Annotated in this window: 83 protein-coding genes (1 of these 83 cut by a window edge); 17 read left to right on the top strand and 66 right to left on the bottom strand. The window is 66.3% G+C overall.

Translation table 11 applies throughout. The features are described 5' to 3' along the window. The 8 genes from HHL15_RS16800 to HHL15_RS16765 form a co-directional block, all read right to left on the bottom strand. A partial coding sequence (locus HHL15_RS16800; protein WP_169146945.1) for a DUF1302 family protein occupies positions 1–453 on the bottom strand: 453 nt, incomplete at its 3' end. 30 nt (positions 454–483) lie between these two features. Continuing rightward, on the bottom strand, positions 484–1,872 hold the full coding sequence (locus HHL15_RS16795; RefSeq protein ID WP_169146944.1) for a DUF1329 domain-containing protein: 1,389 nt from the start codon (positions 1,870–1,872) through the stop codon (positions 484–486). Between the two features lie 36 nt (positions 1,873–1,908). Next, positions 1,909–2,349 (bottom strand): cytochrome c family protein, encoded by a 441-nt coding sequence (locus HHL15_RS16790; RefSeq protein ID WP_169146943.1) that lies wholly within the window; start codon positions 2,347–2,349, stop codon positions 1,909–1,911. Positions 2,350–2,351: 2 nt separating this feature from the next. Further along, positions 2,352–2,915, bottom strand: coding sequence for a c-type cytochrome (locus HHL15_RS16785; RefSeq protein ID WP_169146942.1), 564 nt, complete (start codon positions 2,913–2,915; stop codon positions 2,352–2,354). Between the two features lie 2 nt (positions 2,916–2,917). Then, on the bottom strand, positions 2,918–3,460 hold the full coding sequence (locus HHL15_RS16780) for a methylamine dehydrogenase light chain (RefSeq protein ID WP_169146941.1): 543 nt from the start codon (positions 3,458–3,460) through the stop codon (positions 2,918–2,920). Positions 3,461–3,503: 43 nt separating this feature from the next. Next, positions 3,504–4,094: a methylamine dehydrogenase accessory protein MauD gene (gene mauD, locus HHL15_RS16775; RefSeq protein WP_169146940.1), complete on the bottom strand. Its 591-nt coding sequence runs from the start codon at positions 4,092–4,094 to the stop codon at positions 3,504–3,506. After that, positions 4,091–4,642 carry a MauE/DoxX family redox-associated membrane protein gene (locus HHL15_RS16770; protein WP_169146939.1) on the bottom strand — a complete coding sequence of 184 codons (552 nt, stop codon included), beginning with the start codon at positions 4,640–4,642 and terminating at the stop codon, positions 4,091–4,093. The genes mauD and HHL15_RS16770 overlap by 4 nt, the downstream gene beginning before the upstream one ends. Beyond that, on the bottom strand, positions 4,642–5,793 hold the full coding sequence (locus tag HHL15_RS16765; protein ID WP_206198822.1) for an amine dehydrogenase large subunit: 1,152 nt from the start codon (positions 5,791–5,793) through the stop codon (positions 4,642–4,644). The genes HHL15_RS16770 and HHL15_RS16765 overlap by 1 nt, the downstream gene beginning before the upstream one ends. 309 nt (positions 5,794–6,102) lie before the next feature. On the opposite strand from HHL15_RS16765, the gene HHL15_RS16760 reads away from it, so the two are divergent. Beyond that, entirely contained in the window at positions 6,103–7,149 is a 1,047-nt protein-coding gene (locus HHL15_RS16760) for a helix-turn-helix domain-containing protein (protein ID WP_169146938.1), read from the top strand. Positions 7,150–7,212: 63 nt separating this feature from the next. On the opposite strand, the gene HHL15_RS16755 is transcribed toward HHL15_RS16760, so the two are convergent. Beyond that, positions 7,213–7,659 carry an SRPBCC family protein gene (locus HHL15_RS16755; protein WP_169146937.1) on the bottom strand — a complete coding sequence of 149 codons (447 nt, stop codon included), beginning with the start codon at positions 7,657–7,659 and terminating at the stop codon, positions 7,213–7,215. A 162-nt stretch (positions 7,660–7,821) separates the two neighbouring features. Between HHL15_RS16755 and HHL15_RS16750 the strand changes: the two genes are divergently transcribed. Next, positions 7,822–8,961, top strand: coding sequence for an ABC transporter substrate-binding protein (locus HHL15_RS16750; protein WP_169146936.1), 1,140 nt, complete (start codon positions 7,822–7,824; stop codon positions 8,959–8,961). Positions 8,962–8,970: 9 nt separating this feature from the next. Here HHL15_RS16750 and HHL15_RS16745 read toward each other — a convergent pair whose 3' ends face one another. The 16 genes from HHL15_RS16745 to HHL15_RS16670 all read right to left on the bottom strand — a co-directional run bounded on the left by HHL15_RS16745 (position 8,971) and on the right by HHL15_RS16670 (position 25,426). Next, positions 8,971–9,600 carry a LysE family translocator gene (locus HHL15_RS16745; RefSeq protein ID WP_169146955.1) on the bottom strand — a complete coding sequence of 210 codons (630 nt, stop codon included), beginning with the start codon at positions 9,598–9,600 and terminating at the stop codon, positions 8,971–8,973. Between the two features lie 39 nt (positions 9,601–9,639). After that, positions 9,640–10,899: an MFS transporter gene (locus tag HHL15_RS16740; protein ID WP_235943443.1), complete on the bottom strand. Its 1,260-nt coding sequence runs from the start codon at positions 10,897–10,899 to the stop codon at positions 9,640–9,642. Between the two features lie 161 nt (positions 10,900–11,060). Continuing rightward, entirely contained in the window at positions 11,061–11,831 is a 771-nt protein-coding gene (locus tag HHL15_RS16735) for a class II aldolase/adducin family protein (RefSeq protein ID WP_169146935.1), read from the bottom strand. A 27-nt stretch (positions 11,832–11,858) separates the two neighbouring features. Further along, positions 11,859–12,896 carry a TRAP transporter substrate-binding protein gene (locus HHL15_RS16730; protein WP_169146934.1) on the bottom strand — a complete coding sequence of 346 codons (1,038 nt, stop codon included), beginning with the start codon at positions 12,894–12,896 and terminating at the stop codon, positions 11,859–11,861. A gap of 119 nt (positions 12,897–13,015) precedes the next feature. Next, positions 13,016–14,089, bottom strand: coding sequence for an AraC family transcriptional regulator (locus HHL15_RS16725; RefSeq protein WP_169146933.1), 1,074 nt, complete (start codon positions 14,087–14,089; stop codon positions 13,016–13,018). A gap of 35 nt (positions 14,090–14,124) precedes the next feature. After that, positions 14,125–15,318, bottom strand: coding sequence for a multidrug effflux MFS transporter (locus HHL15_RS16720; protein ID WP_169146932.1), 1,194 nt, complete (start codon positions 15,316–15,318; stop codon positions 14,125–14,127). Next, a complete protein-coding gene (locus HHL15_RS16715) occupies positions 15,315–16,769 on the bottom strand; it encodes an NAD-dependent succinate-semialdehyde dehydrogenase (RefSeq protein ID WP_169146931.1) in 1,455 nt (484 codons plus the stop codon). The genes HHL15_RS16720 and HHL15_RS16715 overlap by 4 nt, the downstream gene beginning before the upstream one ends. A 46-nt stretch (positions 16,770–16,815) precedes the next feature. Then, a complete protein-coding gene (locus HHL15_RS16710; RefSeq protein WP_169146930.1) occupies positions 16,816–17,613 on the bottom strand; it encodes an aldolase/citrate lyase family protein in 798 nt (265 codons plus the stop codon). A gap of 16 nt (positions 17,614–17,629) precedes the next feature. Beyond that, positions 17,630–18,430 carry a 2-oxo-hept-4-ene-1,7-dioate hydratase gene (gene hpaH, locus HHL15_RS16705; protein WP_169146929.1) on the bottom strand — a complete coding sequence of 267 codons (801 nt, stop codon included), beginning with the start codon at positions 18,428–18,430 and terminating at the stop codon, positions 17,630–17,632. A gap of 24 nt (positions 18,431–18,454) precedes the next feature. Then, complete coding sequence (locus tag HHL15_RS16700) at positions 18,455–18,844, bottom strand: 5-carboxymethyl-2-hydroxymuconate Delta-isomerase (RefSeq protein ID WP_169146928.1); 390 nt, start codon at positions 18,842–18,844, stop codon at positions 18,455–18,457. A gap of 21 nt (positions 18,845–18,865) precedes the next feature. Next, positions 18,866–19,714 carry a 3,4-dihydroxyphenylacetate 2,3-dioxygenase gene (gene hpaD, locus HHL15_RS16695; RefSeq protein WP_169146927.1) on the bottom strand — a complete coding sequence of 283 codons (849 nt, stop codon included), beginning with the start codon at positions 19,712–19,714 and terminating at the stop codon, positions 18,866–18,868. A gap of 120 nt (positions 19,715–19,834) precedes the next feature. Continuing rightward, complete coding sequence (hpaE, locus tag HHL15_RS16690) at positions 19,835–21,289, bottom strand: 5-carboxymethyl-2-hydroxymuconate semialdehyde dehydrogenase (RefSeq protein ID WP_169146926.1); 1,455 nt, start codon at positions 21,287–21,289, stop codon at positions 19,835–19,837. A gap of 15 nt (positions 21,290–21,304) precedes the next feature. Next, positions 21,305–22,069: a fumarylacetoacetate hydrolase family protein gene (locus HHL15_RS16685; protein WP_169146925.1), complete on the bottom strand. Its 765-nt coding sequence runs from the start codon at positions 22,067–22,069 to the stop codon at positions 21,305–21,307. Beyond that, positions 22,066–22,734, bottom strand: coding sequence for a fumarylacetoacetate hydrolase family protein (locus HHL15_RS16680; protein WP_169146924.1), 669 nt, complete (start codon positions 22,732–22,734; stop codon positions 22,066–22,068). Before HHL15_RS16680 ends, HHL15_RS16685 begins: the two co-directional genes overlap by 4 nt. Before the next feature lie 302 nt (positions 22,735–23,036). Beyond that, positions 23,037–23,876, bottom strand: a complete 840-nt coding sequence (locus tag HHL15_RS16675; protein ID WP_169146923.1) for a transporter — start codon at positions 23,874–23,876, stop codon at positions 23,037–23,039. A gap of 62 nt (positions 23,877–23,938) precedes the next feature. After that, positions 23,939–25,426, bottom strand: coding sequence for an aldehyde dehydrogenase family protein (locus HHL15_RS16670; protein ID WP_169146922.1), 1,488 nt, complete (start codon positions 25,424–25,426; stop codon positions 23,939–23,941). A 264-nt stretch (positions 25,427–25,690) separates the two neighbouring features. Here HHL15_RS16670 and HHL15_RS16665 point away from each other — a divergent pair, with 264 nt between their 5' ends. After that, entirely contained in the window at positions 25,691–27,418 is a 1,728-nt protein-coding gene (locus HHL15_RS16665) for a GMC family oxidoreductase (RefSeq protein WP_169146921.1), read from the top strand. Between the two features lie 8 nt (positions 27,419–27,426). On the opposite strand, the gene HHL15_RS16660 is transcribed toward HHL15_RS16665, so the two are convergent. The 6 genes from HHL15_RS16660 to HHL15_RS16635 form a co-directional block, all read right to left on the bottom strand. Next, the gene (locus HHL15_RS16660; RefSeq protein WP_169146920.1) at positions 27,427–28,407 is read right to left on the bottom strand and encodes an AraC family transcriptional regulator; all 981 of its coding nucleotides are present in this window, start codon (positions 28,405–28,407) and stop codon (positions 27,427–27,429) included. A gap of 205 nt (positions 28,408–28,612) precedes the next feature. Continuing rightward, complete coding sequence (locus HHL15_RS16655; protein WP_169146919.1) at positions 28,613–30,037, bottom strand: aldehyde dehydrogenase family protein; 1,425 nt, start codon at positions 30,035–30,037, stop codon at positions 28,613–28,615. Positions 30,038–30,193: 156 nt separating this feature from the next. Beyond that, positions 30,194–31,171 carry a helix-turn-helix domain-containing protein gene (locus HHL15_RS16650; protein ID WP_169146918.1) on the bottom strand — a complete coding sequence of 326 codons (978 nt, stop codon included), beginning with the start codon at positions 31,169–31,171 and terminating at the stop codon, positions 30,194–30,196. Between the two features lie 151 nt (positions 31,172–31,322). Further along, positions 31,323–32,651 carry a TRAP transporter large permease gene (locus HHL15_RS16645; RefSeq protein ID WP_169146917.1) on the bottom strand — a complete coding sequence of 443 codons (1,329 nt, stop codon included), beginning with the start codon at positions 32,649–32,651 and terminating at the stop codon, positions 31,323–31,325. Beyond that, positions 32,648–33,190: a TRAP transporter small permease gene (locus tag HHL15_RS16640; protein WP_169146916.1), complete on the bottom strand. Its 543-nt coding sequence runs from the start codon at positions 33,188–33,190 to the stop codon at positions 32,648–32,650. The genes HHL15_RS16645 and HHL15_RS16640 overlap by 4 nt, the downstream gene beginning before the upstream one ends. Positions 33,191–33,215: 25 nt before the next feature. Beyond that, on the bottom strand, positions 33,216–34,241 hold the full coding sequence (locus HHL15_RS16635) for a TRAP transporter substrate-binding protein (RefSeq protein ID WP_169146915.1): 1,026 nt from the start codon (positions 34,239–34,241) through the stop codon (positions 33,216–33,218). A 362-nt stretch (positions 34,242–34,603) separates the two neighbouring features. Between HHL15_RS16635 and HHL15_RS16630 the strand changes: the two genes are divergently transcribed. The 3 genes from HHL15_RS16630 to HHL15_RS16620 are packed head-to-tail and all read left to right on the top strand — an operon-like array spanning position 34,604 to position 38,304. Beyond that, positions 34,604–35,167, top strand: a complete 564-nt coding sequence (locus tag HHL15_RS16630) for a hypothetical protein (RefSeq protein ID WP_169146914.1) — start codon at positions 34,604–34,606, stop codon at positions 35,165–35,167. An 18-nt stretch (positions 35,168–35,185) separates the two neighbouring features. After that, positions 35,186–37,681, top strand: coding sequence for a dockerin type I domain-containing protein (locus HHL15_RS16625; protein ID WP_169146913.1), 2,496 nt, complete (start codon positions 35,186–35,188; stop codon positions 37,679–37,681). A 17-nt stretch (positions 37,682–37,698) separates the two neighbouring features. After that, positions 37,699–38,304, top strand: coding sequence for a cohesin domain-containing protein (locus tag HHL15_RS16620; RefSeq protein WP_169146912.1), 606 nt, complete (start codon positions 37,699–37,701; stop codon positions 38,302–38,304). A 32-nt stretch (positions 38,305–38,336) separates the two neighbouring features. Here the strand turns inward: HHL15_RS16620 and HHL15_RS16615 are convergent, their stop codons facing one another. From HHL15_RS16615 to HHL15_RS16575, 9 genes are all read right to left on the bottom strand, one after another. Beyond that, a complete protein-coding gene (locus HHL15_RS16615) occupies positions 38,337–38,948 on the bottom strand; it encodes a response regulator transcription factor (RefSeq protein WP_328825058.1) in 612 nt (203 codons plus the stop codon). Positions 38,949–38,961: 13 nt separating this feature from the next. Then, on the bottom strand, positions 38,962–41,751 hold the full coding sequence (locus HHL15_RS16610; protein ID WP_235943442.1) for an ATP-binding protein: 2,790 nt from the start codon (positions 41,749–41,751) through the stop codon (positions 38,962–38,964). A gap of 85 nt (positions 41,752–41,836) precedes the next feature. Beyond that, positions 41,837–43,204: an OmpP1/FadL family transporter gene (locus tag HHL15_RS16605; RefSeq protein WP_235943441.1), complete on the bottom strand. Its 1,368-nt coding sequence runs from the start codon at positions 43,202–43,204 to the stop codon at positions 41,837–41,839. A 68-nt stretch (positions 43,205–43,272) separates the two neighbouring features. After that, positions 43,273–44,289, bottom strand: coding sequence for a 2Fe-2S iron-sulfur cluster-binding protein (locus HHL15_RS16600; RefSeq protein WP_169146908.1), 1,017 nt, complete (start codon positions 44,287–44,289; stop codon positions 43,273–43,275). Positions 44,290–44,427: 138 nt separating this feature from the next. Beyond that, the gene (locus HHL15_RS16595; RefSeq protein ID WP_169146907.1) at positions 44,428–45,414 is read right to left on the bottom strand and encodes an aromatic/alkene monooxygenase hydroxylase subunit beta; all 987 of its coding nucleotides are present in this window, start codon (positions 45,412–45,414) and stop codon (positions 44,428–44,430) included. Between the two features lie 57 nt (positions 45,415–45,471). Next, the gene (locus HHL15_RS16590; protein WP_169146906.1) at positions 45,472–45,786 is read right to left on the bottom strand and encodes an MmoB/DmpM family protein; all 315 of its coding nucleotides are present in this window, start codon (positions 45,784–45,786) and stop codon (positions 45,472–45,474) included. Between the two features lie 44 nt (positions 45,787–45,830). Further along, positions 45,831–46,166: a Rieske 2Fe-2S domain-containing protein gene (locus tag HHL15_RS16585; RefSeq protein ID WP_169146905.1), complete on the bottom strand. Its 336-nt coding sequence runs from the start codon at positions 46,164–46,166 to the stop codon at positions 45,831–45,833. 17 nt (positions 46,167–46,183) lie between these two features. After that, positions 46,184–46,450, bottom strand: coding sequence for a toluene-4-monooxygenase system B family protein (locus HHL15_RS16580; protein WP_169146904.1), 267 nt, complete (start codon positions 46,448–46,450; stop codon positions 46,184–46,186). Positions 46,451–46,540: 90 nt separating this feature from the next. Next, the gene (locus tag HHL15_RS16575) at positions 46,541–48,046 is read right to left on the bottom strand and encodes an aromatic/alkene/methane monooxygenase hydroxylase/oxygenase subunit alpha (RefSeq protein ID WP_169146903.1); all 1,506 of its coding nucleotides are present in this window, start codon (positions 48,044–48,046) and stop codon (positions 46,541–46,543) included. Positions 48,047–48,355: 309 nt separating this feature from the next. Between HHL15_RS16575 and HHL15_RS16570 the strand changes: the two genes are divergently transcribed. Beyond that, positions 48,356–48,748, top strand: a complete 393-nt coding sequence (locus HHL15_RS16570) for an antitoxin Xre/MbcA/ParS toxin-binding domain-containing protein (protein ID WP_235943440.1) — start codon at positions 48,356–48,358, stop codon at positions 48,746–48,748. Beyond that, positions 48,748–49,218, top strand: a complete 471-nt coding sequence (locus HHL15_RS16565) for an RES family NAD+ phosphorylase (RefSeq protein WP_169146952.1) — start codon at positions 48,748–48,750, stop codon at positions 49,216–49,218. Before HHL15_RS16570 ends, HHL15_RS16565 begins: the two co-directional genes overlap by 1 nt. Positions 49,219–49,257: 39 nt before the next feature. Here the strand turns inward: HHL15_RS16565 and HHL15_RS16560 are convergent, their stop codons facing one another. From HHL15_RS16560 to hpaA, 7 genes are all read right to left on the bottom strand, one after another. After that, the gene (locus tag HHL15_RS16560; RefSeq protein ID WP_169146902.1) at positions 49,258–50,319 is read right to left on the bottom strand and encodes an NADH:ubiquinone reductase (Na(+)-transporting) subunit F; all 1,062 of its coding nucleotides are present in this window, start codon (positions 50,317–50,319) and stop codon (positions 49,258–49,260) included. Between the two features lie 63 nt (positions 50,320–50,382). Beyond that, positions 50,383–50,745, bottom strand: coding sequence for a phenol hydroxylase subunit P4 (locus HHL15_RS16555; protein ID WP_169146901.1), 363 nt, complete (start codon positions 50,743–50,745; stop codon positions 50,383–50,385). Between the two features lie 11 nt (positions 50,746–50,756). After that, positions 50,757–52,301 (bottom strand): YHS domain-containing protein, encoded by a 1,545-nt coding sequence (locus HHL15_RS16550; RefSeq protein WP_169146900.1) that lies wholly within the window; start codon positions 52,299–52,301, stop codon positions 50,757–50,759. 23 nt (positions 52,302–52,324) lie between these two features. Beyond that, positions 52,325–52,597 (bottom strand): MmoB/DmpM family protein, encoded by a 273-nt coding sequence (locus HHL15_RS16545; protein WP_169146899.1) that lies wholly within the window; start codon positions 52,595–52,597, stop codon positions 52,325–52,327. Between the two features lie 11 nt (positions 52,598–52,608). Then, on the bottom strand, positions 52,609–53,601 hold the full coding sequence (locus HHL15_RS16540; RefSeq protein ID WP_169146898.1) for a ferritin family protein: 993 nt from the start codon (positions 53,599–53,601) through the stop codon (positions 52,609–52,611). A gap of 48 nt (positions 53,602–53,649) precedes the next feature. Then, positions 53,650–53,901 carry a phenol hydroxylase subunit gene (locus HHL15_RS16535; RefSeq protein WP_169146897.1) on the bottom strand — a complete coding sequence of 84 codons (252 nt, stop codon included), beginning with the start codon at positions 53,899–53,901 and terminating at the stop codon, positions 53,650–53,652. 176 nt (positions 53,902–54,077) lie between these two features. Then, on the bottom strand, positions 54,078–55,034 hold the full coding sequence (hpaA, locus tag HHL15_RS16530; protein WP_169146896.1) for a 4-hydroxyphenylacetate catabolism regulatory protein HpaA: 957 nt from the start codon (positions 55,032–55,034) through the stop codon (positions 54,078–54,080). Positions 55,035–55,131: 97 nt separating this feature from the next. Here hpaA and hpaR point away from each other — a divergent pair, with 97 nt between their 5' ends. Further along, positions 55,132–55,677, top strand: a complete 546-nt coding sequence (gene hpaR, locus HHL15_RS16525) for a homoprotocatechuate degradation operon regulator HpaR (RefSeq protein WP_169146895.1) — start codon at positions 55,132–55,134, stop codon at positions 55,675–55,677. 70 nt (positions 55,678–55,747) lie between these two features. On the opposite strand, the gene HHL15_RS16520 is transcribed toward hpaR, so the two are convergent. The 3 genes from HHL15_RS16520 to HHL15_RS16510 all read right to left on the bottom strand — a co-directional run bounded on the left by HHL15_RS16520 (position 55,748) and on the right by HHL15_RS16510 (position 57,814). Continuing rightward, on the bottom strand, positions 55,748–56,245 hold the full coding sequence (locus tag HHL15_RS16520; protein WP_169146894.1) for a midcut-by-XrtH protein: 498 nt from the start codon (positions 56,243–56,245) through the stop codon (positions 55,748–55,750). Between the two features lie 129 nt (positions 56,246–56,374). Beyond that, complete coding sequence (locus HHL15_RS16515; RefSeq protein ID WP_169146893.1) at positions 56,375–57,175, bottom strand: aldolase/citrate lyase family protein; 801 nt, start codon at positions 57,173–57,175, stop codon at positions 56,375–56,377. Positions 57,176–57,307: 132 nt separating this feature from the next. Beyond that, entirely contained in the window at positions 57,308–57,814 is a 507-nt protein-coding gene (locus tag HHL15_RS16510) for a midcut-by-XrtH protein (protein WP_169146892.1), read from the bottom strand. Positions 57,815–58,034: 220 nt separating this feature from the next. Between HHL15_RS16510 and HHL15_RS16505 the strand changes: the two genes are divergently transcribed. Next, the gene (locus HHL15_RS16505) at positions 58,035–58,964 is read left to right on the top strand and encodes an AEC family transporter (RefSeq protein WP_169146891.1); all 930 of its coding nucleotides are present in this window, start codon (positions 58,035–58,037) and stop codon (positions 58,962–58,964) included. On the opposite strand, the gene HHL15_RS16500 is transcribed toward HHL15_RS16505, so the two are convergent. The 11 genes from HHL15_RS16500 to HHL15_RS16450 form a co-directional block, all read right to left on the bottom strand. Further along, on the bottom strand, positions 58,936–59,661 hold the full coding sequence (locus tag HHL15_RS16500; protein WP_169146890.1) for an NAD(P)H-dependent oxidoreductase: 726 nt from the start codon (positions 59,659–59,661) through the stop codon (positions 58,936–58,938). The two genes, HHL15_RS16505 and HHL15_RS16500, sit on opposite strands and share 29 nt — an antisense overlap. Positions 59,662–59,834: 173 nt before the next feature. Then, positions 59,835–60,260: a tautomerase family protein gene (locus HHL15_RS16495; RefSeq protein ID WP_169146889.1), complete on the bottom strand. Its 426-nt coding sequence runs from the start codon at positions 60,258–60,260 to the stop codon at positions 59,835–59,837. A gap of 14 nt (positions 60,261–60,274) precedes the next feature. Beyond that, a complete protein-coding gene (locus HHL15_RS16490; RefSeq protein WP_169146888.1) occupies positions 60,275–61,030 on the bottom strand; it encodes an SDR family oxidoreductase in 756 nt (251 codons plus the stop codon). A 39-nt stretch (positions 61,031–61,069) separates the two neighbouring features. After that, positions 61,070–62,113, bottom strand: a complete 1,044-nt coding sequence (gene dmpG / locus HHL15_RS16485; RefSeq protein ID WP_169146887.1) for a 4-hydroxy-2-oxovalerate aldolase — start codon at positions 62,111–62,113, stop codon at positions 61,070–61,072. Positions 62,114–62,149: 36 nt separating this feature from the next. Then, a complete protein-coding gene (locus HHL15_RS16480) occupies positions 62,150–63,139 on the bottom strand; it encodes an acetylating acetaldehyde dehydrogenase (RefSeq protein WP_169146886.1) in 990 nt (329 codons plus the stop codon). Beyond that, the gene (locus HHL15_RS16475; RefSeq protein ID WP_169146885.1) at positions 63,136–63,351 is read right to left on the bottom strand and encodes a tautomerase family protein; all 216 of its coding nucleotides are present in this window, start codon (positions 63,349–63,351) and stop codon (positions 63,136–63,138) included. The genes HHL15_RS16480 and HHL15_RS16475 overlap by 4 nt, the downstream gene beginning before the upstream one ends. Positions 63,352–63,375: 24 nt before the next feature. After that, positions 63,376–64,191, bottom strand: coding sequence for a 2-oxo-3-hexenedioate decarboxylase (dmpH, locus tag HHL15_RS16470; RefSeq protein WP_235943439.1), 816 nt, complete (start codon positions 64,189–64,191; stop codon positions 63,376–63,378). Next, on the bottom strand, positions 64,188–64,985 hold the full coding sequence (gene dmpE, locus HHL15_RS16465) for a 2-oxopent-4-enoate hydratase (RefSeq protein WP_169146884.1): 798 nt from the start codon (positions 64,983–64,985) through the stop codon (positions 64,188–64,190). The genes dmpH and dmpE overlap by 4 nt, the downstream gene beginning before the upstream one ends. A gap of 151 nt (positions 64,986–65,136) precedes the next feature. Next, positions 65,137–66,597: a 2-hydroxymuconic semialdehyde dehydrogenase gene (locus tag HHL15_RS16460; RefSeq protein WP_169146883.1), complete on the bottom strand. Its 1,461-nt coding sequence runs from the start codon at positions 66,595–66,597 to the stop codon at positions 65,137–65,139. A 174-nt stretch (positions 66,598–66,771) separates the two neighbouring features. Beyond that, positions 66,772–67,347 (bottom strand): DUF3617 domain-containing protein, encoded by a 576-nt coding sequence (locus tag HHL15_RS16455; protein WP_169146882.1) that lies wholly within the window; start codon positions 67,345–67,347, stop codon positions 66,772–66,774. Positions 67,348–67,360: 13 nt separating this feature from the next. Next, positions 67,361–67,675 (bottom strand): hypothetical protein, encoded by a 315-nt coding sequence (locus HHL15_RS16450; RefSeq protein WP_169146881.1) that lies wholly within the window; start codon positions 67,673–67,675, stop codon positions 67,361–67,363. A gap of 236 nt (positions 67,676–67,911) precedes the next feature. Here HHL15_RS16450 and HHL15_RS16445 point away from each other — a divergent pair, with 236 nt between their 5' ends. After that, a complete protein-coding gene (locus HHL15_RS16445; protein ID WP_169146880.1) occupies positions 67,912–71,142 on the top strand; it encodes a PAS domain S-box protein in 3,231 nt (1,076 codons plus the stop codon). Then, complete coding sequence (locus HHL15_RS16440; protein ID WP_169146879.1) at positions 71,139–72,131, top strand: response regulator; 993 nt, start codon at positions 71,139–71,141, stop codon at positions 72,129–72,131. The genes HHL15_RS16445 and HHL15_RS16440 overlap by 4 nt, the downstream gene beginning before the upstream one ends. A 24-nt stretch (positions 72,132–72,155) precedes the next feature. On the opposite strand, the gene HHL15_RS16435 is transcribed toward HHL15_RS16440, so the two are convergent. Continuing rightward, positions 72,156–75,002, bottom strand: coding sequence for an MASE3 domain-containing protein (locus tag HHL15_RS16435; RefSeq protein WP_169146878.1), 2,847 nt, complete (start codon positions 75,000–75,002; stop codon positions 72,156–72,158). 252 nt (positions 75,003–75,254) lie between these two features. Beyond that, positions 75,255–76,628, bottom strand: a complete 1,374-nt coding sequence (locus HHL15_RS16430; protein WP_169146877.1) for a GGDEF domain-containing protein — start codon at positions 76,626–76,628, stop codon at positions 75,255–75,257. A gap of 294 nt (positions 76,629–76,922) precedes the next feature. Here HHL15_RS16430 and HHL15_RS16425 point away from each other — a divergent pair, with 294 nt between their 5' ends. Together HHL15_RS16425 and HHL15_RS16420 are read left to right on the top strand one after the other, a co-directional pair. Next, positions 76,923–77,612 (top strand): L,D-transpeptidase family protein, encoded by a 690-nt coding sequence (locus tag HHL15_RS16425; protein WP_169146876.1) that lies wholly within the window; start codon positions 76,923–76,925, stop codon positions 77,610–77,612. 85 nt (positions 77,613–77,697) lie between these two features. After that, positions 77,698–78,948: a nucleoside recognition domain-containing protein gene (locus tag HHL15_RS16420; RefSeq protein ID WP_169146875.1), complete on the top strand. Its 1,251-nt coding sequence runs from the start codon at positions 77,698–77,700 to the stop codon at positions 78,946–78,948. 2 nt (positions 78,949–78,950) lie between these two features. Here HHL15_RS16420 and HHL15_RS16415 read toward each other — a convergent pair whose 3' ends face one another. After that, on the bottom strand, positions 78,951–80,978 hold the full coding sequence (locus HHL15_RS16415; protein ID WP_169146874.1) for a PAS domain-containing hybrid sensor histidine kinase/response regulator: 2,028 nt from the start codon (positions 80,976–80,978) through the stop codon (positions 78,951–78,953). 186 nt (positions 80,979–81,164) lie between these two features. On the opposite strand from HHL15_RS16415, the gene HHL15_RS16410 reads away from it, so the two are divergent. Next, the gene (locus tag HHL15_RS16410; protein WP_169146873.1) at positions 81,165–81,929 is read left to right on the top strand and encodes a hypothetical protein; all 765 of its coding nucleotides are present in this window, start codon (positions 81,165–81,167) and stop codon (positions 81,927–81,929) included. Here the strand turns inward: HHL15_RS16410 and HHL15_RS16405 are convergent. Together HHL15_RS16405 and HHL15_RS16400 are read right to left on the bottom strand one after the other, a co-directional pair. Next, positions 81,892–83,019: an ATP-binding protein gene (locus HHL15_RS16405; RefSeq protein ID WP_169146872.1), complete on the bottom strand. Its 1,128-nt coding sequence runs from the start codon at positions 83,017–83,019 to the stop codon at positions 81,892–81,894. The genes HHL15_RS16410 and HHL15_RS16405 overlap by 38 nt on opposite strands. Further along, a complete protein-coding gene (locus HHL15_RS16400) occupies positions 83,016–83,750 on the bottom strand; it encodes a response regulator (protein ID WP_169146871.1) in 735 nt (244 codons plus the stop codon). The genes HHL15_RS16405 and HHL15_RS16400 overlap by 4 nt, the downstream gene beginning before the upstream one ends. A gap of 139 nt (positions 83,751–83,889) precedes the next feature. On the opposite strand from HHL15_RS16400, the gene HHL15_RS16395 reads away from it, so the two are divergent. Together HHL15_RS16395 and HHL15_RS16390 are read left to right on the top strand one after the other, a co-directional pair. After that, the gene (locus HHL15_RS16395) at positions 83,890–85,041 is read left to right on the top strand and encodes an efflux RND transporter periplasmic adaptor subunit (protein WP_169146870.1); all 1,152 of its coding nucleotides are present in this window, start codon (positions 83,890–83,892) and stop codon (positions 85,039–85,041) included. 13 nt (positions 85,042–85,054) lie between these two features. After that, positions 85,055–85,549, top strand: partial view of a multidrug efflux RND transporter permease subunit gene (locus HHL15_RS16390; protein ID WP_169146869.1) — the 5' end (the start) only. Its footprint extends 2,634 nt past the window's final position; 495 of the gene's 3,129 nt are visible here — the first part of the coding sequence; it begins with the start codon at positions 85,055–85,057; its stop codon lies beyond the right edge, outside the window.

The following is an 85,549-nucleotide window of genomic DNA, read 5'->3' as shown; positions in this document are numbered from 1 at the left end:
CGCCTTGAAGGACAGGTCTTCCTTCGCGTCGTCGGTGAGGCTGCCGACGCCAGGCGGGTTGCCGCCGCTGACGTAGCCGGAGGTGTGCGGTGCGGCAAAATCCTTCAGCCAGCTCACCCGGGCCATGAACTTGACGTCCTCGGGCATCTTGAGGAGCAGCTCGTGGGTGCCCTTGAGGTAATTGGTGAAGGTGTCGCCGCGGCCGTAGTTGAGGTTGCCCTGGTCGCCCAGGCCGCTGATGGCCTCGGTACAGCCCCCCGGCGCACCGGCGCTGGGCGAGCCCTTGAGCACCAGGTTGCGGGCCGGGCCTTCGGCACGGATGCCGATGCCGACGGAAATGGTGGAGTCGAAACTGCCGGAGACGCTCTCACCCTGGAAGGTGAAGGCGGCGGCATGGCCTGCGAAGCCGCTCAGCAAGGCAAGTGCGATCGGCTTGATGGTGATCCTGTTCATGATCCGGTCCTCCCGAATATCGATTCCGGATCAGCGGTCGCTGATCGCGCGCAGGTTGTCTGAGGTGTAGAAGGCGGACTTGTAGCGCGGGCTGTTGCCTTCGGTGACCCACTGGATGTCCTTGCCGGTGCCGGCGGCATGCAGGTCGAACACGTAGCGGCCTTCGCTCAGGTTGTACTGGGCAAAGCCGGCCACGTCGCAGGTGCCGGTCTCATACACGGGGATCAGGTAGCCCTCGCGGTGCTTCCAGATCTTGCCCTGGGCGTCGTAATCGTCGGCGGCCACCAGGTTCCAGCTGTCCTCGTCGAGGTAGAAGCTGCGCTTGGGCGCCACGTGGCGGGCACCGGACTTGACGGTGGCCTCGACCACCCACACCCGGTGCAGCTCGTAGCGCCGGTGGGACGGATTGACGGAGCCGGCCTGGGCGATGTCGTCGAACTTGGCGTCGAAGTCATACTCACCGAAGCTGTTGTAGGGCACGTAGATCTCCTTCTTGCCCAGCAGCTTCCAGTCGAAGCGGTCGAGGGTGCCGTTGAACACGGCCGGCTCGTCCAGGGTGTACTGGTTCTCGAAGCCGATCTGCGGCGCGTCGTAGGCGTAGGTGGGCATGCGCCGCACCCGGCGCTGGCCGGTGAAGTAATAGAAGGTCTCGCTGCCCGGCTGGTCGAGGAAGGTGGTCAGGGTGAAGGCCTGGCCGGCCAGCGCGGTGGGGGTGTTGTAGAGCAGGTAGGTGTAGTACTCCACGTCCGGCAGCTTGGAGAGCGGCTTGCTGCCCTTGGCGCCCCACGGGAAGAAGAAGGTCTGCTCGTTGCTGGCCTTGATCCACTCGTCCGAGCCCTTGCGCGGCGACACGGCGGTGATGGAGTTCTTGTACTCGACGGCCACGCCGCGGTAGCGCATCTTGGCGTTCCACATGGCCTGGGCGCCGTTCTCCGGGAAGGGGAAGGGATAGCCCGGCACATTGGCCTCCTTGAGGCTCCAGCCGTCGTCGCCGAGCTTGGCGAAGCCGACGTTCTTGCGCGTGTTGTCGGCGACGAAGTCGGGCACGCCACAGTTGCGGTGGGTCGGGTACACGTCCATGCGGTAGCCCTTGACCTGCTTGATGGTGGCCACCTGGCCCGGGGTCAGCTTGTCGGCGTACTTGGCCACGTTGCCGGCGTCGATCGAGAACAGGGGCTTCTCGCCCTTGTGGGCCCAGGCGGCGCCGCGGTTCTTGCCATAGGCCCAGCCGGCTGCCGGGGTTTCCTTGCCGCCCCAGGCCGGGATGCTGCCGTCCTTGCTGGCGGCCTTCTCGCCACCGGCAGGGGTCAGGTCCTTGCCGAGCCGCGACGGATCCTCGGCGCCGTGGGCGGCGAAGCTCACACCGAGGGCCAGCACCAGGGCGAGAGGCCGCCCGGCGCGCATGTTGAGTCTGTTCATCTGCGTTCTCCTGTGGGAATCGATGGAGCGTTCAGCTCATCGGATAGCGAAGCCATCGGCCTGGAGCCGATCGACCAGTTGTGCCCGGGTGCCCGGCGCGTCGTGGAAAGGGGTGTGCCGCAGACGGGCGACTTCGCGCTCCGTGTAGGGCTGGAAATCGGCGGGGACCTGGTCGCGGCTGAAGGCGAACACCATCCAGTTGAGCAGGGCCGCGGTGTCGGCGTGGCCGAGGGGCGAGTTGGCGGTGCCCGGCACCTGGACCAGGAAGTCCCGGCCGGCGGGCAGCCTCAGGAAATGCCCCACCGCGTTGCGCATGTCGGGAATGCCCGCCTTCGGCGCCCCGCTGCCGTCCATCTGGTGGCAGCCGGCGCAGTGCATCTGGTAGTCCCGCCGGGGGCCGGAGGCTTGCACGGGCAGGCCTGCCAGCAGCATGCCGAGGGCCACGGAAAAGACGGCGAGGCGCTTGCGGGCGGTCATGCTCAGCCGCCCTTCTTCACCGCCGGGCCGCCCCCAAGGGGAAGAGCCGCCCCCTCGGGGGGCAGCGACCCGCGCAGCGGCTGAGCGTGGGGGCCACTCTTAAGCAGTGCGTCGATGCGCTCGCGCAGCTTGCGGTTGTCGCCGGCGGCCACCGGCTTGCCCTGCAGGGCGCCGATCTCGTCGGCGGCGTAGGGCTGGAAGCCGGCGGGCAGCAGCGCGCCGTTGAGGCCGGTGAGCAGGTAGTTCAGCACGGCGGCGGCTTCGGCATCGCTGAGGGCGGCCGTGGCGAAGGGCGGCATGGCGCCGTTGTAGCGCTGGCCCTTCGATTCGATGGGGCCGGACAGCCCGCCACGCAGCACCCGCGGGAGGTAGGCCCGGCCCTCCTCCACCTGCAGGCGCTGGCCCAAGGCCTCGGCCAGCGGAGGTGCAAAACCCGGGGAGCCGATGCCCCCCGGCTGGTGGCAGACGGCGCAGTGCTTGTCGAACAAGGCTTCGCCGGCATCGTCGCCGGCCATGGCGGCATGGCTGCCGAGCAGCGCCGCAAGGCTGAGGATCAGGCGGCGCATGGTCAGCTGCTCCCTTCCGGCAGGCCGACGATCAGCGCCGTGGTGCAGTGGAACACCGACGAATCGTTGGCCATGCACCAGTTGACGTCGTTGTGCAGGCCCAGCCGGTAGCCCGGGCGCTCGCCCTGGCTGGTGTTGCACATGCAGCGGCCGCAGGCGGTCTTGCCGCAGCAGTCGTTGTAGCTGATCAGGTAGTCCTTGCCGTCCACCGGGTTGCGGCAGGTGCCGACCCAGGCCACCTTGGACGGTTCGGTGCCCGGCGGGCAGGTGGACACCGTGCCGCCGCAGCAGGAACAGAGGTAGCCGTCCTGGGCGCAGTAGCGCCAGTAGTCGCAGGCGGTGTCGTCCTTGGCCTGCTTGCGCTTGGTGGCCTCGGCGGCGAAGGCCTGGCCGGTGCGGTCGAAGGGCAGCACCGGCAGGGCGAAGGCGCTGCCCACCATCAGCCCGCCGATGCGGGTCAGCGCACTGCGCCGGGAGCTGCGCCGGGCCACGCCGCGGCTGCTGCGCTCCGACCAGCGGTCGAGCCAGTTAGCGATGAAATCCATGATTGACTCCTGTGTCGGGTGCTCGGTTGGATGAAGCTGCCGTTCAGGCCTGCTGTTCGATGTAGTCCTGCACCGAGGCGACGGTCAGTTCCTTGGCGGTGAACAGGCTCTCCAGCTGCTCGCGGGAATTGACCAGACCCTTGGCGCTGACCCGGCCGCGCTCGTCGATCAGCACGGCGTAGGGCAGCTTGGCGATGCGGTAGGCCATGCCCAGCTCCTGCGACAGCACGTAGGGGAAGCCGCCCAGCCCGGCCTTGCCCACGAAGGCGCGGTGCTCGGGCTCCTCGCCGTCCGAGGCCAGCACCACGCGCAGCCAGGCCGCCTCGCTGCGGCTGGCGCTCTTGATGATGGGCAGCAGCTTCTTGCACACCGGGCAGGTCGGCGACACGAAGAACAGCAGGGTGCTGTGGGATTGCGCGCCACCGAGGCGGACTTCCGGCCCGGTGAGGCTGGGCAGGGTGAAGGCCGGCGCCAGCTCGCCGGCCTTGGGGCCGGTATCGAGCATCAGGGCGCCCATCGGGGCGACCCGCTCGAACAGCACGCCGATCTGGCGGGCCAGGGCGAACAGGCCGACGACGAGGGCCAGCAGGACGACCCACTGGAGAACATTGGAAACGATCAAGGCTTCGGTCATGACAGACTCCCGGTTTGCATGGATTCGGGCTGGTTGGCCAGCAGTTGGTTGAGGGCGGCGTAGAGGCCCGCCAGGGCCAGGGTCAGGGCCGCCACGCTGAGGAAATCGACCCACACCAGCGGACGCCCGTTGTCGACTGCGGCGGCCACCAGCACGCCACCGAGCAGGGCCCCGTTGCGCATCACCAGGGCCCACGACAGGCGCGGCTGGCTGTCTCCGCCGCAGCCGCATTCCAGGTTGCTGCGGCCGCGCAGGACGTTGATCAGGATGGCGGCGGTGGACAGGCCGAGCACGGCGAGGGGCAAGAGCATCCAGGGGCCGTCGGGGCGCAGCACCACCACCACGCCGGCTGCCGCCTCGAGCAGCGGGAAGAGCCCGGCGAAGGCGCCCACCGCGGCGGCGGGCAGCAGGTCGTAGAGCTCGACGGTGGCGCGGAACACCTCCCGGTCGGCCAGCTTGCGCCAGGCGCTGCTCAGCAGCAGGATCGCCAGCGCCGCCGCACAGGCGTGGCCGGGTACGGGGTCGAACATGATGGGCAGGGCATCCATCACTGCAGCTCCAGCTGGATCGGCGTCTCGCCGATGGTCTTCATGGTGCGCAGCGGGCGCGCCTTGGGCCCCGACACATCGAGCTGGACGATGCGGTTCTTCTCCACGTCGAGGGCGTACAGGCGGGGCGCGTCGCCGCGGCTGACCGTCAGCACACCCGCCTCGTGGCCGGGGATGCGTTCGACGCGTTTGCGGCTGGCCAGGTCGAAGGCCCAGATCTCCTTGGCCGGATTCTTGTGGCTGCCCTCCTCGCCCTTGTCGTGCATGCCGACGAACAGGCGCTTGCTGGCCTCGTGGATGGCCACCAGCTGGTAGCCGCCCGGGCGCCAGGCCTTCTTGGCATCGGCGGCGGACAGCAGCGACCAGGGCGGCAGGGCCCGCGCTTCCTCACCGGAGAGGTCCAGCTCATGCACCTTGCCGTGGTAGGAGACAAACACGAAGCGGCCGTCGATGCGGTCGAAATTGGTGAAGACCGGGTCCTGGTCGGGGTCGAAGAAGGGCGCGCTCTGCTTGCGGCTCAGCACCTTGCCGGCATCGTCGAGGCTCACGGTGAGCATCGAGCCGTTGCCGCACATGGCCGAGAAGCGCCCGCGGGTGGTCGGTGACGGATAGACCGACCAGCAGCCCGGCGTCTGCACTTCGGCCAGCACCTTGCGGGCCTGCAGATCCACCACCGTCACCGAGGTGGCCGGCGTGGCGTTCTGGACGAAGAGCAGGCGGCCGTCGGCCGAGGTCTGCAGCAGGTTGCGCGCTGCCATGGCCTGGGCGTGGCGGGTCGGGATGACGATCTCGCCCTTCCAGCTCAGGGTTTCGGCGTCGTGGATGTCCACCACGTCGGTGCGCTCGCCGTGGTTGAGGCGGGCGTAGTAGGTGGTGGCGACGTAGATTTCCTTGCGCTCGGGGGACAGGGCCACCGACGCCGAATAGCCGGTGGACACCACGCCCAGGTAGCGCTCGCTGTCACCGTCTACGATGTGCAGGCGCCCGTCGATCATGTGGTTGAACGCCGGGTCCACCAGGTACATGCGCTGGGGGGTGGGCGGCGCCATCTTCACCACCCCGGTGGTATCCAGTCCGACGGCGCCGGCCGCCAGGGACGACATCATCGTCAGCCCGGCCAGCCCTTTCAGCGCCCATGCGATTGCCTTCACGCTCTTCTCCTCTCTCTGTGGAATCCGGCTCCCACTCCGCGGTGGAGCGCGGCGAGCCGGTCAGGTCGAGGCCATTCTAGGAACGGGGATCAGGCGAGCGTTATCCGGAATCCGAAAATCACTAACAAATTAGTAACACCAGGATTGGGCACTCGGAGTAGGATTGCCCCACAAAAGTGCAGGACCAAAAAACGAGAGGAGACGACAGATGAAGACACACAGCCCTGCGGGGTCAGGGCGCGGAAATTGCATGCTGGAGACAGCTGCCGTTCGCAGTTTCCGTTCACCCCTGACCCGAGGCCGTAGACCATGATTTCCCCGCCGGGCAGCCCGACTGCCCCATCGTCATTGCAGCTGAGCGACGGCGCGTCCTTCACCGAGTACTGGGCCGAGGATGCCGAGGAGCAGTCCCGCTACCTGTCCGGCTGGGACCAGCGCTACGAGCAGCTGTCCCCGGGCCCGTTCAGGGGCCACACCTCGGAGGTGCAGTTCTCCAAGCTGCAGGTCTTCCGCGAGCGCAGCAATTGCAGCCTCCAGGAGACCTGCAGCGTCCGCAAGGACGCCCTGGTGATCGGCGTGCCGGTCGCCCTCGAGGGCCTCGGCTGGTGCAACGGCTGGGCGCTGGACGGTGACACCCTGCTGCTCCACCGACCCGGCGACGACGTGCTGCTGCGCACGCCGGCCAGCCTGGACCTGATCGCCGTCAGCCTGCCCTGGTCCGACCTGGTCCATCATGCGCGGGCGATCAATGGCGACGAGCTGCCGGCGGCCATCAGCCGCAGCGGCCAGGCCCTGCACGACCCGGCCCTGGCCCGGGAGATCCGCAGCTTCCTGCTGTCGGTGCTGGACAGCATCAGCGCATCGCCGGCCATCCTCAATTATGCGGCGGTCCGGCAGGGCCTGAAGGAAGGCGTGCTCAATACGGTGATATCCGTTATTGGCAACGCGCCCCCCCAGAATGCCGCCCCGCGCACCTCGAAGGGGCGCCAGGCGCTGATCCTGCGCGCCATGGATTACATGCGTTCGCGGATCGGCGAACCCATCCCCATCACCGACCTGTGCGCCGCCCTGTGCGTGTCCCAGCGCACCCTGCAGTACTGCTTCGAGGAAGTCCTGCAGACCAACCCGGTGGCCTACCTCAAGGCGCTGCGCCTGAACGGCGTGCGCAAGGAGCTCAAGCGCGGCCGGCCCGCCGAGATCACCGTCCAGGACATCGCCGCGCGCTGGGGCTTCTGGCACCTGTCGCGCTTTGCCCAGGAGTACCGGCTGATGTTCGGTGAGCTGCCGTCGGACACCCTGCGCTCGGAGCGCGGCCTGCCGCCCGCGGCCAGACCGGCCACTGAACGGCCTCACTGAACGGCTCCACCGAGCTGCCGACCGGGCAGCCCCCGGGGCCGCGCACAGGCCCTGGGCCCGGCTTCAGCCCGGGATCTCGGCCTCGACCAGCTGGGCGAGCAGCTGCAGGGATTCCTGCCAGCCCATGTAACAGGCTTCTGGGGGAATCATCTCCGGGATCCCTTCCTGCACCACCTCCATCTCGGTGCCGCAGAACACCTGCCGCAGGGTGACGGTGGTCTGCATCTCGCCGGGCAGGTTCGGGTCGTCGAAGCTGGCGCTATAGCGCAGCTTCGCGGCCGGCACCAGCTCGCGGTAGGTGCCGCCGAAGCTGTGGGCATGCCCGGTATTGAGGTTGGTGAAGGACATCCGGTAGTGCCCGCCCACCTGCGCATCCATCTCGTGGACGCGGCCGGTGAAGCCATGCGGCGGCAGCCACTTGGCCATCGCATCCGGGTTGAGGAAGGCGCGGTAGATCCGCTCCGGCGGTGCCCGCAGCACGCGGTGCAGACGGATGGTGTGGGTGCTCATGATGGACTCCGGTGACGAGGACGAGCCTCAGCTTATACGATCACGGGTAGCTCCCGGGCAACTGCCGCAGCAGCCGGAAAAGGGGAACTACCCAAGCCATACCATTGACATCAAATTGCCGCTCCCGTAAGGTCCGCGGGCTATTATTTCAAATGGGTAGGCATGAACACACCGCTCCCCCGCCGCAGCTTTCTCGCTGCGGCTTCCCTGCTCCTGGCCGCGCCCTTCCGGCGCCTCCACGCCAGCGAAAGCCACCCGCCCATCCTGATCGGCCAGACGGTCGTCGAGTCCGGCCCCCTCGCTTCCCTGTCGCGCCAGCCCCTGCAGGGCATCCGCGCCCTGATCGAGTCGGTCAATGCCCAGGGCGGCATCTTCGAGCGCAAGCTCGAGATCCTCCGCGCCGATGACGCCTACGACGCCGACAAGGCTGCCGCCAACGTCCGCCGCTTCGCCGACAAGGGAGCCCTGGCCATCCTCATGCCGATCGGCACCAACCCGTCGGCCGGCGCCCTCAAGGCCGCCAACGAGCTGCGCATCCCGCTGGTCGGCCCCTACTCGGGCGCCCGGCCGGTGGCCCGCTTCTCGCCCTACGGCTTCTCCCTGCGGATCAGCTACGAGGACGAATACCGGCGCCTGATCGAGTACATGCTGCCGCTGGGCATCAACCGCATCGCCTTTGCCTACCACGACACCGCGGGCCCGCGCGGCGCCATGGAAGCCAGCCGGGACATCCTCGCCCAGAAGGGCGTGACCCTGCTCGGCAGCACCGCGATCCGCCTCGACAACAGCGACGCCGCCGAGCGCGCCGCCGAGCTCGCACGGCTCAAGGCCGATGCCATCCTCATGTGCCTCACCACCGAGGGCGCCAGCAGGTTCATCAGCGGCTACAAGGCCGCCGGCGGCAACTCCGGCTTTTATTCCTTCTCCTTCCTCAATGGCAGCGTGCCCCTGCGCGACATCGCCGAAGGCGCCAACGGGGTGATCATCTCCCAGGTCGTGCCCTTCCCCTGGAACACCACCCTGCCCATCGTCCGCGAATACCAGCAGGCCATGCGCAATGCCGGCATCGACGAGATCAGCCACGCCAGCCTGGAGGGCTACATCGCGGCAAAGGTCCTGGTGGAAGGCATCCGCCGCACCGGGCCGAAGCAGCTCCAGCCCGACAGCCTCAAGGCCACGCTGGAAGGCATGAACCGGGTGGACCTGGGCGGCTTCACCGTACGCTTCGGCAAGTCCATCCACGCCGGCTCGGACTTCTCCGAGATCAACCTGCTGCGCCGGGACGGCCGCTTCGTGAAATAGGCAGCCCCCTCAGGGCAGCACGAGATCCAGCAGCAGCTTGAGCCCGAGGGCCGTCATCACCGCCCCGGCGGCCCGGTCCAGCCACACCTTGGAGGCCAGGTAGCGGGCCCGCGGCGCCGCCGCCGACAGGGCCACGGCCACCACGCAATACCAGCCGGCCTCGATGAAGAAGACCAGCACCGGCACCGGCGCCACGCTCTGCCACGGCGCCCCGGGAGGCAGCAGGGAGGCGAAAACGGTGGTGTAGACCACCGCCGTCTTCGGGTTGCTGATCTGGGTGGCGAAGCCGATCGAGAACGAGCGCCAGCGCGTCCGCGGCGCGCCCTGCCCACCCGCCGCGTCGATCACCAGGGGCTTGGGGGCATCACGCCAGATGCGGTAACCCATATGGCACAGGTAGGCCCCGCCGGCGGCCTTCATCAGCAGGTAGAGCAGCGGCACGGCGGCGAACACCAGCAGCAGCCCGAACAGCGCCAGCACCGCAAAACCGATGGCCCCGAAGCCCATGCCCAGGGCCACCGCCAGCGCGTCCTGGCGCGAGATGGCCAGGGCCGTGCGGGCCACCACCAGGAAACTGGGCCCCGGGCTCACCGCCCCCATGGCAATGGCCAGGGCGATGGCCGGAATGACAACCGACATCTCCACGAATGCTCTCCTTGAACTCGATCCGCGGTGGCCTCAGCCGGCCGCCGCGTCGTGCTCGGCGACATGGCCGGCCAGGCGTTCGCGCCGTGTCTGCAAGAAGACCACGAAGGCCAGCAGCAGCACCCCTTCGAGGATCATCGTGCGGCCGGGCCCGATGGCGGTGGCGATGAAGCCGGCCAGCAGGCCGCCGAGCGCGTCGAAGCCGAAGCGCCCCGAGGTGAAGAACGACACGATGCGGCCGCGCAGGCGGTCTGGCGCCATGCTCTGCAGGAGCATGTTGATGCCCACATTGCACACCGAGATGCCGAAGCCCAGCGCCACCATGGCCGCCATCGCCACCGGCAGCAGGCGGGTCCAGCCGAAGGCCAGCAGGGCCACGGCGCTCACCGTGGTGCCGAGGCTGATCGCCCCGATCAGGCCCGGGATAGAGCGCCGGGTGGCCAGAAAGACCGTGGATCCGAAAGCCCCGCAGCCGGCGGCGCCCCACAGCAGGCCGAGGGTGCGCGCGTCACCGGCAAACACGTCGGCGGCGAACACCGGCAGCAGCACGGCATAGGCCGAGGCGGTCAGGTTGAGGGCCATCAGCACGGTGATCAGCATGCGCACCGGCCAGGTGTGCCAGGCGTAGGCCAGTCCCTCCTTGAAGACATCCCCCACCGAGCCTTCGGCACGCGGCGTGCCGGCCACCTTGACCCGCGCCACGGCGACGAACAGGGCCACGAAGGTCAGGGCATTGAGGGCGAAGCAGGCCGCCTCCGAGGTGAGGCCCAGCAGCAGGCCCGCCACCGGCGGACCGATGAAACGCCCGGTGTTGAAGAGCATGGCATTGAGGGCCAGGGCATTCGGCAGGTCTTCCCGGCGCTCCACGAAGACGCTGATCAGCGACTGGCGCAGCGGCGTGTCGAAGGCATTGCACACCCCCAGGCACACCGCCATGAAGATCAGCAGGCCCGGCCCCACCCAGCCCAGCCAGGTCAGCCCCGCCAGCACCAGGGCCTGGGCGGCGAGCAGGCCCTGCACCCGCATCAGCCACTTGCGCTTGTCGTGCTTGTCGATCCACGCCCCTGCCAGCGGCCCGACCAGCAGCTGGGGGATCAGCGCGGCAAACGAGGTGATGCCCAGCAGCGCCGCCGACCCGGTGATGCGATAGACCAGCCAGGCCATCGCCACCTGCTGGATCCACGAGCCGAGGATGGACACCGCCTGGCCGAGGAAATAAAGGCGGAAATTGCGGTGCTCCAGGGCGCGCATGCCGGCGGGCAGGCGCAAGGGTGATGCAGAAGACTTGGGCATTGAGGCAGCGGTACGGGTGTGCGGCAGGGTGGCGACGAGGTAGCCGACGGGGCGGCGATGACTTCGCTAATATATTAATCGTTCCCGCCCCGGTCTGCCCACCCGGGCATTCCCGAACAGCCCGCGGGCCGACACGCCCCCGCGGGCCCGGGACGCTTGGCTCAGTGGCGGTAGGACGGATCGAGCCGGTCGACGATCCGGGTCAGGGCGGCCAAGGCATCTTCCCCGGCACCGAAGCGCGGATCGAAGTTGAGCGAGTCGGCCACGCATTTCTCGAGCACGGGCACCGGGATCTCCACCACCGGGCCCATGGACTGGGAGGCCAGCTGGATCTCGCAGGCCCGATTGACCAGCCACATCAGGGAGAAGGCCTGAGCCAGCGTGGCACCGATCACCACCGGGCCATGGTTGCGCAGCATCAATACCGGCTTGTCGCCTGCACTGCGGAGGATGCGCTCGCCCTCCTCCAGGTGCACCGTGATGCCCTCGAACTCATGCCAGGCCACCTTGCCGTAGAGCTGGGCCGCGTAGAAGTTGCTGTACGACAGGCCGTCCTTGAGGCAGCACACGGCCTGGGTCGGGGTGGTGTGCACATGCATCACGCAATGGCCGTCCGCCACCTTGTCGTGGATCGCAGAATGAAAGGTGAACCCCGCCGGATTGATGGGCCAGTCGGAATGACCGATCAGCCGGCCCTCGATGTCCACCTTGACCAGGTTGGAGGCGCAGACATCCGAGTAGTGCAGCCCGAAGGGGTTGATCAGGAAATGCTTGTCAGGCCCCGGCACGCGCAGCGAGATGTGGTTGTAGATCAGCTCGTCCCATCCCAGGTGGGCGAAGATCCGGTAGACACGGGCGAGGCGGACCCGCGCGTCCCATTCGGCGGCGCTGAAGCGCTCGGGGTGATCGTAGTAGGTGCTTTTGAAAGTCATGGTCATGGTCCTGTTGCGGGGGTGGAGTCAGCGGAGCGATTTGGCGGCGGCTTCCCGCGCGGCGGCGATGAGGGCTTCGCCGTTGATGTTGCGGGCCCGTGCGTCGGCCAGCCATTCCGTCTGGACGACCGCGGTGCGCTTGAGCAGGATCTCGTACTGCCCGGCCTCCATCACCGTCAGGGTGTGGCCAGGGAGGCTGCGGATGCGGTTGCGGGCGATGGTTGAGGCGTCGTCCCAGGCCTTGCCGTAGCGCTCCACCAGGGGCTCGCCGGAATTCCGGTCAACAATGGCCTTGAGGTCGGCGGGCAGCGCGTCGTACTTCTGCTTGTTCATGAGCAGCACCAGCACGGTGGCGCCCATGGCGGGACGATCCGCCGGGCTTTCCAGGTGGTGGCGGGTTACCTCATCCAGCTTGGTCGGCAACAGCACCTCCCACACCGCCGAAGCCCCATCGACCACCCCCTTGGCGATCGCCTCGGTCACCTGCGCCGGCGGCATCGCCACCGGCGTGGCCCCCAGCGCGGTAAGGGTGCGCGCAATGCTGCGGTTGGGGGAGCGGAGCTTGACGCCCTTGAAGTCGTCCGGCCCCGCCAGCCGCTTCGAGGCGGTGTGTATGTTCATGCCGCCGTCGCCATGCATGGCGAGCACCTTGTAATCCTTGTATTCCTCCTTCAGATGCTGCCCGTAGAAGGCCCAGATCGCCCGCCCGCCGGCCACGCCCCCCAGGGGCAGGATGCCCGGCAGCTCCAGGGCCTCGGTGCGGGGGAAGCGCCCCGGCGAGTAACCGGGCGCCGTCCACACGATGTCCGCCACACCGTTCCTGACCTGGTCCGCCAGCTGGGCCGGCGTGCCGCCGAGCTGCATCGAGGGGAAGAAAGCGCACCTGATGCGCCCACCCGACTGGCGCCCGAGCTCGGCGCACCAGGGCTCGAGGATCGCCTTCTGGGCAGACGCCACGGCGGGCAGGAAATGGGCAATCCGGAAAGTCACGTCCTGGGCCTGGACAGGCTGGACGACGGTCCACAGGCTCAGGGCGAGCAGGCCGGTTCTGAATGATGTTCGCATGGGGATCTCCTCCTTGTTGTTTGCGCGGCGGGCATCCAGCCCGCCGGCCAATCATAGGAAGGAGGTTCTGCCGTCACTATCCGGATCCAGCCCCCGCAGATCCGGATCCGGCGGATTCGTCAGCGCAGGGCGGCGCGGCGGGCGGTCTCCGAGGGGAGCTCGCCGAAATGCCGGCGATAGTCCGCTGCGAAGCGACCGAAATGGCTGAAGCCCCAGCGCAGGGCCAGCTCGGAGATCCCGCCGGGGGGCAGACCGCCATCCAGATCCCGCCGCACGCCTTCCAGGCGGACCTGCCGCAGGAAGTTCATCGGCGTACCGCCCCGCGCGGCGCGGAAGCCCTCGCTCAGGCTACGCACGCAGCACCCCGCCGCCGCCGCAATGAGGCTCAGGTTCAGGGGTTCGGCAGCATGGCTGCGGATGTACTCTTCGGCCCGCCGGACATGGCGGGGCGCCAGCGTGCGGGCCGGACGACGCAGGGCCGCGCTGTAGTTGTGCTCATGCTCGAACAACAGGTGCAGCAGGATTGTCTCCTCGATGCTGGCAAGCATGGGCTCGGGCATCGCGCGCCCCCCCAGGCCGCCCGCTCCTCCGACCCCATGCCCGGCATAGGCCAGCAGCACCTGGAGCATGCTCATCCAGCGCGCCGGGAGCTCACCCTGGCTCGGGCAGAAGGGCGCGAACACCAGCGGGCGGCCGAGGGGCTGACCGAGGAGGCTGGCGCAGCGCGCCTCGATGACGGCCTGCTCGATGCGCACATGACAACGCTCGCTGTCGTGGCTGAAATGCTTGCTCACCGCCTGGCCGGCCGAATCGACCACGATGAAGCCCGGCCCGCCCTCGGCCGTGGCGCCCGGCGTCCGGACCCGCGAGAAACCGCGCAGCTGGGTGGTCACCAGCACGAAGGGGCGGTCGCCCGACTGCTCGATCTCGACCTCCGCGCCAAAGGCCAGCGACGCCAGCCCGAGGCGCCCGACCCGGGTCCGCAGGAAGCGCATCCGGAAGTCGCTCCGCCCTCCCGTGAGATGCAGACGGTGGGTGTTATAGGCCCCCGACAGATGGCTGGAGGCCTCGTCCAGGTCCTCGCTCAGCAGGCGCTCGGCGCTGCTGCCGAGGGCCTGCTCGACGCACAGGCCGAGACGCAGGGCCTCGGAAAATGGATGCGGGGCGGCATCCTGGCATGCAAGCATGTTCATTTCGTCCATCCTCCATGAAATGCGGGGGGCCGTGCTCAGGGCGGAACAACCTTCCACCGGAACAGCAACCACCCGGCCACCGCCATCAGCGAGACGGCCAGGATCACCCAGGCCATCGCCCGGCCCGCAGGATCGTGAAGATAACTGACCGCCGCGCTGGCCAGCATGCCCAGGCCGAACTGCCCCGCCCCGAAGAGGGCGGCGGCGGCACCGCTGTTCTGTGGATAACGGGCCATCAGCAGCCCGACGCAATTGGCGCCGAGCAGGCCGGTCATGGACACCACCACGAACAGCCCCGCCATCACCGCCGGCACATGGCCCGCAGTACTGCTGGCCAGAAGGGCCAGGGCACCCAGCAGCCCCAGCAGCACCCCCGCGCCAACCATCGCGCGTGGCCCCCGGGAACGCACCAGGCGGCTGTTCACGTAATTGGCGCAGAAGATGCCAATCGCGTTGGCCGCGAAGACCAGGCTGAACGCCATCGGCGAGAAATGCTGCAACTCGATGAAATAGAAGGGGCCACCCGTGATGTAGGCGAACATGGCCGCGAAGGACATGCCCCCCGCCAGCAGCAGCCCGAGGGCCACCGGATCGCGCAGCAGCTGCCCGTAGGCCGCGAAAGCTCCGCCCAGGGACAGCCCGCCACGGCGGCTCGCCGGCAGGGTCTCCGGCAGACGCAGGCCAACCACCACAAGGCTCAGACCGCCCCACACCAGCAAGGCCACGAAGGTGCCGCGCCAGCCGCAGACATCGAGCAACAGGCTGCCGAGCAGCGGCGCCAGCAGAGGCGCCACCGCCGTCACCATGGCCATCAGCGACAGGCGGCGGATGGCCTCGGTCGGCGCATACACATCCCGCACCACGGCCCGGGCCAGCACCGAGGCGGCCCCGCCACCCAGGGCCTGCAGGAAGCGCGCGACCAGCAACTGCTCGATGGCCATGGCCAGGGTGCAGGCCAGGCTGGCCACCACGAACAGCCCGATGCCACCGAGCAGCACCCGGCGCCGCCCGAAGCGGTCCGACAACGGCCCGTAGAACAGCATGCCGGCCGAGAAACCGGCCAGAAACACCGTGATGCTCAGCTGCACCGCCTCCACGCTGGTCGCCAAACCCTGCGCAATGGCCGGCAGGGCCGGCAGGTAGAGGTCGATGGAGAGCGGCCCGAAGGCCACCAGGGCGCCGAGGAGCAGGATCAGCCCGCCGCCCTGCGGCGCCGGGGCGCCGCTCACAGCCCGCCCAGGGCCAGGTACTTCACTTCCATGTACTCATCCAGGCCGTACTTGGAGCCCTCGCGGCCGGTGCCGGAGCACTTGACGCCGCCGAAGGGGGCCACCTCGGTGGAGATCAGGCCGGTGTTGATGCCGACCATGCCGTACTCCAGGCGGCGCGAGACGCGCCACACGCGGGCGTGGTCCTTCGAGTAGAAGTAGGCGGCCAGGCCGAACTCGGTGTCGTTGGCGATGGCGATGGCCTCGTCCTCGGTCTTGAAGCGGAACAGGGGGGCCACCGGGCCGAAGATCTCCTCCCGCGCCACCTCCATGTCGCGGCTCACGTCGGCCAGCACGGTGGGTTCGTACCAGGTGCCGCCGAGGGCATGGCGCTTGCCGCCGGAGACGACCCGGGCGCCCTTGGCGATGGCGTCCTCAACCAGGCTCTCCACCTTGGCGATGGCCGGCTCGTCGATCAGCGGGCCCTGGGTCACGCCCTCCTCCAGACCGCCGCCCACCTTCAGCAGGGCCACCGCGGCGGCGAGCTTTTCGGCGAACTGGTCGTAGACGCCGTCCTGCACCAGGAAGCGGTTGCTGCACACGCAGGTCTGCCCGGCGTTGCGGTACTTGGAGGCGATGGCGCCGGCCACCGCGGCGTCCAGGTCGGCGTCGTCGAAGACGATGAAGGGGGCGTTGCCGCCCAGCTCCAGGGACAGCTTCTTGATGGTGGGGGCGCACTGCGCCATGAGCAGGCGGCCGACCCCGGTGGAGCCGGTGAAGGTGAGCTTGCGCACTAGCGGGCTGCCGGTCATCACGCCGCCGATGGCGCTGGCGCGGCCGGTGACCACGCTGAACACCCCGGCCGGCACACCGGCGCGGGCTGCCAGCTCGGCCAGGGCGAGGGCCGACAAGGGGGTCTGCTCGGCCGGCTTTAGCACGATGGTGCAGCCGGCGGCGAGGGCCGGTGCCACCTTGCGGGTGATCATCGCCGAGGGGAAGTTCCACGGAGTGATGGCAGCGCAGACGCCGACCGGCTCCTTGGTGACGACGATCTGGCGGTCGCGGGCGGGCGAGGGAATCACGTCGCCATAGGCCCGGCGTGCTTCCTCGGCGAACCATTCGACGTAGGCCGCGGCGTAGGCGATCTCGCCCTTGGCCTCGGCCAGGGGCTTGCCCTGCTCCAGGGTCATGATGCGGGCCAGGTCGTCCTGGTGGGTCAGCATCAGGTCGAACCAGCGGCGCAGGATGCGCGCGCGCTCGGCGGCGGTGGTCTCGCGCCAGGTGGCGAAGGCCCGGTCGGCGGCCTGGAAGGCGCGCTCGGTCTCGGCGGCGCCGCAGCGCGGCACATGGGCGATCACCGCGCCACCGGCCGGGTTGGTCACCGGGAAGGTCTCGCCGCTGTCGGCGCCGACCCACTGGCCGTCGATGTAGCAGGCCTGCCGCAGCAGGGAGGGGTCCTTGAGGTCGAGCATGGGGCTGTCCTTGATGTGGCTGTCTTGTTTGGATTCTTGGTCAGAATCAGTAAGCGGCGCCGGCCTTGCCTGCGCCGGCATCCTTGAAGCTGGCGGCCAGCTTCACGGCGGCATTGCGCAGCAGCAGGGTGTCCACGCCGACGGCGATGAAGGAGGCGCCGCTGTCGAGGTAGCGCGCTGCCGCTGCCGGGTCGGCCGAGAACACGCCGGCCGCCTTGCCGGACTGGCGGATGCGCGCCAGGGTGTCGGCGATCACTGCCTTGACCTCCTCGTGCCCCGGGTTGCCCAGGTGGCCGAGGGAGGCGGCCAGGTCGGCCGGGCCGATGAACACGGCATCGACGCCCTCCACGGCGAGGATCTCGTCCACCGCGGCCAGGCCGGCACGGGACTCGACCTGCACGATCAGGCACATCTCGGCGTCGGACTCGGCGAAGTAGCCGTCCACCCCGTTCCAGCGGGCGGCCCGGGCCAGGGCGGTGCCCACGCCGCGGATGCCGCTGGGCGGATAGCGCATGGCGCGCACCAGGGCGCGTGCCTCGTCGGCCGATTCGACCATCGGCACCAGCAGGGTCTGCACGCCCACGTCGAGGTATTGCTTGATCCGCGCGGGGTCGTGGTCGACGGTGCGGACCACCGGGCGCACCGGGTAGGCGGCGATGGCCTGGAGCTGGCGCATCACGCTCTCGGGGGTGTTGGGGGCGTGCTCGCCGTCGATCAGCAGCCAGTCGAAGCCGGTGCCGGCCATGACTTCGGCGGAGTACGGGTCGCACAGGCCGAGGAAGACGCCGATCTGGGTCTCGCCGGCCTGGAGGGCGCGCTTGAAGGTGTTGCGGGGCATCTGCATGGCGGGTCTCCGGGGCTCAGGCGAAGCGGCAGGTGATGGCGCCAAGGGGGCCGTAGTCGGCGTGGAAGGTGTCGCCGGGGCGGGCCGGTACCGGGCGGGTGAAGGACCCGGCGAGGATCACCTGCCCCGCCTCCAGGGCCACCCCGTGGGGGGCGAACTTGCGGGCCAGCCAGGCGATGCCGTTGGCCGGGTGGTTGAGCACCCCGGCGGCGACGCCGGTCTCCTCGATCACGCCGTTGCGGTAGAGCAGCGCCGATACCCAGCGCAGGTCCACGTCCATGGGCTTGATCGGCCGGCCGCCCATCACGATGCCGGCGTTGGCGGCGTTGTCGGAGATGGTGTCGAAGACCTTGCGCGGGCGCTTGGTGGTGGGGTCCACCCGGTGGCAGCGGGCATCGATGATCTCGATGGCCGGGATCACGTAGTCGGTGGCCGAGAGCACGTCGAGCAGGGTCAGCTCGGTGCCCTCGAGGCGCTTGCCGAGCACGAAGGCCAGCTCCACCTCCACCATCGGGGCGATGAAGCGGGCGGGGATGTCGGAGCCGTCGTGGAAGAACATGTCGTCCAGCAAGGTGCCGTAGTCGGGCTCATCGATCTGCGACGACTGCTGCATGGCGCGGGAGGTGAGGCCGATCTTGTGGCCCTTGATGACCCGGCCTTCGGCGAGCTTGAGCCCGATCCAGGTCTTCTGGACGGCGTAGGCGTCTTCGATGGTGATGTCCGGATGCTGCAGGGACGGGGCGAGAATCTGCTCGCGGGTCTGTTCGGCGGCGTGCAGTTGGCGCGCCAGGTCGAGGTGGATGTCGGGGCTCAGCATGTCGGGTTCTCCTTGTGGCGTCGCTCAGCTTTTCTTGTAGCGGGCGTGGATGTTGTTGTGCTTCCAGGTCCCGGCTTCGGAGAACTCGACGATCTCCATCGAGAGGGCCAGGCCGCGGCGGGCGAAGAGTTCGGCGAAGTGATCCTTCAGCATCGCGAAGAGCTCATCGCCCACCTTCTGCTTCTCCTCGGCCGTGCGCCCCGCCCCCATCTTGAAGGTGAGGTGCACGAAGGCGTCGTCGGCCGAGCCATCGGCCACGCAGTAGTCGGTGAGGCAGATGGCACGGGCGCGGATGCCGCCGATGGGGAACACCCCACCCTGGGCCAGGACGACCTGGTTGGTCTTGCGCAGCAGGCCGGGGATGTCCCCCTCCGCCTTCAGGTTGTCGGTGTATTCGTAGATGAGGTGCGGCATCGCGCGGCTCCTGGAAAGGGGTCAGACCGGGAAGATCGCGTTGATCTGGCCGGTGCCGGAACTGGGGAAGAAGGGGGTCACGACCTCGACCTTGCCCTGGTAGGCGTCCCAGCCGAGGGCGCCCAGCAGCATCGCGGTGTCGTGCATGTTGCCTTCGCCGTGGCACTTGTCGGCGTACTCGGGGAGCATGGCGCAGAAGGTCTGCCAGTCACCGTTCTTCCACATCTCGACCACGGTGTGATCGACGGTCTCGAGGAAGGGGCTCCACATCTTGTGCAGGAACTGCTCGGACACGCCGTTCTGCGCAAAACGGTGGGACAGCGAGCCGGAGGCCAGGAAGGCCACCTTGCCGTCGTACTGCTCCTTGACGGCCTTGGCCATGGCGGCCCCCAGGCGGACCGAGTCGTCGAGGTTGTGCACCGTGCACAGGGCCGACACCGACACCACCTTGAAGTGGCGGTCGGCGTTCATGTAGCGCATTGGCACCAGGGTGCCGTACTCGGGCGCGAGGCTGGTGTCGGAGTGGGCACGGGTGCGCACGCCGGCGGCCGTGGCGGCATCGGCCAGCAGGTGGCCGAGGGCCGGGTTGCCGTCGTAGGCGAAGGGCAGGTTCTTGATGAAGTGGGGCAGCTCGTTGCTGGTGTAGACGCCCTCGAACTTCGGCGCGCAATTGACGTGGTAGCCCGAGTTGACCAGCCAGTGGGTGTCGAACACCACGATGGTGTCCACGCCCAGCTCGCGGCAGCGGCGGCCGATCTCGATATGGCCGTCGATGGCGGCCTGACGGCAGCCCTTGTGTTCGCCTTCCATCTCCGACAGGTACATGGACGGCACGTGGGTGATCTTGGCGGCGAGGGCGAGTGTGCCCATGGTGTTCTCCTTCAAATTCCGGTGGTGTGGGTGGGTCCGCTAAGGCTTAGGGACGGCTCTCTGCCGGAGACGGGTGCCGGGCGGGTTCTCGTGCGCCTGCCCTGGCCCCCTGGGTTTCGGTCAGACGCCCCAGCGCGGGATGTGGTGCTCACCGTAGGACACGGCAATGTTCTTGGCTTCGCAGAACACCTCGTAGCTGTAGTGATTGCCTTCCCGGCCGGTGCCCGAGGCCTTGCTGCCGCCGAAGGGCTGGCGCAGGTCGCGGACGTTCTGGCTGTTGACGAAGGTCATGCCCGATTCGATGGCCTTGGCCAGGCGGATGGCGCGGCCGGTGTTGTTGGTCCACAGGTAGGACGACAGGCCGTAGATGGTGTCGTTGGCGATGGCCACGGCCTCTTCCTCGGTCTTGAAGCGGATGATGCAGGGCACCGGGCCGAAGATCTCCTCCTGGGCGATGCGCATCTTGTTGTCCACGTTGGCAAAGACGGTGGGCTGGACCCAGAAGCCGTTCTTGAAGCGCTCACCGACCACCGGGGTGCCGCCGCCGAAGACCACCTCGGCGCCCTCCTGCTTGCCCAGCTCGATGTAGTAATTGACCTTGTCCTGGTGGCCCTTGGAGATCATCGGGCCGATCACGGTGTTCGGGTCCATCGGGTCGCCGACGGTGAGGCGGGCGGCGCGGGCGGCGAAGTCGGCGACGAATTTGTCGTAGATGCCGGCCTGCACGATGATCCGCGAGCCGGCGGTGCAGCGCTCGCCGTTGTTCGAGAAGATCATGAAGATGGCCGCGTCGAGGGCGCGCTCGTAGTCGGCGTCATCGAAGATGATGAAGGGCGACTTGCCGCCCAGCTCCATCGAGAACTTCTTCAGGCCGGCGGCCTTGACGATGCGGTTGCCGGTGGCGGTGGAGCCGGTGAAGGAGATCGAGCGCACGTCCGGGTGCGACACCAGCGGCTCGCCGGCGGTGTCGCCGAAGCCCTGCACCACGTTGAAGACGCCCGGCGGGATGCCGGCCTCGAGGGCCAGCTCGCCGAGGCGGTGGGCGGTGAGGGGCGACAGCTCGGACATCTTCATCACCGCCGTGTTGCCGAAGGCCAGGCAGGGCGCGGTCTTCCAGGTGGCGGTCATGAAGGGCACGTTCCACGGGGAGATCAGCGCGCACACGCCCACCGGCTGCCACAGGGTGTAGTTGAGGTGGCCGGTGTCGGAGTCGTAGGTCTCGCCGTGCATGTGCTGGATCAGCTCGGCGAAGTAGTAGAAGTTGTCCGAGGCGCGGGGGATCAGCACGCGCTTGGTCTGGTTGGTGACCTGGCCGCAGTCGGCGGTCTCCAGGTCGGCGATCTCGGCCACGTTGGCTGCGATCAGGTCGCCCAGCTTGCGCACCAGGCGGGCGCGCTCCTTGACCGGAGTGGCGGCCCAGCCCGGGAAGGCGGCCTTGGCGGCAGCCACGGCGGCGTTGATCTCGGCTTCGCCACCGCTGGCCACCTCGGCGATCACTTCGCCGGTGGCCGGGTTGATGGTCTGGAAGGTCTTGCTGCTCTCGACCTGCTGGCCGTTGATGATGTGTTTGATCATGCTGTGCTCGCTTTCTTATGCGGTGGCGGACCAGGTCTGGTCATCGACGATGGTGTTGATGAGGCAGCCGACGCCCTCGATCTCGGTTTCGACCACGTCGCCGGCCTTCACGTCGGCCAGGCCCTCGGGGGTGCCGGTCAGGATCACGTCGCCGGGGTTGAGGGTCATGAAGGACGACAGGTAGGCGATGAGGGTCGGGATGTCGAAGATCATGTCGGCGGTGGTGCCCTGCTGGGTGGTCTTGCCATTCACCCGGGTGCTCAGGGCCAGCTTCATCGGGTCGGCGATCTCGTCCCGGGTCACCAGCCAGGGGCCCAGCGGCGTGCAGGCGTCGCGGTTCTTCACCCGCAGGTTGGGCCGGTAGTAGTTTTCCAGGTAGTCGCGGATGGCGTAGTCGTTGGCCACGCTGTAGCCGGCGACGTGGTCCATGGCGTCTTCCTTGGCGATGCGGTAGCCGGTCTTGCCGATCACCACCGCCAGCTCGCACTCGTAGTGCATGTAGGTTGCGTCGGCCGGCCGGCGGCTGAAGGCCTTGTGCCCGGTGATGGCATTGGGCCCCTTGAGGAAGACCAGCGGGGTCTCGGGGGCCTTGAAGGCCAGCTCTTTGGCGTGGTCGGCATAGTTGAGGCCGAGGGCGAACACCGTGCCCACCTCCACCGGCGGCAGCCAGGTGAATTGCCCTTCGGCAATCTCGCGGCCATCGGCCAGGCGGACCTTGGCGTCGCTGCCCGGGGTGACTTCATGGATGGCGCCCTGCCAGGCGATGCGTCCGAACTTCATGCTGCGCCCTCCCCGGCTGCAATCTCGAATTCCACGGAACCCACACGATCGGCCTCGACCCGCACGCGGGAACCGGTACGGGCCTGGGCGGCCTGCCAGGTGACACCCACCAGCAGGGTGTCGCCGCGCCGCAGGGTCATGAATTCGGACACATCGGCCACCAGGGTCGGCACATCGCGCACCAGGTCGGCCAGGCTGCGGGTGTGCACCAGGCTGCCATCGACATAGGTGCGCAGGCTGATCGACGCCAGGTCGCCCACCTCCGCGGCCGGCACGACCCGGCTGCCCACCGGGCAGGCGCCGTCGAAGCACTTCTCGCGGATGGCCGGGCGGTAATAGCTGACATGGGGCAGGCTCAGGTCGGCCACCACCACGTAGCCGGCAATGGCAGCGGGCACCGCCTCCGGCGCCAGGCGCGCGGCGCCCTGGCCGAACACGATGCCGAGCGTGGCCCCCACCTCGACAGCGGACTCGCCAGCCGGCAGGCTTACCACGGCGCCGCTGCCCACCACGGTGCCGGCGGGCTTGATGTAAAGGACAGGCGCCTTGGGCACCCCCTTGTAAGGCGCATCGGCCAGGGCCGCCCCCATCCGTCCGAGGCTATCCCGGTCGTTCAGGATGACGCCGTAAACCGCTCCGCTGACTGCGGGCTTGTGAGCTTCCACCACTCTCTCCTAGGCTGTTCGGCGCCGTCTGCGCGACGGCGGCCGGGTGCGGGAATTCAGTTCTGCGGTCCTGCGTGCCCAGGGGCACATCATGAACCGGATTCATTCACTAACATAGTAGTAATTTGATCACTACGATATTAGTAAGTCAATAGCCAGAAATGGCAAAGTGCCGATGTGGCATGCCCCCGCTCTCCCCGCGCCGGTCCACGCAAAAGCCCCGGCCCCCCCAAGAAATCACGGGGGCGCCGGGGCCATGCCTGCAGGGCGGCAGCGGGGGCACCCGCCCCCGCGCTCGAACGTCAGAACACCTTCAGCAGCCGCGTCTGGATACCCCGCGTCACCGGGCCGTCCTGGACCTGGGTGTCGTGGCTGTACTGCACGATGAGCTGCCAATCGGGCGCCAGGAAGCTCGCTGCCGACAGGGTCAGGTTGCCGTTGTTGCGGTTGTCGGCCAGGGTCACCCCGTTCAGCGTGTCCTTGGCGCCCCAGCTGTGGCGGTAGGACACACTCAGGTGGGTGGCGTCGGAGACGTGGTAGCGCAGGTGGGTGTGGGCCTGCAGCAGCGGGTCGCGGCGGGCGCCGGTGTCCCGCTGGTCCTGGTAGAACTCGGTCTCGCCGATCACGTCCAGCGACCACTTCGGCGCAAACCGGCGCACATAGCCCACCTGGAAGTCGGTGGCCCAGCGGTTGTTGCTCAGGGCGAAGCCCTGGTTCTTGTCGCTGCCGGTAGGCGCCGTGACCAGCACAGTCCAGCCCAGGTGCTCGCCCTTTTCGAAGTCGGCAAGGGTCCACAGGGTGCCGCCGAAGATCACGTCACCGATCCCCGAAGTCTCCTTGTCGGCCAGGCCGATCTTCTGGCGGCCCACCGGCACGATGATCTGCGGGTCGACGATGTAGTCACCCCACTTGGTGAAATGCACATAACGCAGCAGGGCCAGGTCGAGGGTCAGCCCCAGGTCGCCGGCGACCTTGCGGCCTCCCGCGTTGAGGGTGTCGGCGGTGTGGTGCTGGGTGTACAGCAGGGCCAGCCGGGTGCCCGGCGGGGCGGCTTGGTAGTCGCCGGCATCGGGCTTCACGTCGGCATGGGCGGACGTGGCGGCGCAGGCCAGGGCCACGGCCAGGGAAAAGTGCTTGTTCATGTCTGTCTCCGTTGGAATTCTCGGGATATCCCGGGCCGGCACGCCAGCCCGGGAGGATGGCGTCAGGCCGCCGGGGCAAACCACGCCGGGCCGGGGCGGTTCTGCAGGGTGATGGCCTTGAGGTGGGTGTACATGTTCAGGGTCTCGCGGCAGTACTCGCTGCCGATGCCGCTTTCCTTGAAGCCACCGAAGGGCGAGCCGCTGGCCAGGTTGAAGTAGCTGTTGATCCACACCGAGCCGGCCTCCAGGCGGTCGGCAGTCTCCAGCGCCCGGGCCAGGTTGGTGGTGTACAGGCCGGCGGCGAGGCCATAGCGCACGCCATTGGCCTGGCGCAGCATGTCCTCGTAGTCGCTCCAGCGGATCACCGACAGCACCGGGCCGAAGATCTCCTCCTGGGCGATGCGCATGTTGCTGTTGGCCTCGAACACCGTGGGCGCGATGAAGTGGCCGGCCTCGTTGCCGTCCACTGCCACGCGCTTGCCACCGCACAGCAGATTGGCGCCCTCGGCCTTGCCGATCCCGATGTAGTCCATGACCCGGCGCCCCTGCTCGGCCGACACCAGGCTGGACAGGGTGGTGTCCTCCGCCAGCGGCCCACCGACCCGGACCCGCTCCATGCCGGCCACCAGGCGGTCGATGAAGCGGTCGTAGATGCCGTCATGGACGAACAGGCGGGTGCCGGCCAGGCAGGACTGGCCGTTGCAGTACAGGGTGGCGAACATGGCGTTATCCACCACCGCGTCCAGGTCATCGATGTCCGGGAAAACGATGTTGGGGCTCTTGCCACCCAGTTCCAGGGAGGCCGGTACCAGTCGCCGGGCGCCGGCGGCGGCGATGATGCGCCCCACCTCCGGGCTGCCGGTGAAGGACAGCTTGGCCACGTCCGGGTGGGCGGTCAGGGCGGCGCCAGCTTCATCGCCGTGGCCGGGTACCACGTTGATGACGCCCGGCGGGAAGATCTTCGCCACGTGCCGGCACAGTTCCAGGGTGCTCAGGGAGGCGTTCTCGTCCGGCTTGAGCACCACGGTATTACCCGCCGCGACGGCCGGGGCGATCTTGAAGGCGGCCATGATGGCCGGCACGTTCCACGGGATGATCAGGCCGCACACGCCATAGGGCTCGCGCTTGGCCACCAGGTAGCCGTTGGGGATGGGCCGACCGAAGCCCTCGTGGGTGACCACCGCGGCGGCGAAGTAGCGGTACTGGGCGACGGCGATGGCGTGGTCCTTCGACGTTTCCCACAGGCGCCGGCCGATATCCACGGCATCGACCCGGGCCAGGCGGTCGGCGTCGGCGGCCAGCGAATCGGCCAGGGCCAGCAGCATGGCGGACCGCTCTTCGGGCTGCAGCGCTTTCCAGCCCGGCAGGGCGCGCCGGGCGGCCTGCACCGCGGCATCCACTTCGACCGCGCCGCAGCGGGCGATGTCGGCCAGATGCTCGCCGGTGGCGGCGCCGACGGCCGGGAAGACCTCGCCGGCCACCGGCTGGAAGACGTTGTCGATGAAAGCTCCGTAGCGGCTCTGTAGCGCCAGGTCTTGGGCAGTACTCATGATGGGGATCTCCTCGTTCTGGGTGGTGGGCCCCGCTGGGTCGGGGTTCGGCGGATGGTGGTGGCGCCCCCGCCAACGAGCTATCCGAAGTCCGCGCGCCTATCCGCTATCCGCAACCAGCTGCGCCAGGCGAACAAGGCGATTCGTGATGCGGACAGCGATTCGGATTACGGATATCCGGGTGGATGGACGCTGGCCGACACTCCTCCCGGCACGCCCCTGCCGGCGCGTTGCATTCCACCCAGAAACAGGAAGGAGACACCCATGACCGACAAGAACATTCCCCCCTCCCTCGAGGCCGGCGACCGCCTCGACCGGCTCGAAGCCCTGGCCATGAGCGGCCGGGTGGACCGCCGTGGCTTCATCCGCCAGGCCACCGCCCTGGGCCTCGGCCTCGCCGCCGCCAGCCTCAAGGTGGACCAGGCCTTCGCCATCGCCGACAACCAGAAGGCCCTGCGCGAGGCCTTGCGCGGCAGCTACGACTACATCGTCTGCGGCGCCGGCTCGTCCGGGTCGGTGGTGGCCCGGCGCCTGGCCGAAAACCCGGACGTGAAGGTGCTGCTGCTGGAGGCCGGCGGCACCGACGACGCGCCGAGCATCCTCAACCCATCGGTGTGGTACACCAACATCGGCGGCCCCTTCGACTGGGGCTACAAGGTCCAGCCCTTCGAGGGCATCAACAACCGGACCATCCTGTCCCCGATGGGCAAGGCCCTGGGCGGCGGCTCCAGCATCAACGCGATGATCTGGGCCCGCGGCCACAAGAACGACTTCGAGATGTGGGCCCGCGAAGCCGGCGACGCCTCATGGGGCTATGCCCATGCGCTCGAGATCTACAAGCGCATCGAGGACTGGCAGGGCGTGCCCGACCCCGCCCGCCGCGGCAAGGGCGGCTTGCTCTACATCCAGCCGGCGCCCAATCCCAGCCCGCTGGCTCCAGCCATGGTCGAGGCCGCCGCATCAATCGGCATTCCCGGCGTGGCCGATCACAACGGTGCGATCATGGAAGGCGATGGCGGCTGTGCGGTAGCCAACGTGCGGCTGCGCGACAACCGGCGACTCAACGTCCCCACCGACTACCTGCACCCGGTGATGGCCCAGCCCAACCTGACCGTGCTGACCCGCGCCCACGTCAACCGCCTGGTCATGGACGGCAAGCGGGCCGCCGGCGTCGAGTTCGAGTGGGACGGCCAGATTCGCCGGATCCGCGCCAGCCGGGAGGTCATCCTCAGCACCGGGGCCATCCACACGCCGCGGATCCTGATGCTGTCGGGCATCGGCGACGCCGCCGAGCTGAAGCGCCTGGGCATCGCCACGGTGATGCACCTGCCCGGTGTCGGCCAGAACTTCCAGGACCACACCATGATCGGCGCCTGCATGTGGGAGCCGCGGGAACCCATCGCCGCCCGCAACAACTCCGCCGAGGCGACCTTCTTCTGGAAGAGCGACCCGAGCCTCGACACGCCCGATCTGCAGCCATTCCAGATCGAGGTGCCCTATGCCTCGGAGGTCCACGCAAAAAATGCGGCGCCCGGCGCCTGGGTGATCAACCCGGGCATCGTGCGCCCCAAGAGCCGCGGTTTCCTGCGCCTCACCTCCGCCGACCCGAAGGCCATGGTCGAGATCCACGCCAACACCCTGCAGCACCCGGACGACCTGAAGGCCCTGCGCCGGGGCGTGGAGATCTGCCGCGAGCTGGGCAACTCGGCGGCCATGAAGCCCTTTGTGAAGCGGGAGGTGATGCCGGGCCCGATCAAGGGCAAGGAGCTGGACGAATTCATCCGCAACGGGGCGGTGTCCTACTTCCACCAGACCTGCACGGCCAAGATGGGCCGCGACAGCATGTCGGTGGTCGATGCGAAACTGAAGGTCTATGGCATCGAGGGGCTGCGCATCGCAGACGGCTCGATCATGCCGCGGGTGACCACCGGCAACACCATGGCCCCCTGCGTGCTGATCGGCGAGCGGATGGCCGAGATCCTCAAGGCCTGACGCCGTCTTTACCTGCTCCCGCCGCGACGCGCCCGCTGGGCATTGATGAGCGTCGCGGAGGGACTTTCGCCGAAACGCTCGCGGTAATAGCGGGAAAATCGGCCCAGATGGAAAAAGCCGTTGGCAAGGGCGATATCGGTCACCGAATCGCCCTCGCCGGCTTTCTGCAGGAATTCCCTCACCCTCTTCAGGCGCAATTCCCGCAAATAAGCCGAGGGGGTCATGCCGCACCATTCCTGGAATGCGATCTCCAGGGTGCGCACGCCCACGCCCAGATGGGCGGCCATTTCGGAAATAGAAAATCCCGCCGGCCCGAATTGCCCGCCGGCCAGGCTTTCACGCACGAATTCCTCGGCCCGGCGGATCAGGCGCGAGGGCAGTCGCGCCTGCGGGCGCTCGAGTTCGGTGCTGAAGTTGTGGGGTACGCCGCGCAACACGGTGGTGAGCACGAACTCCTCGAGCGACGCCGCGGCGGGGGCCGGCAAGGCCTCGGAGCCGCTCTCGATGAGCTGCAGCAGGGCGCTCCAGGTGGCTTCGAGATGAGCCGGGAAAGGCGCCAGATCGAAGCGCAGATCGTCCTCCAGGGGCCGCCCGAGCCAGCGGCTGCACAGGCTTTCCAGGCGTTCCCGGTCGAAGCGCAGGCTGGTCTGGGAGAACTCCGCATCGAAATCGAAGGTGGTGGCCAGGTTGGCCGACACCACCATGGTCTGCCCCGCCCCCCAGGTGGCTTCCGCCAGGCCCTGGCGGACCCGGGCCGCGCCGGAGCGGCCCCGCATGACCAGGAAGAGATCGCGGAAATTGCCCGCGTCCACCTTGACCTCGGCGCCGTAGCGTAATTGCACCACGGGCCAGTTATCCGCCCCCGTGACGGAAAGACAGGTATTCAGTCCCGACGCTCGCCGCCCGAGACGTAATTGGTGAGGACAATAGACCTCGCGGACCGCATCAACGGCCAGATCGAAATCTCGGGTCTGAATATGATTGCGCATCACCAACCCCCGGGGCTCCATTTTTATTTGATGATCGGGAATCAAGGGTAATTTCCGAACCTGGATTCTCCCAGAACGGGCTCAATGCGCAAGAGTAGTTTCCAGTACCTTCCCAAAATAAAAAAACCCGGCCATCCATCGACGGCCGGGCAAATGTCCGGGAGGCACCCCGGCACAGGGAAAGACGATCCAATGAGCGTAAGGCTCAGCCCTTCATGATCTTCACCGTCTGCAGGGACAGGTACTCCTCCAGGCCGTAAAGACCGAACTCGACGCCGACGCCGGACTGCTTGACGCCGCCAAAGGGCGCATCGGGCTGGACGGCGCCGTGTTCGTTGATCCACACGCTGCCGCATTCCAGGCGCAGGGCCAGGGCCGCGGCGCGGGCGGTATCCGGCGACCAGATGGAGCCGCCAAGGCCGTTGTCGCTGGCGTTGGCCTGGGCGATGGCGTCCTCCAGGTCGGCGTAGCGGATCACCGGCAGCGCCGGGCCGAACTGCTCCTCGTCCACCACGCGCATGCCGGCGCGGGCGTCGGCGATGATGGTCGGGGCGTAGAAATAGCCGTCGCCCTCCAGCGCATGGCCGCCGGCGAGGATGCGGGCGCCCTTCTCCCGGGCATCGTCCACCAGCGCCGCCACGAGCTTGCGCTGGGCCGGGTTCTGGATGGGGCCGAGCTGGGTGGCAGGGTCGAGGCCGTTGCCCACCTTCACTTCGCCGGCCAGGCGGGCCAGCTCGGCGCACAGCTCTTCGTAGAGGGCGTCGGGCACGTAGAGGCGCTTGAGGCAGGCGCAGGTCTGCCCGTTGTTGTGGAAGGCCACGCCGAAGAGCTTGGGCGCCACCGTCTTCGGGTCGGCGTCGGGCAGCACGATGCCGGCGTCGTTGCCGCCCAGCTCGAGGGTCAGCCGCTTCAGGGTGGCGGCGGCGTTGCGCATGATGTGGCGGCCGGTGGGAGTGGAGCCGGTGAACACCATCTTGGCGATGCCCGGGTGGCCGGACATGGCGGTGCCGACGTCGGCGTCGCCGGTGACCACGTTGAGCACGCCCTTCGGCAGCACGCTGTTGGCCAGCTCGACGAAGCGCAGGGTCGCCACCGGGGTCAGGGAGGCCGGCTTGAGCACCACGGTGTTGCCCGCCCGCAGGGCTGGCATGACGTGCCAGATGCAGATCATCAGCGGCCAGTTCCAGGGGGTGATGGAGCCCACCACGCCCAGCGGCTTGCGATGCACTTCGATGCGCGCATCGGCGTTGTCCTGGATTACGTCCACCGGGATGTCGAGGCTGGCGGTGACCCGGGTCCACGCGATGGCGCCGCCCACCTCCATGCCGGAGCCGACGTTGTTGAGGCCGCCCATGGGCTTGCCGGTCTCCTGGGTGACCAGCGCCATGAACTCGGGCATGTTGGCCTCCAGGAGGTCGGCCAGCTGCATCACGTATGCCCGCCGATTGGCGTCGGACAGGGCGCTCCAGGCCGGGAAGGCGGCCCGGGCGGCGGCCACGGCCTGGTCCACGTGGCTGGCGTCACCGGCGGCGACGCTGGCGAAGGGTTGGCCAGTGGCCGGGTTGACGACTTCGATGAGGCGGCCGGACTGCACCGGGGCACCGTCGATGATCATGTTGAAGGTCTGCATGGGGAGACTCCTGTCGGCGGGATTCGCAAAGACCCCCGGCTCATCCGGGCGTAGGCCGCCAGTGTGCGCGGCCGACCAGGCCCGGGCTTGATCCCCAGTGCACACATGCCAGGACGAGAGTGCACTCCGGTGGGCCGGCCTGCCGGAGCCCGCCTCTCAGCCGGCGCGCTGGCGCCAGGCGCTGGGGGTTTCGCCGAAGCGGGCCTTGAACAGGCGGCTGAAGTGGGCGCTGTCGCCGAAGCCGTGGGCCAGGGCGATCTCGGTGATGCTGCGCCGGCGCCGCGCTGGATCGGCCAGCTCGGCCTTGCAGCGATCAAGCCGGGCATCCTGGATGTAGCCCGCCGGCGTGGTGCCAAGCTGGCGGAACAAGGCGTAGACCGAACGCAGGGACAGGTGCATGGCCTCGGCCAGCTCACGGGGGCCGAGGGCCGGATCATCCAGGCGCGCCGCCACGATCCGCCGGACATCCCGCAGCCGCCGGTCGGCACGGTCGAGGGGCTGCAGGGCGCCGGCCCGGGCGGTCAGGGAGTCGGACAGCAGCATGGCCATCGCCCGCCCCACCGCATCGAAACCGGCCTCACCCGCCGCACAGACCGATTCGAAGGTGGACAGCAGGGTATGGAAGGCCGCCCGGGACGCCGGATCGGCCTCGAAGGCCCGCGCGCACAGCTGCTGGCCGAAGGCGCACCAGTCGGCGCACACCTCGATGGGCAGCAGCGCCACCGCAAAACGGGAGTCGTCGGCAAAGCGGATGGTGTAGGGGCGCCCCGTTTCATAGACCGCCCATTGCCCGGCGTCCAGCACCGAGCGGTTGCCCCCCTGCTCCACCTCGCAGCGCCCTCCGGTCAGCCACAAGGCCTTGAGATGGTTCTGCTCGGAGCTTTCGGCCTGTGCATCGGTACGTCGCACCGCATGGGCCTGACTGCTGACCAGGGCCAGGCGCGTGCTGCCCAGATCGCGGCTATCGATGCGCCCCCAGAAATCCCGCCCGTGGGCCGGTTCGACCTCGAGCGGCAGGAAGCCCTGGCTGACCGCATCAAGCCAGGCGCCGGGTGACGTGACGAGGTGCCCCCCCGGGGTGAACGGCAGGACGGCCCCCGGCGGAGCGGGCTGACTACGGGAATCGATGATCATGGCGGCTCTCCTCCTCTCCATGCATGCGCGGCATCTCTTGACGGACAGCCGGCGGCGAATCCATGCATCCTACCCGAGGCCGCCCATGCATGGAAAAAGCCGGCTGCGCCCCGAAGGGCGACGGCCGGCCTGCCGAGCTGTATCCGGACGCTCAGCCCAGGAAGTGCACCAGCCCCAGGCACATGCCCGGCAGGAAGACCAGGGCGATGATGCGCAGGAAGTCGGAAGCCAGGAAGGGCATCACACCGAGCGCGGTTTCCTTCATCGGTACATCCTTGGCGAGCTTGTTGATGACGTAGAGGTTCATCCCCACCGGCGGGTGGACCAGCCCGATCTCCACCACCATCAGGGCCAGGATGCCGAACCACACCGACTTGTCTTCCGGGCTCATGCCGAAGAAGTCCAGGCCCATGATCATCGGATAGAAGATGGGGATGGTCAGCAGGATCATCGCCAGCGAGTCCATCACGCAGCCGAGCAGGATGTAGATCACCAGGATGGAGCCCAGCACCAGCAGCGGCGGCATGCCGCTGTCGCGCACCCAGGCGGCCAGCTCGCCGGGCATCTGCGACAGGGCCAGGCTGGAGTTGAGCAGGTCGGCGCCGATCAGCACCATGAAGATCATGCCGGTGGCGTGGGCCGTGCCGTAGATGCTGTCGAGGAAGCCCCGGGTGCGCAGACCGCCGGAGACCACCGCGATCACGCCGCAGGCCGCAGCGCCGATGGAGGCCGCCTCGGTGGGGTTGGCCCAGCCGCCGTAGATGCCGACGATCACCACCAGGAAGACCAGCAGCACCGGAATGATGTTGATCTGGGCGCGGACCATCTCGGCGAAGGGCACCTTCTTGCCAGCGGGACCCGCCTTGGGGTCCTTGCGGACGATCAGGGCGATGACCAACAGGTAGCCCAGCGCGGCGATGATGCCCGGCACCACGGCCGCCACAAAGAGCTTGCCGATGGATTCCTGGGTCAGCACCGCGTAGATCACCAGGGGCACCGAGGGCGGGATGAGGATGCCCAGGGTGCCGCTGGCCGCCAGGGTGGCGGTGGCCAGGCGGCCGGAATAACCATGGCTGCGCAACTCTGGCAGGGCCACCTGGCCCATGGTGGCGGCGGTGGCCAGGGACGAGCCGCAGATCGCCCCGAAGGCCGCGCAGGCCGCCGTGGAAGCCATCGCGAGACCGCCACGCCAGTGCCCGATGAGGGTGCCAGCCGCCTTGAACAAGGCCTTCGACAGGCCGCCGTGGGTGGCGAACTGCCCCATCAGGATGAACAGCGGGATGACCGCCAGGTCGTAGTTGGACACCCGCGCATACACCAGGTTGTTGAGGGTGTACAGCAGGCCCGAGGTTTCTCCGTGGTTCATGACCATGTAGATGCCCGCCCCGGTGACGAACATCGCCATGGCGATGTGCACCCGGATGGCCAGCATGGACAGCAGGCAGCCAAAGCCGACGAGGCCGATGGTGGTACCGCTCATTTGTGTGCTCCGGGAAGCTTCTTGCTCGGATGGAAGGAGGCGTAGGCCCGGTACAGGGCGCAGACGCCCATCAGCACCAGCCCGGGCACCAGTAGCGCGGTGGGGATCCACACCGGCAGGGACACCAGGGTGGTGACCTCCTGGGACTCGTGGGCCGAGATGGCGGCCAGTATCGTGCGCCAGGCCAGCGTCCAGGCGATGACGGCGAGGAGGATCTCGGTGACGCCATCGATGGGCCGCTTGAGGGAGTCGCGCATGCCTTCGGTGAAGAAATCCACCTTGATGTGCTCGCCCAGCAGGGTGCAGTAGGGCAGGAAGGCCGTGGCCGCCACGGCCGTACCGGCCTGCATCAGTTCGATGTCGCCATTCACCGAGCCAAAGCCGAGCTTGCGCCCGACGATGGACACCAGCGACATGCCGATGAGTGCAATGAAGAGCACCCCGCCCGACACCGCCATCGCCTTGCCGGCCAGGATCAGCCAGTGTTCGACCGGGTCGTGCTCCACCAGCTCGTGGGGAAGCCCCATGGGATCATGCATGATTCTTGCCTCCTCGCCGGGCCGCTTACTTGTTGGTGCCGGTCAGCTCGCGGGCGGCGGAGATCAGCTTCTTGCCATCCAGGCCCTTGTCGCCGACCTGCTTGGCCCACTCCTCCTCCACCCCGGCGGTGGCGCGCTTCATCGCGGCCACTTCGACGGCACTGAAGGTGGTGACCTGGTTGCCGATCTCGGCCACCTTCTTGCGGGCCTTGGCGGCCTCGTCGTCGAACACCGCACCGAACCTGGCCACCAGAGCTTCGCCGCTGTGCTTGTCGACGACGGCCTTGAGGTCGGCCGGCAGGGCGTCGTACTTCTGCTTGTTCATCAGCACCGTGAGCACGGTGGCGGTGGGATAGGCGACCCCCATCGCCGGCTGGGCATGGAACTTGGTGACCTCGGAAAGCTTGGTCGGGAAGACCAGCTCCCAGGCGCCGAGCGAGCCGTCCACCACCCCCTTGGCGATGGCCTCGGTCACCTGGGCCGGCGGCATGGCTACCGGCGAGCCGCCGAGGGCGGCCAGGGTCCTGGCGCCAACCCGGGTGGAGGTGCGCAGCTTCATGCCGGTGAAGCCGGTCAGACCGGTGACCGCCTTCTTGGAGGTATGCACGGCCTGGCCGCCGTCGGTATGAAAGGCCAGCACCTTGTAGGCCGCGAATTCCTGCTGGGCGTGCTGCTGGTAGAACTTCCACAGCGCCTTGCTGGAGCTGGTGGAGTCCGTGACCATGAAGGGCAGCTCGAAGGCCTCGATGGCCGGGAAGCGCCCGGCGGAGTAGCCCGGGCCGGTCCATACCACGTCGGCCACGCCGTTCTTGACCTGGTCGGCCAGCTGCGCCGGGGTGCCGCCCAGCTGCATGGCAGGGAAGAACTGGCAGGCGATGCGGCCGCCGGAATCCTTCTTCAGCTCATCGCACCAGGGCTGCAGCACGCGCTGCTGGGTGGGGGCGGCGGAGGGCAGGAAGTGGGCGATCTTGAAGGTCACTTCCTGGGCCTGGACCGATACGGACGCCGCCAGGGTGCCTGCCACGGCGAACAGCTTGATTGTGGTTTTCATGTCTCGTCTCTCCTCTGTGTGCGTGATGAACCGGAGTGCTCTCACTAATATGTTAGCGATTACATCACTACGATGTTAGTGAGTCAATAGACAGGAGCATGAAAAAGGATGGTACGAAAACGGGAGGGACTCAGTTGAAGGGTCCTCAAGCCAGCCCAGGGAGGATTCACTCATCCGGCTTGACGAGAGACACAGCCAAATCTACTATCAGAATAGTCATATTGAATATTATTTTGACATTTATACACCAAGGCCAGGAAGTAAGATGAACGAACAACGGTCACCGACAGGCCTTGCCACTTATCATGCCAAACGGATATTCGGCTTAGCATGCCCGCCGTTCTGACTGACGGCTCTTACCCATGTCAAAGATCCCGACCGTCATTCTCATGGTGTGTGTCCTGGGCACATCGGTCGCATGTGATGAACGAGGCCAGCGGAGCACCGCCGGGCACACCAGCCAAACAGCCCCATCCGCTTCAGCCCCCCCCCTTGCGGCTGAGGTGTCCGCTGCAACAAGCAACATCGAATCCTGCCGGACGCTGTTGCAGCGAGTACCTCTGGAATGGGATCGAGCCCAACTGATACGTCAGGTACTTAACACCAACATCCATTGGCAGGGAGCGCCACACCACGTCTTTCCCAAGCGGCTGTCAGTACAAAGCGACATTGATGCCGCGTTCAGTGCAATGGATGTGATCGACGTTCCGATTCTGGTCAGCCTGATCGGATCGGGGGAGCTGGGGAGTGGTGAACTCGGCTTGGCCAGCGGCGTGCTTCTGCGCTTCGGTCCCAAGGCGCTGCCTTGCGTAGAGGCGGGGATCGACTTCTACCGGGCCCAACGCGCCTCAGATCTTTCTGCCATCCGGATAAACATCGAAGTCGAGCACCACAGCGACACCACAACCAGAAGAAAGCAACCATAACGCCCAAGGGAGCAAGCCATGAAAAGGAAGCCGCTTTCGCATTGCATGCTTATCGCATTTCTCGGCAGCTATCTACCGTCAACGCAGGCGTTCGTACCAAGCGTCAGCTTGGGCGCAATCACACCAGGCGACTCCCACGCAGCGATCACGAAGGATGCGGTACAACTGGTTTATGACGACCTAGGCCTCCGCAATGTCACCAAGTCGATGAAGAAGGCCCGGCAGACCATTCTTGACGCAAATGCCAGCGTGGATGATGACTTCCCTGCCCACACCGCCCGTCACTGCGATGCTGAAAACCTGAGTGGCTGCAATCTCGTCATCCTGGCCGAACTCCGGGACGTCGTGACGCATACCCAGGGAGACAACGTCGAGGCAGCCCGCGAAGCACTTGGCCGAGCACTCCACACCCTGCAGGATTTCTACAGCCACAGCAACTGGATTGAGCTTGGGAACAGGGGGGTCCATCCGGAGATAGGAAAATCCGAATTCGTGAGCAATGTCGCACCAGCAGGCGCAAACACCTGCATTGAGGCCCCGGCAGGACAGTCTTGTTTCAAGGGCAACTTGACCACCAGCATGCTCACCAGTGGCTACTATAGCGGTCAAGACCGTACGAGGCCGGCCGGCAAGTGCCGCCACGGCGGGTTCTTCGACAAATCACCGGGTTTCGGTGGGATCAACAAGGACATGTCCGTATGCACCGGGACGGTGGCGGCCGGTCTATTTGACTCGCCACATCACGATCACCATCCTCAGGCCGCAGACCTGGCAGTACTGGCAACCTATCAAGTCTTCAAAGATGTGAAGGCGAAACTAAGCGATCGTGAGTTCAAGAACCTGCTGGGCGTTGGACCTACCCTCGCGTTCTCCATCGATACCACGGGCAGCATGGGCTCGGTGATCGCCGGCGTCCGAGCCACCTCGACCAACATCGTCAACTCGCGGCTCGGCACGGATCAGGAACCGTCAAAGTATGTATTAACGCCATTCAACGACCCATTCTCCGGTCCGACTACCGTAACAAGCGACGGTAGCGCCTTCAAGTCGGCACTCGGTGCTCTGTACGCAGACGACGGCGGGGATTGCCCCGAACTGGCGATGACAGGGGTCTTCGGCGCCCTGTCGGCCTCGGATGATGGTGGAGAGCTCTACCTCTTCACCGATGCGAGCGCCAAAGACGCCGGATTGGCAGGGAGCGTACTAAGCCTGGCGACTAAGAAGAAGACGAAACTGTTCTTCTCGCTATTCGGCAGTTGCTCGCCCTATGACCCGGCCTATTTCTATCTGGCCGAGAACACCGGAGGGCAGGTGTTCATTCTCAATCAATCAGAAGCCAGCTCGATTGCCGAATTCTCTGACCTTATTTCGCGGAGCGATACCGTAGACATCCTGTCGATAGGCGATGCGCTGAGCGCAAGCCCAAAGAACTACGTATTCCCAGTAGATACACAGACCACGCGCTTGACGATCTCCGTTTCGGCGACAGAGGCTCACAGCGTAAGGATTATCCGTCCCGATGGTTCGGTGGTAAGCGAGACGGACGGAGGCGTTACGCGGGTGCCTGTCAGCGCCGCCTCAATCTATTCCATCGAGCGCCCCCAGGTGGGCGAGTGGACGATAACGGTCGAGGGAGCCGGAACCTTCTCAATCCTGGTGAACGGCCAAAGCAAGCTCTCTCTTGACGAGTTCCGCTTCGTCCAAACGCGTGGACGCCCCGGCCACCAGGGAGCATTCCCGGTCACGGGATTGCCTGCACCGGGCCAAACTGTTGATGCGCTCGCGGATTTCACCGAAACCGCCAAGAACGTCGTGTTCGAGTTCAGAAGTCGCAGTGGTAAAGTTTTACAGAGCTTCACTCTGACCAACAACGCCCCTGCCGAAGCCACTGTCCAGACCGGAAAGGTTGTTGTCCCCTCCAGCCGCTTCTTCGTATATGCGTTGGGAGAAGACGGCAACGGCGCGAAATTCCAGCGGCTGCTGTCAAGCGGTTTCATTCCCCAGGAGGTCTCCGTCGTCGCACCAACGGCGGTCAACCTTCCTGTAGGCCAAACGACGAGCTATATGTTCAAGGTCCAGAACGATGGACCGGCGGATTCATTCAAGTTCACCGCACTGGATGACAGGCCCTATCTGACCAGCGTCACGCCTTCGGTTGCCTCACTGGCCACCGGAGCCAGTACGATCGTGAAGGTCGACCTCACACCCCCGACCACCACAAGCGTCGGCACGATAGACACGCTGACATTCTCCGCGGAGAGCGTCACGCGCAACGATGTCCGGAACTTCGCCGTGCTCAGCAGCCAAGTCATCGCGCCCCCCGCCGTGGGCGACGTCAACCGCGATGGCCGGGTGGACTGCGATGACCTCGGCTTGGTGAAGGCATCTTTCGGCAAGCGCGCCGGCCAGCCAGCCTTCAATCCCACGGTGGACATCGACATCAATGGCATCGTTGATGCGCGCGACCTAGCTCAAGTCGCCCGACAAGTTCCGGTCGGCACCATTTGTAATTGAAGGAATAGGAGAAGCTAGTGTTCAAGCTCTTGCACAAAATTCTCGCTGTAGGCACCCTGCTGACCGCCATTCAAGCCGGTCCAGGGCAGGCAGCCCCACTGGTGCATCTTCAAGCGGTACCAACGAGCCCCGCGGTCGGTGGCAGCTTCAAAGTCGATGTAATCGGCAAGGATTTTCTGGATCTGTACGCGTTCAACTTTACGCTGAGCTACAACCCGACGCTGATTCGCGCCGTATCGGTCAATGAAGGTTCGCTGTTACCGAGCGCCGGCTCTACCTTCTTCATACCGGGCTTCATCGACGATATGGCCGGGGGAGTTGTATTCACAGGCGACGCCCTGCTAGGGGCCATAGTCGGCGCCAGCGGCAGTGGCAGTCTTGCGACCGTAAGATTCGAGGCTCTCACCGAGGGGATTAGCAATTTGTCGCTCTCTGACCTCCTGTTCCTTGATTCCAGCTTCAACGACATTGCGATTGCGACGGAGGACCTGCAGGTCGCGATTCGCGGAAGCAGCGAACACTCCGTGCCGGAACCCATGTCACCCGGACTATTACTGGCCGGGCTCGGCGCCTACCTGGTCCTGATGGAGCGGCGATCGACCGGGAGAGGTGGAGAACACTAGACTTTTGACCGCACCAAGGCGCCGGGCCTGCATCAGCTTCCCAGCCGCTCCATCATCCGCACCAGGTCCGGCAGGGAGCGGACCTTCATCTTGCGCATGATGTTGTGGCGGTGGACCTTGATGGTCATCTCCGAGACGCCGAGCTCGGCCGCCGCCTGCTTGTTGAGGGCGCCGGCAATCATGAAGGTGATGACCTCGCGCTCGCGGCCGGTGAGGGATGCGTACTTGCTTCTCACCTCCCCCACCTCGGCGGCCTCGTCGTGGGCCACCCTGCCCTGCTCGAGGGCGTGGCGGATGGCCTCCAGCAGGTCCTCGTCACGGAAGGGCTTGGACAGGAACTCCACGGCACCGGCCTTCATGGCCCTCACCGCCATGGGGATGTCCCCGTGGCCGGTGATGAAGATGATCGGAATCGGCTCTCCGGCCCTGGCGAATTCGGCCTGCAGGTCCAGCCCCGACAGGCCCGGCATGCGCACGTCCAGCACCAGGCAGGCGTTGCCCGGCGGGCGGGGATGCTGCAGGAAGTCGGCGGCGGACGGGAAGGTCTCGACGCGCAGGCCCACCGAGCGGATCAGGCTGCTCAAGGCTTCGCGGATGGAGAGGTCGTCATCGACGACGAAGACGGTGTCTGGAGCGGTATTCACGCGTACCTCCCTCTCAGGCCGCCGGAATGTTGAAGACAAAGCGGGCGCCCGACGGGACGGCCGCATCCAGCCACAGCCGCCCGCCGTGGTTCTCGACGATGGTCCGGCTGATGGCCAGGCCCATGCCCAGCCCATCCTGCTTGGTGGAGAAGAAGGCATCGAAGAGTTTGTCCCGCGCCCCGGCCGGCACCCCCGGGCCGTCGTCGTGCACCGCGAAGAGCATGCCCGACGCGGCGTCCTCCTTCACCTCGACGAGCAGCCGGTGGGCGCCGCCGGGCTGCTCGCGCATGGCATCGACGGCATTGACGATCAGATTCAGGATGACCTGCTGCAGCTGGACAGCATCCGCCTGCAGTTCGGGCAGGTCGGCAGGCAGACTCACATCGACTTCGACCCCCGCATCCAGCAACACAGTCTGCAGCATCAACAGCAGCTCGTTCAGCAGGCGCGCCACGACGATCCGTTCTCGCTTGATCTCGCCGGCCCGCAGGAACTTGCGGATGCGGGTGATCACCCCGGCCGCCAGGGTCGCGTCGCGGTTGACCCGGTGCAGCGCGGCCACCACCTCGTCATGGTTGGGCTCGGCCAGGGACAGCCAGCGCAGGGCCGCGTCGCTGTTGGTGATGACCGCGGACAGCGGCTGGTTGACCTCGTGGGCGATGGAGGCCACCAGTTCGCCCATGGTGGTGAAGCGCGACACCCGGGCCAGCTCGGAGCGGGTCGCGGCAAGGGACTGCTCGCCCTCCTTCCTGGCCGTGATGTCCTCGACGATCACCGCCAGCATCGGGCCCTCCTGGTCCACCGCGGGGATCCGCGAGGCGCAGACATTGGCCCACAGGAATCCACCGCACTTCTTCTCGTAGCGCTTCTGGATCTGGTAGCTGGGGCGCACGCCGTCGAACAGCCCCTGCACGTTCATCTCGGTCCGGGAGCGCTGGGATTCTTCGGTGATCTCGATCAGGTTGACCCCCAGGATCTCGCTGCGGGAGTAGCCCAGCATCTCCTGAAGGGCGGGGTTGGCGCTGAGGATGCGGCCGTCCCGGTCGGCCAGGGCGATGCCGACGGCGGTGTTCTCGTACAGGCCCAGCCAGCGGCGCTCGGACACCTGCAAGGCCAGCAGGCTCTTCTGCAGGGTCTTGCGGCTGTCCACCAGGCCGTTGGTCAGCTCGCAGATGTCCGAAGCCTGGGTGTTCAGCTCCTTCTGCAGGATGTCCACGGTGCATTTCACCGCCACCAGGTTGCGCACCCGGGCCCGCAGCTCCTGGGGTGAGAAGGGTTTGGTGACGTAGTCCTGGACCAGCGCCTCGAGCAGGCTCTCGCGCAGCACGTCGTCGGCGCGGGCCGACAGCACCAGGATCGGCACCCGGGGAAAGTCCGGCGTGCCACGCAGGGCACGGATGAAGCGTTCGCCGTCGAAGCGCGGCATCATCAGGTCGGTGATGATCAGGTCCGGCGGATCGGCCAGCGCCGAGGCCAGGGCGGCGGCGCCGTCCTCCTCGAGGCTCACGTTGTACTCGTCGATCAGCACGTCGAAGAGGAACAGGCGCAGGTCGGGATTGTCCTCCACCACCAGCACCCGCGGCCGACCGGCCCGGTTGGCCGGCAGGTGCATGTCCGGCATGCTGGCAGTGCCGTGGCGATAGTCCGCATGCAGCAGAGGCTCCTCCCCGGACTCCCGCACGAAGGCGCCATTGGGCGCCCGGATCGGGATCTCCACCTGGAAGATCGCCCCGCCGCCGGGGGCGTCCACCACCACCACGGTGCCGCCGTGGAGTTCGACGAACTCCTTGACGATGTTCAAGCCGAGGCCGCTGCCCATGGTGCCCTGCCCGGCCTCGGCCTGGGTGAAGCGGTCGAAGATCTGCGGCTTCATCGGGTCGGCAACGCCCGGCCCGGTATCCTGGACGCTGACCAGGAAGCGGGCGTCCTGGATGCGCTCCAGGGTGCAGCTGATGCGCCCCCCGGGCGGCGTGAACTTGAAGGCATTGGCAAGCAGGTTGACCAGCACCCGGACAAACTTGACCCGGTCCACATCGGCGTACAGCTCGCTCTCGCCCCGCACCCGCAGCGTGATCGAGCGCTCCTCGGCAATCTCGGCAAAACTTGCGGCGATGTCCCGGGCCATGGCGGTGATGTTGGCGCAGACATAGGCCATGGGCATCCGGTCGGCATCGATGCGGGCCAGGTCGAGCAGGTCATTGACCTGCTGCAAGAGCGACTGGGCATTGTGCTTGATGGTCTTGAGGCGGAACCTCTCCCGCTCGCCCAGGGCCATGCCCTCCTTGAGCAACTGGTCCACCGGCCCCAGGATCAGCGCCAGTGGGGTGCGCAATTCGTGGCTGACGTTGGCGAAGAATTTGGTCTTGAAGCCGTCGATCTGCTTCAGCCGCTCCAGGGCGTTCTGCAGTTCGCCATTCTTGCGTGTCAGCTCGGCGCTGATCGCAATCTTCTCGGTGATGTTCCGCCCCTCGGGCAGCAGGAAGGCCACCTCGCCGGCATCGTTCATGATGGGCGTCAGGGAGAAGTCGATGGAGATGGTCTTCTCGCCGTGCTGCTCACCATAGACCTCGAAGTCGCAGCGCACGAAGCGCCCTTCCCGCGCCTCGGCGATCATCTCGCGGACGCGGACGCGCACCTCCTCCGACACCTCCCACCAGCGGGCATGCCAGAAGGGCCTGCCCACCACCTGCTCGAGGCACAGGCCCGCCCCGTCGAGGGCGGCCCGGTTGATCTCAAGCACGGTGCCATCCACATCCAGCAGGCCGAGGAACTGGTACATCGAGTCCAGGATGATCCTGGCCATCTTCTGGCGGCGCACATCGGGGGCATCGCCGGCGTCGAGGACGACCCCCCTTACGGAAGAACGTCCTGCGCCGGCGCGGAGCGGATCAGAAGCGGTAGGTGTAGTTGAGGGTCGCATTGTCCTGGGAATGGCTCACATGCATCGGCGCGGAGGTATTGGGCAGGCTGCTGTTGTCCATGCCATCACTGAAGGCATGGGACCACGCAAAGTCCAACCGGCTGGCCGGGGAGAAGGCATAGCCCACCCCCGCGGACAGGTGCTTTCTAGGCGTGGCCGGGATAACGGCAAACAGGGTCGAGGAGCGCAGGGCCTGGGTGGCGTAGCGCAGCCCGGCGCGCAGGGTCAGCTGCTCATTGACCTGGTAGGCGCCGCCCAGGGCCAGGATGGTCTGGTCCTTGTAGTCCTGGGGCAGGCGGATCTGCAGATCGCCCCCCGAATCGGCCTCGAAAGCCACCTTGATGTCCTTCATGACACTCTTCCAATACACCTGCGACACGTCGGCGGCAAGCAGCAGCCGCTCCGTGACCCGCTGGCTGACCCCGAGATTGAGGGTGGCCGGCATCTGGAAGTCCTGGATGCGGATCTTGCCCGCCAGGGGGATCTGCCCCGCCGCGCCATCGATCGCCGTGAGCGTCGCCCGGCCGCTCATGTCGGCCAGGTGGCTCTTGCTGGTGTAGGCCGCGCCCAGGGTGGTGGTGTCGGTGGCCTTGTAGACGAAGCCGAGGCGCCCGGTATAGCCCCAGGCATCCACCCCGCTGGCCAGGGGCTGGTTCTTGGTCAGGCTGAAATGGGCCCCGCGCAGGTCGGGGAGCCCGCCCAGCACCGGGATCAGCGAGCCGGTGGCCCGCCCCGAACCGATCAGGCTGCCAACCTGGTCGGCTCCCAGCAGCAGATTCAGGTTCAGGCCCTGCCACATGGCATCGATGCTGCCGCCGATGGACAGCTTCTCGGTGGCCTTGAAACTGGCGGCGAAGGGAATGTTCAGCACCAGCAGCCGGCTGGAGTTGTCGAGCCCGGTATCGAGCCCGCCGCTGGCCCGGGACAGGAAGCTGGAGCGGCCATACTCCGTGCCCAGGCCCCCCTGGGCGAAGGCGCCCACGCCGAAGGCCCATTCGCCGACCCGTCGGGTGAAGGCGGCCTCGGGGGCGGCGTAGGGCCCCCGGTTTCTGGAATGGCCGCCCGAGGAGGCCGACTCGCCGGTGGCCTTGTTGCGCACCTCGATGTCGGTGGTCACCAGGTCGAGGCCCGCCATCACCTCGCTGCCCTCCTTCATCAGCGACAGGGTCGCCGGGTTGGTCATCATGCCGGCCGCGCCGGTGTCGATGGCCGTGGCCACGCCGCCCATGGCCCGCGATACCGCGCCAAAGCCCTCAAGGCGGAACACGTCGGTGGCACAGGCCACTTGCGCCATGCCCAGGCAGGCCAGGGCCACCGCGGCCGATACGATCTTCATTCTTGTCATGTCTTCCCCTTTGGTGGAATTGCTGCCTGGCGCTTCCTTCCCCTGTCGTCGCAGGAGGTTCAGAAGAACCGGTCAAAATGGATCTGCTCGAACGGCACTCGATGGCCGACCATCAGCATCTCCTGCAGGGCCTGGGTCATCGGCGGAGGTCCAGCAAAGTAGAACTCGAAGCCGGGCAGCCCCCCCGGCAGACTCCGCGCCAGCGCGTCATGCACATAGCCGGTCTCGCCCGGCCAGGCCCCGTCCTCGCCCGGCAGGGAGACGACGGGGATGTAGTGGATGCGCTCGCCGAAGCCTTCCAGCTTTTCGAGCATGGCCTGGCCGCACACATCCCGCGGCGTGCGGGCGCCGTAGAAGAAGTACAGCTTGCGGGTCTCGAGCATGCCGGCCTCGGCGGCGCCGCGGGCGATCGAGATCATCGGCGCCAGCCCCGAGCCGCCGGCCACGCAGACGATGTCCCGCGGTGCCGCGGTGCGCAGCCAGGCCACGCCGTACGGGCCGTCCAGCCCGATCTCGTCACCACAGGCCAGGCGGTCGAAGAGCGCATGGGTGCCCTGGCCGTGCGGCACGCGGCGGATCTGGAAGTGCCACTCGCCCTCCTCGTTGGGCGTGTTGGAGAGCGAATAGGCGCGCGACGCGCCCACCCCCGGCAGGTCCAGCATGGCGTACTGGCCGGGCAGGAAGTCGGCGACGCCATCGGTACGGAAGCGGAATTCGCGCAGGTCGTGGGTGATCTCGGAGACGCCGGTCAGCCACGCCTGCCGCCGCCGGGGAGTGCGCAGCGGCACGTACTCCGCCGCGCTGGCTGCCTTGATGCTGACGGCCCCGCGGGCGCGGCACTGACAGGCCAGATGACGCCCGCGCTGGCGGTCCCGCGCGGTCAGGCCGGGGGCGTCAGCCCACAGGGTGTCGACCTCACCGCTGAGCAGGTCGAACTTGCAGCCGCCGCAGCCGCCGGAATTGCATTCATAGGAAAGGCCGACACCGGCCCGCAAGGCCGCCCGCAGGATGGTGTCGCCGTCGCGCTGCTCGAAGCGGGACCCGTCCCGCTCATTCAGAATGACTGGAGTGTTCACTGGAGTACCTTCGTGCTGCGCACTGCGATGCGAGCTTGCCTGGGGCAGCCCGGCGCAGCGCTCATGGAAGCTCGCCTGCAGGGGCGGGCTGGCCGGCCCGTCCGGGCGCCGGACCACCCCTGTGGAGAGGCTGTGGCGTCAGAGGCCCAGCGACCGGCGGAACTCGCGGGTGGCCAGCTTCGTGGCGGTCACCGCATCCGGCACATCGGGCAGGGCCCCGCAGTAGGCCTCGATGGCCTTGTCAGCCAGCGGCTCCCAGCGGGCGACCCATTCCCGGATGAGCTCCAGGTTGCCCGACGTCTCCCCGGCCATGCGCAGGAAGGCCGCCAACCAGCGCCGATGGCGGGCCGAATCGATCAGTTGGGCGTCGGTGAGCAGCCCCAGCAGGGTGTCACCGTTGTGCCGGGCCGACTCGCCCAGCGCCCGCAGCACCGACTCCTCGATGGCCGGCTTGGCGACCAGGTTGAGGACGACGATGGCCTCGCCCCAATCCCACACCGTCAGCGCCCGCTCCATCAGCTCGCGGAAGCCCTGCCAGGCCACGTCGTTCTCCCAGTAATGGCGCTCGTCACTGCCGAAGCCCTTGTCGGGGAAGGCCAGGGACAACTCCTTGGTACGGTAGGCGGTGTGGCTGAGCCAGCGCAGGCTGTCGGCCATCTGGAAGTAGTTGCAGTTGGTGATGGTGCTGGCCGGCGACACCTGCCCCACGTAGGCCGAGGCCATCTGCACCGTATGGAAGAGGTAGCGGGCCGGGGTGTACAGGCGGGCCAGGGTGCCCGCCCAGCGCGCGTCCAGGGCGATGTCGTGCTCGCGCTGGTTGAACTGGTCGAATAGGCCGAAGACGTAGGTCTCCTGGCCGTCCTGCATCATGTTGTAGGTGCGGTAGACCACCTCGTCCGGGTCGCGGAAGGCGTTCCAGTCGGCATGCTTGAGGGCGGTACCGAAGGTATTCTTCTTGTACCACTCGTTCATGAACATGCCCGGCGACAGCTCATAGGGGGAATCCGGATCGCGGTCGTTGTAATGCAGGTTGGCGCTGACGATCTCGTACTCGCTCGGCTTGCGGCGCCGCGCGGCCAGATGGCTCCAGGTCTTCTGCGGCTTCAGCACTTGAACTTCGGACATTCTTGTCTCCTCGATATTCTTTTCTGTCTGGTCGGGTCGCGTGTCGGGCGAACCCCGTCAGAGCTTTTTGGCGAAATAGAAACGCACCGCTTCGTCCAGGCTTTCGATCTGGCCGGCAAAAGAGCTCAGATCCACCTCCAGGTCGTTCATGCGGAACGGACGGCCCAATTCCTCTTCGATGGTTTCCCGGCGCAGGATCATTTCCTGCTCGGTGTGGATGCGGACGTAGGCCCGCTTGTCCTCGACAAAGACTTCCTTGCCCGGGTTGTCGATGCGGGCGGCCTCGATCACCGCGAGGGCCAGGTCACCGGCCCGCATCACCGGGCCGACCATGTTGTTGTGATAGGCCTGGGCGGAACTTGCAGTGCTCATCGTTGTTCTCCTTGTGTGTCGTCAGGCGGTTCGGCTGTCAGAGGTCAGGAATGCGCGAACAGGGGCTCGACGCCTTCCGTGCTCACGTACACCGCGTCCCCCTCCACCCGCACCGGATACTCGGCGAGGGCGCAGTCGTCGGGGTTGATGCCCTTGCCGGTGGCAGCATCGAACTGCCACAGGTGGGCGCGACAGATGATCTTTTCGCCGTCGAACTTGCCCTCCGAGAGGGCGATGTCCTGGTGCGGGCAGATGCCCTGGAAGGCCTTGATCGCGCCGCCCTCGGCGCAGACCACGAGAATGTCGTGGCCATTGACGGTGTGGGGCTCCATCTCCCCTTCCCACAGCTCGTCGACACTGCATACCTTGGTGAAACTCATGCTCGGCTCCCCGCTCTTCAGCCGTGCGGCATCTGCCAGATGACTTCCACCGTCTCGGTCGGCTTGAGACCGGACTCGGCCACCTTCATGGTACGGGGCAGGAATTCGTCAGCCCCCTGCCGGCGGATCCGCAGGATGTGCCCGGGCCGGGCCCGCACGCGGCGGCCCACGGAATGCACGGCGGCGGCGGCGGCCACCTCGTCCATGGTGTTTTCGGTATCGACGGCGACCAGTTGCAGGACGAAGTCACCCTCGAAATTGGACGTCAATGGAAACAATGCCATTTTCAGATCTCCTCTCTATTCTTCGACTATTCCTCGGCTATTTGCCGAAGGCGGCCACCGCCTTTGCGCGGATGGCCGTTTCCTTATCCGTCAGCCGGCTTTGCGGGTTTCGCGCAGGGCCCGGTAGACTTCGGCCCAGGCATAGTTGTGGGCGTCGTCGCCCATTTCGCCGGGGGCGATGTTCATATAGGCCAGGGCACCTTCCAGGTTCATCGGCTGGATCATCCCGGCCAGGAAGCGATCGACGATGCTCAGATGGCCGGCATAGCGCTCGGGCTCCTGCTCAAATACCCAGCGATCCACTTCGGAGCCAAAGTGATACAGGCGCCCCTTGTACTCGAGGGGGTAGTCCTTGACATTCCAGTTCTTTCCCGGGGTGCCCAGGATCGGCAGCTGGCACATGTTGCAGACGTAAGGCAGGGTTTCCGGGTAGGCCATGGCCATGTTTCCATCGACCACGTTGTCGATGATCACGTCCCAGCACTGGCCCCAGGTGTCGTTCCACCCCGGGTATTTCTCCTCCAGCCAATCCCGCTCGGCCGGGGTGACGCCGGCGGCCGGGTTCCACCACACGGTCGGGCGCCAGAAATAGGAGCCGAGATGCATGCCGTGGTGGGTGTCGCCGATGTCCTTGAGGAAGATGTCCCAATACCAGGGCAATTCGAGGCCCATGTCGGTCAGGGCGCGCTCGAACTGGGCGACGATCCACTCCTCCATGAATTCCTTGAAGGACTGTTTGCGATGCTCCAGCGGGGTGTAGTAATCCATGATCGGGCCGGTCAGCACCGAAAACAGCTTCCACGCCCCCCACACGGCGATATCCACGCGCTTCTGGGCTTCGGCCTTCTGGCCGTTCTCGATCAGGATCTTGAGCGCCGGGCCGCCGATCTGGGCGTGACGGGATTCGTCCGTCTGGATGCTCGAGATCAGGTTGGCGAAGGTGTGATCCCCCGCCTCCGCCGCGTCGGCCGCCAGGCCGAGGAACTGCATGTTGGTGAAGCCGGTCTCGAAACTGAAGGTGAGCATGATCGAGACGCTGATGGCGTCCCGGGTCATCATGATGTCGTCGAAGAAATGACGGGCGGCGATCATGGCCCATTCATTGGTGTCGTAGGCCTTGAAGGCCCAGTCCATCTGGCGGTCCTTGGACACGTGCTCGTGGGGAAAATAGAGCTGCATCTGGCCATGCCGGATCTCGTCCAGGCAGCCCAGGGTGGACATGTTGCGCATGCCCGGCGCCTTGGAGAAACGCATCATGCGGGCCTCGGCGCTGGCCGCCGCATATTCGCCGCGGGCGATCGCGCCGTAATGCGCCTTCATCACCGATTTCCAGCCCGGATCGGCATTCTCGAAAATACGGCTGCGCTCCAGCGCCGCCTTGACCGAATAGGCCCCGGCGTCCTTGTCGCGCTGGACCTTCACGTATTCCGGATAAGTCTGCTTGTAGGGCTCGTCGTATTTCTCCCAGGCATTCTGCGGCAGGCCGAAGGCACCGGCGAGCTGGGGCGGAAACAGTTCGTCTTCCGTTACGTAGGTGGGCGTCCAGTTGGTTGACCTGGCCAGGTCATACCAGTCCATCCGATTGAGTACAGCCATCAATGTCTCCTTATTTGGCGGGATGCGGGAGCCCGATGGCCCCGTCACGCGGCAGGCGCTCTGTGTCGCCCGGGTCACACGGCCCGCCGGTATTCAGCGGCAATCCGTATGGCCCAAAGTTATAAGGAAACGATGGGTGGCGATATTAGACGAAGGTTTAGAGCGGGGACGTGCCAGCGCCACGGGCTGCGCAGCGGTCATGGCTTGTCTTTGACCTTGAGTATCACATGATCTGATATGATCAAATCACTTGATACTCAAGGAGTCTCGATCGTGGTACTCGTAACCCCCGAGAGGATTGCGTCGATCATGGCGCTTGTGCCCGCCCCCCACTCGTTCGCCGAGCTTGATGAAATGGTTTCAAAGGGTCTTCCCAAGGGTGCCCTGAAAGCCAGCATCGATCATGTCCACGTGAGCGCGGAAGACAGGAAGCAACTCCTGTATCGCATCGTTCCGGAGGCCACCTACAAGCGGCGACGCGAGAGCTTGTCTGCCGAAGAGTCCGCGCGGGTTGAACGTCTTGCCCGGATCTTTGCCACTGCGGCCTATGTCTGGGATTCGGAGGAGGATGCCAGGTCATTCTTGAATGCACCGCATTCAATGCTCCAGGACCGTCGGCCGCTGGATGTCTCCATGACGGAGCTTGGCGCGCGACGGGTTGAAGAGCTTCTCTGGCGCTTGTATTACGGCATTGCCGCGTGATGCGGATATACCGGATTGGAGACGGCCGGCACCCGCTCTGGGACGGAACAGGTGCCGCGCTGGTTGGCGGACGCTGGAACAGTCCCGGTCGTCCGGTCATCTATGGCTCGTTGACCTACGCCTGCGCGATGCTTGAAATATTGGTTCATGCCAATATCGGCCGCATTCCGACTACGCATCGATATGTGATGGCCGACCTGCCCGATGACGTGAAGGTCGAACGTCGCGATCCGGAAATGCTGCCCTCTGGATGGGACGCCGAGGCCAGCACGGCAGCGAGGATTTTTGGTGATCTGTGGCTGAGTGAGGCGCGGAGCGCCGTTTTGCTCGTGCCCTCGGTGGTCGCCAAGCTGGAATGGAACGCCCTGGTCAACCCGGCACACCCGGATGCCATGCGGATGACGCTTTCAAGCGCTGAACCCGTCATCTGGGACAGGCGCCTGTTTGGGCGCCTGTCGGGCTCGGGCTGAGCCCTCCCCGAGCCATTCCTCCAACCCGGCGATGCCGGCTTAAACCCGCTTGAACAGCGGGCTGCGCACCTGCTGGGCGTCGGCGGCAGAGAAAAACTTCTCGGTGTAGATGTCGCGCTCGAACAGGCGGCCCTGCATGAGCGTGGAGATGCAGGCCTCGATCATCAGCGGCGGGCCGCACAGGTAGGCCTTGCGGCCGCGGAAGTCGTTGTCGAAGTGGGCCTTGGCGGCCTCGTGCACATAGCCGCGGAAACCCTGCCAGTCGCTGTCGGCCGGCTCGTCGGAGAGCGCCGGCACGTAGCTGAAGTGGGAATGCCGGGCCGCCAGCTCTACAAACTCCTGGTGGTAGTACAGCTCAGCCTGGTTGCGGGCGCCGTAAACCAGGGTGATGGGCAGGGTCGAGCCCTCCTCCAGCAGGTCGAGGATCATCGAGCGCGGGCTGGACAGGCCCGAGCCGCCGGCCATGAACAATGACGGAACGCCCGCCGAGCGGTGCACCAGGAAGCGTCCGTAGGGCCCGGTGAGGCTCAAGCGGTCGCCCGCCTTGAGCTCGTTGTGGATCCAGGTGGTGCCGGCGCCACCGGGCACGATGCGGATGTTCAGCTCGATCTCGTTGCCGGCGGATGGCGCATTGGCCAGGGAGAAGGCGCGGAAGCCCAGCTCGCCGGGCAGGTTGAGGTTGATGTACTGGCCGGCCTGGAAATCCAGGGTCTCGCCCTCGTCCAGCTTGATCCAGATGCCCTTGATGGTGGGGGTGAGGTCCTCGATGCGGCTGACCACGCCGTGGTAGTCGCGCACCGGGATGTCGCGGGCGTCCTCGTCGGTCTCGATCTCGACCTCGATGACCAGGTCGGATTCGAGTTTGGCGCAGCAGGCCAGCACCTTGCCTTCGTCCCGTTCGTAGTCCATCAGGGCGAAGTTGGAGGCATTGCCCTGGTCCACCTCGCCGTCGGTCACGGTGACCTTGCAGGTGGCGCAATAGCCTTGCCCGCAGGCGTGGGGCAGGAAGATGCCGGCGCGCAGGGCCGCATCCAGGATGGTCTGGCCCTCTTCGACCTCGATGCTGCGGCCGAGGGGCTCGATGGTGAGCGCGTAGCTCATCGTTTCTCTCCTTGGGCAGGCCGGTCCGCCGGAGCGGACGGGCCTTCTTGTTCTGTCAGCGGGTCAGTAGCCGGAGCCGGCAATGCCGTCGAGGCCGGGTGTGATGAAGCGGATCAGGTCCTTGTGGCCGATGCCGTTGTCGGCCAGGCTCTTGTCCCGGTCCGGGGTGAAGGGCCGCGGGCCGTTGAGCCACTCGACCTTGCTCCAGTCGATCTGCGCCCAGTCCGGGTGATAGCTGAAGCAGTCGGTCATGTGCTTGTCGATGATCTCGGCGAAGGGCGTCTCCGGCGGCAGGGCCAGCACGAAGGGCCGCGAGAACATGCGGTGGCGCTCCCAGTTGACGTACAGCAGCTGGCGGCCCTTGTAGTTCTCCACCGCGTCGCTGGAGGGGAAATCGTAGGGGGCGAGGGTTTTCAGCAGGGTCATGGTGGCGCTCCTCAGTTCTTGGTGGCCTGGTCGCGCCACTGGGCAAAGTTCTTCTGGTCTTCCGAGCCGTTGAAGTCGCCGCTGGCCCGCTTGTCCATGCGCCAGTAGGCGTGCATCCGCGCGCCGGGACGGTAGTCGTGGGCATTCACGTCGGTGCCTTCGGGCTCGCACTTGCCCTGCAGGGCGGCGTGGGAGGAGATGAAGGTCTGCACGTACTTCTCGGGTTCGTCCTCGAAGATCTCCTTGCAGTGGTCGGAGCAGAAGTGGAATTTCTCGCCCTTGTACACCGTCTCGCGGAAGCACATCTCCATCGGGTCGCCCGGCTCGTTGAACTTGATGGTGGACACGCAGACCTGGCAGTTCATGGGCTGGGTCTTGTTGTTGAAGCGGTTGCCGGCCTTTTCCTGCTTGTCGAAATGCTCCAGCACCGGGCGGTAGTACTTGTCGAAGGTGTTGGGATACTTCTCGGACAGCCAGTCCAGCTCGTCGGGCGCCGGGATCCAGGTGTGGAAGGGGCAGGCGTCGGGCTTCATGTAGAAGCCGATCCACGACTGGTGGGTGATGTGCTCCTTCTCCTCGATGGTCTGGGCGAAGCACTTGGGCACCTTTACGCCGTAGCGGGCCAGGTCGTTGAAGAGGGCCGAGCCGTTCTGCTCGAAGTAGATCTCCCAGGCTTCCTTGAAGCTCATGATCCGCTTGGGCAGCATGTAGTCCATCATCATGCCGACCGAGGCCAGCTTGCGGGTGCCGCGCCAGGTCCACTTGTCGATCCAGCGCTGCACGATGGGCAGGTTGTCCGGGTCCTGCTCGAGCATGAACTTGATGCACTCGAGGCCGAGCGTCATGTGGCGGGCCTCGTCGGACTGGGCCGAGAAGCCGACCGTCATCGCCGCCATGTCGCCGTTGTAGGCAGCACCGGAGATGAAGGGCACGAACAGGATGTTGGTGAGCACGTACTCGAAGGCGAAGCCGATGGCCACCATGAACTCGAAGGGGCCGGCGGTGATGGCGTCGTCGAAGAAGGACTTGCCGTCCGACAGGTACCACATGCGCGACTGCTGATGGGCGAACTCGTCCATCCCGTTGTAGAAACGGTTGTAGTTGCTGATCGAGTGGATCTGGGTCTGGAAGTGGCGGTACTCGTCCACCGACTGCATCATGCAGGCCACGCGCGGGCCGGCGCCGACCATCTGGCGGGCCACCATGCTGAAGCCGCGGGCGGCCATCAGCTCGAGGGGCGGGGTGGAGCCGAGGAAGAGCTTGAGCACGTTCATGTAACGTGCGTCGGTGACCGACAGGTGGCCGTTGTTCTGGTTGAAGGCGTCGAGGATGGCGTAGAGCTTGCGTTCCTTCTCGGCCTGGTATTTCCAGTAGGCGTCCATGGTCAGGCGGAAGGGGTCTTCCCACTGATCCCAGTCGTGGATCTTGATGCCTTCGTAGCCGACCTGCGGGAAGACCTTGTCCATCGGCTGGAAGGTGGTGTCCCAGGCCAGGTCCCGGGTCATCATGGTGTAGCGCTCCTTGAGGCCGAGCTTCTTCGAAACTTTCATGTCCATGGTGTCTCTCCTTGGGTGTCGGGTCAGCTCTGCCAGGACAGGACGAACTCGTCGTCGCTCTCGTCCAGGTGGCCGGAGATGGTGATCAGGTGCAGCTGCAGCTCCTGCAGGTCGAAGTCGCGACCCATCTTTTCTTCCACGGTGGCGCGCTTGATGACCAGCCGGCCGGGCACGTCCACCTTGACCATGGCGGGCTGATCCACCACCACGGCGTCGGGGTTGTCGTCCACGATGGCCTCGACGATGCAGCGGGTCTCTTCGTTCTTCTGGAAGGCGATGAAGGCGTTGGATGTCATGGCGACGGCTTTCAGACGGGGATGCCGGCCTTGGCGGCACGGGCATTGAGTTGCTGGACGACCTCGTCCAGGACGGCGGCACCCTCGGCACCGAAGGCCAGCTCGGCCACCGGTGCGAGCACCTCGACCGAACGCTGGCGGGCCGCGGCGATCCATTCGGCGAGCAGGGCCTTGTTGGCCGGGTTGTCGGCGGCGGCGGCCTTCAGCACCGCATCCACCCACTTCACGTTCTCGGCGAACCACTCGCGCTGGAAGCGGGTGAGCATGGTCAGCACCGGGCCGTGGGCAGCGTTGAGGCGGTCGTTGAGCTTGTCGTAGATCAGCGGGTACAGCAGGCCTTCGAGGGCGAAGTTCTGCGCCACGAAGAGCTCGAACCAGTCCTCCATGACCATCTGGTCTTCGACGTAATGGCGCAGGCCCTGCCACACCGGCGCCGCCAGCCAGGCCTGCTTGGCCTCGGCGAGGGCGTCGATCTCGTCGAGAGAGATGCCCAGGCGGGTGATGAACTGGGCAATGCCGAGCTGATCCATGCAGGCATAGGCGGTCGCCTGGGAGATGGCGATGCCGTAGCTGTAGGCGGCGATGTACGAATTGTTGATGTTGGAACCCCAGGCCACGTGGCGCAGGGGCAGCAGCACCTCATTGACCACCTTCTTGCCCTCGGCCGGGTAGCCGGTGGCGAGGCCCAGTTCGTCGGCCATGTCGAAGTCGGCGCTGGCAGTCTCCTGCATGCGGCCGCGGGCCAGCGTCCAGGCGCCGTAGAAGAACTGGCGCGGATCCTTCAGCGCGTACCAGTCCTTCATGGTGATGCGCGAGCGCTTCGGATCGAAGATGTCGTGGGACGGATCCCAGGTGGGCCGGTAGTGGTAGTTCTCCATCGGCTGCAGGTCCATCGTGGCCTCCATGTAGCGGGACGCCGGCTTGTCCGCGCCCATGCGGCGGGCCAGGTGGCCGAAAGTCTGGCGCAGGGGCTGGATGGTGATGGTGCGAAGGTCCATGCTCATTGTGTGCTCCTTCTCCTCAGGTTCTTGGTGTGGGTCTGCCCTGCCCGCTCAGCGAAAGCGCTGGTGAGTGGCAGCGTGGAGATTCCAGGCGAAATCACCCTGCGGACGGGGGACATCCGGGGTCTCCAGGAAAATCACGTGGTGCTCGGCGCAGAAGGACTGGAAGGCGGCTTCGGGCATGATCAGTTCGACGGCCACTTCCGGCTCGCCCACCGAGAACTCGAACTCCACCATGCCGTTATCGCGCCGGCCGGTGACGCGCACGAACTTGCGGGTCACGTCGAAACGGTTCTCTGTCATGGCTCCTCCTGGTCTTTGCGCCGCCGGCATCGAGGCGCGGCGGTCGGACGCTTCAGGGCCCGGATGGCCCCCACCGGCGTGTTCGGTGAGACGTCATTGCACCAAACATTAAGATGTTAGTGAATGGACGATCAGCGCCTTGGCTTGTACTTTTCAAAGCCGCACTGATGGAGCGATCAGCGGACTTGATCCTGGTGCTGGATGCGGAACTGGCTGGGCGTCAGCCCGGTGCGGCGGGTGAAGAAGCGGGAGAAGTAGGCCGGGTCGGCAAAACCCAGGGCGTAAGACAGTTCGCCCACCGGCGTAGTGGAAAAGCGCAGCAGGCGGCGCGCCTCCTGCAGCAGGCGGTCGTGCACCACCTCCTTGGAGGCCAGGTTGGCCATGCGCCGGCACACATCGTTGAGGCGCGCCTCGGTGACGCTGAGCTGGCGGGCGTAGTCGGGCAGCGTGAGGTGGTCGCGGAAGTGGGCTTCCACCAGGTCGCAGAAGTTCAGGAAGATGCGCAGATCCTCGCCCCGCTCGCGTTTCAGGGAACTGGCCGGGGTGTGGGTGGCGAGCAACCGGTGCAGGCTGATGAAGAAGCACAGCCCCAGCGCCCGCACCGCCGCCGAGCGCCCCTTGTTGCGGCCGCCGAACTCCTGGCGCAACAGCTCCGCCAGTTGCAGCAGGCGCGCCACCTCTCCCTGCCCCCCCTCCTCGGCCCCGCCCAGGGGCAGGAAGGCCGCCTCGCGCAGCTGGGCGTCGGGCCACAACCCCGGCAGCGATGCATACCAGCTGCGCACCACCTCCTGGCGCACGGTGATCACATGGCCGTCCGTATCCTCGTCGGAATAGAAGGCATGGGGAATCGCCGGAGGCGTGATGAAGACCAGCGGCGCTTCACCGAAGTAGGCCTGGTCATCGAGCTGCAGGCGGATACTGCCACGGGTCAGCACATGCACCTGGTAGAACAGGGAATGGCGATGGGCCGGCGTGTTGCGGCCGAAGATCTCGGCCAGCCGGCCGAAGGTCTCGTAGTGGACGTCACAGTCCGGATCACCCTCGTAGATGCGGGTGATGTAAATGTCGGGAATGGCCTGGGCGGAGGGCTGGCCCCGCGGATCGGCGGGCCCCGGAATGTCGAAGGTGGACATCCCGCAAGAAGATCACTTCGATGTTAGCGAGTCAACAGGTATCATTGAGGAATCCACCCGGGAGGCCCCCTCCCCCACCACAGGAGTTCGACCGTCCATGCAGAGCAGGATTTCCTACCGCAACCTGCCCCAGCTTTTCCTGAAAGCCCGGGAGGAGCTGATCTGCCATTTCCGCCCTATCCTCAACCACTTCGGTCTCACCGAGCAACAGTGGCGCATCCTGCGCGTACTCAGCGAACGGGAGCAGCTCGAGCCCTGGGAGATCTGCGACATCTGCCAGATCTTGAGCCCCAGCCTGGCCGGCGTGCTGTCACGCATGGACGACATGGGGGTGATCAGCCGCGCCCGCGTGCCGGAAGACCAGCGCCGGGTCATCGTGCGCCTGAGCCCCAAGGGCACCGACCTGGTGGCCGAGATCGCCCCGCTCATCCAGGCCCAGTACCGCAACCTCGAGGCATCCCTCGGTCGTGAGCTGATCGACGAGCTCTATACCGTGCTGGACAAGGTCATCACCGGCCCCCACGCCCCCGTGGAGCGGATCACCCTGCCGGAACGTGCAGCGCCTTCTGCCGCAGCACCTTCTGCCGCAGCAACATCCGACAAGAAAAAACGAAGCCCCCGCCGGGGAACGGCGGAGGCTTGATTCAACCGCGTCCTGCACCTGTTCCGCGCAACACGCTTCCGGCGGAATCCTCCGCCGCGTGCAAAAACGGCTAGACCGGATTCTCGGAGTAGTAGCAGGTCTGCCCGGGCTGAACGATCAGACCCACAGCGCAGGTCGGGGTTGAGGTCGTCGGCGAACTCGGCGGCGTCACGCTGATGATCTGCATGGGGATGCTTGGATGGCCATTGACCGGCACATCGATCAGCAAACCGCCCAGTTCGCTGAGATCGACGGTACCCCCGGTATTGTTCGCCATGGTCGGCAGCGGAATGGCCTGAACATTGCCGACGGAAGCCCCTTGCGCCCCCACACCCAGCGCAGCCACCACGAGCAACCCGGACAACAGGCGATTACCCGACTTCCGCCCCATGTAAACCGCAGCCATCGCCAGCAACACCGCCAGGACCAGCATGCCCCACTGGGACAGGGTCGGCACCGAGGTCGCAGCCGGTGCATAGACGATCACCTGCGCGAAGGCCGAAGTGGGAAGCCCCACCGCAAGAGCACCAGCAAGCGCCAACCTGGGAACGTGTACGTTGATCTTCATGAACCAAACCCCCCTTAGCAAGAAAATGGACGAGCGAGAAATAAAAGAATCTATACCCTAACACCATGTTGGAGGAATAAAGACCATACCCAATTCAGGCATCCAGGGCCGTTGCATCTGCCCCCCGTCTCAATAACTCCCCCCCGGAACATTCACCTCGCCCCCCGTCCTGTAGGCCGTCGCCAGGCTGGTGGTGGCCGCCGCCAGCAACATCGAGTCGACGCCCACCGCGATGAAGCGGGCCCCCGCATCCCTGTAGCGCCGCACCAGCGGCTGATCACCGCACAGCACGCCACCGGCCTTGCCGGCACGGGCCACCCGGGTCAGACCATCCTCGATCATGGCCACGATGTCCGGATGGTTGGGCTCGCCGAGCAGATCGAAGGACGCTGCCAGATCAGCGGCGCCGAAGAACACCCCGTCCACGCCATCCACGGCCAGGATGGCATCAAGCGCCGCCATGCCGATACGGGTTTCGACCTGCACCAGCAGGCACATGGCGTCGTTGGCCTGCTCGGCATAGTCGCCGATGCGCCCCCAGCGGGACGCCCGGGCGATCGAGCTGCCCACCCCGCGGATACCCTGGGGCGGGTAGCGCATCGCCTGCACCAGGTGGGCGGCCTGATCTGCGGACTCGACCATCGGGATCAGCAGGGTCTGCACTCCCGTCTCCAGCAATTGCTTGATCAGCACGTGGTCGCCCTGGGGCGGCCGCACCACCGGCTGGGAGGGATAGGGGGCGATGGCCTGCAGTTGCGCAAAGATGGTGCGCAGGTCGTTCGGGCCGTGTTCCGCATCGATCAGCAGCCAGTCGAAGCCCGCTCCGGCACAGATCTCGGCGCTGAAGGTCTCCGACAGGCCCAGCCACAGCCCGTATTGCAGTTCCCCGGCGAGCAGGCGCTGCTTGAACAGGTTGACCGGCATTTCCATGGTGTACGCTCCGCGATTACTTGTTTAACACAGCCGGAAGCCGCCACGCGCCTCCCGGATCCTGCAAGGAAAAGGGCTTCGGTCACCCGAAGCCCTCGTGCTGCCTTCAGGCCCGTTACAGGCCAGACCGGATCAACCCAGGCCAGGCACCCTGTAGTAGCAGACACCGCCCGCCGGCACGGCCAGACCGACCGTACAGGTGGGAGACTGGACCGTCGTGTCACTGCTTGGGCTCACGCTGATGATGCGCATGGGGATGGTCGGGTGCCCCTGCACCGGCACCTCCGTTCCGGTCGAATAACCGGAAAGATCAACCGTGCCGCCCGATCCGATCGACATCTGCTCAAGCGCGGTGGCCTGCGCTGTCTTCAACATCGTCTGCTCGACCCCCATCCCGGTGGCCAGCGCGCCGACCGCCAGGAGCGCAGACAGGAGCCGGCTGCCACCCTTGCGCGCGGTCTGGATGGCGACCAGTGCCAGCAGGACTGACAGCACGATCATGCCCCACTCGGACAGGGTCGGTACCGGGGTCTGCACATCAGGAACATAACCAATCGACTGAGCCACGGCAGCAGCCTGCCAACCCAGCGTCAGTCCTGCCGCAATGGCCACTCGCGAAAAAACCGTTTTTTTTGTCATGGATCTGCGCCCTCCTCAAGCTAATGTGGATAGATATCAAAATTTAACAATCGCGCCGCAATGCTACCACTCCCGCCCCCATCGGAGCTTCGGCATACACGGATGACGCCCCGGACCCGCGACTATCTGCGTGCATGAAACAGTGAAGCGCCCTCCAGCCGTTTATCCCGGCGGGCTGCATCGCTAGAATCCCCGCCCTCCCCTTATCGTCGAGCCCCCCTTGCTGACCATCCTGAGCATCACCGGCCCCATCTTCATGCTCATCGCGATCGGCTTCGCCGTCGTTCGCCATGGCCTGCTCAGCCGGGCGGAGATGCGTCCCCTCGGCGTCTTCGTGATCCACGTGGCCCTGCCCGCCCTGTTCTTCAGGTCGATGAGCGAGCGCAGCCTGGCCGACGTGGTGGGCGGCCACCTGATGCCGGTGTATGTGCTCGGCTCCCTGCTCGCCGCAGGCCTGGGCCTGGCGGCCAGTTGCCTGCTGCGCGGCCGCAGCCTGCAGGTCGGGGCCGTCCAGGCGCTGGGCATGGCCACCTCCAACAGCGCCTTCATCGGCTACCCCATCGCCCTGCAGCTCTTCGGCCCGTCAGCCGCCGGTGCCCTGGCGGTGTTCGCGCTGGTCGAATCGATGGTGATGATGCCCCTCACCCTGACCATCGCCGAAGCCGCCGGCAGCAACGGCGGGCACTGGACCCATGTGCTGCGCGAAGCCCTCCGCCGCCTGTCGCGCAATCCCTTCGTGCTGGCCATCGCCGGCGGCGCAGCGTGGTCGGCGACCGGCATCCCCCTGCCCCTGCCTGTCGGCAAGATGCTGGACATGCTCGCCGCCGCCTCGGCGCCGGTGGCCCTGTTCTGCATCGGCGGCACCCTGGCCGGGCTCAGCATGCGCGGCATGCTGGGCGATATCAGTTTCATCGTGGCCGGCAAGCTGCTGCTCCACCCCCTGTGCATGTTCCTGGTGCTGCTGGCCCTGCCCGCGGCGGATCCCCACGTCGCCACCGCCGCCATCCTCAATGCGGCGATGCCGATGTTCAGCGTCTATCCGCTGCTGAGCCAGAAATTCGGCCAGGAAGGGGTCAGCGCCGCGGCCCTGGTGGGCGCCACTACCCTGTCTTTCTTCACCATCAGCGCGCTGCTGTGGATGCTGCATTGACGCAGGGCCTGAGGGTTTCGTCGAAATCGTCCAGTGACGGAAAGCGCAGCGCCTCCAGCTGATCCAGGCCCTGCAGGTGAAGGCCATAACCCTCGAGGATGCTGCGCCGCTCGGCCTCCTCCAGGTAGGGCACGTGGTAGGCCACATAGGGCGGCAGCACGCGCAGGCCCACGTAGGCCAGCATGCCGCGCAGGATGGGCTGCAGCATCACCTCCAGTTCGCCATGCACCGCGCCGGGGCCGAACATGTGCGCCTGGCCGCCAAGGGAGATGGCCAGCAGCGCCGACTTGCCCTTCAGCCCGCCGCGGTCGTAGATGCGCCGGCCGCCGTAGCACAGGCCCGAAATGAAGACCCGGTCGATCCAGCCCTTCATGATGGCGGGCATGCCGTACCAATAGATCGGGAAGTTGAAGATGATCAGGTCGGCCCATTTCACCTTGTCCACCTCGGCCGCGATGTCCGGCGCCAGGGCACCCTTGCCGTAGGCGTGGCGTTGCTCAAGGGCATACACCAGGTAATCGGGGTTGGCCCGTTCGCTGAAATCGGCGGCGCTGGCCACCGGATTGAAGCCCATCGCGTACAGGTCGGACACCTGCACCGCGTGACCCGCCGCCTCCAGGGTGTTCACCGACAGATCCTTCATGGCTGCGTTGAAGGAGCGCGGCTCGTTGTGGGCAAAGACGATCAGTACATTCATGTGATGACTCCGGGAGAACGGGAGCGCAGACAGGCTGTGTTGCTCGTTCAAAAAAATGCCCCTTCGCGACGCCGCCGTAGCGAAGGGGCCAAGATACGACCGACCATCCGGAGAGGAGAGGGAGGGTTGTCGGTCGAGGGAGTAAACGTCGGATGCAGCGGCTGGCGCCGGCTTCAGTCGGCGGCGGCGGCGCGGGCGCGGGCTTCGATCTCGTCCCTGCGCACATCGCTGGCAGGCACGCCGGCGATAGCCCAGTCCTCGGGCGGCACGCGCCGGCAGCAGCCGCGGACCAGCGCCCGCTGCACGCCCAGGCAGTCCACCAGCAGGTCGGTGAAACCGGCCAGCAGGCGGTGGCGGTCCTCGAGGGAGCGTCCGTCGAGCACGATGCAGTCGAACCAGGGCGCATGCAGGCCGTTGCGGGACACCAGCTCGCCCCCCACGGCAAACTGGCCGGGCCGGTGGGGTGTGATGAAGGCCCGGATACGGTCGGTGGGGGCCTTGAGCACTTCTGCGTAGAGCTTGCAGGCGCCGATGAGCAGGGCTTCGTCCTGCTCCGGCGTGCTCAGGCCTTCAACCAGGTGGAAATTGACGATGGGCATGGTGGTATCTCCGGTCAGGGCAGGCCGCGACGGCGGCCGGAATCGAGCATCAGGCTGGAGCCGGTCATGGCATCCGCCTCGGGGGCCAGCAGCACCGACACGGCCCAGGCCACCTGCTCGGGGGTGGTGAAGCGGCCGATGGAGGACTCGGCCAGCATCTCGCCCAGCACGTCCTCCACCGTGATGCCGCGCTGGGCGGCACGGTCGGCGGCCACCCGGTGCAGGCGCTCGGTGTCGGCGGGGCCTGGGGCGATCAGGTGGGCGGTCACGCCGCGGGGGCCGTAGGCCAGGCTGAGCTGGCGCACCACGTTCACCAGGGCCGCATTGGCGACGCCCGCCGACGCCGCGTAGGCAGTCGGCTCGAAGCCATAGTGGCCGCCGATGGCGACGATGCGCGAGCCCGCCGAGAGCAGGCCATCCACCGCCCGGCACAGGCGCAACAGGCCACCCACCTTGATGTTCACCGCATCCACCATGGTCGCCGTCGGCGCCGTCAGGATGCCCCCCGCGACACCCACACCGGGCCCGTGCACCACCATCCGCACCGGCCGGTCCACCACCCCGGAGATGGCCTCGATGGCCGAATCCGAGGAGATGTCCGCGGCACAGGCGATCAGGCCCGGGACCCGCTCGCGCAGGGCGGCCAGCGCCTCGGTGCTGCGCGCCACCGCCACCACACCGAGGCCGGCCGCGGCCAGGCGATCGACCATGGCATTGCCGAAGGCCCCGGTGGCACCCACCACCACGGCCAGCTCTTCACGTTCCTGCATGCTGTCTCCTTGTTATATGTACCGCCCTGCCCCTGGCGCTCAGGCTGCCACGTGCTGCAGCAGGCCGCGCTCCCGGGCCATGGTCATGGCGGTGTCCATGATCATGTCTTCCTGGCCACCGATCATCTTCTTGCGGCCCAGTTCCACGAGGATATCCCGGGCCGGCACGCCAAAGCGTTCGGCAGCGCGCTTTGAATGCAGGAGGAAGGTGGAATACACGCCGGCGAAACCGAGGGTCAGGGACTCGCGGTCCACCCGCACCACGTGCTCCATCATCGGCACGATGATCTCCTCGGCCATGTCCATCAGCTTGAAGAGATCCACCCCGGTGTCGATGCCCATGCGCTCGCAGACCGCAGCGAAGACCTCCAGCGGCGTATTGCCAGCCCCGGCCCCCAGGCCGCCCACCGATCCGTCGATACGGGTGGCCCCGGCTTCGATGGCGGCGATCGAGTTGGCGATGCCCATGCCCAGGTTGTGATGGCCGTGGAAGCCGATCTCGGTCTCCGGCCTGAGCACGTCGCGCAAGGCCTGGATGCGGGCGATCACGTCGCCGGGCAGCATGTAGCCGGCCGAGTCGGTCACGTACACGGTCTGGGCGCCATAGCTCTCCATCAGCTTGCCCTGCTGGGCCACGCCAGCGGGGTCGTTGAGATGGGCCATCATCAGGAAGCCGGTGGTGTCCATGCCCAGCTTGCGGGCGAAGGCAATGTGCTGGGGCGAGGTGTCGGCCTCGGTGCAGTGGGTCGCCACATGCACGCTGCGGGCGCCGCAGTCGTAGGCGGACTGCAGCTCGCGCATGGTGCCAAGGCCGGGGATGAGCAGCACCGAGACCTTGGCCTGCTTCATCCTGGCGGCCACCGTGGAGATGTAATCCTCGTTGCTGTGCGGTGCGAAACCATGCTGCAGGGAGTTGCCGCCCAGGCCGGCGCCGTGGGTCACCTGCACATAGGGCACGCCCGCCTCGTCGAGGGCCGTGGCCACCTTGACCATCTGGTCGATGCTGATCTGCTCACGCTTGGCGTGCATGCCGTCACGCAGGCACATGTCGTGCAGGATGACTTTCTTGCCTTTGAGATCCATGGGTTTCTCCGTTTTCTTGTGTTGGGGCGGCTTCGGCTACGCCGGCTCCACCGCGCGCAGCGTGATGCGGCCGGCGAGGATCTCCTCGGCGAACATCTCGGCGGTGCGGGTGGCGGCGGCGGTCATGATGTCGAGGTTGCCGGCGTACTTGGGCAGGTAGTCGCCCAGCCCCGCCACCTCCATGAAGACCTGCACCTTGTTGGCCTCGTAGATGGGCCCGTTGACCAGGCGGTAGCCGGGCACGTACTTCTGCACCTCCTTGATCATCTGCAGGATGGACGCGGTGATGCGGGCCTGGTCGGGCGCGTCGTCGGTGAGGCAGGAGATCGTATTGCGCATGATCATCGGCGGCTCGGCCGGGTTGATGATGGCCAGGGCCTTGCCCTTGCGCGCACCGCCCACCTTCTCGATGGCGCCGGAGGTGGTGTAGGTGAATTCGTCCAGATTGGCGCGGGTGCCCGGGCCGACCGACTTGGAGGCCAGGCTGGCGACGATTTCGGCGTAGGCCACGCTCTGGATGCTCGACACGGCGCTGACGATGGGGATGGTCGCCTGGCCGGCGCAGGAGATCATGTTGACGTTCATCTGAGAGCCAAGGCCCCCACGCTCACTGCGTTCGCTGCCCCCCGAGGGGGCCGAGCTGTCTTGGGAGCGGCCCGACGACAGCTGATCGGCATGCTGGCGCAGGTTCACCGGCGGCACGCAGAGGGGCCCGATGGCGGCCGGGGTCAGGTCGATCATCATCACCCCCAGCTCGTTGAGCTTGCGGCTGTTCTCCGCATGCACATAGGCGCTGGTGGCGTCGAAGGCGATCTGGATGTTGTCGGCGAGCACGTGCGGCAGCAGGCCATCGACTCCGTCGGCGGTGGTCTTGAGGCCCATCTCGCGGGCCCGGGCGAGGCCTTCGGAGGCGGGGTCGATACCCACCATCCACACCGGCTCGAGCACCGGGCTGCGCTGGATCTTGTAGATCAGGTCGGTGCCGATGTTGCCCGAGCCGATCAGGGCGCAACGGATCTTCTTCATGCTGTCTTCTCCTGGGCCCGGGCGGCGGCGCGCTGGGCCATGGTCTGGCCGGCGACGTAGAAGCCGTCGGTGGCGTGTTCGGTGATGAGGATGCGTACCGTGTCGGCGCTGCATTCGAGACTGCGGGCCACGGCTTCGGTCACCGCCGCCGCCACCTTGTGCTTCTGTTCGGTGGTGCGGCCCACCATCATGTGCATTTCAATAATCGGCATGGGGTCTCTCCACGGGGGTTGGGATCATTCGACGAAGCGCATGGACACGCTGCCCAGCTCCTGGAAGCGGGCGATCACGCTGTCACCGGCCTTGACCGGCACGGCTTCGGTGATGCCGCCGCTCATCACGAAACTGCCGGCGGGCAGGCCCTCGCCCAGCTCGGCGAGGATGTTCACCAGCATCGCGATGGCCTCGGCCGGGTGACCCAGTACGGCGGCGGCGGCGGCACCGGCGACGGTCTCGCCGTTCTTCTCCATCACCACCCCCAGCGTCGGCAGGTCCAGGTCTTCCACGTAGCGCGGCCGTCCGCCGCCGACGAAGCGCGCCGACGAGCCGTTGTCGGCCACCACGCTGGGCAGGTCGAACTTGAAGCCGGAGAAGCGCGAATCGATGATCTCGACCGCCGGCAGCACGTAGTCGGTGGCATCCAGCACGTCCTGGCGGGTGCAGCCTGGGCCCTGCAGATCCTTGCGGGTGACGAAGGCCACTTCGCACTCGACCCGCGGATGCACCAGGTCGTGGGTGGAGATGGCCGAGTTCTCGGGCCGCGCCATGCGGTCGGTGAGGAAGCCGATGGACGGCACATCGACGCCCATCTGCTTCATCTTGGCCCGCGACGTCAGCCCGGCCTTCCAGCCGACCTGCTTGTGACCGGCGGCGAGGAAGCGGCGGCGCAGCTCCAGCTGCACGGCGTAGCCGTCGGCGATGGTCATGGCCGGATATTCGTCGGTGAGCTTGGGGATGGCGTAGGCCCGGGTCTGGGCCCCTTCGACCCGCTCGCAGAGACGGACGATGTCTTCACGGGACAGCGTAAGAGTAAGAGTCTGGTCCATGCTCATGCTGCGCTCCTTCCGGCGAACTTCACCCGGCAGCTGCCGAGGCCGCCCACGGTACATACCAGTTCATCACCATCGACGACCGGCACCAGGGCCGATTGGGAGCCGGACAGGATCACCTCGCCGGCTTTGAAGGGAATCCCCAGCTCGCCCAGGGTATTGGCCAGCCAGGCCACCGCGTTGGCAGGCGACCCCTGCACCGCGGCACCGACGCCGGTGGAGAAGATCTCGCCGTTCTTCTCCAGCACCATGCCGGCCAGGGTGATGTCCAGCTTGCGCGGGTCGCCCTTGGTCTTGCCCAGCACGTACACACCGCAGGAGGCGTTGTCGGCCACGGTGTCCTGGATCTTGATCTTCCAGTCGGTGATGCGTGAGTCGACGATCTCGAAGCACGGCAGCACGTAGTCGGTGGCGCGGATCACGTCCATCGCGGTGACGCCCGGCCCCTGCAGATCCTCCTTGAGCACGAAGGCCAGCTCGGCCTCGGCCTTGGGCTGGATCAGGCTGCCCAGGTCGATGGTGTCGCCCTCCTGGTAGACCATGCCCGAGGTGAGCTGGCCGAAGTCCGGCTGGAACACGCCCAGGAAGTCCTGCACCGGCTTGCTGGTGACGCCGATCTTCTTGCCAACGATGCTTTCGCCGGCTGCCACGCGGCGCTCGATGTAGCGCAGCTGGATGCGGTAGGCATCGGCCAGGGTGATGTCCGGCTCCTGTTCAAGCAGCGGCGCAATCGTGCGACGCTCCCGCCACGCGTCATACAGCGCGTCGCCGTAATGCTGGATCTTGTCTTCGTTCATGATTGCCCTGATTGATCTTGGGTTCATTGATAAGAGGCTGAAGCGGTGAAGAAACCGTCGCGAGCAGGCCCGAGGCTGCGATGAGGCGCGCAGCGGTACTGGAGTACCGCGAGCACCGGAGTCGCAGGATCGGGACGCGCAGCAGGTTTATTCACAGCTTCACGCAGATGTTGCGGGTCTCGGTGTAGAACTCGAGGGAATGCACGCCCCCTTCGCGGCCGATACCCGACTGCTTGGAGCCACCGAAGGCCGTGCGCAGGTCGCGCAGGAACCAGCTGTTGATCCAGGTGATGCCCACCTCGACCCGGGCGGCGACGCGGTGGGCGCGGGCCAGGTTGGTGGTCCAGACGGTGGTGGACAGGCCGTAGTCGGTGGCATTGGCCAGCTTCACCACCTCGTCCTCGCTGTCGAAGGGGCGGATGTGGCAGCACGGGCCGAAGATCTCCTCGCGCACCACGGAGGCCGTCTCGGGCAGGCCGGTCCAGATGGTCGGTTGCACCCAGGCGCCTTCGGCCAGCTCGGCGGGCATCGCCGGTTCGCCGCCGCCGGTCACCACGGTGGCCCCTTCCTCCACCGCCTTGCGGTAGTAGGACATGACCTTCTGCTTGTGCTCCTGGCTGATCAGCGGGCCGTAGTTGGCCGCGTGATCCTCCGGGCGGCCGTACTTGACGGCCTCGGCGCGGGTCTTGAGGGCCGCCACGAAGCGCTCGAAGATCGGCCGCTCCACATAGACCCGCTCGGTGCCCAGACAGACCTGCCCGGTGTTGAGGAAGGCCGAGCGGAAGATGCCATCCACCGCCGCGTCAAAATCGGCGTCAGCAAAGACGATGCCGGCGTTCTTGCCGCCCAGCTCGAAGGACACGTCGCGCATGCCGTCGGAGGCGGCCTTCATGATCGCCGCGCCGGTGCGGGTCTCGCCGGTGAAGGTGATCGCATCCACACCCGGATGGCGGGTCAGGAATTCGCCGGCCGAATCCGGCCCGAAGCCCTGCACCACGTTGTACACACCCTTGGGAATGCCCACGCTGTTCATCACCTCGCCGAGCAGCGCCGCCGTGTGGGGCGACTCCTCGGAGGGCTTCACCACCACCGTGTTGCCACAGGCCAGAGCCGGGCCGACCTTCCAGGTCATCAGCAGGAAGGGGGCGTTCCACGGGCTGATCACGCCGATCACGCCCTTGGGCACGCGGATGCCGTAGTTGAGGGCGCCGCGGCCGTCCGGCGTGGCCATCTGGAAGGCCTCCGTCGGCACGTTCTTGACCACGTCGGCAAAGACCTTGAAATTGGCCGCACCGCGGGGGATGAAGACATGTCGCATGACGTGGGAAGGCTGGCCGGTGTCGGCCATCTCGGCCGCCACGAAGTCCTCGAAGCGGCGGGTGATCTCGTCGGCCACGCCGTACAGCAGGTCCACCCGCTGCTCCAGCGTCAGCCCGCCCCACTCGCCCTCCAGCGCCGCCCGCGCGGCGCGCACCGCCGCATCCACGTCGGCCTGGCCGGCCTCGGTGATCCGGGCGATCACCCGGTTATCCACGGGGGAGCGTTTCTCGAAGGTCTTGCCGCCCTGCCCGGCGGTGTATTCGCCGCCGATGAAATTCTCGATGAGACGCATGCTTACCTCGATATCAAGTCTGGAATCGCCAAACCCCCAGGGCCCGGCATGGAGACCAGTCTATGAATCGAGCTTGATACCGTCCAATACCTAATCACTTCATACTCAATACCCTTGCGGTATGAGCAAAGGGGCAGCCCCGGACACCAGCCACCCCATCGGCATCTTCTGCGCTTACTTCTTCGGGCGGGCCTGCATCTCCTTGACGAGCTGGTCCGCCGGCTTGATGCCCTTGCAGTCGGTGCCGAGGAAGCTCATGCGCGACTCGGTGTGCATGGTGTGCTTGCCGCCGGCGTCGGTGATGGTCATGTCCATCCGGGTGGCGACCGAGTCACCGTTGATGACACTCTCGCCCTTGCCGACCACGCCGGGGCAGTTCATCTCGAAGCTCACCCGGTTGCCGCTGCGCGTGGTCTTGGTGGGCTCGCAGCGGCTGTCGCCCTGCATCACCGGCTTGTCCTGCGCCGCCATCTCCGGGCTGATGCAGATGCGGTGGGTGTTCGGGCTGCCGCCACCGCCCATGCCCCGGCCGCCCATCGCCTGCTCCATCTGCTTGCGCTGCTCCGGGGTCATGCCAGCCATGTGCTTCTGCATCTCGGCCTGCATGGCGGCCATCCTGGCGGTCATGTCCTGGCCATCCATGATCTGCTTGTCGACGCGGATCTCCCACAGACCCGGCCTGGTCATCGGCTCGGCCAGCACGGCGCCGGATACAAGGGCAAGGCATGCAGCAATCGTCAATCTCTTCATGTCGCTCTCCTGGTCATTCGTTGATCAGATCATCACGAATCTTGCGCAGCCCCTCCGGCATCACCAGGGTTTCCCTGTCCCATCCCTCGAGGGTGAGGATCTCGTCCATGCACGCCTCCATGATGGCATGCGCCTCTACGGCAGCCCGTGCGATGATCCGATGGACTTCCGGATCCGTGTTGGGCGTGGATTCGCAGTTGACCTGATACGCGTACAAATCGCGCAGACGCCGCAACTCTTCGGCCACCTGGGCAGGGCAGGCACACATATAAACCATGGCCTCCTCAACAATGGAGGTCAATTGTTGCTCAGTGAATTGCTTTTTCATGGAAGTTCTCTCGGGCCACTCTGTTTTACCTTTGCAGTGTAGCAAGAATGCTTTTCCGACCGGAGAGACGCCCGGATTACCCTACCGGGGGGGACTGCCCCGGGCAGGCGTCGCCGCGCGCGCAACTGAGCCGTCCCCAGGCCGGGAAGCCTAAAATCCGCTTTCGACATCACCGCGTGCGACACGCGGTACACCGCCGATGATCCCGCAACTCCAGTTCAAACCAACACCAGCCCATGCTCTTCGACCCCTTCATCTTTGCGGTTTCCTTCGTGGTGGCCGTGGCGCTCTCGGTACTGGCCTTGTGGCTGCGCTCCGGACTGCTTGCCAGCACGCGCTTCAGTCAGAACAAGATCAATGTCCTCAGCGGTGTGGTACTGGGAATTGCCATCTCCGGCATGCACTACACAGGCATGGAGGCAGCCCGCTTCCTGCCCGCCGCCGGGGCGACACGGGTGCCGACGTCAAACTTCTACTTCGCCCTCTCGATTGCCGGAGCCACGACCCTGGCCATCCTCATCACCGGCGGGATCAACGTGCTGCTGCGCTACCGCAGCATCTACCAGCGCCTGGTGCAGAACGAGGCGCGCACCCGCACCATCGTCGAAACCGCCGTCGACGGCATCATCACCATCGACAGCAAGGGCATCATCCGTGCCTTCAACAGTGCAGCCGAAACCATCTTCGGCTGGCAGGCCGGGGAAGTGATCGGCCGCAACATCAAGCTGCTGATGCCCGAACCGGAACGCAGCCAGCACGACGGCTACCTGCGGAACTACCTGCATACCGGCGTCGCAAGGATCATCGGCTCGGGGCGCGAAGTGACCGGTCTGCGCAAGGATGGCACGACCTTCCCCTTGCGACTGGCCCTCGGCAAGGCCACCCTGCCCGACGAAACGCTGTTCGTCGGCTTCGTCACCGACATCAGCGAACGCCGGCAGATGGAGGAGGCCCTGCGCAACAGCGAGCAGCAATACCGCTCATTGATCGGCAATCTGCCGGGCATCGCCTTCCGCTGCCGGCCCGACGCCGACTGGAGCATGCTCTTCATCAGCGATGCCGTTGAACGCCTGACTGGCTGGCGTCCCCAGGACTTCACGACCGGCGCGATCACTTTTGCCCGGCTGCTGCACCCTGATGACCGGGACTGGATAGCCGCTGAAGTCGGCGAATCACTGAATGCCGGACGGGTCTACATGATCGAGTATCGCCTGATCGACCGCGCCGGCAACGAACACTGGGTGTCCGAAAGTGCCAGCGGGGTCCGGGGCGCAGACGGGTCAATCGAATGGATAGACGGCGTCATCATCGACATCTCCGACAGCAAGCGGCGCAATGCCGAATTCGAAGGGGTGGTCAATGCCATCGGCCACGCACTGGCGGTGATCGAATGCGACCTCGATGGCACCATCCTGAATGCCAACCAGAACTTCCTGAGGATCACGGGTTACAGCCTCGACGAACTGGTGGGACGCCATCATTCCGTACTTTGCGTCGCCAGCGAAGCGGCCTCCAGCGACTATCGCCAACTCTGGGAAACCCTGCGCCAGGGCGGCTACGCCTCCGGTGACTTCCACCGCATCGGCAAGGACGGCAAGGACGTCTGGATCCACGGCAGCTACAACCCCATCCTCGATCCGGACGGCCGGCCCTACAAGATCATCAAGTTTGCGAGCGACCTCTCCGAACGTCACGCCATGGAGCAGGATCTGCGCGAGGCCAAGGCCAGGGCCGAACAGGCCGCGGCGGCCAAGAGCACCTTCCTCGCCAACATGAGCCACGAAATCCGCACCCCGATGAACGCCATCATCGGTTTCACCGATGTGCTCCTGAGCGAGCCCGCCAGCGACGCACAGCGGCGCCACCTCACCACCGTGCGCAATTCGGCCCGCTCGCTGATGGTGCTGCTCAACGACATTCTCGACACCGCCAAGCTCGAGCGCGGCGCCATCGAGCTGGAAATCGGCGACTTCTCCCTGCGCGACGTGTGCATGCAGGCCCTGGCCTCGCTGCGCGTCAATGCCCAGGCCAAAAGGCTGCCGCTGGTGCTGGACTATCCGGACGAGGAGCCGGAGTTCTTCAAGGGCGATGCCCTGCGCATCCAGCAGATCCTGCTCAACCTGGTCGGCAATGCCATCAAGTTCACCGAAAAGGGCCAGGTCACGCTCAGTGTCCGCCACCGGCAGGACATGCTTCACCTGGTCGTGCGCGATACGGGCATCGGCATCCCCGCCGACCGCATTGCCCGCATCTTCGACCCCTTCGCCCAGGCAGACGCCTCGATGAGCCGCCGCTTTGGCGGGACGGGCCTTGGCACCACCATCGCCCGCCAGTTCATCGAGCTCATGCAGGGCCACATCCGGGTCGAAAGCCAGGTCGGCGTCGGCAGCAGTTTCCACGTCGAACTGCCGCTGCCCCCGGGCGAGGCGGTCATCGCCTTCGAGGAACAGCCCATCATCAGGCTCCCGCCGCTCAAGCTGCTGGTGGCCGACGATGTGCCACAGAACCTGGAGCTGCTGCAGCTCATGCTGGGCCGCCTGGGCCACACCCTGAGCACCGCCTGCAATGGCGAAGAAGCGCTGCAGGCTTTTGCCGCGGGCGACTTCGACGCCGTGCTCATGGACGTGCAGATGCCCGTCCTCAACGGCCTGGACGCCAGCCGGCAGATCCGCCGGCTGGAAGCCGAAACCGGACGCGCCCCCATCCCCATCATTGCCCTCACCGCCAGCGTCCTGGAAGAAGACGCCATTGCGGCACGCAAAGCCGGGATGGACGGCTTCGCCAGCAAGCCGGTCGATATTCACCTGCTGAGCCAGGAAATCGCCCGTGTGCTCAAGATCCAGCCCCAGCCTGAAGAGGCCGCCCGACCGAAGAGCGCGGTGGCCGTGCGCGGCTCGGTCATCGACTGGACACAGGGGCGCCACCTGTGGGGGAGCGAGCACCGCCATCGCGAAGCGATCCACCGGTTTCTCGCCGACTTCGGCCAGTCCGTCCCTCAGCTGCGCCTGCTGCTGGATACCCCCGCAGAGCTGGCCGCCCGGCTCCATCGCCTGCGCGGCGCGGCGGGCAACCTTGCGCTGTCCCGGGTGGCCAGCCTGAGTGGCAGCATCGAGCGCGAACTGGCAAACAACAGCCGGCAGGAAACCCTTACCATGCTCGACCGCCTGGCCGACGAGCTGATCGATGTCGGCGAGACACTGGGCCTGCCGGGCACCGGGAGCATCACCACGTCAGACACCGCAACAACCGTGGACAGCGCCAGCCTGCTCCCCATGCTGCAGGAGCTGGACGCAGCCCTGGCGCACGGTGAGCTCGCCGAAGCCGCCCTGGTCGCAGTCAAGGGCCTGCTGCCACAATCCAGCCTCGCGCCCCTCGAGCAGGCGATCGACGCCTTTGACTTCGATACGGCAAGACAGGTCCTAGCCGACCTGCAGACCCGCTACCGGAAGGACACATCCGAATCATGAAACACCACGACGACCGGCCGAAACTCCTCATCGTCGACGACGAACCGACCAACCTGCAGATCCTGCGGCAGGTGCTGCACGAAGACTACCGCCTGCTCTTCGCCCGTGATGGCGAAAAGGCCCTGCAGCTCGCCAGCGAAGAGCGCCCGAACCTCATCCTGCTCGACGTCATGATGCCCGGCCTCACCGGCCTGGAAACCTGCCTCCGCCTCAAGGCCACCCCGACCACCCAGGCCATCCCGGTGATCTTCGTGACCGCCCTCGGCGACGCCAGCGATGAATCGGCCGGCTTCGACGCCGGCGCGGTGGACTACATCACCAAGCCGATCAGCCCGGCGGTGGTACGCGCCCGCGTCAGGACCCACCTGTCCCTGGTGCACGCCGACGAACTGAAACGGACCCGCATGCAGATCATCCAGTGCCTGGGCCGTGCCGCGGAGTACCGCGACAACGAAACCGGCCTGCACGTGATCCGCATGAGCCACTATTCGCGCATCCTCGCCCTCGCCGCCGGCCTGAGCACAGCCCAGGCCGACGAGCTGTTCCATGCAGCCCCCATGCACGACATCGGCAAGATCGGCATCCCCGACGCCATCCTCCTCAAGCCCGACAAGCTGAGCGCCGAAGAATGGACCACCATGCAGCGGCACGTCGCGATGGGCGCAGAGATCCTCGGCGAGCACGATTCACAACTGCTCCAGCTGGCCCGCAGCATCGCCCTCTTCCACCACGAAAAATACGACGGCAGCGGCTACCCCCACCGGCTGGCCGGCGAGAGCATTCCCATTGAGGCGCGCATCGTGGCCATTGCAGACGTGTTCGACGCCCTCACCTCGGTCCGCCCCTACAAGGAGGCCTGGCCGGTCGATCAGGCGGTGGCCCTGCTGCACAGCGAAAAAGGCAGGCATTTCGACCCGGAGCTGGTCGACCTGTTTGTGACTCAGTTGCCTGCGGTGCTGGAGATCAAGGAGCGGTACGCGGAGGCTTGAGAAGGGTGGCCAGGCAAGCGGCCCTCAAGCCTCCAGCACCCGTAGCAGCAGCGCATACAGGGCGGCCGGCTCAAAAGGCTTGGTCAGGAAATCATCCATCCCTGCGGCAAAGCAGCGCGCCTTGTCCTCTGCAAACGCATTGGCGGTCATGGCCACGATCGGTATCCGCCGGCACCCCGGAATGTCCCGGATGAGACGTGTCGCCTCCAGACCGTTCATGTTGGGCATCTGCATGTCCATCAGGATGGCGGCGTAAGCCGTCGCCCCGGTCCCTGCCTTCTCCCTGGCCCTCTCCACCGCCTGGATGCCGTCTTCCGCAACGTCCACGAGCAGATCGAGCGCTTCCAGCTGGATCTGGGCCACCTCCCGGTTGATCGGCTCATCATCAACGATCAGGATCCGCTTGCCGGCGTGCCGCTCCCTGATGGCCCTTTCCGCGTCTCCATCCCCTTCGGGAAGGGCCCGGACCGGCAGCGAACGCCTCGTCAGCCTCGCCGAGAACCAGAAGGTGCTGCCCACACCGGGCTCACTGTCCACGCCAACCTCGCCCCCCATCAGTTCGGCCAGGCGTCGGGTGATGGCCAGGCCCAGCCCGGTGCCGCCATACTTCCGGGTCATCGAGTTGTCGGCCTGGTGAAAGGCATTGAACAGCTGCCTTGCAGCGTCCGGAGCAATACCGATTCCGGTGTCCTGCACTTCAAATCGCAGCAGGGCCGACCCGACGGATTCACTCACGACCCCGACACGTACCGTGACCGTTCCATGGTCGGTGAATTTGACGGCATTGGCCACATAGTTGAGCAAGGCCTGCTGCAATCGCACCGCATCGCCCACCATGTCGCAGGGCATGGCTGCGGCCTCGATGACCAGGCGAAGGCCCTTGGCTTTGAGACTGTCGGAAAGAATCGAGCGGATATTGGACAGCAGGCTGTCGATATCGACCGGCGCTTCCTCGAGCGTGAACTTGCCTGCCTCGATCTTGGACAGATCGAGGATGGCATTGATGCTGGCAAGCAGGTGCTGGGCCGCGGTGTTGATGTTGTCGAGACGGGTTTCCTGTTTCGGGCTCACACCTTCACGGCGCAGGATGTTCGACATGCCGAGAATGGCGTTCAAGGGCGTGCGGATCTCGTGGCTCATGTTGGCCAGAAAGGCGCTCTTGGCCACGTTGGCGGTCTCTGCGGCAAGCTTGGCGTTCGCCAGCTCGCGGGTCCGCTCGATCACCAGGTCTTCCAGATGCGTCTTGTATTTCTCCAGCTCGGCCTGGACGAGCTTGATCGGCGTGATGTCCGACACCAGAACGTAAAAGCCGACCACCTCGCCGTCGTGCACGTCCGGCAGGTAGTTGGCCAGGGAGTAACGCACCCCCCTCCCATCCGGCAAGGGGATCGCTCGCTCGAAAGACTGTGCCTCGCCCCGCAGGACGGCCTCGATATACGGCAGATTGAGCTGGTACAAGGCCTCCCCGATCACCTCGCGGATATGCATCCCCGGCATGGTGGCGGGGTCGATGCCAAACCAGGTGGCGTAGGCGTGATTGCCCAGACGGTTGCGCAGATCGCGCCCCCAGTAGCCGATCATCGACGGCATGTTGTCGAGCACCGACTTCAGATCGCGCTCGCGTTGCAGGAGCAGGCGATCGGAGTTCTTGCGGTCGGTAATGTCGCGCACAAACACCAGAAACTGCCCGCCATCGACCATCCGGTAGGTCGCACTGATCTCGACATCCCAGATCGAGCCGTCGCGGCGCCGGTTGCGGAACTCGCACAGGCCGCTGCCGTGCTCGATCAAGCGCTGCAGGAGTCCGGCAAGCGACGATGCATCATGGTCGGCCACGAGATCCTGGAGCTGCATCCGCAAGAGTTCCTGGCGCGTGTAACCCGAGAGACGGACATAGGCCGGATTGACATCGAGGACCCAGCCCTCGACATCGGTCCGCAGAAAACCGTCGCGCGTGGTGTCCAGGATATTGGAGAGCATCTGATCGCTCTCACGCAGCTCATGGTACGGCGCCTGCACGCCCGAAACGAAAAGGGCGCGATAGACAAAAATGAATGCAATGGCCTTATAGACATGCCCCAGCAGATTGAACAGGTCCGTCACATTGGCATAAAGGGTGAAGAACATCTCGGCAAGACCGAGAACCCACGCAGCCGCGGCAAGCCACGACAAGTCGTCACGGCGCGAATGCCGGCCTCTCAGGACCAGCAGGATCGCCGCAAGGCCGTACATGGCTGCCAGCACGTACTCGAAACCGATCTTGAAGCCGGTCAGGCCCTGCCCCGCAATGAAGGTGCGCGGCAGCCACTGCCCAAGACCCAGCTCGGCCCACCACACCGCCGCGGCCAGACCAAGGCCGGCGAGCAAGGCCACGTAACACTTTGCCAGCGACCAGAAGACGACCGACCTCAGCGCAACGCTCAACAGCACCAGGGCCGCGACCAGCCGGCCCGCCAGCCAGAAGTTGATCGCCTTCTCCGGCCCGTTGGGGGTGATCAGATCCGGCATTCCCGCATAGGACAGCGTATGGGCAAGGTCGATCAGGCCGATCGACAGGAAGCCGATGCCAAGTATCAGGTTGTGGCTGTTTCCGGGTTGTCTCCGCAGGTTCCAGGCCAGTGCAAAGACCATCACCGACACGGAGATACCCACAAATTCAAGGACGGTGTGAACCGGCAGATAGCCCTGCGCCGTGAAGAAATTGCTTGCCGGCAATGCCCGGCCAATCAACAGCAAGGCCGTGAGCGCAATTGACCAGTACATCTCCGGACGCAGGCGCGGTGAAACCAGCGTGCGCGTCCTGTGAAAGTGGGTAGCCATTGTTCTATTGATCTGAATCGGCGATAGACGCGACCTACCCGTCGCATGCATGACGCGCCGGGGATTCCTGCAAGAGCTCTGAAAAACCTCGGTGCGCCCTTCGGCAGCATGACCCGGAAGCATCCGATGCCGAGTATATAGCCATCACGCTGACGTGGTTAAAGACGCCCCGCGGGCCTGGAGCATTCGATCACGGAAGCGGCCTGTTGATGGCAGCTGAAGCGGGATTACTGATGCTATCGCGGGTGCATCGTCAATGCTGCAGCCGAACAATGAACGCTGTCTTCATGGTGTCACTCCGCATCAGCCGCCGCCCTGCACCACCACGTCCGGCCATCCAGACAGGTCGGCAACCGCAAAACGGCCCTTCCCCGACGTCTTGACCCGATACATCCCTTCATCGGCCCGGTGGATCAGGTCGGAGACGGTCATCCCCTCGTAGGGAAACGGGCAGATACCGATACTCGCGCCCATCTGCGCGTGCTCGGGCAGGAAGGCAAAGGGCACAGCCAGTTCGGCCAGCAGCTTGTGGGCCAGGGTGTGGGCGGCGGACAGGTCGCCGATGTTCTCGGCCAATACGAAGAACTCGTCGCCACCAATGCGGGCCACCGTATCGGTCGCCCTGACGGTGGCCTGCAGGCGCCGGGCCACTTCGCGGAGGGCCTGGTCACCGATCTTGTGGCCGAAGGAATCATTGACGCTCTTGAACCCATCGAGATCCAGGAAGAAGCCACAATGCAGCGTCTGGTTGCGCTGCGCACTGAGCTCGGCCTGATTGATGCGATCGTACAGAAGCTCGCGGTTGGGCAAGCCGGTGAGCTGATCGTGCAGGGAACGCTGCAGATGATGGGTCCGCTCCGCCTCGAGCTCCTGTTCGCGGAGGTAAAGCAGACGGCGCTGGCGCTCGGTGAGGTAGCCGACCGAACCGCCGATCAGGTTGGCCGAGACGATGAAGAAATCGTGGCCCAGCAGCACATGCACCGGATAATCCAGCAGGGCAAAGAACATCAGGTTGTAGGCGGCGAGTAGCACCAGATCCACGCAGAAGGCGTAGATGAAACGGGTCCCGATGAAGTTGTAGGTGAAGAAGGTCACCAAGACCATCATCGGGTAGTAATAAGGGGCGTTTTCAAGCGGCAGATTCATCTGCATCGCAATCAGCCCGGTCCCCGCAGCAGCCCCCACCAAGGCCAGCAGCAAATGCGCAATGGGGTCGAAGAAGCGTGTCAGCGACACCAGCAGGACCAGTGCAGGCACGCACAAGGCGGTGAGGCGGGCGACCCATATCTGGCTGATCAGATCGGGCGAAACGAACCATTGATCCAGGGCTCCGTGCAGGAGATACACGATCATCCCGACCACGCAGGCAAACTGCCCCTGCCGGCGTGTCCGCGTCTGGATGGCGCGGAGGAATTTTGTTTCCAGCGAGTCGTCTTTGAAGCTAAGCGTCAGCAAATGCATGGTGGAATGGGTTCGAGTGCAAAGCAATCCGGCGACGAAGGCAAACGACGTACTGCGCCAGCACCACTGGCGAAATAAAGTTTGACAGAATTTCAGCTTTTCCAGACTGAAAAAAGTGGCTGAAAAGAGAACAGGGAACGCCCCGGAGCACCCGTCGAACCTGAAATGCCCAATCTCCCTGTCCACGCTCTTCCCATCAGCGTCAACATGCTGCATAGCGGCCTCTATGTTTAATGCAGACGCCGCGATACTCAATGCAGCCACGTCAACATTGCATGTAGACCGGCCTGCATTGAATGTTGACGTGGCTGCATTCGATGTAGACACCTCTATATTGAGCCCAGCCCCGTCAACATAAGATCCATCGGCGTCTACATGGAACATTGCCCGCCCCATGTTGAATATTGAGGCCATTGTGAAGCACCAGGGCCCTCCTGCGTGCCCCGCCCCGGGGCGTGTGAAACAATCCCCCGCCGCCTCCAGGCTCCGACTGCGCCCGACCTGCCATCCATGCCCCAGCCCCCCGTGATCCCGCCCGCCTCCACCCAACTCCTGCTCTGCCTTGCCCCAGGCTGGGAGGCCACCACAGCATGTCTGCAGCGTTTTGAACGCAATGCCGGCGGCGACTGGTTTGCCGTGGGCACGCAGGTGCCGGTGGTGCTCGGGCACGGCGGGCTGGCGTGGGGGCGCGGCCTGCATGCGCCGGGCGCGACAGGAGACAAGCGCGAGGGGGATGGATGCGCACCGGCCGGGGTGTTTGCAATCACCGCCCTGTTTGGCGATGCGCCGGCCGGCATGCCTGCGGTGGCGGCAGCGCGCCTGCCCTACCACCCTGCAAAGCCGGGGCTCAAGTGCGTGGATGACCCTGCATCGGCGCATTACAACTGCATCGTCGATGAATCGGTGGTGACGGCAGACTGGATGTCATGCGAGGACATGCTGCGGACAGACGGGCGCTACGCGCTGGGTGCCGTGGTGGCCCACAATGTCGAGCCGGCGCTGCCGGGTGCGGGGTCGTGCATCTTCCTGCATGTGTGGGCGGGGCCGGAGACGCCCACCGCAGGCTGCACCGCCATGGCGCTGGCCGACATGCGGGAACTGGCCGGCTGGCTGGACGGCGCCCGGGCGCCGCTGCTGGTGCAGCTGCCGCTGGACGCCTTCGCGCAGCGCCAGGAGGCCTGGGGGCTGCCGCGACGGTGACAGTGGCCGGCACCGCCGATAGACTCCCAGCCTTTCAACCCTCCCCCGCGCCGGCCCGTCAGGGCGCCGGAACGCCCCTGTCGCCGTGCTCAACCTGATCTGGGTCGCTTTTGTTCTCATCGGCTTCGTGGCTGCCCTGGTGCAGACCCTGCAGGGGGATCTGGAGATCTTCTCCCGCGTCCTCACCGGCCTGTTCGACACGGCGAAGGCCGGCTTCGAGATTGCCCTGGGCCTGGTGGGGGTGATGAGCCTGTGGCTGGGGGTGATGAAGATCGGCGAGAAGGGCGGCCTGATCGAGCTGTTCGGACGCCTCGTGGCGCCCTTCTTCCGGCGCGTGTTTCCGGACATCCCCCCCGGCCACCCGGCCAGCGGCAGCATCGTGATGAACGTGAGCGCCAACATGCTGGGCCTGGACAACGCGGCGACGCCGCTGGGCCTGAAGGCCATGCAGGAACTGCAGGAGATCAACCCGCGCAAGGACACTGCCAGCAATCCGATGATCATGTTCCTGGTGCTCAACACGGCGGGCATCACGCTGATTCCGACCTCGGTGATCGCAATTCGCCAGAGCCTGGCGATGCAGCAGGGCTTGAGCGGCTTCAATGCGGCGGACATCTTCCTGCCCACCCTGCTGAGCACCTTCATCTCCTTCACCGCCGGGCTGATCGCCGTGGCGGCGTGGCAGCGCATCAACCTGCTGTGTGCCCCGGTGCTGGCTGTCTTCGCCGGCTTTGCGCTGCTGATGGGTGGGCTGTATGCGTGGCTGGCGCCCCTGCCGGCGGCGGCGATGGCGCAGATGATCGGGCTGCTGGGCAGCGGCATCATCGTCTCCCTCATCGCCCTCTTCGTGGGGGCGGCGGCGTGGCGCCGTGTGGATGTGTATGCAAGCTTCGTCGAAGGCGCCAAGGAGGGCTTCGGGGTGGCCGTGCAGATCATTCCCTACCTCATCGCCATGCTGGTGGCGATCTCGGTGTTCCGCAGCAGCGGCTGCATGGGCTACCTGGTGGCCGGGATCGGCCAGGTGGTGCTGGCGCTGGGCCTGAATGCCGACTTTGTGCCGGCGTTGCCGGTGGGCCTGATGAAGACCCTCAGCGGCAGCGGCGCCCGCGGGCTGATGGTGGATGTGATGACGACCTATGGCGTGGATTCATTCCAGGGCCGGCTCGCCGCCATCATCCAGGGCTCGACGGAGACGACCTTCTACGTGCTGGCGGTGTATTTCGGCAGCGTCAATATCACCCGCATGCGCCATGCCGTGGCCTGCGGCCTGATCGCCGACCTGGTGGGGCTGGTGGGGGCGATCGCGGTGGGCTACGCCTTCTACCACGGCGCCTAGCGCTACCCTGCCGCGGCGGCCTGCAGCCAGCGCGCGATGAGCGCAAGCAGGCGGTCCGGGTCCACCGGCTTGGGCAGGAAGTCGCTCATGCCGGCCTCGAGGCAGCGCAGACGGTCTTCCTCGAAGGCATTGGCGGTCATGGCGATGATCGGCACGCGGTCGCAGCCCGGCAGGCGGCGGATGCGCCGGGTGGCTTCCAGCCCGTCCATGTTGGGCATCTGCATGTCCATCAGGACCAGGTCGTAGGTGCGGGCCGCCATGTGCGCGACGGCCTGAACGCCGTCTTCGGCCGCATCGACGGCAAAGCCGGCGTCCTCCAGGATCAGTGAGGCCACTTCACGGCTGATCGGCTCGTCCTCGACCAGCAGCAGGCGCTGCGCCGCGATGTGGGGCGCGGACAGGGGCTGCGCCCCGGCGCCGGCCACGCCGGGTCCGTCGCCATCTGGCCCGGCGTGCTTGCGCAGGCGGGCGGTGAACCAGAAGGTGCTGCCCTGCCCCGGGCAACTACTGGCACCGGCGCTGCCACCCATCAGTTCGGCCAGGCGCCGGGTGATGGCCAGGCCCAGGCCCGTGCCACCGTACTTGCGGGTGGTGCTGTTGTCGGCCTGCTCAAAGGCCGAGAACAAGCGCGGCAGGACCTCCGGGTCGATGCCGATGCCGGTATCTTCCACTTCAAAGCGCAGCACACAGCTGTCAGGCTGGTCGTCCACCACACCGGCACGCAGGATGACGCTGCCTGTCTCGGTGAACTTGATGGCATTGGCGGCATAGTTGAGCAGCGCCTGCAGCAGCGCCGTCGGGTCGCCGAGCAGCCCGGCGGGCAGTTTGCCGAGCTGGACGCGAAGCGGCAGGCGCTTGGCCCCGGCGCGGTCGTGCAGCATGGACACGACATTGTCGAAGACGCTCTCGATGCGCAGCGGCACGGCGGCCAGCACGACCTTGCCGGCGTCGATCTTCGACAGCTCGAGCACCGCGTTGATGATGTTGAGCAGGTGTTCGGTGGCCGCCTCGAGCTTGTCCATGCGGGCACCCTGCCCAGCGCTCAGGCCAGCACGCCGGATCAGGTAGGCCATGCCGGTGATGGCGTTGAGCGGAGTGCGGATCTCGTGGCTCATGTTGGCCAGGAAGGCGCTCTTGGCAATGTTGGCAGCCTCGGCGGCGTCCTTGGCGGTGGACAGCTCGGCGGTGCGCCGGGCCACCAGATCTTCCAGGTGCTTGTGGTAGGCCGCCAGCTCTGCCTGGGCCAGTTTGTGGTCGGTGATGTCGCGGGTGATCGACAGCAGGCAGGGTTCGCCGCCCAGCTCCATGTGCGAGACCGAGAAGATGCCGCAGAACTCGCTGCCGTCCTTGCGCCGGAAGCGCGCCTCGAAGTTGAGCAGCGTCTCGCCGCCGGCGATCTTCTGCACGAAGCGCTGGCGGTCTTCCGGGTCGACCCAGATGTCCAGCTCGAGCGAGGTGTGGCCGACGATCTCGTCGACCGGGTAGCCGGACATCTCGACAAAGGCGCGGTTGACGTCGAGGTAGCGCCCTTCCTTGATTGAGGTGATGGCGATAGCGTCGAGGGTGGTCTGGAAGGTCGTGCGGTAGCGCGCCTCGCTCTCCTCCAGCGCGCGCCTCGACTGGACCAGGTCGCTGATGTCGCGGAAATACCAGACCCGCCCCAGGTAGAGCCCTTCGGCGCCGCGCAGGGCCCGCGAGTGACGCTTGAGGGTGCGCCCGTCCTTGAGCCGGATGTCGCAGCTATCGACCAGCCCGGGGTTGGCGTAGAGCTCGCGGACGCGGGCGAGGAAGGCCTCCGGCTCGGCCACCTGGTCGACGACCTGATCGAGGAAATGATCGTCGTGCAGATTGATCAGGGCATCCAGCTCGCCGGACGGCCGGGCGATCCGCCAGACATTGAAGAAACGCTCATTGACCGAGGCGATGTGGCCGCGGCCGTCGACGACAAGGATGCCGTCCGGCGCTTCATCGAGAATGGCCTTGTGTAAGGAGGCGCGAAACTCATCGCCGTGATTGCCCGCCGTGCCCATGCCCGCTGTCGCCCCTCTGCGGCCTCATTTATCTGCCGCGGATTGTACGCAGTTTATGGCGCGGCCATCAGGCGCAATGCATGTGCATGAGACGCATGCAAAGGGCGGGCACGCTTTCTGCATTTCTCCCATGGCATCTCCCGCAGCACAACCAGGCGGCAAATTTTGCCGAAAAGGAGGCAGATCATGGATATCCGGAACGTCGGCGAGCCCATTACGGCAAGCCAGCGCCGCAGCTATCGCGAAGCACCCGACAGCAGTTTCTACGCGGCCTACCAGGCGGCCTTCCAGGCCCAGGGCAATCAAGCCGCCACACCGGATGATGCACCCTCGCTGGAGCGCATCCTCGGCGCAACCCACACCGAGCTGTCGGCGATGCGGGGCGTCAGCACAGAGAGCCAGGCGGTTTACGCCGCGGTATTGAACAAGGCCTACAGCGCCGGCGGGATCGACAACGCCCGCCAGTTCCTGGCCACCCTGTCGGCCCTGGAGATGGACGCGGTGCGCCAGAACCACAGCCTCGCCGAGCCCATCGACACGGCATCCCTCAGCGAGGAAGGCGCCGCCAACCTGCTCCTGCCCGAGGGCTATAGCGTGGATCTGAATCGCGACGGGATCGACGAGGTGGGTGCGGCCCGCACCATGCACTTCCCGCCCCGGGACGCGCCCGCGGAGTTCCGGGAGGCCTGGTTCCAGGCCACCGCCGGCATGGATGAGGGCAGCATGATGACCTATGGCCTGATGATGCACGACGCGGTCTATGGCATGCAGATCGACGGGCAGAGCCAGGGTTCGCCCTACGCGGTGGACAGCCTGGACAGCTACCGCCGGATCATCAGCAACTACCTGGCCTCGCTGGAAGCCAACAAGGGCTTCCTGGCGGACGGGCAGTATGCGCGCGACAAGGACTTCTTCAGCCGGCTGCAGGCATTGCTGGCGGCGGCGCACTGAGGCCATCCGGGCGCGGTGCCGCATGGCACGGAATGGAGAGCGTGAAGCGGGTGCCGCCAGCGGCGGCCGCGACGCATCCGACCCGGCCGCCGTGGGCATGCACGATGGCGCGGACGATGGCCAGCCCCAATCCGCTGCCGCCGCTGTGGCGGGCGCGGGAGTCGTCACCCCGCACGAAGGCCTCGAAGATATGGGCGGCAACCTCGTCGGGGATCCCCGGCCCGTCGTCCTCGATGCCGAGGCTGAATTCCGCACCATCGCATTCGGCCGCTATGCGCAGCCCGCCCGGCTGGGCATAGCGGCGCGCGTTCTCGAGCAGGGCGATGAGCACCTGCCGGATGCGGGCCACATCGCATTCGACCCTGCAGGCGGGCGGCAGCTGCACGTCCACGGCCAGCTGGGCGGCGCGCAGGTCCGGCTCGACCAGTTGCACGGTGGCGCGGATCTCCGCCGACAGATCGACCGTCTCGGTGCGCAGGCTGAGGTGGCCGCTGTCGGCCAGGCTCAGCACGCGCAAGTCCTCGATCAGGCGGGACAGCCCCTCGACCTGGGCGAGGAGGCTGCGGAACAAGGCCTCGTCGGGCTGGAACACGCCCTCGGCGAGGCCCTGCAGGCGCCCCCGCAGGATGGTCACCGGCGTGCGCAGCTCATGGGCAATCGCCGCATTCCAGGTGACCAGCTCGCCGGTCATGCGCTGCAGGCGCTCTGCCATGGAGTTGAAGTCCTCCACCAGCGCCGAGGCTTCGCCAAGGGAACGGTCCTCGGCATGGGCCCGCGCATCCAGATCGCCATGGGCGAGCCGCCGCACGCTCTCCGTCACCGAGTTGAGAGGCTGGATGATGCGCCTGGAGAAGCGGGTCGCCGTATGCACCGCCAGCGCCAGCCCCAGCAGCGTCATGGTCGCGATGAGGATCCACTCCGAGGTGGTCGGCGGCCAGCTGTCCACGCTGGGCGAAACCAGGGACGGATTGAGCTTCATCGCGATGGCGTAGAACATGTAGAAGCTGACATGGAGCAGCAGCATCACGCTGAGGGCCATCGCCGACATGGACAGGACGAGTTGCCGGCTGAGGCCGGAGCGGCTCGTCATGCGATGTCCTCGAGGCGGTAACCGACGCCGCGCAGGCTCACCGGCATGCCCTGGACAGCGACCTCATCCAGCTTCCTGCGCAGCTTGCTGATATGGCTGTCCACCGTCCGCTCAAGCACCTCGCCCTCCGGCAGGCAGGCGGCGATCAGCTCGCTGCGGCTGAACACCCGGCGCGGGGCCCTGGCGAGGTGGGCGAGGATGCGGAACTCGGTCAGGGTCAGGCTCAGCACCTGGCGCGACGCATCCTGCGCCACCACCGCAACCCGGAAAGCCTCCAGGTCGATCTCCAGCGGCCCGACCCGCAGCACATCAAGGCGATCCTGCTCGACACGCTGGGTCCGGCGCAGCACGGCCCGCACCCTGGCAGCGACCTCGGCCGGGTTGAAGGGCTTCACCACGTAGTCATCGGCACCAATGCGCAAGGCCATCAGCTTGTCGATGTCCTGATCGTGGGCCGTCACCATGATCACCGGCGTCTGCCCCCGCGCCCTCACCTCGGACAAGACCTGCCAGCCGTCGACCCGGGGCATCTGCACGTCGAGCAGCAGGAGATCGGGCTTCAGGGCCAGGTGCATCTCGAGCGCCGCCCGGCCGTCCGCCGCCCATGCCGTGCGGATGCCTTCGCGCGCCAGGTAGGCCTTGAGGATGTCGACGATCTCAGGCTCATCCTCGGCAATCAGCACCAATGCCTGGGTTTCCGCCGCGGCGCTACGCTCGAATGCATGGCTCATGCACGCCCCCGCGCGAAATTGAGGCTCATCTCCATCGTTTCTCCATCTTTATCCCGCCAAAGCCCAACACTCGGCGCCTAGTCTTGCGATTTTACATTCGGCCGGCCCCACGCCCACCGGGGCCGGCCTCCGATACGCCATGAAATCCGCAAATCTGCTTCGACTCGTCCCTCTGCTCGGCGCAGGGGCGGTGCTTGCCGCCTGCACGCAGGGCGAGGCGCTCTCCCCCCCGCCGGAAGCCGCCCTGGTCTCCATCACCCGCGTGGTGATGAGCCCCGTCCGCCTGGAGGACGAACTCCCCGGGCGGGTCGCCGCCATGCGCAGCGCCGAGATCCGCCCCCAGGTAGGCGGCATCGTGCAGAAGCGGCTCTTCGAGCAGGGCGCCGAAGTCCGCGAGGGGCAGCCTTTGTTCCAGATCAACCCTGCCCCCTTCAAGGCCGAGGTGGATAGCGCAGACGCGGCGCTGAAGCGCGCCATGACCGCACTGGAGCGCGCCAGGCTGCAGGTGGAACGCCTTGAGCCCCTGGTCGAGGCCGACGCGGTGAGCCGCCAGCTCTACGACGATGCCGTATCCCAGCGCAACCAGGCGGCGGCCGACGTCGACCAGGCCCGCGCGACACTGGCCCGCAGGCAACTCGACCTGGGCTTTGCCACCATCCGCGCCCCGATCTCGGGGCGGATCGGCGAGGAGATGGTGACGGAGGGCGCCCTGGTGAGCACCACGGATACGGCCCCCATGGCGCGTGTCCAGCAGATCGACCAGGTGTACGTGGACGTACGCCAGCCCGCCTCGATGCTCGAGACCTTGCGCAAGTCGGCAGGCCGCCCGAGCGCCGCGGACGGCCGCGCGGCGATCCTGGATGCCCAGGGCAAGCCCTATCCGGTGAAGGGCGAGATCCTGTTTTCCGGGATCAATGTGGACGCCGGCACCGGCGACGTGGTGCTGCGGATCCGCGTCGAGAACACTGGGCGGCACTTGCTGCCCGGTATGTATGTGCGCGCCCGGGTGCCGCAGGGCGGGGCGACCGAGGGCATCCTCGCCCCCCAGCAGGCGATTGTCCGGACCGGCGACGGCCTGAGCCGCGTGTGGGTCATCGACGGGGACGGCAAGGCGCGCCAGCATGCCGTGCAGCTCGGCAAGGTGGTGGACGGCCACTACCTGGTATCGAGCGGCCTGAAAGCCGGCGACAAGCTGGTCGTGGAAGGGCTCGATCGCCTCAAGGATGGGGATGGTGTCACCGAGCAGGCCTGGCAGGGCGCGCGCGCCCCCGCCTCCCAGGCCGCCCGCTGAGGAAGGATCGAACATGCCCTCCTTCTTCATCAAACGACCCGTGTTCGCGTGGGTGGTAGCCCTCTTCATCATCCTGCTCGGCCTCATCGCCATCCCGCAGCTGCCGATCGCCCGCTACCCCACCGTGGCGCCGCCGACGGTGAGCATCTACGCGGCCTACCCCGGGGCCACCCCGCAGACCATGAACGACGCGGTGGTCGGCCTCATCGAACGAGAGCTGTCGAGCGTCAAGAACCTGCTTTACTTCGAATCCGCGACCGACACCTCGGGCAGCGCGGAGATCCGGATCACCTTCAAGCCCGGCACCCACCCGGAGCTGGCGCAGGTGGACGTGCAGAACCGCATCAAGACCATCGAGCCGCGGCTGCCGGCGGTGGTGCGCCAGAACGGGCTCAAGTTCGAATCCGCCGCCTCGTCCTTCCTGATGATCGTGGGGTTGAAAGCCTCCAACGGGCAGTACGACGAGGTAGCACTGAGCGATTACCTTGCGCGCAACGTGATCGAGGAG

Origin of the sequence: Zoogloea dura, from assembly GCF_012927165.1 — a bacterium.
Classification (GTDB): domain Bacteria; phylum Pseudomonadota; class Gammaproteobacteria; order Burkholderiales; family Rhodocyclaceae; genus Zoogloea; species Zoogloea dura.
Note: the sequence above shows the minus strand (reverse complement) of the source record. Positions and strands in the feature narration are given on the sequence as shown.

Coding starts and splice junctions, on each gene's coding strand:
- HHL15_RS16440 (WP_169146879.1), top strand. CDS start 71,139: ATGAAACACCACGACGACCGGCCGAAACTCCTCATCGTCGACGACGAA.
- HHL15_RS16760 (WP_169146938.1), top strand. CDS start 6,103: ATGATTTCCCCGCCGGGCAGCCCGACTGCCCCATCGTCATTGCAGCTG.
- hpaD (WP_169146927.1), bottom strand. CDS start 19,714: ATGGGCACACTCGCCCTCGCCGCCAAGATCACCCACGTGCCGTCCATG.
- HHL15_RS16595 (WP_169146907.1), bottom strand. CDS start 45,414: ATGTCCGAAGTTCAAGTGCTGAAGCCGCAGAAGACCTGGAGCCATCTG.
- dmpE (WP_169146884.1), bottom strand. CDS start 64,985: ATGAACGAAGACAAGATCCAGCATTACGGCGACGCGCTGTATGACGCG.
- HHL15_RS16460 (WP_169146883.1), bottom strand. CDS start 66,597: ATGCGTCTCATCGAGAATTTCATCGGCGGCGAATACACCGCCGGGCAG.
- HHL15_RS16730 (WP_169146934.1), bottom strand. CDS start 12,896: ATGCGAACATCATTCAGAACCGGCCTGCTCGCCCTGAGCCTGTGGACC.
- HHL15_RS16735 (WP_169146935.1), bottom strand. CDS start 11,831: ATGACTTTCAAAAGCACCTACTACGATCACCCCGAGCGCTTCAGCGCC.
- HHL15_RS16405 (WP_169146872.1), bottom strand. CDS start 83,019: ATGACGAGCCGCTCCGGCCTCAGCCGGCAACTCGTCCTGTCCATGTCG.
- HHL15_RS16410 (WP_169146873.1), top strand. CDS start 81,165: ATGGATATCCGGAACGTCGGCGAGCCCATTACGGCAAGCCAGCGCCGC.
- HHL15_RS16665 (WP_169146921.1), top strand. CDS start 25,691: ATGACCGACAAGAACATTCCCCCCTCCCTCGAGGCCGGCGACCGCCTC.
- HHL15_RS16570 (WP_235943440.1), top strand. CDS start 48,356: ATGGCGCTTGTGCCCGCCCCCCACTCGTTCGCCGAGCTTGATGAAATG.
- HHL15_RS16550 (WP_169146900.1), bottom strand. CDS start 52,301: ATGGACATGAAAGTTTCGAAGAAGCTCGGCCTCAAGGAGCGCTACACC.
- HHL15_RS16445 (WP_169146880.1), top strand. CDS start 67,912: ATGCTCTTCGACCCCTTCATCTTTGCGGTTTCCTTCGTGGTGGCCGTG.
- HHL15_RS16640 (WP_169146916.1), bottom strand. CDS start 33,190: ATGCATGATCCCATGGGGCTTCCCCACGAGCTGGTGGAGCACGACCCG.
- HHL15_RS16520 (WP_169146894.1), bottom strand. CDS start 56,245: ATGAAGATCAACGTACACGTTCCCAGGTTGGCGCTTGCTGGTGCTCTT.
- HHL15_RS16490 (WP_169146888.1), bottom strand. CDS start 61,030: ATGCAGGAACGTGAAGAGCTGGCCGTGGTGGTGGGTGCCACCGGGGCC.
- HHL15_RS16400 (WP_169146871.1), bottom strand. CDS start 83,750: ATGAGCCATGCATTCGAGCGTAGCGCCGCGGCGGAAACCCAGGCATTG.
- HHL15_RS16715 (WP_169146931.1), bottom strand. CDS start 16,769: ATGCTCGACCTCAAGGACCCCTCCCTGCTGCGGCAGGCCTGCTACATC.
- HHL15_RS16545 (WP_169146899.1), bottom strand. CDS start 52,597: ATGACATCCAACGCCTTCATCGCCTTCCAGAAGAACGAAGAGACCCGC.
- HHL15_RS16605 (WP_235943441.1), bottom strand. CDS start 43,204: ATGAAGATCGTATCGGCCGCGGTGGCCCTGGCCTGCCTGGGCATGGCG.
- HHL15_RS16750 (WP_169146936.1), top strand. CDS start 7,822: ATGAACACACCGCTCCCCCGCCGCAGCTTTCTCGCTGCGGCTTCCCTG.
- mauD (WP_169146940.1), bottom strand. CDS start 4,094: ATGACCGAAGCCTTGATCGTTTCCAATGTTCTCCAGTGGGTCGTCCTG.
- hpaH (WP_169146929.1), bottom strand. CDS start 18,430: ATGCTGAGCCCCGACATCCACCTCGACCTGGCGCGCCAACTGCACGCC.
- dmpH (WP_235943439.1), bottom strand. CDS start 64,191: ATGAGCATGGACCAGACTCTTACTCTTACGCTGTCCCGTGAAGACATC.
- hpaR (WP_169146895.1), top strand. CDS start 55,132: ATGCAGAGCAGGATTTCCTACCGCAACCTGCCCCAGCTTTTCCTGAAA.
- HHL15_RS16430 (WP_169146877.1), bottom strand. CDS start 76,628: ATGCAGCATGTTGACGCTGATGGGAAGAGCGTGGACAGGGAGATTGGG.
- hpaA (WP_169146896.1), bottom strand. CDS start 55,034: ATGTCCACCTTCGACATTCCGGGGCCCGCCGATCCGCGGGGCCAGCCC.
- HHL15_RS16685 (WP_169146925.1), bottom strand. CDS start 22,069: ATGAAGTTCGGACGCATCGCCTGGCAGGGCGCCATCCATGAAGTCACC.
- HHL15_RS16585 (WP_169146905.1), bottom strand. CDS start 46,166: ATGAGTTTCACCAAGGTATGCAGTGTCGACGAGCTGTGGGAAGGGGAG.
- HHL15_RS16700 (WP_169146928.1), bottom strand. CDS start 18,844: ATGCCGCACCTCATCTACGAATACACCGACAACCTGAAGGCGGAGGGG.
- HHL15_RS16535 (WP_169146897.1), bottom strand. CDS start 53,901: ATGACAGAGAACCGTTTCGACGTGACCCGCAAGTTCGTGCGCGTCACC.
- HHL15_RS16610 (WP_235943442.1), bottom strand. CDS start 41,751: ATGGCCAGGATCATCCTGGACTCGATGTACCAGTTCCTCGGCCTGCTG.
- HHL15_RS16630 (WP_169146914.1), top strand. CDS start 34,604: ATGTCAAAGATCCCGACCGTCATTCTCATGGTGTGTGTCCTGGGCACA.
- HHL15_RS16740 (WP_235943443.1), bottom strand. CDS start 10,899: ATGCCCAAGTCTTCTGCATCACCCTTGCGCCTGCCCGCCGGCATGCGC.
- HHL15_RS16500 (WP_169146890.1), bottom strand. CDS start 59,661: ATGAATGTACTGATCGTCTTTGCCCACAACGAGCCGCGCTCCTTCAAC.
- HHL15_RS16555 (WP_169146901.1), bottom strand. CDS start 50,745: ATGACCCTGCTGAAAACCCTCGCCCCCTACGATTTCCCCTCCAGCGAC.
- HHL15_RS16495 (WP_169146889.1), bottom strand. CDS start 60,260: ATGCCCATCGTCAATTTCCACCTGGTTGAAGGCCTGAGCACGCCGGAG.
- HHL15_RS16670 (WP_169146922.1), bottom strand. CDS start 25,426: ATGAGTACTGCCCAAGACCTGGCGCTACAGAGCCGCTACGGAGCTTTC.
- HHL15_RS16540 (WP_169146898.1), bottom strand. CDS start 53,601: ATGAGCATGGACCTTCGCACCATCACCATCCAGCCCCTGCGCCAGACT.
- HHL15_RS16790 (WP_169146943.1), bottom strand. CDS start 2,349: ATGACCGCCCGCAAGCGCCTCGCCGTCTTTTCCGTGGCCCTCGGCATG.
- HHL15_RS16415 (WP_169146874.1), bottom strand. CDS start 80,978: ATGGGCACGGCGGGCAATCACGGCGATGAGTTTCGCGCCTCCTTACAC.
- HHL15_RS16590 (WP_169146906.1), bottom strand. CDS start 45,786: ATGAGCACTGCAAGTTCCGCCCAGGCCTATCACAACAACATGGTCGGC.
- HHL15_RS16650 (WP_169146918.1), bottom strand. CDS start 31,171: ATGATCATCGATTCCCGTAGTCAGCCCGCTCCGCCGGGGGCCGTCCTG.
- HHL15_RS16565 (WP_169146952.1), top strand. CDS start 48,748: ATGCGGATATACCGGATTGGAGACGGCCGGCACCCGCTCTGGGACGGA.
- HHL15_RS16745 (WP_169146955.1), bottom strand. CDS start 9,600: ATGTCGGTTGTCATTCCGGCCATCGCCCTGGCCATTGCCATGGGGGCG.
- HHL15_RS16795 (WP_169146944.1), bottom strand. CDS start 1,872: ATGAACAGACTCAACATGCGCGCCGGGCGGCCTCTCGCCCTGGTGCTG.
- HHL15_RS16755 (WP_169146937.1), bottom strand. CDS start 7,659: ATGAGCACCCACACCATCCGTCTGCACCGCGTGCTGCGGGCACCGCCG.
- HHL15_RS16435 (WP_169146878.1), bottom strand. CDS start 75,002: ATGCATGCGACGGGTAGGTCGCGTCTATCGCCGATTCAGATCAATAGA.
- HHL15_RS16655 (WP_169146919.1), bottom strand. CDS start 30,037: ATGCAGACCTTCAACATGATCATCGACGGTGCCCCGGTGCAGTCCGGC.
- HHL15_RS16475 (WP_169146885.1), bottom strand. CDS start 63,351: ATGCCGATTATTGAAATGCACATGATGGTGGGCCGCACCACCGAACAG.
- HHL15_RS16645 (WP_169146917.1), bottom strand. CDS start 32,651: ATGAGCGGTACCACCATCGGCCTCGTCGGCTTTGGCTGCCTGCTGTCC.
- HHL15_RS16780 (WP_169146941.1), bottom strand. CDS start 3,460: ATGGATTTCATCGCTAACTGGCTCGACCGCTGGTCGGAGCGCAGCAGC.
- HHL15_RS16580 (WP_169146904.1), bottom strand. CDS start 46,450: ATGGCATTGTTTCCATTGACGTCCAATTTCGAGGGTGACTTCGTCCTG.
- HHL15_RS16725 (WP_169146933.1), bottom strand. CDS start 14,089: ATGAACATGCTTGCATGCCAGGATGCCGCCCCGCATCCATTTTCCGAG.
- dmpG (WP_169146887.1), bottom strand. CDS start 62,113: ATGGATCTCAAAGGCAAGAAAGTCATCCTGCACGACATGTGCCTGCGT.
- HHL15_RS16635 (WP_169146915.1), bottom strand. CDS start 34,241: ATGAAAACCACAATCAAGCTGTTCGCCGTGGCAGGCACCCTGGCGGCG.
- HHL15_RS16560 (WP_169146902.1), bottom strand. CDS start 50,319: ATGAGCTACGCGCTCACCATCGAGCCCCTCGGCCGCAGCATCGAGGTC.
- HHL15_RS16710 (WP_169146930.1), bottom strand. CDS start 17,613: ATGCAGATGCCCCGCAACACCTTCAAGCGCGCCCTCCAGGCCGGCGAG.
- hpaE (WP_169146926.1), bottom strand. CDS start 21,289: ATGATCAAACACATCATCAACGGCCAGCAGGTCGAGAGCAGCAAGACC.
- HHL15_RS16660 (WP_169146920.1), bottom strand. CDS start 28,407: ATGCGCAATCATATTCAGACCCGAGATTTCGATCTGGCCGTTGATGCG.
- HHL15_RS16480 (WP_169146886.1), bottom strand. CDS start 63,139: ATGAAGAAGATCCGTTGCGCCCTGATCGGCTCGGGCAACATCGGCACC.
- HHL15_RS16395 (WP_169146870.1), top strand. CDS start 83,890: ATGAAATCCGCAAATCTGCTTCGACTCGTCCCTCTGCTCGGCGCAGGG.
- HHL15_RS16675 (WP_169146923.1), bottom strand. CDS start 23,876: ATGAACAAGCACTTTTCCCTGGCCGTGGCCCTGGCCTGCGCCGCCACG.
- HHL15_RS16785 (WP_169146942.1), bottom strand. CDS start 2,915: ATGCGCCGCCTGATCCTCAGCCTTGCGGCGCTGCTCGGCAGCCATGCC.
- HHL15_RS16450 (WP_169146881.1), bottom strand. CDS start 67,675: ATGAAAAAGCAATTCACTGAGCAACAATTGACCTCCATTGTTGAGGAG.
- HHL15_RS16425 (WP_169146876.1), top strand. CDS start 76,923: ATGCCCCAGCCCCCCGTGATCCCGCCCGCCTCCACCCAACTCCTGCTC.
- HHL15_RS16625 (WP_169146913.1), top strand. CDS start 35,186: ATGAAAAGGAAGCCGCTTTCGCATTGCATGCTTATCGCATTTCTCGGC.
- HHL15_RS16515 (WP_169146893.1), bottom strand. CDS start 57,175: ATGGAAATGCCGGTCAACCTGTTCAAGCAGCGCCTGCTCGCCGGGGAA.
- HHL15_RS16510 (WP_169146892.1), bottom strand. CDS start 57,814: ATGACAAAAAAAACGGTTTTTTCGCGAGTGGCCATTGCGGCAGGACTG.
- HHL15_RS16455 (WP_169146882.1), bottom strand. CDS start 67,347: ATGAAGAGATTGACGATTGCTGCATGCCTTGCCCTTGTATCCGGCGCC.
- HHL15_RS16770 (WP_169146939.1), bottom strand. CDS start 4,642: ATGGATGCCCTGCCCATCATGTTCGACCCCGTACCCGGCCACGCCTGT.
- HHL15_RS16575 (WP_169146903.1), bottom strand. CDS start 48,046: ATGGCTGTACTCAATCGGATGGACTGGTATGACCTGGCCAGGTCAACC.